Consider the following 87159-nt stretch of genomic DNA (forward strand, 5'->3'; position numbering starts at 1 on the left):
GGTTCTGGTACGGCTTCGACCAGTTCTGGTTTGCGGCGCTGATGGTGCTGCTAGTGCCTGGCCTACTTGCCTTCGTCTTCGGCTGGTTCGCCTTCCGCAGCAGAGTCAATGGCGTCTACCTCTCGATCATCACGCAGGCAATGACCTATGCGCTGCTGCTTGCCTTCTTCCGCAACGACATGGGCTTTGGTGGCAACAACGGCATGACGGATTTCAAGGAGATCCTCGGCTTCAACGTGCAGGCGGACGGCACGCGCGCCACACTCTTTGCCGCCACGGCGATCTTTCTGGCGCTCTCGCTGCTGCTTGCTTCCGCCATCGTGCGCTCAAAATTCGGCAAGGTGCTGGTCGGCGTGCGCGATGCGGAGAGCCGCACACGCTTCCTCGGCTACCGTGTCGAGCACTTCAAGCTTTTCACCTTCGTCGTATCGGCCATGATGGCGGGAATTGCGGGTGCGCTTTACGTGCCGCAGGTGGGTATCATCAACCCCGGCGAATTCGCACCGGCGAACTCCATCGAGGTCGTCATCTGGACGGCGGTCGGCGGTCGCTCGACGCTGATCGGGCCGATCATCGGCGCCATCCTGGTCAATGGCGGCAAGACCATCTTCACCGGCCTCTTCCCGGAATTCTGGCTCTTCGCCCTCGGCGGTCTCTTCGTCGCCGTGACGGTGTTCCTGCCGAAGGGGATCGTCGGCACGATCGCCCAATATCTCGGCAAGAAAAAGCCGAGGACGGAAGCGGTGCCACCCGCTCTGCAGGAAGAAGGCGTCGATGCAAAGATCCAGGCAGCGGAGTAGGCGGTTATGATCCCGGATATCAAACCCAACAGCGTGCTCTACCTCAACAATGTCTCGGTTTCCTTCGACGGCTTCAAAGCGCTGAACTCGCTTTCGATTGTGATCGAGCCCGGTGAGCTTCGCGCCATCATCGGCCCGAACGGCGCCGGCAAAACGACGATGATGGACATCATCACCGGCAAGACGCGGCCTGACGAGGGCGAGGTCTATTTCAACGGCGAGATCGATCTCACCAAAAAGGATGAAGCGGACATCGCCCAGCTCGGCATCGGCCGGAAATTCCAGAAGCCGACGGTGTTCGAAAGCCACACGGTCTGGGACAATCTGGAACTGGCGCTGAACCGTAAGCACGGCGTCTTTCCGACGCTCTTCTACCGCCTGTCTTCCGACGACAAGGTGCGCATCGAGGAAATCCTGGAAACCGTGCGATTGACGCATCGTCGCGACGAACTCGCGGCGAACCTCTCGCATGGCCAGAAGCAGTGGCTGGAGATCGGCATGCTGCTGGCGCAGGAGCCGAAGCTGCTGCTCGTCGACGAGCCGGTTGCCGGCATGACGGATGCCGAAACAGCCGAGACTGCGATACTGCTCCGGGAAATTGCCAGGACCCGCTCCGTCGTCGTCGTCGAACACGATATGGGCTTCATCCGCGATCTCGGCGTCAAGGTGACCTGCCTGGCGGAAGGCTCCGTGCTCGCGGAAGGGTCAATCGATTTCGTGAGTTCCGATCCGAAGGTGATCGAAAATTATTTGGGGCGGTGAGGGATGATCGATCTGTTTGTCGTTCGTGGGACTCTGACCCCTCCCCAAGCCATCCCCACAAGGGGGAGGGGCTGGAGAGGGGATCTTGTATCCGAAAAACGCCAGGAGACGGCATCATGTTGACAGTCGAAAACGCAAATCTTCACTATGGCGCCGCTCAGGCGCTGCGCGGCATCTCCATCAAGGCGGACATGGGCAAGATCACTTGTGTGCTGGGGCGGAACGGCGTGGGGAAGAGCTCTCTTCTCCGCGCCGTCACCGGCCAGCATCCGCTGTCGGCCGGAACAGTCAGCTTCAACGATGTGGCGCTCAACGGCCTGCCGCCTTACGCGCGTGCCAAGCAGGGCATCGGCTACGTGCCGCAGGGCCGTGAAATCTTCCCGCTGCTGACCGTCAAGGAAAACCTCGAAACCGGCTTTGCTCCGCTTGGCCGCCGCGACCGCAACATCCCCGACGACATCTTCAGTCTCTTCCCGGTGCTGAAGTCGATGTTGTCCCGTCGCGGCGGCGATCTTTCTGGCGGTCAGCAGCAGCAACTGGCGATCGGGCGGGCCATGGTGACGCGGCCTAAGATCCTTGTGCTGGACGAGCCGACCGAGGGCATTCAGCCGTCGATCATCAAAGATATCGGCCGGGCCATCCGCTATCTGCGCGACTCGACCGGTATGGCAATCCTGCTCGTCGAACAGTATCTCGATTTCTGCCGCGAGCTTGCCGACTACGTCTACATCATGGACCGCGGCGAGATCGTCCAGGAGGGGTCGGCGGAGACACTGGATACGGCCGAGGCGCGCCGCCACCTGACCGTTTGAGCGGCATATGCCGCATTCCAAGGCAGCTTCCATGTTCTGACCAAGCATGCCCGCCATCGCTCCTCTAAGATCGGCAGGCGGCATAAAAATTGCTTGCTTTCAACTATTTGCCGGATTGAATGAGAACAGCCGGGCAAGCGGCGAAGGTGCCAAGGGAATGGAATGACGATCGTGGCCGCAATCATCAGACCGCAAAGGGCCGAGGGGCGGGGGCATCTGGCGGCAAAGCTGCTGGACGGGCGGGCGCGTATCCGCGAACTTTATCAGGAGGGTGCCGCCAAAATCCGCCTGCCGGAGACCTTCGATGACTCCTTGGAAGCCGTCATCATCAACACCGCCGGCGGGCTGACCGGCGGCGACCGGATGAACTGGAGCGTTGTCGCAGGACCCGGAACACGCATCGATGTGACGACGCAGGCCTGCGAGAAGATCTACAAGGCATCCGCTGGAACGGCTGAAGTCACGACGACGATTGAGGCAGGCGCTGGATCTCGTGTCGACTGGCTGCCGCAGGAGACCATCCTGTTCGATCGCGCCTCGCTATTCCGCCGCCTCGACGTCGATCTCGACGAGACGGCGGAATTCCTGGCTGTCGAGGCGATCCTGCTCGGCCGCAAGGCGATGGGCGAGGCGATGGAGACCGGGCTCTTCCGCGATCGCTGGCGCATCCGCCGGGCTGGCAGGCTGATCCATGCCGAGGAGTTGCGGCTTGACGGTGCCGTAAGCGCGCTGACTGCGCGCCAACCCATCCTCGGCGGGCAGGTGGCTTTTGCTACGTTGCTTTATACTGGTCCCCTCGCCGATAGCTATCTCGCGAAGGTGCGCCCCTTGCTCGACGACCACATGGCGGGCGCCAGCGCCTGGAACGGCAAGCTCGTCGTGCGCGCTGCAGCCGCTGACGGATTTGCCCTCAGAAAAGTCCTGATCCCGGTCATTTCCGCCTTGCGCAACGGAGCGCCTGTGCCGAAAGTCTGGAATCTCTAGTTTCAAGCAAGTGGATGGACGATGAACCTCACTCCGAGAGAAAAAGACAAGCTGCTCATCTCGATGGCGGCGATGGTGGCGCGGCGCCGGCTGGAACGCGGCGTGAAGCTCAATCATCCTGAGGCGATTGCGCTGATCACCGATTTCGTCGTGGAAGGCGCGCGTGACGGCCGGCCGGTCGCCGAGTTGATGGAAGCGGGGGCGCATGTCATCGGCCGGCATCAGGTGATGGAGGGCGTCGCCGAGATGATCCATGACGTGCAGGTGGAGGCGACTTTCCCGGACGGCACCAAGCTCGTCACCGTCCACGAACCGATTCGCTGAGGAGGCTCTGATGCTCGAACTTCGACCGAACTGCGAATGCTGTGACAAGGACCTGCGGCCGGAAAGCCGGGAGGCAATGATCTGCACCTTCGAGTGCACCTTCTGTGCCGATTGTGCGAGCGATGTGTTGCAGGGCCAATGCCCGAATTGCGGCGGCGAGTTCACCCGCCGCCCGGTGCGTCCAGCAGCCATGCTTGGCAAATATCCGGCATCGACGAAACGTGTCGTGAAAGCCGAGGGCTGCGCGCCCGTGAAGGCGGCGTGAGGAGAGATAAGATGATCCCAGGCGAAATCATTGCCGCAAGCGGCGACATCGAACTGAACGCCGGCGCGCCGACCGTCACCATTGAAGTATCGAACACCGGCGACCGCCCCGTGCAGGTCGGCAGCCACTACCATTTTGCCGAAACGAATGCCGGCCTCTCCTTCGATCGCGACAAGGTGCAGGGCATGCGGCTCGACATCCCGGCGGGCACGGCCGTGCGTTTCGAGCCTGGCCAGACACGTTCCGTGACGCTGATCCCGCTTTCCGGCAAGCGCGAAGTTTACGGCTTCCGCCAGCTCGTGATGGGTAAGCTCTGAGAGGAAAAACGGGAGGAATCGATGCGGTTGACCATGTATCTCGCCGGCGCCGCGGCATGCTTGATGATGGCAGGCATCACGCAGGCCCAGGAGCCGGATTGCAAGAACCCGAAGACCCAGTTCGACATGACTTTCTGCGAGCAGTCGCGATACGAGACGGCTGATGCAGCGCTGAACGAGCAGTGGAAGAAGGCGCGTGCGGCGGTCGCGGCGGCCGACAAGGATCTGGACGAGAAGGATCGCGGAGCCGAGAAAGCGCTGCTAACTGCGCAACGCGCCTGGATTTCCTATCGCGATGCCCAGTGCGAGGCTTTCGGCTTCCAGGCGCGCGGCGGCACGATGGAGCCTATGCTGGTCGCGGGTTGCCTTGCCAACCTGACCGATGAACGCACCAAGCAGCTCAAAGAGCTTTCCGACGCGATGGGGCTAAGGTGAGCCGCAAGATCATGATCATCGGCAATGGGGAAATCGGTGAGACAGGTGCGGCGGCAATCGCAGCCGCGGACTTCGTCATCCGTTTCAACGAATGCCGCTCCTTTGTCGTAAGTCCCGGCCGCACCGACGTCGTGGCCGTCTGCAACACCGGGCGCCCGGCCAAGGCGATGCTGGGTTCGGACGCGTGGCGGAGCCACCCGGCCGTCACGGAAGCTTCGGAAATCTGGAGCGTCCGCGATCCCGAAAAATTTGCTGCGCTGCGTGTGCCGCTTGCCGTTTCGCATCCTGAACTCGGCGACTTCTGCGACGATTATACGAGTCAGTTCAACGCCTTCTGCGCGGAAGCCGGCAAGCAGCATGTAGTTGTTGAGAAAGTGATTCATGAAGCGGTCGATAATGCCCTGGCGACCTTTGATCCCGCACCCTACGTCGTTCCGAGCAGCGGCATGATCGCGATTGCCGAGACCTTCAGCAGGTTTCCGAAATCCGAGATCGGCCTTGCCGGCTTCAGTCATACCGGCTGGGAGTGGCACCCCTTCGCTGCCGAAAGGCAGCTCGTCGACAGCTATATCGCAGATGGCCGGCTGACACGCTATGCAGCCGAACCGTCTCTTTCTTCCTCCCAAGGAGCCTGACATATGCCCCACAAGATTTCCCGCGCTGCCTATGCCAGCATGTTTGGTCCGACCATCGGCGACAAGGTCCGGCTTGCCGATACCGAGCTTTTCATCGAGGTCGAAAAGGATTTCACCACCTACGGTGAAGAGGTGAAGTTCGGCGGCGGCAAGGTAATCCGCGACGGCATGGGGCAGAGCCAGGTGACGCGCGCCAACGGGGCGGTCGATACCGTCATCACCAATGCGGTGATCGTCGATCATACCGGCATCGTGAAGGCCGATATCGGCCTCAAGGACGGACGGATCGTCGCGATCGGTAAGGCCGGCAATCCGGACACCCAGCCGGGCGTCAACATCATCGTCGGTCCGGGCACCGAAGCGATCGCGGGCGAGGGCAAGATCGTGACAGCCGGCGGGATGGACTGCCACATCCATTTCATCTGCCCGCAGCAGATCGAGGAAGCGCTGATGAGCGGGCTTACTTGCATGCTCGGCGGCGGCACCGGCCCCGCTCATGGTACGCTGGCGACGACCTGCACGCCAGGCCCGTGGCACCTCGCCCGGATGATCGAGGCGGCCGACGCGTTTCCGATGAACCTCGCCTTCGCCGGCAAGGGCAATGCCTCGCTGCCCGGCGCGCTTGAGGAAATGGTGCTCGCCGGCGCCACCTCGCTGAAGCTGCACGAGGACTGGGGCACGACGCCGGGCGCGATCGACTGCTGCCTGACGGTTGCCGATCAGTACGACGTGCAGGTGATGATCCACACCGACACGTTGAACGAGAGCGGCTTCGTCGAGGATACGATCGGCGCCATCAGGGGCCGCACGATCCATGCCTTCCACACGGAAGGCGCAGGCGGCGGCCACGCGCCGGACATCATCAAGATCTGCGGTCAGGCGAACGTCATTCCGTCGTCGACGAACCCGACACGGCCCTACACGGTCAACACGATCGCCGAGCACCTCGACATGCTGATGGTCTGCCATCATCTTTCGCCGTCGATCCCGGAAGACATCGCTTTTGCCGAGAGCCGCATCCGCAAAGAGACGATCGCGGCGGAAGACATTCTCCACGATATCGGCGCCTTCTCGATCATCTCGTCGGACAGCCAGGCCATGGGCCGTGTCGGCGAGGTGGCGATCCGCACCTGGCAGACGGCCGACAAGATGAAGCGCCAGCGCGGACGCTTGAACGAAGAGAAGGGCGACAATGACAATTTCCGCGTCCGCCGTTACATCGCCAAATACACGATCAACCCGGCGATTGCGCACGGCCTTTCTCATGAGATCGGCTCCGTCGAAGTCGGCAAGCGCGCGGACCTCGTCATCTGGAATCCGGCCTTCTTCGGCGTGAAGCCGGACATGGTGCTGCTCGGCGGTTCGATCGCCGCAGCACCTATGGGCGATCCGAATGCCTCGATCCCGACACCGCAGCCGGTGCATTACCGACCGATGTTTGCCTCATACGGCAAGAGCTTGACCAACTCATCCGTCACTTTCGTTTCGCAGGCGTCGCTCGACGCTGGGCTGAAGGCCAAGCTCGGCGTCGCCAAGAAGCTCGTCGCGGTCAAGAATACCCGCGGCGGCATCTCCAAGGCGTCGATGATCCACAACAGCCTCACGCCGCATATCGAGGTCGATCCGGAGACCTACGAGGTGCGCGCCGACGGCGAACTGCTTACCTGCGAACCGGCAACCGTGCTGCCGATGGCGCAGCGTTATTTCCTGTTCTGAGAAATCGCCCAGGTGCACGGAGAATTCTGATGAAAGGGAGCGTCCGCTGGCTATTGCGTGCTGTGGCCCTGCTGATCCTGTCGGTGGCGAGCGGGACCGTCATCCCCCGACCGCTGGTCCATCCTGTCCAGGCGTCTTCCGATGGGAATGCATCGCTGCGAATCCTCATGCTGTCAGGCCCCATTCACACAGACATTGCCATTCCACTCGATGACAGGGCAAGGAAGGCGTTCCCTTTCCTTGAAAGCGCGCGCATTCCGGTCAGGGATCCGGCGGCACAATGGCTGATTTTCGGCTGGGGCGGCCGCGCCTTCTATCTTGAAACTCCGACCTGGGGAGACCTTAAGCCGTTGCCGGTACTGCGGGCGCTAACGATCGACAGTTCCGTCCTGCACGTAGATGTCGCGGGGTATATTTCCGAAACGCATCCATCCGTTTCAGCATTCAATCTCAGCGGCAATCAGTTCGAGCGGTTGCTCGATTTCATTTCGAACAGCTTTGCAGGTCAGGTGGGCGAGGCCGTGCCGATTCCGGGTGCAGCTTACGGAATGTTCGACCGTTTCTTCGAGGCGAAAGGCTATTTCAACGCCTTGCTGGGTTGCAACACCTGGACTGCTGCCGCTCTGCGTTCCGTGGGGCTGCGGACGGGCATGTGGAATCCTGTCCCGCAGACATTGAACTTATCTCTTGGTCTCCACAATTGAACTACCAGCCGTGTTGCCAATGGTACCGTCGCAGCTTGCTACTCTTAAAGTCAGCTATCAACCTCGCTCTTCTATCGGTTGTGAAAAACGGCAAAATATTCTGAAGAGGAAGATTGCTGCAACCCAAGTGCCTGGAACGTTTTAAAGTCCTAATGATCTTTTCTTTTCAGCCCTTTGACCTCGTTTTTGTGATTATTGATTCCTCTCCAAGCGGCCTGCCTCGAGCGCGCGAAAACATCACAACATTAAATAGCATAAACCCGTTTCAATTTTAACGATCTGCTTAAGACCCCGGCAGGAGTTGAGCACTAATCAGGTATTTCATGCGACGCCGAGCTGGAGGTCGATTCTCATGAGGAGCTGGATTTTTCTCCAGGCTGAACTTGGCAATTTTCACCATCGCGGCACGATCTTCAGTTTCGCGCTGAAGATGAGCTTTGCCGCCGTTATCCTGTCGATCCTGTTGATCCTCGTGGTGATGCCGCCGCTTGCCTTCCTTGGTGTGCTGCCGTTCACGCTCGCTCTCTCCATCAGCTACAGCATCGCGCTGTCCTGGCTCCTCAGTGGCATTGTCTGCGGTATCCTTTCGCTGATTGTCGGTCATGCCATGCATCAACTGACGGTATCGCGTGCGGCGTTCGAAAAGCTCAGCCGCACCGATACGCTGTCCGGGCTGTTGAACCGCCGTGCGTTTACGGAGGCGCTCGACAATATCGATGACCGCGCCTCGCTGGCGATCTTCGATGTCGACCGCTTCAAGGCGATCAACGACCGTTTCGGCCATGCCTGCGGCGACGCCGTCATCATCGCGGTTTCCGCAATTCTCGCCTCGGCATTCGACGGTTCTTCGGTCGTTGCGCGTCTCGGCGGCGAGGAGTTCGGCGTCATCGTTTCAGGCGGTGACGTTGAAGAGCGGCTGCAGAAGATCGAAGCCGTGAAGGCGCAGATTGCCCGACGGCCCATCGCTGCCGACGGCTGCGACATATCGATCACTATTTCGGCCGGCATTGCCGATCTTCTGCCCGGGCGCAGCAAGGAGGCCGTTTATGCGTCCGCCGACAAGGCGCTTTATCTGGCAAAGGCGCTCGGCCGCAACCGCATCGTTCACGAGAGGAACGCCCTGAACCACGCATGGCATCATCATCTGGTCGAGGGCGGTCTCGGGGTCCAGGGCGCGGTGCCAGACTACGATGACACGCAGCGTGCCTACGGCATATAACTGTTTCGCAAAGCGCATTGGTGCTTGCGCCGCCAAGCGCTATTTTGCATGGTCGTGATCTCACAGAAACGGACATCACATGCAGCATGTTACCTCCTATCTTCCGGCCGGAACCCCGTCTTCCAATCCCATTGGCAAGGTCGTCCTGCCACATGATCTGAGGCATCTGCGCCGTAAACTTTTGCATCTCGAAAACGGCGACATGGTCATGCTCGACCTGAAGGAACCGGTGCTGTTTTCAAGCGGCGACATGCTGGTCCTCGAGGACGGCGAACTCATCGAAATTCAGGCCGCGGACGAAAAGCTTTTCGAGATCAAGGGCCGGGACCGGCTGCATCTCATCGAGCTTGCCTGGCATCTCGGCAACCGCCATCTCGGTGCGCAGATCGAAGAGGAACGCATCCTGATCCTTCGCGACCATGTGATCCGGTCGATGCTCGAAGGGCTCGGCGCGACTGTCAGCGAAGTCACCGAGCCATTCCAGCCTGCCCGCGGCGCCTACCATTCCCATGGCAGTCACTCACATGGTCACGATCATGGCCACCACGCGCATGACTAAACCGCAATGAGCGGGAGCGGCGACCTACAGGGCTTGCTGCGTCTTATGGCATGGCTCTCGCCGGCCTTTCCGGTCGGCTCGTTCGCCTATTCCGGCGGCCTCGAGCGCGCCGTCCATGACAGGCTCGTCACCGATGCGGCCTCGCTGGACGGATGGATCGAAACACTGGTTTCCCACGGGAGCATCTGGAACGATGCCGTGCTCTTTGCAGCGAGCTGGCGGATGCAATCGGATGCAGCGGAGCTTGCGAACCTTGCCGCCTTGGCGGAGGCCTTTGCTGGGTCGCGGGAGCGCCATCAGGAGACCATGCTGCTCGGCGACGCCTTTCTGGCGGCGGCACGCGCCTGGCCCGATACCGTCTTCGATCGGCTGCCGCGGGCCGCTGCCTATCCCGTTGCCGTCGGCGCAGCCGCCAGCGCTCATGGCATAGCGCTGCAAAAGGCACTCGCGGCCTTCCTGCATGCTTATGTCTCGCAGTCAGTCTCGGCCGGCATCCGGCTCGGCGTCGCCGGACAAAAGGACGGCGTCGCCATCCTGGCGCGGTTGGAAGAGGCGATCGCCGCAACTGCGCATAGGGCCTCCTGTTCGACGCTCGACGATCTGGGTTCGGCGGCGGTTCAGGCGGATATCGCCTCGCTGCGGCACGAGACGCAGACGACGAGGCTCTTCCGCTCCTGACGGGAGTCTGCGCTATTTGCCGGTGGCAGCGCCGCTCTTCGGGCGGTATCATCTGCCGAAATGGAGTGTGACATATGAAATCGAGAAACGGACCTCTTCGCGTGGGCATCGGCGGACCTGTCGGCTCCGGAAAGACGGCGCTGACGGAAAAGCTCTGCAAGGCGTTGCGCGACGATTATTCCGTCGCCGTCGTCACCAACGACATCTACACGATCGAGGATGCCGAAGCGCTGATGCGCATGCAGGCGCTGCCGTCGGACCGTATCGTTGGCGTGGAAACCGGCGGTTGCCCGCATACGGCAATCCGCGAGGACGCGACAATCAATCTGCAGGCGATCGCCGGTCTCAATGAGCGTATTCCGGATCTCGATGTCGTTTTCATCGAGTCCGGCGGCGACAATCTGGCAGCGACGTTTTCGCCCGATCTGGCCGATATCACCATCTATGTGATCTCCGTTTGCCAAGGCGAAGAAATCCCTCGCAAGGGCGGGCCGGGCATCACAAAATCGGACCTGCTGGTGATCAACAAGAAGGACCTCGCACCCTATGTCGGCGCCGATCTTGAGGTCATGGACCGCGACGCGGCGCGCATGCGCGACAGGCGCCCGTTCGTCTTCTCCGACATGAAGCGCGGCGACGGCATCGGCCCAATCGTCAGCTTCTTGAAGGAGCAGGGCGGGCTCTGACGGTAGATTCGTCACTCAGAAAGGCCCGGGGGGCGCGAGGGTTAGTCGGCCTGGCCGTCATCCGCGGGCAGGAAACGCGTCTCCCACTCGCTTTCCGGAATTTCTTCACCAACTGAAAACTCGAATGCGACGATCTTCTCGATATCCGGAGAGGCCTCGCATTTGAATTTGATATTGTACCAATGGCGGTTGCTTCGAAACGCGCCGCCTTCGGCTTGAAGGGTCAGGCCGGAGAGCTTCGTATCCGCCATAGCGTAAGCGACCAGGAAATCCGGCTTGAATTCGGCCTTCCATCTACGGACCTGCTCCATCGCTTCGATATTGCAGAGTTGAACAATGCGTTCGCCGGTTGCCAGCTGCCGCATGCCCTCACGTGCCTGCTTGCTTCGCGGATCGGCCAAGATCGCTGCGGAAAAGAGCTGTGTTGGCCGAACCATGGTCCTTGAATCCGGTGTTGAATCCGGAAGCGCCGGGGGCAGCAGGGTCGCCTCCTTTGCCGGCTGCTCGGGTTGGGCGCCGTCCTGCGCGCTTCGACAGCAGGCGGCTTCGTTTCCCCATCGATCGATGGAGACGTCAGAAGCTCGACGGTTATGCTTTCTTCCAACGGCGAAAGCTGCTGGCGCCCGGCTGGAACGAAGGCAAGCCCGATGACGGCGGCGATATGGAATGCGAGCGCAACCGCAGTGCTTCGCCAGGCCGTTTTGTCGTCCTGCCGAAAAGTCCCCAGGTTCTCTGCGACAATCGAAACCTGGAAGACCCGCTGCTAAAAATATCTTCGAAAAGGAAACCCGTTCACAACGGCTGTTGCGCGCAGCTTTCAATTCCAATTCCACATAAATGAAAGGCCGGGTTCGCCCCGGCCTCTAAACACTCGCGTAACCTCACTCCGCCGCAAAGGGCGGCAGGCGGACTACGTTCTTGTCGTTGGCATTGGCGCTCTTGCGCTTGCCTTCCGGATTCTCGATCGCTTCCACCCGTTCCGAGAGAGAGCCGATGGCTTCCGTCAGTTCCTCGCGGGACATTGCCAGCTCTTCCTGATCCTTCTTGCCCACGAGGCGGCCGAAGAGCCAGCGGAGCAGGAGCGAGAGATCGTCCATGATCAGGAAGAAGGACGGCACGACGACCAGCGACAGCACTGTCGAGACGATGATGCCGCCGATCACGGCGATCGCCATCGGCGCGCGGAACGAGCCGCCTTCGCCGACGCCGAGTGCCGAGGGCAGCATGCCGGCCGACATGGCGATCGAGGTCATGATGATTGGCTGGGCGCGCTTGCGGCCGGCCTCCACCATGGCTTCGACGCGCTCCATGCCCCGGCGGCGCATCTCGATGGCGAAGTCGACGAGCAGGATGGCGTTCTTCGTCACGATGCCCATCAGCATCAGGTTGCCGATCAGAACCGGCATCGAGAGCGGATTGTTGGTGATGATCAGAGCAACCGCCACGCCGCCGATAGCCAGCGGCAGCGAGAACAGGATGGTGAACGGCTGGATCACATCCTTGAAGAGCAGGATCAGGACGGCCAGAACCATCATCAGCCCCATCAGCATCGCGTTGACGAAGCTCTGCTGCATTTCCTTCTGGACCTTTGTGTCGCCGCTTTCAGCAAGCTGCACGGTCGACGGGATAGCGGTGTCCTTGACGATCTGCAGGAAGCGCGCCGATGCCGTGTCGAGAGCCACGCCTTGCGGCAGGTCGGAGCCGATGGCGACGACGCGATTGCGGTTGTTGCGCTTGACGGAGCTCGCACCTTCCGAATAGTCGATGTCAGCCACGGTCGAGAGCGGAACGATCGCGCCGCTCGCCGTCTGGATCTTCAGCGCGCGGATGGCGGCAAGATCGCGCCGCATATCGAGCGCGGTCTGAACCCGGATCGGGATCTGGCGGTCGTCGAGATTGATCTTGGCGAGCGCCGCATCAATGTCGCCGATCGTGGCGACGCGGATCGTATCGGAGATCTGCTCCGGCGTGATGCCGAGGCGGGCAGCCTGGTCCTTGCGCGGACGAACCTGCAGTTCCGGACGTGGCAGGGCGCCTTCGGCGCTGACGTTTGCCAGCAGCGGATCGGCACGCAGCTTCGATTCCAGAAGGCCAACTGCTTCGTTCAGGTCCTTCTCGTTCTTGGAGAGGAAGTTGAACGACAGGTCGCGCTCGCCGCGGTCGTTGAGCTTCAGGATTCGAACGTCCGGAATATCCTTCACCTTGGCGAAGACTTCCTTTTCGATATCCCATTGTGGACGCTCGCGGCCATGAACTTCGACCTTTGGCAGGTAGGGGCCGATGACCGGGAAGGAGCCGAAGACATCGTTGACAACCCTCTTCACCAGCGAGTGGTCCAGCTTGAAGAGCGTGAGTGTGATCGTTGCGCGGCGCAGTTCGAGATCGCCTTTGGGCGAGGCGCCGCCGAGAACGAAGACGCTTTCGACCCCGTTGATGTCCTTGACCCTGTTATAGATCGCGTTGGACGTCTGTTCGGTGTCTTCGAGCTTCGCATTCGGCGGCAACTCGACGGAGAGCACGATACGCGAGGCGTCTTCCGGCGGCAGGAAGCTGCCGGGAACCTGGGCAAGCAGCGCGACCGAGCCGACCAGGAAGCCGATCGCCGCAAACAGCGTCGCATAGCGCGACCACCAGTGGCCGGTCGTGGCACGCACGAGACGCGTATAGCCGCGGAAGAAGAGGCCGTCATTGTCGTGATGGTCGTCCTGGCCGTCCTGGGCGCGCATCAAGTAAGCCGCCATCATCGGCGTGATGAGGCGTGCCACGACGAGCGAGAAGAACACCGAGAAGGCGACCGTCAGGCCGAACTGGATGAAGTACTGGCCGGGAATGCCCGGCATGAACGACACCGGCACGAAGACGGCGATGATCGTGAACGTCGTGGCGATAACGGCGAGGCCGATTTCGTCCGCCGCTTCGATCGCAGCCCGATAGGGTGTCTTGCCCATCTTGATGTGCCGGGCGATGTTCTCGATTTCCACGATCGCATCGTCGACGAGAATACCCGTCGCGAGCGTGAGGGCGAGGAAGCTGACGAGGTTCAGCGAGAAGCCCATCAGGTCCATGATCCAGAAGGTCGGGATCGCCGACAGGGGGAGAGCGATCGCCGAAATCAGCGTCGCGCGCCAGTTCTTCAGGAACAGGAACACGACGACAACCGCCAGCAGCGCACCTTCCATCAAAGTGTGGAGGGCCGCTTCATAGTTGCCGTAGGTAAAATAGACGGAATCATTGATCAGTTCGATGCCGACATTCGGGTTTTCCGCGCGCACCTTGTCGAGGCTTTGCGCCACCGTTTCGGCGACACTGACTTCGCTGGCGCCCTTAGCACGGAAGACGCCGAAGGTAACGACGGGCGTATCGTCGAAGCGCGAGAAGGACTTCGGCTCCTGATAGGTGTCCTTGATGGCGCCGAGCTCGGCGAGCTTGACGAAGCGGCCGTTCGGCAGCGCGATCGTCGTATTGGCGAGTTCCGCGACATTGCGGGCATCGCCGAGAACGCGGATCGCCTGCTCGCTGCCGGCCACCTGACCGCGCCCGGAACCGAGGTCGACGTTGGTGCCGTGCAGCTGCTGGTTCACGCTGGCGGCGGTGATGCCGTAGGCGTTCAGCTTGTCGGGGTTGAGCTCGATGCGCACTTCGCGGTCGGCGCCGCCGTAGCGATCCACACGGCCGATGCCGGCCTGACCCTGCAGGGCGCGCTTGATCGTGTCATCGACGAACCAGGAGAGTTCCTCGAGCGTCATGTCCGGCGAGGAGACTGCGAAGGTCTGGATTGCCTGGCCTTCGACGTCGACCTTGGCGACGATCGGTTCCTCGACATTGGCCGGAAGATCGCTGCGGATGCGGTCGATCGCGTCCTTGGTGTCCTGGACTGCCTGCTCCGTCGGCACTTCCATGCGGAACATCACGTTGGTTTGTGACTGGCCGTCGGTGACCGTAGACTGGATTTCGTCGATGCCGTTGATCGAGGCGACGGCGTCTTCGATTTCCTTTGTCACCTGCATTTCGAGTTCGGCAGGCGAAGCGCCGCTCTGCGTCACGGTGATCGAGACGAGCGGCACGTCAATGTTCGGGAAGCGTGTGATCGGCAGCTTATAGAAGGACTGAATGCCGACAAAAAGCAGCAGAGCGAAAAGCAGCAGCGGCGCTACGGGATTTCGGATGGACCAGGCTGAAAAGTTCATCGGGCCGTCTCTCAGTTGGAAGCAGCGGGCTGTTCGCGAACCGGCGTAATGCGGTCGCCGTCGCGCACATAGGCGCCGGCCTTGGCGACGACTTCGTCGCCGTCCTTCAGGCCCTTCACGATCTCAATATAGGCGCCGTCCTGGATGCCGGTCTCTACTTTGGCGAATCTCACAACTCCGTCTTCGACCCTGCGGGCGGACGAGCCTTCGCTGCTCGTCAGGACCGCCGAAAGCGGCAAAGCCACGTTCTCGGCCGTTCTCATGATAATTTCGGCGCTGCCGTACATGCCGGAGCGCGCCTTCCTGTCATCATCGATCAGAATATGGACGAGGCCAAGGCGCGTTGTCGGATCGACGGTCGGCGAAACGAGACGTACGGAACCAGAAAGCTTGTCGCGGCTGCCGGCAAGCGAGATCGTCGCCTTCTGGCCCGGTTCGATTTTGATGATATCGCTCTCGCCGACCTCGGCGACCAGTTCGATGTCGTTGTCGCGGATGACGGTGAAGAGCGGATCGCCCGAGCCAAGGGCGATCGCGCCGACCTTGGCGTTCTTCGCCGAAACCGTACCTGCAACCGGCGTCCTCACATCGGTGCGGGCAAGCCTCAAGTCCGTGTCGGCGATCTGGCTGTCGACAACCTTGAGATCCGCCTGGGCAACCATGATAGCCTGTTCGGCAGATTTCACGCGGGCATTGGCCGAAGCGGCGGTGGCGTCCGCCTGTTCCACAGTCGCAGTGGACACCGTGCCCTTCTTCACCATTTCCCGCGCGCGGGCCTGTTGCTGGCGGGCCTGCTCGGCATTCGCCTCTGCTTCGACCAATTGTGCCCGCAACTGCGCGAGCGTCGCCTCGCCCTTTGCTTTCGTTGCCTCCATCTGGCTCTTCTGCAGGAGCAGCGCGTCGTCATTCAGCGTCGCAAGCGTGCTGTCTGCCGCAACCTTGTCGCCGACATCGGCATTCAACGCGCGGATCGAAAGGCCCTCAACCTGCGGCTGGATATAGACTTCCTCGACCGGCTTCACTGTGCCGGTCGCCACCACGCGGTCAACGAGCGCGCGCGTCTTGGCGGTGGTCACGACGATTGCCGGCAGGTTCTGCTGTGGCGTCGTGGTTGCAGTTTCCTGCGCGAAGGCGGGAGATATCGCGAGCGCGGCGATCAGAAGGGTGGAGGCGCGTAGTATTGTGAGCGTGCGTGCCATGGGTCGTCATCCAAATATTTGACATAATAAGCCAAAATCGCGCGTTGTCCCTCAGCTCGCGAAGAGGCCATTTCGTCTCTGTGTTCTCAGAGGTATTCCCGCATTATTCGCCGTCTCTATTACAGAGAAGTGTCTCCTCCGGCAAATCCGGCCTGTAAATGGTAGCGATTTGCTCAATATGCAAGACCGGCAGAATATAATTCCCCTATCCGACATGTTAATTACCGTTTATGGCTAGATCAATCACCGTATGGTTATGGGCGCATTCCGATCATTGATCGCAGCCGTGTATTGCCGGTACATTACAATGACGTGCGAGCTTCCGCCGATGCGACATTCCCCTGCAAGTTTTTTGCGGTGGTTTTAAGGAATAAAAAACGCGCGGATTTCGCCGCGCGTTTCCGTTTTCGGAATTGGGTGGAATTACTTCGCAGCCGCGTCCGTGATGTCGTGCGTCCAGGCGCCGGTAGGCTCCTTGTTGATGATCTTCTGGTCGAGAAGAGCCTTGGCCGTGCGATCGTAGAGCGCCGTGTCGAGCTTGCCGGTGCCGTTGCCGATCAGCTTGGCGACTTCGCCCATCATGCGCTTCTGGTGGTTCTCGTCCTGGCCGCCGGCATCGACGACGATTTCGGCTGCTTCATCCGGATTTTCTGTTGAGTATTTCCAGCCCTTCATCGACGCCTTGACGAACTTGACCATCTTTTCCTTGAAAGCCGGGTCCTTGAGCTTGTCTTCCATCGCATAGAGGCCGTCTTCGAGAAGATCGTTGCCCATTTCCGTGTAGTTGAAGACGATCAGCTCTTCCGGCTTGAAGCCCGCATCGATCGCCTGCCAGTATTCATTGTAGGTCATGACGGAGATGCAGTCTGCCTGCTTCTGGAGCAGCGGCTGCACGTCGAAGCTCTGCTTCAGGACGGTCACGCCATCAGGGCCGCCGTCGGTCTTCAGGCCGATCTTGTTCATCCAGGCGAAGAACGGATACTCGTTGCCAAAGAACCAGACACCGAGGGTGCGGCCCTTGAAGTCGGCTTCGGTTTTCACCGGGCCGTCCTTGCGGCAGATCATTTCCATGCCCGACTTCTGGAAGGGCTGGGCGATGTTGACGAGCGGCACGCCCTTTTCGCGGGCAACCAGCGCGCCGCCCATCCAGTCGACGATCACATCGGCGCCGCCGCCGGCGATGACCTGTTCGGGCGCGATATCCGGGCCGCCCGGCTTGATATCAACGTCGAGGCCCTCTTCCTCGTAATAGCCCTTCTCCTTGGCGACGTAATAGCCGGCGAACTGGCTCTGGGTAACCCATTTCAGCTGCAGGGTCACCTTGTCGGCAGCCATTGCATGGGCTGCGGCGAGCGACATTGCGCTTGCCATCATTGCAACCATCAGTTTTTTCATTTTCTTTTCCCTCTGAAGTTATGCCCCAATCCCATTTGCGGGAATAAAGCGACGTCTAGCCACCACGGATAGACGGATGCCAGAAAGTCACCGCCCTTTCGGCGAGGGCGACGGCCCCATAGAAGATCGAGCCCGCCAGCGCCGCAACGGCGATTTCAGCCCAGACCATGTCGACATTCATGCGGCCGATCTCGGTGGAGATGCGGAAGCCCATGCCGACGATCGGCGTTCCGAAGAATTCCGCAACGATGGCACCAATCAGCGCCAGCGTCGAGTTGATCTTCAGTGCGTTGAAAATGAAAGGCATGGCGGCGGGAAGCCGAAGCTTCAGCAGCGTCTGCCAGTAGTTGGAGGCATAGGTGCGCATCAGGTCGCGCTCCATGTTGCCCGAGGCGGCTAGTCCCGCGACGGTATTCACCAGCATCGGGAAGAAGGTCATGATGATGACGACGGCAGCCTTCGACGGCCAGTCGAAGCCGAACCACATGACCATGATCGGCGCCACGCCGATGATTGGCAGCGCCGAGACCATATTGCCGATTGGCAGCAGGCCACGGCGCAGGAACGCCACGCGATCGGCCAGGATCGCGACGATGAAGCCACTGGCGCAGCCGACGGAGTAGCCAATCAGCACGGCCTTGAAGATCGTCTGGCGCACGTCGTCGCCGAGGATCGTCAGCGATCCCGCGATGCGGGCGCCGATGGCGCTTGGCGGCGGCAGGAGGACGAAAGGAATGCCCGCACCGCGGGTCGCCGTTTCCCAGAGGATGAGGATCCAGGCGCCGAAGATCGCCGGGATCAGCAGGCGCAGGAACGAGCTTGCGAAATTCGAGGCAGGGTTGAGCTTGGAAAGCACGGTGACGCAGCGCCAGGCGAGCAGCCAGCAGGCGGCGATCAGAAGGAAGAAGGACTTCGCCGCCATGCCCTCGTTGCCGGCTATGCCAGAGAGCAGCATCCAGGCGGCTTCATAGGTGCCGATCAGCAGAACGGTCGCGGAATAGAGCCCCGGCAGGGGTGCCATGGAAATGAGGGCGGATGCCGCGACGATAACCATGACAAGCATCACCGTTTCATCGCTGAAGGGGTGGGGCGCGCCTTTGTTGAGGAGCGGTAGCGAGAGCAGCGCCACTGCGCAGAGAAAAAGCGCGATCACCGCCTGCCAGGAGACACCCAGGTTCTTCATGCCGGTCTCCCGCCCATGGCGCGATCAACGATCTTTGCCACGAGGCCGACGATCGCAACAAGCGTGGCCGCCAGCACCGAGCCCGCCACGAGTGCCGCCCAGATATCGATCGTCTGGCTGTAGTAGGAACCGGCGAGAAGCTTCGAACCGATGCCGGCGACGGCCCCGGTCGGAAGTTCGCCGACGATTGCGCCGACGAGACTTGCGGCGATCGCCACCTTCATCGATGTAAAGAGGAACGGGATCGAGGCCGGGACACGCAGCTTCCAGAAGGTCTGCAATGCGGTCGCATTATAGGTGCGCATCAGGTCGAGATGCATGATCTCCGGCGAGCGCAGGCCCTTGACCATGCCAACGGCGACGGGGAAGAAGGAGAGATAAGTCGAGATCAGCGCCTTCGGAATCAGGCCGGTGATGTTGATTGCGCCGAGCACCACGATGACCATCGGCGCGATCGCCAGGATCGGCACCGTCTGCGATGCGATGATCCACGGCATCAGGCTGCGGTCGAGCGTCTTGATGTGCACGATGCCGACGGCGATTGCGATGCCGAGCAGGGTTCCGAGCGCAAAGCCGACGACGGTGGAGGACAGCGTTACGCCGGCATGATAGATTAGGCTGCGATTGCTGGAGAGTTTTCGCAGGAAGGTGTTCTCGAAGACGCTGTTCGCCACCTGATGCGGCGCCGGCAGGATCGGCTTCGGCTGCGAGAGCGTCTTGCCGATGAATTCCATCGTGGCGGGGGCGACGTTGCCGCGCTGGTCCATGTCGCGCTGGAAGGGCGCGTTCATCAAGACCGCTGCGACATACCAGAAGACGACGAGCGCCAGCAGGATCGTCAGGACGGGGATGACTTTGTCCTTGAGGGTGTCGGGGGTCATGGGCATGCCCTCCCGGTGCCGAGTATGCCGGCAGCCCCCTCTGTCCTGCCGGACATCTCCCCAACAAGGGTGGAGATTGGGTCGGCGCCGGCTCCTTGCTCCTCATTTGCGTCGCGCAAGGACGAACCTATGTCGTTTGGCGAGACCAGAACGGCACAGTGATCTCCCCCCTTGTTGGGGAGATGCCCGGCACGGCAGAGGGGGGTGGCGAAGGAACGCAAATCCCTACTCCTCATAGCTATGCCCCGCTCTCAGCCCCTCACGCACGCGGTGGGCGATTTCCAGGAATTCCGGGGTTTCGCGGATGTCGAGCGGGCGTTCGGCGGGAAGCGTGGAGTCGATCACGTCGGTGACGCGGCCGGGCCGTGGGGACATGACGATGATCTTCGTGGAGAGATAGACGGCTTCGGGGATCGAATGGGTGACGAAGCAGATCGTCTTGTTGGTGCGCGACCAGAGCTTCAAAAGCTCTTCGTTCAGGTGGTCGCGGACGATTTCGTCGAGTGCGCCGAAGGGTTCGTCCATCAGCAACAGGTCGGCATCGAAGGCGAGCGCGCGGGCGATCGACGCGCGCTGCTGCATGCCGCCGGAAAGCTGCCAGGGGAACTTTTTCTCGAAGCCGGCAAGGTTGACGAGATCCAGCGCCCCGGCGATGCGCTTCTTCCGGTCTGCGGCGGCATAGCCCATGATTTCGAGGGGGAGCGCGATGTTCTTCTCGATCGTCCGCCAGGGGTAGAGCGCCGGCGCCTGGAAGACGTAGCCATAGGCGCGTGCCTTGCGGGCTTCGTCCGGCGTCATGCCGTTGACGGTGATTTCGCCCGATGTCCTCTTCTCCAGATCGGCGATGACGCGCAGGAACGTCGTCTTGCCGCAGCCCGACGGACCGATGAAGGAGACGAAGTCGCCCTTGCGGACATCGAGATTGACATCGCTCAGCGCATGCACCGGACCGTCATTCGTCTGGTAGGTGAGACAGAGATCCTTTGCGGATACGACGGATGCTTGCATCGATGCTTTACCAGTCCTGTTTTCCCCGCGTCGCCGCGGTTTGCGTGCTATGATGGTCGCCGGTTTTCTTTGCCGCGGCAAAATTCATGGAGAATGACGATGGACGCGAAGTCAAAGCCCACCTGCCACATCATTCGCCCCAGCCACGCCTATAGCGGCAAGCAGGGGTTGAGCTACTTCGAAGGCATCGCCGCCGAGACGGTCGGCGCGAAGGGCATCTGCATGCATCTTTTGACAATCCCGCCGGGCGTTCGCGCCAAGGCGCATCTGCACGAGGCGCATGAAACGGCGATCTACATGCTCTCCGGCGAAGCGCATACCTGGTATGGCGAAGAGCTGGAGCATCATGTCGTTGTCCATGCCGGCGAGCTGTTCTACATTCCGGCGGGCGTCCCGCACCTGCCCGCCAATCTCAGCAGCACGCCTTGCACGGCGATCATCGCGCGCACCGATCCCAATGAGCAGGAGAGCGTCGTCCTGCTGCCCGAACTCGACAAGATCGTGCCCGCGTGAGGCTATTTGCATAGCGGCAGAGGCCCCCACTTGATCGTGTCGTCTGAGGTGAAGCCGATCGTGTAACCCTTTGGCCCGGAAGTGATCTTGGCGGTATCGTCGCCTTCGCCTTCTTCTCCATCGGCCTGTTCTCCCTCGGCCTGGCAGGAAACGGTTGCGGTGAAGTTCTTGCCTTCGGTGGTCAGGACCTTCTTGATCTCGCAATAGGAGGCAGCTGTGGTGATCGCCTCCAAAGTCAGCAGAAAGAAGTCGTCGGAGCCGGTGCTCTCGCCGCTCTTGGCATAGGCGCAGCCGTCCTTGTTGCCGTAACTGCCCTTGATCGGCAGCGTTTCGGCTTGAGCCGCGGTGGAAAGCGCGGCCAGCGAAACGAGTGTCAGAACCGGCCAGCCGCGTGCCATGTCAGACCCCGCTTGCCGGAATGCCGGTGCGTTCGACCTTGCGCGGGGCGGTGACTTCCTTCCAGGTCGATAGCGCCTTGCTGACGGCTGTGACCGGTTCGCGCTTGACGAATTCGCCGTGGCCCTCTTGCGTCTTGATTATGTCCTCTTCAATGGCGACCACGCCTCGCGTCAGCGTGTAGCGCGGCAGGCCGGTGACCTGCTTGCCCTCAAAGACGTTGTAGTCGATGGCCGACTGCTGGTTTTTCGAGGTGATGGTCTTTGCGCGCTTCGGGTCCCAGACGACGAGGTCCGCGTCGGCACCTACAAGGATCGCGCCTTTCTTTGGGTAGATATTGAGGATCTTGGCGATGTTCGTGGAGGTGACGGCGACGAACTCGTTCATCGTCAGGCGGCCGGTATTGACGCCGTAGGTCCAGAGCATCGGCATGCGGTCTTCCAGGCCGCCGGTGCCATTCGGGATCTTGGTGAAATCGCCGACGCCGAAACGCTTCTGGTCGGTGGTGAAAGCGCAATGGTCGGTCGCCACCACCTGCAGCGAACCGGAAGCAAGGCCCGCCCAGAGGCTGTCCTGATGCTGCTTGTTGCGGAAGGGCGGCGACATCACGCGGCGGGCGGCATGATCCCAATCCTTGTTGAAATATTCGCTCTCATCGAGCGTCAGGTGCTGGATCAGCGGCTCGCCGTAGGCGCGGATACCTTTTTGGCGGGCACGGCGGATCGCTTCGTGCGCCTGTTCGCAGGAGGTGTGGACGATATAGACCGGGCAGCCGGCCATGTCGGCGATCATGATTGCGCGGTTGGTTGCCTCGCCTTCGACTTCCGGCGGCCGGGAATAGGCATGCGCTTCCGGGCCGTTATTGCCCTCGGCGATCAGCTTTGCCTGCAATTGCGCAACGACGTCGCCGTTTTCGGCGTGGACCAGCGGCAGCGCTCCGAGTTCGGCACAGCGGCGGAAGGAGGAATACATCTCGTCGTCGTCCACCATCAGCGCGCCTTTGTAGGCCATGAAATGCTTGAAGGTGTTGATGCCCTTGTCCTCGACGACGGTCTTCATCTCGTTGAAGACCTGCTCGCTCCACCAGGTGATCGCCATGTGGAAGGAATAATCGCAATTGGCGCGCGTCGACTTGTTGTCCCACATGGTCAACGCTTCGAGCAGCGACTGGCCGGGCGAGGGAAGAGCAAAATCGACCACCATGGTCGTACCGCCGGAAAGGGCGGCGCGTGTACCGCTCTCGAAATCGTCGGAAGAGTAGGTGCCCATGAACGGCATTTCGAGATGCGTATGCGGGTCGATACCGCCCGGCATGATGAAACAGCCGGAGGCGTCCAGCACCTCGCCGCCGGAAAGGTTCGGCCCGATCTCGACGATCTTGCCGCCTCCGATTTCGATGTCGGCTTTGTAGGTGAGGTCCGCGGTAATAATGGTGCCGCCCTTGATGACTGTGGTCATTCTCCGAACTCCCTGCCGCTGCGCGGTGCCTGCGCAAGCTGTTTATCCAACGACTGGCGGTAGCGAATGCAGCCGCGCATGAACTGGGGCCAATCCGGCACGATCTGGCCGCCGGGCGGTGTGTCCGGCAGAAGCGCCCACATGTCGGGGTGATGCCAACAGAGCTCGTGCATGGACGTATCCCGGTGGGTGCGGATCGCATGGCGCATGGCGCGGGCTGCCGAGAGCAATTCGGCATGCGTCATTGCGTTCAGATCTGCATCCAAATTCGCCATCAAACCACAATCTCCGCCGTCTCGACCACGGCATGAAACAGCACGTCCGCACCGGCGGTCGCCCATTCCTTGGAAATCTCCTCCGCCTCGTTGTGCGACAGGCCGCCGACGCAGGGGCACATGATCATCGTCGTTGGCGCGACCTTCGCGGCCCAGCAGGCGTCGTGGCCGGCGCCGGAGATGAGGTTCATGTGGCTATAGCCGAGCCTTTCGGCGGCGTTGCGCACGGCGGTAACAAGCTTCGGATCGAAGGTCACCGGTTCGAAATGGCCGATCGCCTCGATCGAACAGCCGACGCCCAGCGCATCGGTAATCTTCGGCGCCTCGGCTTCGATTTTCGCCCGCATGCGGTCGAGTTTTTCCTTGTCCGGCGAGCGGATGTCGACGGTAAAGACGACCTTGCCCGGCAGCACGTTGCGGGAATTCGGCGAGAAGAAAACCTGGCCGACGCCGCCGACGGCACCCGGCTGCTCGCTCATGGCGACCTCCTGGACCATCTCGAAGATGCGCGCCATAGCCAGGCCGGCATTGACGCGCATGTTCATTGGTGTTGAGCCGGTATGGGCTTCCCTGCCGGTCAACGTGAGTTCGAGCCACCAGAGGCCCTGACAGTGCGTGACGACGCCGATCTGCTTCTCCTCGGCTTCGAGGATCGGCCCCTGCTCGATGTGATATTCGAAGTAGGCGTGCATCTTGCGGGCGCCGACCTCTTCGTCTCCGAGCCAGCCGATACGCTTCAGTTCGTCGCCGAACGTCTTGCCCTCGGGATCCTTGCGACCATAGGCAAAGTCCAGCGAATGGACGCCGGCGAAGACGCCGGAGGCAAGCATCGCCGGGGCAAAACGGGCGCCTTCCTCATTGGTCCAGTTGGTGACGACGATCGGGTGTTTCGTCCTGATGCCGAGGTCGTTCATCGTGCGGACGACTTCGAGCGCGCCAAGCACGCCGAGTACGCCATCATATTTGCCGCCGGTCGGCTGGGTGTCGAGATGCGAGCCGACATAAACGGGGAGCGCATCGGGATCGGTGCCGGGACGGGTTGCGAACATCGTGCCCATCTTGTCGACGCCTACGGTCAGGCCTGCGGCCTCGCACCATGTGCGGAAGAGCCTGCGGCCCTCGGCGTCGGCATCCGTCAGCGTCTGGCGATTGTTGCCGCCGGCAATTCCGGGGCCGATCTTCGCCATGTCCATGAGACTGTCCCAAAGTCGGTCCCCGTTGACGCGCATGTTCTCGCCTGGTGCTGCCACCATGTCTGAAAATCCTCACCTGTTTTTCACGGTCATGCAAAGAACATGCGCCGTCTGTTCCCATCGTCAATTCCCGTTGCGTTTGTTTGTTTTGTTACGCCGGAAAATCGCCAGTTGCCTTTGTTTTGCATCTGACAGATAATTTGACCGATTGGTAAACATTACAGCTTCCGGCGCCGGGCTCAAGACGAAAATCAGGAAAAATACAGACAAAATTGCGGGCAGTTGCTCAAAAGGATGGCAGGGAGAGCTGCCTGAGTAAAGCAATTGAATTTCAAGGGGAAACGAGAGCCAGATGGCAATTCCGAGAGCAGCGAAGACCCAGCGGCGCACACGGATCCAGGAGGAGAAGGAAGAGCAGATTCTGGAAGCGGCGCTCGATGTGTTTTCCGCCAGGGGTTTCCGCGGCTCTACCATCGACCAGATCGCCGAAGTGGCCGGCATGTCGAAGCCCAATCTGCTTTATTATTTCCGCACCAAGGAGGCGATGCACCGGGCGCTGATCGATCGCGTGCTTTATACTTGGCTCGAGCCGCTTCGCGCCTTCGATGCCGAAGGCAATCCGGAAACCGAAATCCGCAACTATATCCGCAGGAAGCTGGAATTGGCGCGCGACTTCCCCCGCGAAAGCCGGCTGTTTGCAAACGAGGTGCTGCAGGGCGCGCCGCATATCGAAGACGAGTTGAAGGGGCCGCTGAAGCAGCTCGTCGACGAGAAGGCCGAGGTGATCCGCGCCTGGGCCAAGGCCGGCAAGATCGCCAAATGCGATCCCTACCATCTGATCTTTTCGATCTGGTCGACGACACAGCATTATGCCGACTTCGACGTCCAGGTGCGCGCCGTGCTCGGACAGGAGCACGCCGGGGCGGGGCGCTTCGAGGACGCGGCGCGCTTCCTCGAACAGCTCTTCATCGGCGGGCTGATGGTTCGTCCGGCCTGAACCTAAGCCTTGCCTCAACGGCCCTGCCGTGCAGCAAGGCCTCAAGCGCCACGCGGATCGTTTCCGCGATGCTGCATTCCGCCTTTGAAAACGGACGCGCGCGTCCGCGCGCCAGTTCCGACCAGGTGTTGAAGCTTCCGCGAGGTGTAAGGCTTTCGGCGTTTGGACCGTATTCCCCCGGCCTGTGTGGATCGCCGGCCCAGTGCGCCGTGCGCAGGATTTCCTGGCGGAAGAACACAACATAGTCGCGAGGCAGCCGAGAGATGGGAATGACCAGAAGCCCGGCGACGTCGCCATTCGTTTCCGCTCCTGGCGAGAATTCCGCGATATGATCGGTCGTGAAGACATGGCCGGGTGCATTTCTGTCCAGCACGTCGATCAGCGTGGAGAACTGCTCCTGCGAGGGTGCCAGACCGGTCAGTGCCGTGCGGCCGTTGATCGAGACGCCGATGCCATCGGCGGGAACAGCGCCGGCGAGCGCATCGGCCAGCCAGGCCGGATCATCAAGCAGGCCGGCATTGCCCGCAACGTCGGTGAACAGCCGCTCGACGATCTGCCGCGCCTTGGTCTCGAATTTCAGAGCCAGGCGGCATTCCCGGGTTTGAAGCCGCGAGGCGAACATCTGGGCGAAGATCTCCACCGTCGAGCGCCGCTCGAAAGAGGGCAGCCGGGCAGAATAATGATGGCAGGTAAAGAGGCCCCAAAGCATGCCGTCCGTGACGATCGGAATCGAAAGCGAGGCGGCGACGCCCATGTTCTTCAGATATTCGATCTGGCTCGGTGAGACGGAGCGCAGAATCGACAGGGACAGATCGATCGCGCTGCCGTGCTCATCGCGTTCCGGCAGGATCGGAACCGGTGCAGCTTCGACGTCGGCGATGATTCGGTAAGGGTTGCGGAGGTGGAGCGTGCGCGCCAGGACAGGAATGTCCGGGGCCGGGTAGCGGAAGCCAAGAAAGGAGCCGATGGCGGGTCTTGTGGCTTCCGCCACAACCTCGCCGGAACCTCCTTCATCGAAACGATGAACCAGCACGCGGTCGAAGCCGGTGATGCCGCGCGCCAGGCGGGCACCTTCGCGGAAAAAGGCTTCCAGCGTCTGCGCTTGGTCGAGGCGCACCATCATGGCGCGGAGCGATATCGTCGAACCGCCCTGGCTGCCGGCCTGTGACGCTTCGGCCTCGATAACGACATGGTCGCCGCTGAAATGCAGAGCGACGTCGAAGATTGGACCACCCTCGGCAAAGGCGATGCCGGACAGCCGCTCGACCATATCTGCACCGCGTAGAACGGTCAGCCGATTGCGGATCGTGTGCAGCGTCTTGGACATGATGATGCCGGACAGCGGCTGCCCCAGTATGTCCTCGCAATCGACACCCAGAAATTCTCCGAGGTTAGCCGACGCCCGTACGATCCTCCAGTCGGGGGAGGCCGCAAGCAGGAAGCCGAAGGGCTGGATAGCGGCGCGCTGAAGGATGGCATCCCGGTCGCAATTCGTCAGGTCCGCACGATTGCAGGGTTCGCTCACGAGACAGGAACTCCGGTTCCGTTTCAGTTGGGCCATTCCGGCGTAACAAAGTAAGCGATATACGGCGGAAACACGCCATTTCCAGTGAATACACCAAAAAATTCAGAGGGTTCCGAGACTTTCTTCGCTAACTCATGAGAGCCGGGAGCCTCGCGGCCAAGGTGTCGATCGCCAGGCGCACCTTCGGCTGCATTGCAGGCGACTTTACCCAAACGACATTGGCATCGAAGGCGACAGCCGGAACATCCGTCAAGACCCGGCAAAGCTCGCCGGACGCAACGCGGTCCCGCACGAGCCAACACGGCAGCCAGGCAAGGCCGACGCCCTCTGCCGCCGCGTCCGCGATGGTGGCGAGATCATCAAGCCGCAGCCGCGATCGCGGCAGAACCTGCCGGAAGGGTTCGGCTTTCGTCGGGAAGATCCAGGTGCGGTTTCGATCCTGCCTGCCGTAGACGATGCCGTCATGCTTTTCGAGGTCTTCGAGCTTGGCTGGAACGCCGCGCCGTTCGAGGTAGCCGGGAGAGGCGCAAACCGTCATGCGCTGCTGGGCGATGACGCGCACCATCAGGCCCGGATAGTCCCCAAGCGGGCCGTTGCGCACGGCAAGATCGAAGCCATCTTCGACGAGATCGATAATCCGATCGTTGAACGAAAGATCAAGTTCGAGATGCGGATGCTCGTCAAGGAGCCTGATGAGTATCGGGGCCACGCATTGACGGCCGAAAAGAACCGGCATCGTCACGCGCAACCGCCCGCGCACTTCCCGCTTCCCGCTTTCGAGAACCGCCTCGCCATGCGCGATCTCCTCGATCGCGCGCAGGCAATGCTCGTAGAAGAACTGGCCCTCCTCCGTGAGGCTTTGCGCCCTCGTCGTCCGGTGAAACAGGCGGACGCCCAGTCTTTGTTCCAGCCGCGCGATCGTCTTTCCGACGGCGGATCGCGTCAGGTGAAGGCGCTCAGCTGCCACGGAGAAGCCGCCGGCCTCCGCGACTTCGACGAATACCGATATGCCTTTGAGCTGCTCCATGATTGTATCCTTTATGGAAACATTTTGTGGAATTAATACCGCAACTGACGACCAAATTTCAACGATATGCTTCGACTCCCTTCAATCAAACGGAGCAAGAGGAATGTTGAAAGCAAAGCAATGGTCCGTCGACAATATCGGTCCCACGAATCTGATGGTACGCGAAGCGGCGATCGTAGAGCCCACCGGCGACAATGTGCTGGTCCGAACGCAGGCAGTGTCGCTGAACTATCGCGACAAACTGGTGATGGAAACCGGCATGGGTCTGCCGCTGCAGTTTCCCTTCGTCCCGGCGTCGGACCTTGCCGGCGTCGTCGAAGCCGTCGGCCCCGACGTGACGCGCTTCAGGCCGGGCGATCGGGTCATCACGACCTTCCTTCCCGGGCGCATCAACGGGCCGGGCCTCGGCGATGCGCGCCACCCGCCCCACAAGACGCTCGGCGGATATTATCCGGGCGTGCTTTCTCACTATGTAACCTTCTCGGAGGACTGGTTTGTCCATGCACCCGAGACACTCGATGCCGGAGAGGCGAGCACGCTCCCATGCGCGGGCCTTACGGCATGGTTCGCGCTCATCGAACTCGGCAAGCTGAAGGCCGGCGACAAGGTGGTCATCCAGGGAACGGGCGGTGTGGCGCTTTTCGGTCTCCAGATCGCCAAGATGCACGGCGCCGAAGTCATCATCACCTCGGCAAATCCAGAGAAGCTTGCCCGCGTGCGGGAACTCGGCGCCGATCACGGGATCGGCCGCGCGAATTGGGCCGAACGCGTTCTCCAACTGACGGAAGATTACGGTGCTGACCACATCTTCGAAATGGCCGCAGGCGCCAATTTCGGCGAATCCCTGAAGGCTGTCGCAGTCAGCGGACGTATTTCGGTGATCGGCGTCATGGACGGCTTCGATCTCTCGGCCCCGGTGCAATCACTTCTGCTGAAGTCACCGACGGTGCAAGGTATCAGCGTCGGACACCGCCGCGCGCTGGAGGATCTGGTCCGCGCCGTCGATCGCACTGGCCTGAAGCCGGTGATCGACAGGCGCTACACCTTCGGCGAACTGCCGCAGGCGCTTCATCACCTCGATCGCGGCCCCTTCGGAAAGATTGTGATCGAGTTCTGAGCTAGGTGATCTCTGCTCCCGTCAGAGCATTCTGGCGGGAGCCCGGCTACAGCCACTTTGCCCGGCGGAAGAAGACGAAAAGTGTGACGCACAGGGTTGCGATCACGCCCAGCACCACGAAATAGCCATACTGAAAACTCAGCTCCGGCATATCGTTGAAATTCATCCCGTAGATACCGGCGATCGCCGTCGGAACAGCAAGGATCGCCGCCCAGGAGGCGAGCTTGCGGGCGATCGCCGTCTGTTCGGTCTGACCAATCATCACGCTGGCTTCGAAGGCGAAGGCGAGGACCTCGCGCAGTGCATCGATATCTTCCTGGACCCGGCGCACGTGGTCCGTGACGTCGCGGAACAGCGACTGAAGCGTCGAGTCCATGCCGGGAAGATCGATATGCTCATAGCGGCGGCAGACGTCCACGAGCGGCACCACGGCATTGCGCAGCCGCAGCAGCTTGCGCCGCAGCAGGTAAAGGCGCTCGATGTCGGCCTTTGAAAGCTGTTCGCGCAGCATCAAATCTTCAAGCGTCTCGACTTCTTCCTGCACGACCTCGATCACCGGCATGTAGTTGTCGACAATGAAATCGAGGATGGAATAGAGAATGTAGTTCTCGCCATGCGCCAATGCCGCCGGCGTCGCCTCGCAGCGCTGCCGCACCGCCAGGTAAGAGGATGATGCGCCATGGCGAACGGAAACGACATAACCTCTGCCGACGAAAAGGTGGGTTTCGCCGAAGACGATTTCGCCGTCTTTCATGTGGGCGGTACGGGCAACGATGAACATGGCGTCGCCATAAATCTCAAGCTTCGGGCGCTGATGCGGCTGGGCGGCATCCTCGATCGCCAGCGGGTGGAGATTGAATTCTGCCTGCACCTGGTGCAGCAGCATCTCGTCCGGCTCGTGCAAGCCGATCCAGACGACCGCATTCTCGTGCGTCCGCCATTCGCCTGCCTCTTCTATCCGGATATCGCGGATGCGCTGCCCCTGCTGGTAAACGGCAGCTGCCACGACCCCCGGACGAACAGAGGACGACGATGCTGGAGCCGCCGCGCCAGTTTTCCCGCGAGCGGCGGCACTCTTCAGATTCTTGGTCCGTTCCAAAACCGCCTATTCCTCCCGCTGCGGCATCCCGGCCGGTTGTGTCCCAACGCAGAGAACCATAGTCCCATTTTGCGAAACACGCATCCGGGATCAGCGTTAAAGGAGGTCCGTCATTCCGCAGTGATCGTGGCGTCACCTTCCGCAAAGGTAAAGCCCTCATCAGCCCAGCCGGTCATGCCGCCGACCATCACCTTGACGGAAAGGCCAAGCCGCGCTAGGCGCAGCGCCGCCTTGTCGGTGCCGTTGCAATGCGGGCCGGCGCAATAGACGACGAAGAGCGTGCCGGCCGGCCATTCCGACATGCGGTGCGCAGTCATCTTGCCATGCGGCAGGTTGATCGCGCCCGGAACATGCGAGCGAGAAAAGAGCGACGGCGAGCGGACGTCGAGGAGGACGAAATCGGCCTTGCCGGAGGAAATGGAGGCGTGAACATCCCAGCAGTCCGTCTCGAAGGCCAGCTTGCGGGCGTAATAAGCGGCGGTTGCTTCCCGTGAGGCGGCAGGCGTTTCACTGACGGGGCTCGGCATCGGCTTTCCTTTCGCGGTTCGAGTTGCCGTTGAGGATGGCGGATGTTATGGCTGGGCGAAATTGGCCTTAATGACGGTTAGCGTAAAGATCATGCCAAATTTTCTCAAAGGCCCGCATGTTGTCGTTCTCGCCTACGACGGGCTCTGCACCTTCGAATTCGGCATCGCTTTTGAAGTCTTCGGGCTTCCGCGTCCAGAGATGGGCGAGGGCTGGTATCGCTATTCGGTCTGCGGCATCGAACCGGGGCCGCTCCGCGCGGCAGGCGGATTGAGCGTTTCGGTTGATCGCGGCCTGGAGGTTCTGGCGGAAGCCGATCTCATCGTCGTGCCGGGCTGGCGGGCGATCGATGCGTCGGTGCCCGACCCGTTGATTCTTGCATTGCGGACTGCGCATCGGCGGGGTGCACGGGTTATGTCGCTCTGCTCCGGCGTGGCGGTGCTCGCCGCGGCCGGTCTGCTGACCGGCCGGCGTGTGACGACGCATTGGCGCTATGTCGCCTCGCTTGCGGCGCGTTATCCGGAGGTCACTTTCGATGCAAGCGTTCTCTACATAGATGAGGGCAGCATTCTGACCGCCGCGGGCAGTGCCGCCGGTATCGATCTCTGCTTGCACGTCGTGCGCGGCGATTTCGGCGCGGAGGCGTCAAACAGCGTTGCCCGCCGTCTGGTACTTCCGCCGCATCGCGAGGGCGGGCAGGCGCAGTTCATCAGCACTCCCGTACTCGAAGAGCGGGAAGGCATACGGCTCGGGCCATTGCTCGAATGGATGCGGGAACAACTGGACGTGGAACAGCCGATCAGCCTGCTGGCGCAGAAGGCGGGCATGAGCCTGCGGACCTTCCAGCGCCGCTTCGAAAAGACGACGGGCTTGAGCGTCGGCGAATGGCTGCTCAAGGAGCGGCTTCGCCACGCCCGCGACCTCCTGGAAAAGGAACTCGCCGCGTCGCTTGACGACATCGCCACCGCCAGCGGCTTCGGCACACTGGCGACGATGCGGCACCATTTCCGCAAGCGGCTCGGAACGAGCCCGAGTGCCTATAGACGGTCGTTCGGCGCTTGAGGCAGTTTAATGGCGAGCGTTTGCGGTGTGGGATTGCCCCTCACCCCTGACCCTCTCCCCGTTCTGACGGGGAACGGGGGACGTGCCCCTGCGCGCTGTCGAGAGGGACGAAGGCGATGCGGCATATGCCCTTCTCCCCGCTGGCGGGGAGAAGGTGGCGGCAGGCGGACGAGGGCATGCGCAGCCTTAATAACGCTCGCTACTCCGCCGCCTGCCTCGCCATCGGGTTGTTCGGGTGGGTCGTCCAGTTGGCGTAGTTCGGATCGACGGGGCGCCCCGTGCGCTTGTCAAGCGCGCCGGCGGGGAGCGGCTCCATGGTGATGCAGTTCTCGACCGGACAGACGTTGACGCAGAGATTGCAGCCGACGCACTCGTCTTCCATCACCTCGAAATGGCGCACGCCGTTGACGAACTGGGTGATCGCCTGGTGCGAAGTGTCCTCGCAGGCGATGTGACAGCGGCCGCATTTGATGCAGGCGTCTTGGTCGATCTTCGCCTTGGCGATGTAGTTGAGGTTCAGATACTGCCAGTCGGAGACGTTCGGAACGGCGCGGCCGGTGATGTCGTCGAGGTTCCCGTGGCCCTTTGCGTCCATCCAGTCGGAGAGCCCGCTGATCATCTCCTGCACGATCTTGAAGCCGTAGGTCATGGCCGCCGTGCAGACCTGAACGTTGCCGGCGCCAAGCGCCAGGAACTCGGCGGCATCGCGCCAGGTGGTCACGCCGCCGATGCCGGAGATCGGCAGACCATAGGTTTCTGGATCGCGGGCGATTTCGGCCACCATGTTGAGCGCGATCGGCTTGACCGCCGGGCCGCAATAGCCGCCATGGCTGCCGCGGCCGTCGATCGAGGGTTCAGGAGAGAAGGTGTCGAGGTTGACCGCGGTGATCGAGTTGATCGTATTGATCAGCGAGACGGCGTCCGTGCCGCCGGCCTTGGCCGCGCGAGCCGGCTTGCGGATGTCTGTGATGTTCGGCGTCAGCTTGGTGATGACCGGCATGCGCGTGTACTGCTTGCACCAGCGCACGACCATTTCGATGTACTCCGGTACTTGTCCAACCGCAGAACCCATGCCGCGCTCGGACATGCCGTGGGGACAGCCGAAGTTGAGTTCGATGCCGTCGGCGCCGGTTTCCTCGACCAGCGGCAGGATCGCCTTCCAGGCATTTTCCTCGCAGGGGACCATGATCGAGGCGATGAGCGCCCGGTCCGGCCAGTTCATCTTCACCTGCTTCATTTCGCGCAGGTTGGTGTAGAGGTCGCGGTCGGTGATGAGCTCGATATTGTTGAGACCCAGCAAACGGCGGTCAGCACCCCAGATCGCGCCGTAGCGCGGGCCGTTGACGTTGACGACGGGCGGGCCTTCCTCGCCCAGCGTCTTCCAGACGACGCCGCCCCAGCCCGCCTTGAAGGCACGCTCGACATTATAGGCCTTGTCGGTGGGCGGCGCGGAGGCAAGCCAGAACGGGTTGGGCGACTTGATGCCGACGAAATTGTTGCGGAGATCAGCCATTATTTATTCTCCTCACGCGACGGCGACGGTTGGCTGCGCACCGGCAGCGAGCGTACGGTTGATGGATTCGGCGGCATCGCGGCCCCGCGCGACAGCCGAGACGGTCAGGTCATCACCACCGAAGACGCAGTCGCCACCGGCCCAGACGCCGTCGAGCGACGTGCGGCCTTCGCTGTCGATGGCGATGCGGCCGGATTCCATGCGCAGCGAGCCGAGACCGGACGCTTCGAAGGTCTGGCCGATCGCCTTGAAAATCTGATCGGCGGCGATGGCACCGGTTTCTCCGGTCGTGACGAGACGGCCGTCGGCGAGCTTAGTATATTCCACCTCGATCGCGGCAACCTTGCCGTCCTTCGACAGGATGGACTTCGGCGCCAGCCAGTGGCGGATGATGACGCCTTTGGAGGTGGCGAGGTCCTGCTCGAACTCCGAGGCGTTCATGTGCTCCTTGCCACGGCGGTAGCAGATCGTCACTTCTTCGGCGCCAAGCAGTTTTGCCTGTACGGCCGCATCGATGGCGGTCATGCCGCCGCCGAGAACGACGACGCGGCGGCCGACCGGAACGTCCGCCTTGTTCATGGCCTGCCGAAGCGAGGCAATGAAATCGACGGCGTCGTCCACTCCGGGCAAATTCTCGCCCTCGACGCGCAGCGCATTGACGCCGGCAAGGCCGATGCCGAGGAAGACGGCGTCATATTGCGATTGAAGATCAGCCAGCGAGAAATCGCGGCCAAGTTGCTGATCGTGGCGGACTTCGATGCCGCCGATCGACAGGACATAATCGACCTCTTTCTGCGCGAAGTCGTCAACTGCCTTGTAGGTGGCTATACCGTATTCGTTGAGGCCGCCGGATTTCGGCTTGCTGTCATAGATGACGGTTTCGTGGCCTTTCACCGCAAGGCGGTGAGCGGCGGCAAGGCCGGCCGGGCCGGCCCCGACAACGGCGATCTTCTTTCCGGTGGAGGAGGCGCGCGTGTAGAACTGCCTGCCTGCCTGCATGGCCGTATCCGTCGCATAGCGCTGCAGGCGGCCGATCTCAACGGGTTTTTCCTCTGCCGTGTTGCGCACGCATGCCTGCTCGCAGAGATCTTCGGTGGGACAGACGCGGGCGCACATGCCGCCCAGGATGTTCTGGTCGAAGATCGTCTTCGCCGAACCGATCGGGTTGCCGGTCGCGATCTGACGGATGAAGAGCGGAATGTCGATGGAGGTGGGACAGGCCGTCATGCACGGCGCGTCGTAGCAGAAGTAACAGCGGTCGGCGGCGACCAGCGCCTCATGCTTGTCGAGGCGCGGATGCAGATCGGAAAAATTAGCTTCATACTCGGCGGATGAGAGCCGGCCGGCATGAATCCCAGTTTCCAGTCGTTCCATTGAAGTTCCCTCATTATTGGTAAACGGCTAGTGAGGAAAAGCGTAACTCAGGATAAAAATTTTATCAAACGGTAAAATTTTGAAACGTAAAGTCATATAAGTATCTGTTTTCGTTATTAATGCAGCAAGGTGGAGAACCCAGCAGACGCCATGCATGAGGACAAGCGCTTCCCAGCTCGTAAAAAAGATTCAAAAAATCCAATTTTTTTCGGAACCGGCGGAACCAAAGGTTAACGCGGTCGTTATTGGGGCATCTGGATGATGATCGCATCGACCCAACATGCGCGCCCCCAACCCATCATCCGGATTACTCACGGTCCCCTCCCGATGAGTGAAAACAGCCAGTGCGCCGCCCTCGCACTGGCTGTTTTTCGTTGCGGCCAGCAGAGCGCTGCTTACGAGCGTTTGAGAATCTCGAATTCCGTCTCGGGGATCTGCAGATAATATTCGATGCGGCCGGGGACGAGCCTGAGTTCCGCCTTGCCGTTCATCGAGGACGGAACGACGCGCTCCAGCACGGTCTTGCCGAAGCTGTTTTCGCTAAACTCGTGAATCTCTGTCCGGTTCGGGAGGATCTCCATCCAGGCGATCTCGATCGCCTTCTTGCCGTTCAGCTTAGCTTCCTTGCAGTTCAGGGTGATCGATGACGCGCCGCCGGCGATTGCGCCATAGGAGGCCGAATTGACGATAAGTTCATGAAGCGCCAATCCGAGATGTACGGCGGCATTCGGCGTCATATGGGCATTGATGCCGAAGATCGGCATGGAGCCTGCCGTTTCCGGCCAATAGGGGGCGAACTGCTTTTCCGCGAGATCGAAGAGATAGGCGCCCCGCCAGCTCGAATCCGTAATCAGGTCCTGCGAGTTCGAAAGCGACTGAAGACGGCCACGGAACTTCGCGAGGAAGCTGTCGAGCGACAGCGTATTGCGGGCCGTTTGCGTCGCGATGCCCTGAATGATCGCGAGCAGGTTCTTTGAACGGTGAGAAAGTTCGCGCAGCAGCGATTTCAGAACTTTTTCGCGGTGCCGCGTTTCGGTGACTTCGGAGATGACCGAAAGAATGCCAAGGGAGCTGCTATTGCTGACGCGCTGGACCTTGAGCTCGTAGGTCCGGGCCTCACCATCGACGTCCATATCGATCTCGGCGTTGGTTGCTGTTCCGGTTTCCAGCACCTTGAGCTTCAGGGCCTTCAGGTAGTCGCCATGCGCCTTGCCGAAGAGATCACTGTCGCTGCCGCCGACGAAAAACCGTTCGGCGAAGTGGCGCGGAAGATTTTCGGCAAAGGAGAATGCCAGCTTTGAATCCTGAAAGAGAATCGAAATTCCGGCGCTGTTCAGCGCCCGCTCCATCATCGCGGACTTGCCTTCTAGCGCGAAAGGCCTGCCGGTTAATGGTTCTGTCGTATTCACCAGGCCGCCTTTCCTTCGATCCTTCTTGTGCAGCTGGAAAGGGGTTGCCACCTCGGGAACCCCGCCGGTCATACTATGACCAAGCGTTGCAGAAACCGTTAAAGCTGCTGCCGGAGCGCCCCAGCTAGCTGGGAACGCTTCGTTATTGGCTTTGTTCCGTCGCTGCGACGGTTCAGCTTCATGCTGCAACCTTGGTGGATTCATTGAAGAATAGCGCCTGGCTGATCAAAGCCTTGACCATGTCGGGATTGAAGGGCTTGGTGACCAGGAAAGTCGGCTCCGGCCGCTCGCCTGTCAAAAGGCGCTCTGGAAAAGCCGTGATGAAAATCACGGGCACGTTCGATGTCTTTAGAATGTCGTTCACGGCGTCGATGCCCGAGCTGCCGTCGGCAAGCTGGATATCCGCAAGAACCATGCGCGGCTTGGTCTTGTTGTAAAGTGCTATGGCTTCAGAATGGGTGCGGGCGATGCCGGTGACCCTGTGGCCGAGGCTTTCGACCATCTGCTCTATATCCATCGCGATCAGGGGCTCGTCTTCGATGATCATGATATCGGTGGCGACCTGGCGCGAAATCTCCTGCGAGGCCTTGTCGAGCAGGCTCATTACTTCCTGGTCTTCGGTGTCGAGAATATCGGCGATCTCGCCGACGCGGAAATTCTCGACCGAAGCGAGGATGAAGGCCTGGCGCGCTAGCGGGGAGACCTTGGCAAGGTTTACGGTCGCCCGCTGCTCCCACGCATAGGGCGATGCTGGCTCCGGAATCTGGACGGCGGTGGAACCAAACAGCTTAGTGAACAGTTTGTAGAGTGCGACACGGTCATTCGCGGTATCCGGGAAAATGGATATGTCGGCGATAATGGCCTCCAGAACTGCGGCAACATAAGCATCACCTGAAGTCTGCGTGCCTGTAAGCGCACGGGAATAACGACGCAAATAAGGAAGATGCGGCGCAATTCGAGTAGAAAGTGTCATTAAAAACTCCCGTCTGTAGGCCGTAACTGCCTTTAATGCAGTGGAAACGTCGCGCCATTAAAAAAGTTCCAGTATATGCGGAACTTTTTTCACAGCCTTGCATTATGCTGGCGACGAATGAAGGGCGTACCGCAATTTTGAGCCACGATACCGGTAAGTATTTCAGCACCAACCGCCCCGAGCGGCGGGCGGTGCCGTTGGCGTTCCAATTGGCGTTCCAAGCCGCAGCATAGATATCGCCCCCACCAACATAGAGACAACCGACAAGAAGTGACGAATTGATGACAAAGCAGCAAAAAGAAGAACAGGATCAGCAGCGGCTGGAGATGCGCGCAAGCGATATCCTCGATCCAAACAACCAGATCGGCGTCAAGCTACGGTCGCTCTATGCGGCGGCACAGGATGAGGCGATCCCCGATCGTTTTCTCGATCTGCTCGAGAAGCTGGACCAGGCCGAGATGATGGCTTCGGCCAAAATGGCCAAGTAAGGGCGAGTTGATGGATAAGGCTCAACCAAGCTTCAAACGCGAACTGCTGGCGGCATTACCGAGCCTGCGTGCGTTCGCGATCTCGTTGATCGGCCGGCACGATCGCGCCGACGACTTGGTGCAGGACACCATCATGAAGGCCTGGGCAAAGCAAGACCACTTCGAGATGGGCACCAACATGAAGGCCTGGCTCTTCACGATCCTGCGCAACGAACTCTATAGCCAGATGCGCAAGAGCGGCCGCGAGATCCAGGACAGCGACGGGCTGTTCACCGAATCCATGGCGATGCATCCTGCGCAATACGGCGCGCTCGACCTGCAGGATTTCAAGAAGGCGCTCGATCAGCTACCACCGGATCAGCGCGAGGCGATCATTCTCGTCGGTGCCTCGGGCTTCTCCTATGAAGAGGCCGCGGAGATTTGCGGATGCGCCGTTGGCACCATCAAGAGCCGCGTCAACCGCGCACGCCAGCGGCTGCAGGAACTGCTGCAGATTTCCGGCGAAGCGGATTTCGGTCCGGACGCGACGTCCGCGCCGCTGACATCGAAGGCTTTTGCCTTCTGATCCTTGAAGTGCATGGTAAGGAAAACCGGCGGGCTCAGGCGCCGGTTTTTTGTGCGGTGGGAAGGGGTTAGTCGTCGCCGTGTTTGGAGCGCATCAGGTTCGTTGCGACGATGACGGCAAGCACCCCGGCGGTCAGGAGCGGTTGCGAACGGACAAGGCTTATGCTGGCTGCCGCCAGCGACTCGATCGCCAGACGCCGCTCCTGCGCGCGGCGGGCGTCCTGCACATTCATGAGCATCATGACGATCAGAACGACGATGCCGATGAGCAGGGCGCAAGCCGCGAGAAAGAGGGCTGCACCCACGGGACCGTAGACGCCTGCGAGCCAGATTGCTCCGGCCGTCACGGCAAGCACATAGGCCGTCAGCAGGAAGACCGCCGCGAGCACTATGAAAATGCCGTTGCGCTTGGTTCGTGCAACGGTCCTGTGAACGCTGTTTCCTATCAGCAGGCTAAGGATCGGGAAGAGCATCGAGCCTCCTCAGCGGCGTGCGAGGAGTGCGAGCACGAGGCCGAAGGCGGCAGCCGCACCAATCGTTGCGATCGGATGCCTGCGCACGGTATGGCGAACTTCACTTGCGCCGCGCAGATAACTCTCTTGCAGGTCGTGCAGCAGGTCCTCGCTGCGGCCTAGGAGTTCGTCATAGCCGGCGGCCGCCTGATAACGGAGCTTTTCGCCGCGTCGCCGCGAATTCTTCGCAACCAGCTTCGTCAGAGTCGCGATTTCGTCGCGCAAGCTTTCGATCTGATCCTCAATCGTGGATTCGATGTCGTGAAGCGTACCGTTGCCATGGCGCCGGCCGCGAATGGACGGGAGGATAGAAGCCATGATGCTCTCCTTGGCATGGGCGCGCGCAAAGCCGCGGGCCGGTTTCAAACGAGGTCAGCACCGATCATTGCAATAAACAGTATCGCCCGGCATTGATCCAAATCATCGACACGACAACGCGTTGCCCAATCAAAAGTTCCGGTCGGTTCAGCGGCCGGCAAGCGCACTGTGAGCCAGGACAAAGGGCGTTCCGTCCGCCGGGATCTGATTGATGCGCAGCCGGCATCCGAAAACCGATTGCATGCGCTCGTCTGTGAGTACTTCGCGAACGCTGCCGGCCGCGGCAAGGCGTCCGCCTTCCATCAGCACGATCTGGTCCGCGAAGAGGGCGGTCAGGTTGAGGTCGTGCATCACCGCGATCACGCCGCCGCCCGCGTCGCAAAATTTCCGCGCAAGGCTCATGATCGTCAGCTGATGGCTGATATCGAGGCTGGAAACAGGCTCGTCGAGCAGCAACCAGCAGGGCTTCCCATCCACGACTGGCTCGGAGATTTGGCACAGCACGCGGGCGAGCTGGACGCGCTGCTGCTCGCCGCCGGAAAGCTCCTGGTAGAAACGGCCTTCGAAGCCGCCGAGGTCTACGGCGGCGAGCGCGCGTGCCGCGATCTGTTCCGCCTCCTCGGGGTGCAGGTTCAGCCCTGTCGTCAGTCCCATGCGCACGATCTCGCGCACGGTGAAGGGAAAGGAGATGGCGCTCGCCTGTGGCAGCACGCCGCGAACGGCGGCCAGCTGCCAGGGCTGCATTGTCTTGACCTCTTCGCCGTTGATGCGCACGGAGCCGTCAAAGGAAAGCTCGCCGGAGGCCGCCTTCATCGTCGTCGTCTTGCCGGAGCCGTTCGGTCCGGCGATCGCGGTCAGCTGGCCGGCCTTCGCCGTAAAGCTGACGTCGTGGACGATTGTCTTGCCTGACAGGCGGACCGAGATGCCGGAGAGTTCGATCATCGAAATTCGCTTTTAAAGTGCCAGCCGTGAGCGCTGCCGCAACAATATCCAGAGGAAGAACGGCCCGCCGACGGCCGCGGTGATGATTCCGATCGGCAATTCGGCGGGCGCGACGATGGTGCGCGCCAGAACGTCGGCGAAGATCAAGAGAGAGCCGCCGAGGAGGGCGGAGGCGGGCAGCAGGTAGCGGTGGTCGGGGCCGATGATCATGCGCAGGAGATGCGGCACGACAATGCCGACGAAGCCGATACCGCCGCTGACCGCGACCGAAGCGCCGGTCGCGGCAGCTACGGCTACGACCGCAATATTCTTGAGCCGCTGAACCGGGACGCCCATATGAAACGCGGCGGCCTCGCCGAGGGTTATGGCATTCAGCCCGCGCGCCAAGAAGGGCAGGACGGCAAAAGATACCAGAATGATCGGCGCGGCTGCGGCGATCTTCATCCAGGTTGCGCCTGCAAGCGACCCCATGGACCAGAAGGTGAGATCGCGCAGTTGTTGATCGTTAGCGACGTAAGTCAGCAGGCCCGTCATCGCGCCGGTCAAGGCTGCGAGCGCGATGCCTGCAAGCAGCATTGTGGCGACCGAGGTCTGGCCGTTGCTCGTTGCGATTCGGTAAAGCAGCACCGTTGTAATAAGGCCGCCGCCGAAAGCTGCAATCGGTAGAGCATAGATGCCGAGCAACGCAAGGAACGGCATGGCGATCGTTCCGCCGAGCACGATCATCACGACGGCGCCAAAGCTCGCTCCGGACGACACGCCGACGAGGCCGGGATCGGCAAGCGGATTGCGGAACAGACCCTGCATCACAGCGCCCGAGACGGCGAGCGAACCGCCGACGAGAAAACCGAGGATCGCCCGCGGCATGCGGATATCGAAGATGATGATCCGATCGCGCATGTTGAGCGCCGCTTCCGAACCCAAGATCTTTGCGATCACATCGACAATCGAGGCATCCGAAGCGCCGGTCGTCACGGAAAACAGCAGCGAGAAGAACGAACCAACGACGAGCAGGCCGGTCACAAGAAGCGCCAGCCGCGCCCGATCGCCCGTTTCGTGGCGTTCACGAAACGCGGTTATCGAGAAAATTGATCGTTTCTGTCCCGTCATGGCGTCCAGCAGAGCCATCTCAGCCCCCGTAGATGGCTGCGTTCAATTCGCGGACGGCGCCTGCAGTGCGCGGGCCGAAGCCGAGCAGGTGCAGCCCGTCCATGCGGATGACGGCCTTCTTTTGAGCCGCGGGGGTCAACGCGAGCGCAGGTTGCTTGAAGAGGTCGTCGTTGGCGGCCGCGTGGCTGCCCTGACGGTTCATCATCAGGATCACATCGGGCTTTGCCTCGATGATTGCCTCATCGGTCACCGGCTTGTAGCCGGAGAAGCTGCCGACGGCATTGATGGCGCCTGCGAGCTTGACGATGCCATCGGCTGCCGTGTCCGTGCCGGAGGCCATGATCTTGCCGCCCTGCGTGCTGAGGATGAAAAGCACGCGCTTGCGCTCTGCTTCCGGCCGCTTGCCTGCATCGGCGACCGCGGCATCCAGATCGGCACCGACCTTGGCCTCCAGTGCCTTGGCCTTGTCCGGTACGGCGAGCAATGTGCCGATCCTGTTGATCTTCGCCAGGATGCCTGGGCGATCATAGGTACTCGGAATGGTCTCAAACGGCACGCTGGCGTTCTTCAGGACGGTCAGCGCTTCCGGCGGGCCGGAGCCTTCGACGGCGATGATTGCGGTCGGGTTGACGGCGAGGATGCCTTCCGGCGAGAGAGCCCGCATATAGCCCACATCCGGCAGCTTCATGGCCGCAACGGGGTAGATGCTGGTGGAATCGCGAGCGATGAGGCGGCTTTCTTCGCCGAGCGCGTAGACGATCTCCGTCACGTCTCCACCGATGGCGACGAGACGCGAAGTGTCGATCTTTTTCGGTTCCTCGGCATGCGCGGCCCGGATGAAGCTATTGTCCGCCGTCGCGGCGGGCAGCAAAGGCAGCACCATAACGGCCGCCGTCAGCGCCAGTTTCCAAAGCCGGAAGCTGCGCAGGTTCGAATGTATTTTCATCGTTCCGTTCCTTACGCTGCGACGCTCGTTTCGGCCTTCGGCAGGCTTTCGATGATCTCGCGCCAATCGGTGCGCTCGTCGAAACCTTCCTTCCGCTTGCCGAAGAACTGGATGATCATCTCGCCCTTGGCGTCATAGGCTTCCAGCGAGGTGACGTGGCCGTCCTTGGTGGGCTTTCTCACGGCCCAGGTCTCGGCGATATGGTCCTGGCGCAGATGCAGGTGGAAGGTTGGATCCATGATGTTGATCCACGGTCCCATCGCCTGAACGTTGAAGATCGGCCCGGAATGGATCTGCACGATGCCGTTGTTCGCGACAAAGCACATGATCGGCAGACCGGCCTTGACGGAGGCATGCATCATATCGGCCGTCGCGGTGTTGTCGAGCTTCCAGGCGTAATCGTCGCCGACCGTGTGCAGCGCAGCCTGACGGCCGATCTTGAGGCGCTTCAGCATGCCGAAGAATTCATGCGTGTCCGTGAGCTTGCTCCAGTTGTGGCGCAGCTCGTCACGACCGACGTTGCCGCTCTCATCCTCGGAAGCGGAGATTTCGGCCTCGATGAGTTCCTGCGACTGATCGTCGAGCTTCAGATCGGCGACGATCGAGCGGTAGGCCTCGACGTTCGAATTCGGGCGCAGATGCACTTTGTGGACCGCGTTGCCCGTCTTGTCGAAATACTGCAGGCTGAGGCGCTCCTCGTCGCCGTTCTTCTTCGTGACGGCAAAGCCATGGACCCAGCGGCTCGGGAAGATGCGAAGGTCGATGTTTTCGCCGAGCACGATTGCGCTCTGTGTGCCCATCTTGATGTTTTCGAAGACACCGATTTTTTCGTGGACGGCGCTTTCATTGCGCGAGAGCGCAAGGACTTCACCGAGTTCGGCCACGCGTTCCAGAAGCTTCAGCGCACTGGCGTCAATGCGCGTCGCGGAAATGCCGACTTCGGCGGCGACCAGGGCCGCTTCGGAAATGTTCAGCCGCGCCGCGATATCGCGCTCGCGCATCTGCGGATTTTCGGCGCGGAACGCGCGAATTTCGGCCGGTGCCGGTCTGGTCTTGTCAGTCATCTGCTACCCTCACTTATTGAGAATGAGTTTGCCCTGCCGGGTAATTTTCATGCGGTAGACCACGCCGTCATGCCGGATCATGATCTCGTTCGCACCGCGGAAAATGTCCGCGCTTTCGATGGTGCGGATTTCGGCTCCCTCCCGCGGGAGAGGCGCATGCATAAAAGTGTCTGGCTTCTCAACCATCATTTTGGTTGGCAATTTCCGCTGGCGCCGGAGCTTGTTTTCCTCCGGCGTTGATACAATTAACTTGACTTTCATAGTCACCATTTTTTAAAGACGCAATAGCGGACTTTTCAAGTCAAGTTTTAGAAATTACATGGAGAAGCGGTGATGGCGGCGGGCGGATTTGCGGCATTTGTGGCAGGCGGATTGCTGGCGACCGGAACTCTTTGCCCCGCTTATGCGCAGAATGCCGCCGCGGCGGCCTCCGCGAATGTCCTCGAAGTCGAATTGAATGCGCTAACGCCCTCGCAGAAGGGCTGCATGATGACCTTCGTGGCACTCAACAAGCTTGCCGCGCCCGTCAACAAGATCTCCTTCGAGCTTGCTTTGTTCAACGACAAGAATGCCGTCGACAAGATCACCGTGCTCGACTTCCGCGATCTGCCGCAAGGCAAGAAACGCGTGCGGCAGTTCGACATGCCGAATGTGAAGTGTGAGGCCGTAACCCGCATCCTCATCAACGACACGCCGGACTGCGATGGCCCGGCCGCCGGCGAATGCATGAAGGGCCTCGTCACCCGTTCGCAGATTTCCGTTCCCTTCGAGGGATGAGCAGTTCATGCCGGGGATGATCTCCGGCGGGTTTCAGTTTCAAACCGGCCGGGGCAGGGCACATGGCAGTTTCAGCGAGATCCAGGTCGCGACGCGATTTCATCGTGGAGCAGGATGCTGACGGCCTGAACGACAATGCGCCGGGCATCCATCCCGGCCATGAAATGCCCGAGTTGCGGAATGCGCAGCGCCAGCCCGCCGCAGAAGCCGTGGTGCACTATGCGCGTCTCTCGCTGATTGAATCTTTTCCGGAACATCCGCAGGCACAAACGACAGTGGCGGCAGATGCACCGCCGATGGACCAAAGCGCCCTTGAAAAGCAAGTGAATGAGCCGAAGCCGGGCAAGCGCCGCGTCTTCATTGCCTGCCTCACCTCCTTTGCTTTTCACGCCATTCTCTTCACCGTCCTGGCTGTCGGCCTCGTCGTGACACCGCACGAACCGGAGGAAGAAGCAGGCGAGGCCGTGAGCGTCATCATTCTCGGTGATTCAGAAGCCGACCAGGCCTCTGCCGGCGATCCGGACCTGCAAGTGGAGCCGCAGCCGGAAGAGATCGTCGCCGAGACGGTGCAGCCGCAGATCGTGCAGCCTACGGAACAGCCGACGGAGGTTCCGCCAGAAACGGTGCAGCCAATCCAGGCGGAGGCCGTGCCGCCGGTGCAGGAGGTTACACGCGTCTCCCCCGAGATGGTGACGGCGGCGGAACCTGAAGTGCTGACGTCGAATGTTCCGGCAGAGACATCGGTTGTGCAGCCGATGGCGACGGAGGTGCCAGAGGAGGTGAAGCCCGTCGAGCCGGCGGAGACCGCCGAAGCGCTACCGGAGCCGGTAAAGCCCGAAGAGGCACCCGCACCGACGCCGAAGCCGAAGGCGGTTCAGCCGGTTGAGAAGCCTGTGGAAAAGAAGCAGCCGCCGAGGAAGGTGGAGAAGAAGGTCGCTGGATCGCAAGGCGAGAACAAGCAGGATTCGAAGCGAGGGGCCAGCGACGGAAGCGAGATGGCAAGTTCGGATCGCAATTCGCAGGCAGCGAGTAACAACAGTGGCATCGGCACCGCGGCCAAGGCGAATTATGCCGGTAAGGTTAGGAGCCGCATTCGACGTGCGATCAGGACGCCGCGCGGGATCGAGGGAGATGTAGTAATCACGTTCTCGGTGAGCGGTAGCGGCGGCTTAAACTCCGTTCGTGTGTCCAGAGGATCCGGCGATCCTAAGGTTGATCAATTTGCCCTTGATGCTGTGCGGCGTGCCGCGCCATTTACTCCGCCGCCGGGCGGCCAGACCATGCTCATGTCCGTGCCAATTGCTATCAATCAAAGATAATATGACAAAAACTGTCAACTTTATACTTTACTCTAAAAATCAAGTTTAATAAGGTCCGTTCGCACACGTTAGAATCGTGTGACGATCAACGAGCGAACGGGTGGTAAATGGCTCGGAAGGCGAAGAAGGGACTAAACCGGGAAATCCGCGTCAGCGCGGATGTGGCAGCGCAGGCGACGCAGCAGGATCCTGGACGATCCAAACTGGATGGCCGCAGTTTCCTCTATGTCGGCGGCCGCGATTGCCAGGTGGCGCATCTTCGCCAGATCGCGAGCAACTTCGGTGCCGAACTGATCCATCACGATGGCGGTCTGCGCGAGGCGGTCTCCCGTATCGATACAGTGCTTCCCTCCGTCGACTGCGTGTTCTGCCCGATCGACTGTATCAGCCACGATGCCTGCCTGCGTGTGAAGACCGGCTGCAAGAAGTTCGGCAAGGCCTTCATTCCACTGCGCAACGGCAGCAAATCGAGCCTCGAGCGTGCGCTGCAGACCATGAACGAACGAGACAATTCCCGATGAAAGATCAGCACCCTGACGGGTTCATGATGATCGGCCTGCACAAGCTCGCCGCGCAGAATGGTGACGGCCTTGTGCCCGAACTTTACGACCTCCTGGTGAAAAATGCCGAGCGCGAGTACCTTTATCCGAACGTGACCGAGTTTCCCGTCTGGGAAGCGCGCATGCCGGGCGAAAAGGCCGATGCAGCACTTGGCCGCGAGGCGGCAAACGGCAATAATGTCGTTGCCTTCCCGCAGGCCCGCGCGGACGGCGGTAAGGTGTGAGGAGCTTTCGATGTATATTGCGATGAACCGCTTCAAGGTCGCGACCGGCGCCGAGGCGGATTTTGAAAATGTCTGGCGCAGCCGCGATTCCAGCCTCTCGCAGGTGCCGGGCTTCATCGAGTTCCGCCTGCTGCGTGGAAAGGCCAATGCGGAGGAAGGCTATACGCTATTTTCCTCGCATACGCTCTGGAGGAGCGAGGAGGATTTCCAGAACTGGACGAAATCGGAGAACTTCCGCGCAGCGCACCGCAATGCGGGCGAGCACAAGGTGATGTACAAGGGGCCGCCGGTGTTCGAAGGCTTCAACGTCGTGGACGGCATATGAGCGGGGATCCGGACCGTATCGAGGTCCTGCCGGTCCTGCCGTCGCTCGACATTGCCGAGACGCTTGCCTTTTATCGCGACGAGCTCGGCTTTGCGCAGATCGTTCACCAAACGCCTGACTATCTGATCGTCAGGCGCGATGAGATGGAGCTGCATTTCTGGCGCACCGACGATACCGGCCTGCCGGAGAAGACGTCGGTCTATCTGCGCGGCGGGCGTATTGCCGCCCTTCATGCGGAATATCGCGCGAAGGGCGTCAGTCGTCTAACCGATATGGAAGTGCGACCGTGGAACATGGAGGAATTCTACATCCATGATCCGCACGGCAACCTGCTGCGCTTCGGCCGCGTGCCGCAACGCTGACCTTATGGTTTGGTGCGCATCAGGCCGCCGGTGGCGATCGCCAGCCAACCCAGCATCATCGCCCAGCCGCCGGTCGGCGCGGCATAGGGAAATAGTCCGATCCCCGCAAACCGCAGCATCGCGAGATCGCCGGCAAAGAACAGCGTGCCAGCGATGATCAACAAACCGGCCAGGCGGGCGGTTCTGATCTTCTCGATGCCGATTGCGAGACCCAAGAGGGCAGGGGCGTGCGACAGACACATGGCGGAGGCTGAGGCTGCGAGCGCGGCTTCACCGCCGCCATGGGCGGCGACGGCGGCAAGTGCCACGCCCGCCGCGCCGAAGAGGCCAGCGAAAACAAAGAAAAGCGGTGCGGCCATGGCTGATCCTATTCATTGTTCTGCATATGGAAGGCGAGCCGTTCGACCGGCGTCCAGATGATCTCGCGCAGCTTCTCGCTGGCGATCGTTTCGTCGAGCGCGCGGCGGAAGCAGAACAGCCACTCGTCGCGCTCGATCGGGCCGATCGTGGCGACGAGATGGCGGCTGCGCAGCCGCGGATGGCCGCGTTTGTCGGTATAGAGAGGCGGGCCGCCGAAGTAGCCTGTCAGATATTCGTAGAATTTCTCTTCGCTGCCTTCGAGGCTCGGCGGATGAACCGCGCGGACATGCTTTGCATCCGGCAACGTGTCCATCAGCTCGTAGAAGCGATGCGTCAGCGTCCGCACCGTGTGGTCGCCGCCGATCGCTTGATAGAGCGTGATAACTTCTTCCGTCACAAATCCATCCCCTGACGTCCGTATTCTTAATGCACTGCCGTTGCCCTATCCGCAACCGGTTGCGGTGAGCCGCGGCATTTTGCGCAGGAACAGGCGGGGGCGCGGGATGCAGATTTCGATTGACAAAACCGTCCAGACGGTATTTTTATAAGTCATGTCAATCGCTCATCATCGCAAGAAGCAGCCTGTTCTCGTGCGCCGGCAACTACTGGATGTCGCCGCGCGCCTTGCGAGTGAGCAGGGCATGGCGTCGGTAACGCTCGATGCCGTGTCCGGTGCATCCGGCATCAGCAAGGGCGGCCTGCTGCACCATTTTCCGACCAAGAACGCTCTGCTGGATGCGCTGTTCGACAGTCTGCTCGAGCGTTTCGATCAAGAGCTCGATGAGCTGATGCGGGCCGATCCGGTGCCGCACGGACGCTTCACCCGCGCCTATCTTTTCGCGTGCGCCGACATCAGCGAAAGGACGGACGACTCCCGCCACTGGACACAGGTGACGATCGCGATGCTGGCCGAGCCGCGGCTGCGCAAGCGCTGGCGGGAATGGGTGCGGGAGCGGGCGGACGAATATGTCGGCACCGACTCGTCGATCGATGCGCAGATCGTGCGCTTTGCCGCGGATGGTCTCTGGCTTGCCGACGCGACGGAAAGTCACGAGATCGGTGCTGCCGAACGAAGTGCGCTGATTGCGCGCCTCACAGAACTCACGAAACACTGATTTTCGAAGGATTGAACCATGAGCCCGGCTGCCGTCTACGCGCTGCTCCTCGCCGCGATCGTATTGGAAGTAATCGGCACGACCGCCCTGCAGCTTTCGCAGCAGCTCACGCGTTTCTGGCCGAGCGTACTTCTCGTCGCCTGTTACACGACGTCCTTCTACGTCCTGTCGCTCACTCTCAAGGTGATCCCGGTCGGCATCGCCTATGCGATCTGGAGCGCGTTGGGGATCGTGCTGATCTCTGCCGTCGGGCTTGTGTGCTTCAAACAGCGGCTTGACGTTCCGGCCATGATCGGGCTTGCGCTGATCATTGCTGGCGTGGTGGTCGTCAACCTGTTTTCGAAATCCATTTCCCATTGATTTTGTGTACCTTTTTCAACGAATTTCCTCGCCGTGCAGGAACGGTGTCAAAAGGTCTATGTGCCGGCCGCGTTGACGAGCATCGTGGATGCACCAAATGTCACGGTAGAAAAGGCACTTGAGCCGATCGAAGAGCGCGGCCCAAAATTGCATCAAGCCGACGAAGCCGGCTGCCGCTGAGGAGCATTCATGCGACTACTCGTTCTTGGTACGGGCGTGATGGCGAAGAACCAGCTCGACCACTTCACCCGCATCAGCGGTCTCGAGGTGGTCGGTGCCGTCGATACCGATGCCACCCGCCTTGCTGCCTTCGCCGACAAATTCGCGATCGAAAAGCGCTTTCTGACGCTGGACGAGGCGATCGCCTGGGGTGGGTTCGATGCGGCGACGAACGTCACGCCGGACCGTGTCCACCATCCAACGACGATGGCGCTCATTGCCGCGGGCAAGCACGTGTTCTGCGAAAAACCGCTGGCGGAAAGCTATCCGAAGGCTCTGGAAATGACGGAAGCAGCGGAAACGGCCGGCGTCGTCAACATGGTGAACCTCACCTATCGCAATGTGGCGCCACTGCAGCGCGCCCGCGAGATGGTGCTCGCCGGCGAGCTCGGCACCATCAAGCACGTGGAAGCATCCTATCTACAGAGTTGGCTCGTGTCGCGCGCCTGGGGCGACTGGCGTACGGAATCGACATGGCTCTGGCGGCTCTCGACCGGTCACGGTTCGACCGGCGTGCTCGGCGATGTCGGCATCCATATCCTCGATTTTGCCTCCTATGGTGCGGCAACCGACATTGATCACGTCTTTGCCCGGCTGAAGACCTTCAACAAGGTGCCGGGCGGTCAGATCGGCGAATATATGCTCGACGCCAACGACAGCTTCACGATGTCGGTGGACTTCGCCAACGGCGCGCTCGGCGTGGTGCATGCCAGCCGCTGGGCGACGGGCCATCTCAACGAGCTGAAGCTGCGCATCTACGGCGAGCGAGGAAGCCTCGAGGTCAACCATCGTCCTTCCGGCTCGGATTTGCACGGCTGCCTTGGCGGGGATGTCGAGAGTGCGACCTGGAGGGAGATCGAGGTCGCCCCAGTGCTCACCAATTACCAGCGTTTTGCCGAGGCGGTGATGAGTGGCCTGCAACCCGACCCCAACTTCCGCCACGCCGCCAACCTACAGAAGGTGATCGATCTTGCCATGGTCGCCGAGCGCGAACGGCGCGAACTTAAAGTGTGATTTCGATCTGAAGCATGCAAAAGCGCTGCGAACCCTATCAGCGCTGATGCTCCGTCAGTGGACGATATCCGTTCCAGGCGGTGGGACGGGAAAGACGCTGTCGAGAGGAAACCGCCGGGTCTCCGCATGGGAGATCGCGGCAAGTGTGCTGCTTTTTCTCGCCCGAAGCTCCTCCTGGATGATCGAGTCCATTCCGAACTTGAAATTCCTGGTGCTGAACCGCGCTGCGTACGTACGAATGGTTTCGGGATCGAACTCCTCGGCGTGTTCTTCGAAAGACCGCACTGCGTCGATGATGGCTTCAATACTCTGCTCGTAGAATAGGAGGCCGGTCTGTTCCGGAACGACCGTTTCAAGCGCTCCTCCGCTGCCGAAAGCGATGACCGGCCGGCCGCTTGCCATGGCTTCCACCGGGACAAGGCCGAAATCCTCCTCTCCGGGGAAAATCAAGGCTCGGCATCGGGCCAATTTTTCCTTGAGGACCGAAAAGGGCACTCGCCCCAGGAATTTCACGCTCGGCCCCGCAATCGACTTCAGCATGGCAAGCTCTTTGCCTTCGCCGATGACGACGAGGTTGCGCTCCATCTTGGTAAAGGCCCTGACGGCGAGATCGACCCGTTTGTAGGAGACCAACTGCCCGGCGCAAAGATAAAAGTCCTCGACGGCATCCGACGGCGCATAGTCCTCGACTGCCACCGGCGGATAGACGACCGTGGCGGAGCGTCCGTAATACTTGCCGATGCGCGCTCTCACATGGTGCGAATTCGCGACGAAACGGTCCACGCGCATGCTGGTGCTGACATCCCAGGACCGCAGCAGCGGGGCGATCACCGGAAGCATTATTCTGGAGGCAAGTCCGGCATGCGAACGGTAGACGTGATAGTGGTCCCAGATATAACGCATCGGCGAATGGCAGTAGCAGACATGCGTCGAATGTGGCGGAGCGATAATGCCCTTGGCGGGGCCGGATTCGCTTGAGATGATGAGGTCGTATCCGCTGAGATCCAGACTTTCGAGCGCGAAGGGCATCAGCGGAAGCAGCGACTGGTAATGCCTGATGGCACCCGGCAGGCGCTGCAGAAACGACGTCTTGACGACATGTCCCCTTATTTTTTCCGAGACACGGCTTTCATCGTAAACAAGCGTGAAGATATCGGCGTCCGGAAACATATCGCAGAGGGCCTCGACGACCTTCTCGCCGCCGCGCATCGACACCAGCCAGTAATGAACAATCGCGACACGCATAATGTCTCCCTCGCCAACTAGTCGTAGCATCATCGTTGAAGCGCGGGGCGTTCCACAGAGCCCAGATTGGTCTGCCGCGGCCCTAAAACGGTGTAGAGCCACGACCGAAAGACCTATGCGGACAGGATACCAAACCTGAGATACCGCAAGTGGGGTAAGCGACCGGCCGTTTTCTACTCCGTCTTCCTCAGATTGGACTAAAGCAGCCTGCGTCGCGGTGGATTTACTCGAATTGCATTAGGCGCATCATCGGCATTCGGCGGTTTTCCCGCTGCAGAATGACGAGGAGAACAAGGTCGCGCCATGCCCATTGCTGCCGTACGCAATCCCAGAACTGCATTGCCCCGCGCCCGTCGTGTCCTCCGCTTCATCATGGCGGCAGGACTCATTGGCACCGCTTTCACGGCCCCCGTCGACGCCGCAGGCGACAGCTACCGCATCAGACCGCAGACAAGGATGAAGGTCTCGGTCGTGGAATGGGTGTCGTCGACGGGCGAGTATAAGGAATGGACCGCTCTCAACGGTGAGTATGCCGTGTCTCAGCGCGGCGACATCTCGATGCCGATGGTGGGCGAGATTGCCGTTCTCGGCAAGACGACGGAAGAGACGGCGCTCCTGATTGGCGAGAGGATCAAGAAACTGACCGGGCTTGCGACCGCTCCCATCGCCTCGGTTGAGGTCGCCAAATATCCGATGGTCTATGTCACAGGTGCCGTCCAGCGGCCGAACGAGTTCGAATTCCGGCCGGGACTGACCGTCAAGCAAGCCCTTGCCCTAGCTGGCGGGCGCGAACGCCGCAATGACCGCTCCGGCGAATATGCCGACGCCGAGCAGATTCGCTATGCCGGCGAATTCAGCCGCCTCGAACTTCAGGCAAAACAGTTCATGGCCCGGCGCGCCAGACTGATCGCCGAGCTGAACGAAAAGCCTTCCGTGGATTTTCCACCCGAGTTGACCGGTGTGCCTCCAGATTCAGTCGTGGGCCGGATCGTGAAAAGCGAAAGCGACCTTTTCACAGCAAGAGCCGAGGCATTGCGGCAGCAACTGGAGTCAGCAGCAGATCTCGCAAAGCTCTTGCAAAGTGAAATCACCGTTCTTGATGAGAAGATGGTCGCGCAGGACAGGCAAGTGACGATAGCCCGGGATGAACTTGAAGACATCGCAAGGCTCGTCGATACCAAGATCTTGACCACATCACGCAAGACAGCTCTCGAGCGCGTCGTCGCCGACATGCAGAGCAATAAGCTCGATCTCGTCGTTGCGTCCATGCAGGCCAAGCAAAAGCTGAACGAAACGGAACGCGACGCACTGAACCTGAAAGGCCAGCGAAAGACGGAGGTCGGCCAGGAGCTGCAAGCAACGGAAGCGGAGTTGGAAGATGTACGGTTGAAGCGCTCCACGACCGTCCAATTGCTGCAGGCCGCGGGCGCTTCTGTTGCGCGCAACGAGAGCCTTCAGGCAGTCGATCTGCAGCCCCTCGAATACTGGGTCACCCGAGGTGGCGCCGGCACTGGCGCGCGGGTCCTGGAAAGCGCGCAGCTCGAGCCGGGGGACGTGCTGGATGTTCGCTACAATGTTTCCAAGAACCTGGACGGCTCTATGCTTTCATCCGCCAATCCTCCTGCGCGGGTGCAGTAAATCACATGAATTCGAGGATCGGGCAAAACGATATGGTTGTTCACGAAATCGGCAAGCTTGTCCCCGGCGATCAGTTCGGCAAGAAGCAATCACCTGACGCGGAAAATATATCGTTCGGTGACATATGGCGCTTTCTCCGGCGCCACACCTTGATGCTCGCTTTCTTCACGGCGGTAGGCGCCGCCGCAGGTGGTGTTTATGTCGCCACGCAGCCACCCCTTTTCTTCGCGGCCGCCCGCCTCGTCATGGATCCCGAGCAGGGCCAGATCGCATCGCAGGACGCTTTCACGGGAACGATCATCATCGAGGCTGCGGAAATTGCCAGCCAGGTGGAGATAATCAAGTCGGAGCCAATCGCGAAAGCAGTTATCAACAAGCTCAACCTCTATGAGGACCCCGAAATCCAGGATAACGCGTCGTGGCAGTCGGTCGCCAAGGGCTGGCTTCGGTCGGTAATCAGCAAAGCAGTTCAATCTGACGAACCTGGTCAGAAGACATCCGATGATGAGAGACTCATCCGCCGTACGATGGCGTCGTTCTTGTCGCGGGTCTCGGTCGTTAGAGTAGGACAATCGTATATCCTTGAAGTCGGCTACAGATCCGCCGATCCTCAAAAGGCAGCCCGGGCTGCGAACGCTCTTGCACAGGCCTACATGGATTCCACCGTCGGCGCGCGCGCAGCAGCCGCCCAAAGCGGGGCAGACTGGCTGGAAACCCGATTGATCGACGTCGAGAAGCAAGCACGTGAGGCGGCTTTGGATGCGGAAGAATTCCGGGCCAGGAACGGCATCATGGAGGTTGGCAGCACGGCGTCTTTGGACCAGCAGCAATTGTCCGAAATTAGCAGTCAGGCAATGGCGGCAAGCGCCGAGACGGCGGCGGCATCTGCCAAGTTAGAAACCCTCAATCGACTGATGGCGGGAGAGGCGATTGGCGGCAGCGTTCAGGAGACTATCGACAATCCCCGCATACAAAAGCTGCAGGAGGACGTCAGTCTCGCAACTGCCAGGCTGAACACTCTCGTGAGCCGCTACGACTCCGGCAACCCTGCGATCGTGGCTGCCAGAGATGAAGTTGCTCGGTTGACCGGCGAGATCAGGAATGAATTCGTCCGCGTTCAGAAGGTGTACGAAACGACCCTCCAGGTTGCTCAAGCGCGGGAACGGCTTCTCAACGACCAGATGGCAGCACTGACTGCTACCGTCAGAGATAAAAACCTGGCGCGTGTCAAACTGACGGAAATGGAAAGCCGTGCAACGACCTATCGCCGCATCTACGAAGGAATTCTCCAGCAACTGACCGGTACGCTACAGAAGCAGTCGTTTCCGCTCGGAGATGCCCGTATCGTGACGGCCGCGTCCGCGCCGCTGACGAAGAGCTCGCCGAAATCCTCCATTATCCTGCCCTTCACCACGTTGATGGGCCTGGCGGGTGGTCTCTTGCTCGCGTTGCTTGTCGATGGAAAGGGCAAGGGGATTCACTTGAATCCCAGGCTGCGTCAGGAGCTTGGCATAGCTTCGCTCGGCAGCCTGCCGCTTCAGGGCGCAACGGCAGTTTTGCCCGCCGGGGCGAAGGCGGCAAACCTGCAGGCCGCGATGCCGCTACGCCGTGTGCTTGATGCGCCCTATTGCGATTTCACCGAGGCCTTGCGAGGCGTGAAGAGCTCCATTGGTTCGGCATTCCGACCCAATTCGCCAATGGTAATAGGCATCACGTCGGTCGGCAGCGGCGAAGGAAAGACGACGGTTGCCGCGAACCTCGCGCAGCTCTACCAGAATGAAGGCACGCCGGTCGTGCTCGTCGATGCCGATTTCCAAAACGGCTTCCTGAGCAAAGTGGCAAGTGCTGCCGGGGAGGACTTCGGGCTCCGCGCGCTGCGGATAGATCATATTGGCGCAGATGAGCCGCAAGCCGCGGAACATGTCGTGGCACGTCACGACGAGCACGGCCGCAGGAGCAGGAGAAGCAGGGTCGACGAGCATGCTGAAGCCTCCACGCTGGTTCCCGTGCTGACCGTCGAGGAGACAACACGGTCTGCCGCATCCCATCAGATCTTCGGTCATCTTGCCGCGTTCAAGACGGAAATCGAGTTGCTCCGGCAGCGCTACGGCGTCGTCATCGTCGATCTGGCGGCATTTGAGGGTTCGGCGGATACCCGCCATATCTTCAGCTATCTGGATGGCATCGCGATTGTCGTCGGCAAGCCGAAGAAAATGACCATCGAGCGGCTGTCCGCCGCGCTTGCGAGCTTTGGCACGTCGCGGGTCAACCTTCTCGGGATCATCGCCAATCGCAGCGGCGGCAGGAAGCGTTCACCGAGAAAGCCTGCTTCGTCGCGGCCGAGCGAACCTGCCGTAAAACCGGCCGCTCCCCATCTGGCCTTCAATGACAAGCCGCGCGGGCGCCCGCTCAAGGTGGCTGTCGGCATCGCGAGTTCAGGCAGGAGCGAAATCCTCTCTGCCGTGCTTCCCCATATATCGCGCCAGACGCGTCAGCCCGAGGAGGTCGTCATCTGCGTGCCCTTGCTCGAAGATGTCGACCGAATGAGCCTTTCCTCGCTTGCATGCCCGGTCAGGGTGCTGGTTTCAGAGCGCGGGCTTTGCCTTCAGCGCAACACAATTCTCGACAGCATCGTCGATGCGGATGTGGTGCTCTTCCTCGACGACGATTTCCTGATGACGCCCACTTATATCGAGGACACTGAGCTCCTGTTTCGCACCCGGCGCGATATCGTCATGTCGACGGGCACGGTCATCGCCGACGGGATCACCGGGGCGGGCATCTCGGTCTGCGACGGCCTTAAGCTGGTAGAGAAGGTTCGCCGCCCGCAGAAACACGAGAAATCCTTCAAGCCGATCTATAACGCCTATGGTTGCAACATGGCTGTCCGCGTTTCGGCGATCGTGGCTTCAGGAGTCCGGTTTGACGAGAACCTGCCGTTTTACGGCTGGCTCGAAGATGTCGACTTCAGCCGCATGATGGCGCGATATGGCGAGGTCATGTGTGCCGACCATCTCCAAGGCGTGCATCTCGGTACGAAGGCCGGACGAACGACCGGCATCAAGTTCGGATATTCGCAGATCGCCAATCCGATCTATCTCGTGCGCAAGAAAACGCTGAGTTCCGGACGGGCGGCTGCGCAAATGGGCCGGAATCTGGCCGCCAATCTCGTCAAAGTCTGGCGCCCCGAACCCTGGGTCGACCGGAAAGGGCGCCTCAAGGGCAATGCGATCGCACTTTTCGATCTTCTGACGGGCAGGCTTGCACCGCAGAAGATCAGAACGATGGGGTAGGGTCGTGATCACGCGCTATCCCGACCGTGTTGTCGTCATTAATGATCGTTCGACAAAGGTTGGAGGAGCCTCCAACCTTGCCATTCTGTCGGCGCACCTGCTCAAACGCGCCGGCATTCCCGTAACCTATCTGGCGGGCGACGCGGCCGGAAGCGAGCTGCCGGCGGACGACACCATCAATCTCGGCGGTGCGCCGCTGACCGATCAGGGCCGCATCGCAGCGTTAATCAGCGGGCTTTACAACACGCAGGCGCTCGAAGCCGTGCGCGAGGTTATCGACAGCGCCGACACGGCTTCGACGATCTATCATGTCCACGGCTGGTCGAAGATCCTTTCGCCCTCCATCTTCCAGGCCCTATGGCCGGTCCGCCAGCGGGTGGTCCTGCATGCGCATGATTATTTCCTGTGCTGCCCGAACGGCGGCTTTGCAAATTACCGGAAAGACACCGTCTGCCTGCTCACGCCGATGTCGGTGCCATGCATGACGACGCAATGCGACAAGCGCGGCTATCACGAGAAAATCTGGCGTTCCGCCCGGCATGTGCTGCGCGAAAGGCTCTATCCGACGAGTGAACTCCCGGCCAATATCGTCATCGTGCACCAACGGATGCGCGAATATTTCGAGCGTTCCGGCATCTGCACTGATCATATCGAGACCATTCGCAATCCGGTGGAGCCGTTTCTGCGCAGAGGGGCCGAACCTTGGACGATGCGGGATTTTTTCTTCGTGGGAAGGCTCGAGCCGGAAAAAGGCTTCGAGGATGCTGCGCGGGCGGCACGGCTTGCCAATGTGAGGCTTCAGATCATCGGCGATGGTGCCGGGCGGTCTCTATTGGAACGCGACTATCCCGAGGTCATCATTCATGGCTGGAAAGTGAAAGGGGAGATGCACGAACTCCTGCATAATGCGCGCGCCATCGTCGTATCGTCCCGCGTGCCGGAACCTTTCGCGCTTGCCGCCGTCGAGGCGATCGGAAGCGGAATTCCCGTCATTGTGCCTGACGCCGCTTTGTTGGGAAACGAGCTTGAGGAATTCGGTTGCGCGCTGACATTCAGGACGGGGAACATCGGATCGCTGGCGACGGCGATGCGACAACTTGCAGCCGATGATGCGATGGTGCGCTCCATGAGTTTGAACGGCCTCATCAAGGCGTCTAGTCTAGCTCATTCCCCAGAAACCTGGGGCGAAGCGTTGATTGCTCTTTATGGGCGGATTTTGGAGCGGACGAGCTTGGCCGGCGTTGCCGGCAGGCTACCTGAACGGTCCGGAAATCGATCCGCCGCGCATCGCCGTCCATTCATTTAATTGAACGGCATCGAGCAGATACGCTCATTGAAAGCGGTTCTGTCCTCTCGTGTATCGACAGTTTCAAAAAGTTCAATAAATCAGTAGTCCCGCCATCAGTACTCGGACCTACTTCTATCTGACTACGGCTTAGCCGTTCTGGTCAATTGTCTATTCCGGCCGACACTGCCAACCTTAACTGTAGGTTGAGATATAACGGGGTTGGAAAATGCTATCGTTCTTTGATGGCGTTGCTCAGAATGGGCAATCGGCTCGGCTAAGACGGCCGACGTCGAGAGATTATCGCCTGAAGCGTGCCGGGGACATCCTGATTTCCGGTTCGGCTCTAGTTTTCTTTCTGCCATTTTTCGCGCTTATCGCGGTGGCCCTGCTGCTGGTGGATGGACGACCGCTCATATTCCGCCACGAGCGTATCGGCCGCCACGGCCGCTCATTCCCATGCCTGAAATTCCGGTCGATGCGGAAGGACGCCGATGCGCGGCTGGCCAGCATTCTCGCCAATGATCCTGAGCGGCGCGCCGAATGGAATGAAACCCAGAAGCTGGTCAACGACCCGCGTGTCCATTGGCTTGGAAAATATCTCCGGATGACGAGCCTTGATGAGCTTCCGCAGCTCTTGAACGTTTTTCGCGGTGATATGAGCCTTGTCGGACCGCGGCCGATCGTGGCCGATGAAATGGAGCGTTACGGCCGCCAGATCCACTACTATCTCGCCATGACGCCGGGCATTACCGGCCTATGGCAGGTCCACCGGCGTAGCGACACCACGTATGATGAACGGGTGCAGTTCGACGTCGACTATTACAACACGTGCTCGCTGACAACAGACTTGGCGATCCTGTGGACAACGGTGGCTGTCGTGTTTTTGGCGCAGAACGAAAGGGAGCGTCTTACCAAATGACGGCGATAGCGATAGCGATCCAAAACGCCAGACAGAACAATGCCACGAACCAGCGCAGGCCGTATTTTGCTTTGGGCACCGGAATCCGTCCCAAGATGAGGCGGTGTGGTTTTGCGTATTTCATCAACGGCTTTGAGTTTTGGCCCATGGCCGCCAACAAGAAAGGCTTGAACACATTGTTATGGTCACCAATCCTCAGTTCTGTCAGCACAGCAGCTTGAGATTCTTCCGAATCGGCAGTCTATCGGTGCGAGATTTAGAGCAGATTAAGCTTAGCCGGCGAATGTGTCCTGAATTTGGACCGTCGATGCGAAGACCTTTTGGGCGGTTCCAGGCTATGGAGAATAGTATCAATCGCAGCTTAAATATCACGGGAATCCGGTTACTCGAGACCGTTTGCTTTGAACTTGGCGAACCGAAATCAAGCACCTGCTTTTTTATCGAGGCGATGCATTGATGGCGCCCCCGCTTGCGAATGCACCGAAATCAAACCGTTTCCAACTATCAGCCTGGATCCCCATGCGGCTGCCGTCCATCGTTGGCGACGGCGCTTGGACTGTGGCAGCGAAGATCATTTCACAAGCGGTACAGCTTGCCGCTTTCATCGCCGCCGCCCGGCTCCTGTCGTTGGAACAATTCGGCCTTTATGCATACAGTTCGGCAATTGCGATACTCCTTGTGGTATGCGCCGAGGGCGGTTGGGGAGAATTCGTCATGAAGACCGGCGGAGCCGGCGACGAGCTCGATCAAGTCGCCACCCTTTCAGTTCTGTCCGGCACTCTCGTGACCACTATTGGCTTCGGCGTTGCGGCGGTCATCGCCTTTCCGCTTCACCAGTTATGGGAAGGCACGCTGATTGCATGTTACTGCTGCTGGTTCCTGCCGTCGTCGCTATCCACTGTCTATGATGGAATTCTCGTAGCCAGAGGCATGTTGCGCAAGCAGGCTTTCATACGCATCGTCGCGGAATTATGCGGCCTATGCGTGACTCTCATCGGCCTGTGGAGCGGCTGGAGCGTCATTTCGCTTATCGCGGGGCGGCTTGCCATGCAGGTGACGAGCCTGATTATCACGGCCGCTGTTTTGCGCTGGCGCCCGAAGTTGTATCTGACGTGGCCGTTCATGATCGAGGTTCTGAACTTTTCGCGCCATATCCTGGCGAACCGGCTGATCTTCTTCTTACGCTCCTACTCAGGTACTCTGGCACTGGGGAGTTTCGTCGGCCTTGCCGACGCCGGGTACTATCGCGCCGCCGAACGCATCGTCGCAGCCTTTTCGGAACTGATCGGGGAACCGGCGCGCATGCTGGCCTGGACCGTCTTTCGCCAGGCTGTCGCGCAATCGGACGCCGAAAACGCTGCGAAAAATGTCGGCGCCATGGCAACGACCTTCATGATGCTTCTTATGGTCATTTCCGCTCCAGTCTATCTTGGCCTGGCGCTGGTTTCGACGGGCCTTGTCGATATTGCACTTGGTGGTGACTGGGCGCCGGCAGCCGTCCTGGTTGCCATACTGGCGATCAAGCAAGTCCTTCTCGTTCCCGGCCTTCTAACAGAACCCTTGCTCTCGCTCACTGGGCACATCGCAAAGATGCCTCGCGCCATCCTTCTGAACGGCGTTGTGTGCATCGGTCTGATCGTTGTCCTAGCGCCTTTTGGCATCGAGGCGACAGCATTGGGTCAGTGCGCCGCCGCACTCATGTCTTTCCTGATTTCAACACGGCTGCAAGGGCGCTATGGCGGACTGGCCTGGAATCGTGTGCTGTCCAATTGCGCTTATGTTGCGGTCGCTATCGCCGCCATGTCGGCAACGGTCTATTTGCTCGGCTACGTTGCCGAGGTCTCTGCGATGGAGCGTCTGTCTTCCATCGCGCTTCAAGTCTTAGCTGGTGGGGCCATTTATGTCGGCGCGCTGGTTGTATTGCGCAGAGTGAACAGCGGTTTGATCCCGATTTTCGTGGTCGGCCGTAACTGACGGGACAATCGCATGATGCTTGCTTCCTATGTAACCAGAAATGCGCATCCTTTTTTGCGTAATGTCGCAAACGGATTTAACCGGTCGTTCGGCCTAATTTTGGCCGTGCAAGGTCGGTTGCGCTATTTATCGCCGTTTCCACGCCGGTTTACCGGTGCATATTCATCCTTCGATGAAGCCATTGCTGCTGCAAGATCATCAACGCTCGCTGGCTATGATCACGACGAAGTTGCACATGTGGCATTCGAAAAAATGTGCCAAGTCACGCCCTGGGATTACCCTGTGCTCTTCTGGATGCGCCATCTCATGGATGACATCGATGGAGTTGTCGACGCCGGCGGCCATATGGGAACCAAATACCGTGCATTCCGCAAGCTTTTGCCGTTCGACGACTCCTTCCAATGGGTTGTTTACGATCTTCCGGCGATCGTTCGAGCCGGCCGGCGGATGGCCGAGCGAGAGGGGTTGACCAGACTATCTTTCGTGGATCGGGTCGAGGATGCTGGCGCCCTGTCGTTGTTTCTCGGTTCCGGCCTGATGCAGTATCTCGATGTTTCACCATCGGTTTTGCTGAAGCGCCTGCCTACATTGCCGCGCCACCTCTTGCTGAACAAGGTCGCCCTTCGAAAGGGCACTACCGTCGTCACGCTTGAACGGATTGGCCCGGCCTATGTACCCTACCAAATACGCAATGAAGCCGATTTCCTGACGGAAATTATAGGTCTGGGATATCATCTGGTCGATCGCTGGCCGATTCCTTCCCTTTCCAGTGTTATCGACACCCATCCAGAACTGGGTGCAAGCGAGAGCAGTGGCTTTTATTTTCGCCTAAATTGACGGCAACACCAGCAAAGTTTCAAAAGAAACTGCGGCACCAATCTACTGGTGTGTAGTTTTGGCTTCGGCGTCGGGCAACGAGGCTCGAAGTGGTCTTTCGCTTGCGAAGCGGACCTTAAGGTGATCCGCCAGACGGATGGCAAGAGCCAGTAACATAAGCGTCGGGTTTGCGTGGCCGCCCGTTGGGAACACGGAGCTGCCCGCAACGAACAGACCGTTGACGCCATGCACCATTGCATTTGCATCGACGACGCTGGTCGCGGGATCCACACCCATCCGCGTCGTGCAGGAAGGATGCGCCATATCCGTGAAGGCCATCTTGCTGTTGTCATCCTCAGCGATCCAATCCGCCAGATGTGGCCGCGGCAACCCGACGCGCGGGAACTCGTCCGATATCAAAAGGGCGAGCCGCTTCATGCTTTCAATCTCGACTGAACCTATCTTCCAATCGACACGCGGCAGAGGCTTGCCGAAGCGGTCACGCCGGTCGGAAAGGGTCACCCGGCTTTCAGCATCGAGTTGCTGTTCGACCATTGCATCAAAGCGTAACTCGACGGATCTGTGCGGCAGTCCGCGCTTCTGGACAAGCCGACGGTAGAGGCCCGAGGCAACGAGATTCATCGCGCCGAAGACAGCAATGAGGTCGCCCGGCGTCGTTTGACTGAAGCCATGCCGGAGGCGTTTCAACGCTGCCCAAGGGTCATCCGCCCGATGGACTTGAACGGGATAGGCTGCGCAATTTGTAAGGCCCTCCCTCATCTGCGTATCCGGACTGAGTGACAGCCCACGAAGATAGAAGTGTGTCCGGCCGTTGTGGTGAAGACCAAAGAAGTTGAAATGCCGAGCGATTTCATCGATCCCCACGCCATTAAACCGAGCAAGAGACGTGCGTGGATGATCGGCGAGATAGCGACCCACGATGCCTTTGCTGTTGCCAATGCCGTTTGTCATCATTGAATTCGACGCCAGCAGCAACCGAGCGTTTTCGATGCCGCCACAGCAAAGCACGATCGTTTTGGCGCGCACAATCGCCTTGTTTCCCTCAAGGCTATAGGCTTCGAGAGAGCTCACGCACCGACCGTCATTATTGAGATTGATTTCCGTGACGGTAGCCCGCGTCAGGAAATCAACATTGGGAGCTTTGAGTTGTCGGGAAATGTTGGCAAATCGCATCGGCTCGCCGCTGGTTGCCCGCTCATGACTGAACTGCCAGAAAAAGCTCCGCAACCGATCGCGATCAAGGCCGATCTCTTCGGGCGGCAAGCGCAGCAGGCTTAGAAGCCGTTCGTCATAAATATTCGGCCCTAGGTTGAGGAGTGTCGCGGCGCGTTCTAGTGCGGGCTGGATGTCGCTGCGCGTGATCGGCCAGCCCGAAACGGGGAGCCAGGGGCGAGCTGCAAAGTCGATTTCGTCGAATGCTGCGCATTTGCCAATCCATGTATGGGTGCTTCCGCCGATGAGGCGGTTGCGCAGCTCAAAAGCCGGTATGTCGTTGAGCCATCCCAAACTGTCCGTATACCCGCGGCCAACCGGCACGACGTCCCCGCGCGACAGAGGCTCTCCAACATTTTCCACGGCATTCAGGGTCTGGGTTTCGGCTTCGTATTCAAAACCGCCGCTCTCAATAATGAGGACGCGCATCGGCGTGTTTTCCAATTCGCGAGCGATGGTCAGCCCGGCGGGGCCGGCACCTATGATTGCAACGTCGGCGCTAAGTATCATGTTCATCGACGCTGATCGAAGGTCGTGGACAGTCATATTCTTCCCTCGCAATATCAATTTCTTAGTAGCAAAATTGCGGACATCTCGGAACTCGCCAGAAGTGTCTAAACGCCTAAGCCGTCTACCGACTTTGGAGAGGGTAGGCGGTCCATATACAAGCCATCGTTGACCGGAAGGCCATGCTGAAATCGCCAGGTCTTGCGAATAGATTCTTCGATAGGTCGGCGGGGACGCACATGAGGCCTTTGAGGACTGTTGGCGTTTCGAGTGCTTGTCGATTTGGTTGGGGAGACGGGATATGGCTCCAGTGGGTCTGCGGGAATGGCTAGCAATCGCGCCGGTACTTGCATCAGGTAAATTGGCTCGCTACGGCGACGACACGGGCGGGCCTCTATTGCGTTTTGAGGCGGACTTCTGCGCCAAATTCAACGTACAGCACGGACTGACGATGAGCAGCGGCACTGCGGCGCTGGTGGCGGCGCTGGTGGCTGCTGGAATCGGTCCGGGCGATGAGGTGCTTGTGCCCGCTTATACCTGGATTGCGACCGCAGCCGCTCCACTGGCTGCCGGCGCAGTTCCGATCCTTGTCGAGATCGATCAAACATTGACGATGGATCCGACTGACATCGTTCGCAAAATTACACCCAACACGCGCGCGATCATTCCCGTTCACATGGCAAACATGGTCTGCGACATGGACAGCATCATGCGGATTGCACGGGAACATAGGCTAATCGTCATCGAGGACGCGTGCCAGGCCGTCGGTCTCACCTATAAGGGCCGGCGTGCCGGCACGATCGGTGACGTCGGCGCATACAGCTTCAATCAGTTCAAGAACATCAACATTGGCGAAGGCGGCGCGCTCGTGACCGACGACCCGCGTCTCTTTGCGCGTGCACGCATGTATCATGATATCGGATCGTTGTTCCGCGGTCATCTCGACAACGCCAACGAGCCGCCCATCCTCGGCATCAATTTCAAGGCAAATCAGATCCAGGGCGCCATGCTGAATGTGCAGTTGAAAAAGCTCGACCCGATGATTTCCCGCATGCGCAAACGCTACGACGCGATGACGGAGATCCTTGCCAAAAGCAATATGATGCGCGTCGGACCACATAATGACCCGACGAACGCCGCAGGGCTGCACGTCATCTTCGAAACGGCAGAAGCGGCGGGTGCCTTTGCGGCCGAGAACAAGCGCGGTGTGTATCGGCTCTACGATTCCAGCCGTCACGTCTACACGAATTGGCAGCCAATTCTGCAACAGCGGAGCGGCCATCCAGCCATGAACCCATTCAACTGGAGTGATAGGAAGATCGAGTACACGCCTGATATGTGCGCGCAGTCGCTCGACATTCTCAAGAGAACGTGCCGCATCAGTCTCGGCGAGAATTATCCTCTGGCGCTCGTGACTTATCTTGCCCGGCGTATGGTTCGGCAGCGCTCCTCTGCCACCGATGAGCTGTCCTATGCCACATGATCGGGATCGGGACGCAACCGGCCCTGGGATCATAGACATCTGGACGTGGAGCCTCGACGCCGTCGATCCCGATTTAGCCGCGATGTTGTCAAGTGAAGAGATCGCCCGTGCCTCGCGCTTTGTGCAAGCCCGCGATTGTCACCGATTTATTGCGGGGAGAGCGGGGCTGCGACGGATCCTCGCACGCTACCTCGCCGTTGCTCCACGTCGTTTAGGTCTGACCTACAACGCCTTTGGCAAACCGCAGATCGCTGGATCAAACAGGCGGCAACTTCACTTCAATCTTAGCCACACCGAGACGACGGCGATGCTTGCCGTATCGGACCACTACCATGTCGGCATAGACATAGAGACGATAAAGCCTCTGAAAGAGGACATTGCCGGTCACTTTTTTTCGCCGAAGGAATACATGACCCTGAAGATGCTGGCCCCAGAGGCATATCTTCAAGGCTTTTACTGCCTTTGGACACGGAAGGAAGCGTTCCTGAAGGCCCTCGGCGTCGGATTGTCGCTGCCGCTTGACGCATTCGATATCGCGATCACTGCGCCGCAGTTGGAGCGCCTGGATGGTGATGCGGATGCGCCTATCAACTGGAGCCTATTCGACGTCGATACACCATCGGGCCTCGTCGGTACGGTAGCCGCTTTGACAGTCGGAAACTCTGTCCGTCTGCGCTATCGAACGGAGGAGAATGACTTACTCACAGGCTTAGTCGCGCGTCAACGACATAACGCTCCCCTGCTGCATCGAAGTGATGACAGCCCCGCAAGCCCTTCTTGAAATCCGGCGTAATTGTACGGATACAACGCTCACGGTAGGCGGTCAGGCTCAGTTCCTCAATCTCCATGATATTCAGGCCATATCCGTAGATGCCGTGAGCGTTGCACTGCGAGGGGCGGTAGAGCTGGCCATTTCTTTCGAGGATCCGGCCGCCGTTTCGCGCGACCGTGCTCCCGATGACGACCGGATTGTGTTTGTGCGAGATGATACGCTTGAGCTCCGGACCGTCGACCTCGAAGAGGTAGAGTTCACTGCAATGGTCTTCATAGGCGTGGAAATCGGAGAGGTTCGTAAATAGCCACCATTTGCCCTTATGACGCGTGAGCACGCTATCGGCGGCCGAGCGCCCCTCGAACGCCGTCGAATAGAGTTCCCATTTCAGGGGGAATTCAACACACCGCCAGATCTCTATTCGCCGCGACTGGTGAGTTTCGGGCATCATGAAGATACTGTTCCCGTCGCGGAACACAAAGGGATAGGAGAGATGATGATCGCAACTGAGCGCGATGCCTACCGGTTCGATCTTGTCTCCGCGGAATCGGCCAACGGCGATGTGAGCCTTACGATCCCCATCGGCATAGGCCTCGTAGAACAAATAGCACTCGTTGCCGTACTGAAACAGGAACGGATCCGCTTTGATGTCGCTCTTTGTCGGCGGTATTTCCACCGATTCCCGTGGGTCGAAATCGTCAATGCGCCCTCTGCCAGTATAAAGCGTCCAGATCGCAGAGCCGGAATGCATTCTCGCTCTCAGCGCCTTGATTGCCCGCGCCAGGAAATGGCTCGACAAGCCACCCGCATAGCGGACCATATCAACGGACGATGGAGGCTTTACAACGTCATTGCGCCTCGACGGCTCAGCCTTCAATTCGCGGCTATCGGCAAGCCGACCCAATTCGCGCATAAGAAGGGTTACGGCGCGTTCCTTGAGGAAAGCGGCGTTGCGGGCGGCACTGAATTTGATGTTGAAGGACGGCGAAGCAATCGACGTCACACGAGCGTCGTCCTGCTTTGCATAGAGCAACAGTTCTGTCGCCGCAGACTTGGAAATCACATCACGATAGCTGAACCAGTCTGCTTTCCGCGATCTCTGATCGCAGAAATTGAAAGCCCACTCCCCAAACGGCAAGTCCCGGATTGCATCGCTGGGAAGGCTCGCAGGCGTCAGTCGGATAACCAGGTCAAGCTCACGCTCGTTGACGAGCTGGCGGGGCACGTCGATGTCGGCGGCAGCGTACGTTCCTAATACCCGCAGATCGTCGAAGCGTTGCCGATTGGCATCAAAAGTTTGGGGAGTGTAGCGGCGCTGTCGAGCAAGAAGCCGTCGCTCCAGATGCGATTCCAGCTCGAAGAGCCGCGACGCTTTCAAATGTCCAAAGGGATTCGGGTGGACAATGAAGGTAATGAGGGAAAAGCGCGGATCTGCCATGATCCGATCGAAGATCATAAGCTCCCAGTTCTCGAACCCCTCCTTCCGAGCAACGAGAACGCCAATCCTGAGAGGTCTAACGGTGTTCATGCTCGTGTTTCCATATTTGAGTTCGCTGGGGTCGGCGGCACTTCGCGTCTAGCCGTCGAGCTTCCTGGATACGATCGCGGCAAGTTCGCGAATGCCGTCGTTGCTCAGCGAATCCTCGTGCCATCCCTTGAGATCGAGGACGGCGGTGTCTTTCGCCACCGCATCGCCCCAACCGAAAAGCAGCTTGCGCGCTCGGGGATGATTGGCCTGGCTGCGCAGCAAAATTACCGATGGATCCTTGCTCTTTGCAGGCCGATAGCTGCGGCTTGCGCGCACGAGGAGCTCGGTGACTTCGGCATTGGCCTGCTCTTCGGGAGAATATTGACCGCCGCTGACGCCGAGCTTTTGCAACAGCGCAAGCGTTAAGTTGAATTCCTTCAGATATTCGATGAATGGTATGCGGCCAGAAAGCAACTTTCGCGTGAAGTAAATCGTCCGCTTGATGCGCCGCTCCGCATTCCAGCGCTTCTGACGTATCTTTGGCTGGGAACGGAAGTAGCCGGGTGCCCAGGCATCGATGATGACAGTAAAGCCGACTTCAACGCCTGCTTCACGCAACTGCCGAGTGATTTCCATTGCAAGGATTCCATTGACGCATAGCCCGACGATCGCAACCGAACCAGGGTCCGGCGGAATTTGCATAGCGTCGATGGCCAGCTTGGCAATCTGTTCGAGCGACATCTGCGCAAGCTCGCTGTCAAGCTTCGCGTTGAACATATTGATGTTGTGGACGGAGACAGTATCCAGCAACTCGTTCGCCAGACGATAGAAGAGGAACGGATGGTTGAACGTGTAGACCGCCGAGCGACCAGAGCCGCGTTTACAGGTGATCAACTCCCACGGATTAGGCGTTGCTTCAGCTGTCGTCGGAGCTTCAGAGGTTTCGAAAATTGCGGCCGCGAATTTTTCGAGGGTCGGCTCCTTGAAAAGCAGTTCCAGAGTGGGCTTTACGTCAAATCTCTCGCGTATGGACGACAGAAGCCGTAGAGCGAGTAACGAATGACCGCCGAGGGCAAAGAAATCGTCCTCGGGTCTAACGGACTGGACACCAAGAATTTTACTCCAGAGGCTAGCCAGAGTCTCTATTTTGTCGGTATCGGGCTTTCGGACGCGGCGTTCTGCAGGCATCGGTTGGGGTGCCGGTGCGGTCGGTAGCGGGTCGCGCAGATGAAGGCTTGCACGGTCTATCGTGCCGCCGCTTGTCCTCGGCAAACTGAGGAGGATGCTGATACCGCTCGGCATCGCGTCAGGAGGCAATTGTGTCGCGAGATATTGCATCAGCACGGCAGGCAGACGGTCGATCGGCTCGCTCAAGGTTGGAACCGGGGCCACAAACGCTACACGACGTGCGGGGTGTGGTTCCGTTACGACAGCGACATCGCCCACGGACGGATGGGTGCGGAGTATTTTCTCCAATTGCGCCGCATGCGCATCGCGCGGCTTCGATGTCACAGGCCTACAATCCGGCACCACGAGAGAGGAAAGCAATGCGTCGGGATTGCTCAGCGCGATTTCGTACGTTTCCTGCCAAAGCTTAAGAAGGGCCTCTATCGTGCTCTTGTGGAATAGATCGGTATTGTACTCGATGTTCATGCGCCAACCGCTGGGCCGTCCGATCATCATGAAGCTCAGATCGTAAAGCACGCCCGGCGATTGCGACGGAGCGCTGATCAACTCGAAGTCGCCATAGCGGTGGTCCTCGAGAAAGGCTTTCTGCAGGTTGAAGTTGATCGATATCAGTGGATTGCGTGACGGATCGCGGATCGGATTGACGAGTTCAACCAGTTTGTTGAACGGCATGCGCTGGTGATTGAGGACGGCTTCCAGCGTTTCGTTGGCAGAGCGGAAGTGTTCGGCGAACGAGACATCGTTGGTAAAGTCATACCTGAACACAAGATTGTTGATAAAGACACCGATCAGATTTTCGAGATCGGTATCCTCGCGGCCAGCAACCTGTGAGCCGAACAAGACCGTCGGAGCATTCGTCAGACGATGCAGCATGGCGCTCATGATCGCTGCGCCGTAGCTATAAAGAGACACGCGATTTTTGCGCGCAGCGGCATCCATACGATCGCCGAACGAAAGCGGCAAAAGGATTGAGATTATGTCGCCATGGCTCGTTTTGACGGCGCCGCGGGGCCGATCGGGAGGAACTTCGAAATATGGCGCTCCCGTCAGCCGCTCCCGCCAGAAGGCTTTTTCCGTCTCGAAACCATAGCTGCTAAGATATTCCTCCTGCCACAAGGCGTAGTCGCCATACTGCAGCTCAATGTCCGGCAGGGCCGGTGTTCGAGCGTGATCAATCGCGGCTGCGATCTCCCCAACCTCTCTGCCGAGCACCCGGATCGACCACCCATCAAAGCAGCTTTGGTGCGCCGTTATGAGCAAAAACCCGCGATCATTCTCCGCCATCAACAGCGTAACATGAAAGAGGCCCGGCCTGCTGAGATCAAACGGGGCCCTGGCCGTCTCTTCGCCAATGGACGAGATCCTTTTCTCGCGCTGCTCAGGCGGCATATTTCTCAGATCGATCACCACCATCTTGAAATCAGTCTTTTCCACGGCCTGTTGAAAAGGCTGCCCATCTCTTTCAATGAAGCGCGTGCGCAAGACCTCGTGGCGTTGGATGACCTTACGGAAAGCCGCTTCGATGGTAGACGCCTTGAAGGTGCCGCGAATCTCCCATCGAACCGCAACGTTGAGCGCCGGATTTCCGGGATTCAGCTGATTAAGGATCCAGCAACGCAATTGTGTTTGCGTGCACGGGAATTCACCAACAATTTCCAGTTCTTCTTCCGACTTCGCGGGGGTGCTTTCAACCGTACTCATAACGCCCTCTCAAGTCCGCGGCGCGCGCCTTTGCGAAAGTCCTTTAGTGATGGCACACGATACTGCGCGGCGCTCTGATCCAACTCGCTTTGCGTTTCCGCAAATGCTGCCAGTTCCGCGATAGAGGGGTGGCGAAGCAGGTGTTTCGCTTCGAGTAGAAGACCGGCATCGAGCATGCGCGCAGCGATGCGAAAGATCATGAGGGAGTCTGCGCCGAGAGCGTAGAGGTTGTCATCGACACTCATCTCCGAGACGTTCATTACCTCCTGCCAGATCGCCAGCAGCTTCTCTTCCATATCCGTTCGCGGCTTTATTCTGATGACCTGAGCCTCGCGCTGAGGCACGCCGCGCTGCTGAAGGCTCTTGCGGTCGAGTTTACCATTTGGCGTTTGAGGTAGCTCGTTCTCGGTAACCCAAAAGCTTGGAATCATGTAGCCGGGAAGGCTCGCCTTTGCATGAGCGGCAAGTTCGGCAGAGACTAGCTCTGTGCCGCTCGCTTCCGGAGCGACATAGCATACGAGGGTCTGGTCACCTTTTTTGTTTTCCGCGGCGACGACCGCGCATTGGCGGACGCCGGGAGCTTTCGAGACCACAGCCTCTATGTCACCAAGTTCAATTCGGAAACCACGCAGTTTGATCTGCTGGTCACGACGTCCGTGCAATTGCAGTGAGCCGTCGGCTAGCCGTCGGCCGACGTCGCCGGTCTTGTAAAGGCGCTTAGGTTGACCGCCATTGAAAGAAACCGGGACGAACGCTTTTTCTGTTAGGTCCAGCCGATCGAAGTAACCAGAAGCCAGACCGTCTCCGCCGATGCACAATTCGCCGGTGACACCAATGGGAACAACGTCCTCGCTCTCGTCAAGGATATATAGCTGCGTGTTGGCAATCGGATGGCCGATCGTGATAGGCGCGTCAGCGTCGGCGATGCGTTGCACTGAGGACCATATTGTCGTTTCGGTTGGGCCATACATGTTCCACAACTCGCCACCGACGCCGAGCAGCGACCTGGCAAGTTCTTTTGGCAGGGGCTCGCCGCCGCAGAGCATCTTGAGCCCCGGCCGTTGCTTGATCCCCGCCTCCACGAGCATCTGCCACAGGGTCGGCGTTGCCTGCAGTGCAGTAGCGCCGCTTCTGTCGATGAGATCAACCAGAGCAAAACCATCTTGCACCTGTTGCCGATCTGCGATGACTACCTTGCCGCCGGTCACCAGCGGCAGGTACAATTCAAGACCGGCGATATCGAACGCGATTGTCGTTACGGCAACGATGGTGTCGTTGGCCGAGAAGCCTGGCTCCTTTGCCATGGAGACAAGGAAGTTGGTCAAGGCGCCGTGGGAAACCTCGACGCCTTTCGGCGCGCCGGTAGAGCCCGAGGTAAAGATGACGTAGGCGGGCGCCGCCGGGTCAGAAGGCGAGTTTTTTAGAACGGCCTCCGTCGCCGCGTTGATCGCTTTTGCGTCCTTATCGATGCGAATGACAGGCACACCCGCCATTGCGAGTCTCGCCGTAGCATCACTGTCGCAAATCATGCCGCCGATGCGTGCTACTTCGATCGTCTGGCGCAGACGCTGCTCGGGATGAGAAGGATCCATCGGGACGTAAGCATGGCCGGCTTTCATGATCGCCAAAAGCGCAACGATCATCCCCAACGATCGCTCGACGAGAAGCGCAACACGCTGGCCGGGTTCGGGGATCGTCATTTGGATGTAAAGGGCAAGCTGGCTCGATTTGGCTTCGAGTTCGCCATAGGTGATGGCGTTGCCAGCATACTCGACAGCAATAGCGTTCGGTTGCTCGGCCGCCTTGCGGGAGAACAGCGAGAACACCGTTTGGTCGCGCTCGTACTCGACGGCCGTGTTGTTCAGGCGGTCGATCAGCCAACCTCTTTCCTCGCCGGACAACATTGGCAGTTTGGAGATTTCGGTGGCCATGTCCCGGGCCAGCGCTGCTGCGATTGTCGAAAAATGACCAATCCAGCGCTCGATCGTGGAGCGATCGAAGACGTCGGCATTGTAGTCAACATCGATTCGAATGGTATCTTTTCCTTCGCTCATGTTGAAAAACATGTCGAAGTTAGAATATGCCTTGGGGTTCGGCGCCATTTTTGCGTTCAAGTCGCCGAAGGCACCGCCGCCGGCAAAGCGCTCCAGATTGAACTGTATCTCGGTCAGGGGCAGACGGCGCGAATCCCGTTTCACGCCAAGCTTGCGAACGAGCGTTCCGTAAGTGTAGGCCTGATGCTCAAAAGCCTGAAAGACAAGCTGCTGCGTTGCTTTCAGATGTGTAAGGAAGGATTCGCCCGGTGATACGCTTTGGCGCAGGGGAAGGAGATTGACGCAGTGGCCGACAAGGATCCTGTCGCCGATCAGGCTCTGTCCCGCCGACGGAATAGCAATGACGATGTCCTGCTGGCCTGAAAGCCGCGAGATCATCACCTGCAAGGTCGCAAGCAAGGTCGAGAACAACGTCGCACCGGACTTGGCACCGGCCTTTTTCAGGGCCTTATAGACCTCACCGTCGATGTAACCGGTGCAGGTGCCGCCAGCAAAGGTGCGGTGTTCTGGCCGCGTGCGGTCGAGTGGCATCTCCGGCAGATCCGGAATATCCCTGAACTGATCGAGCCAGAACTGTTCGGTTTCTCCCGAGGTCTCCGGCTTTGGAGCAAGATCCGTTGCGTAGGTCGCAAAGGAAAGGGCAGGCTCCAAGTGTGGTGTCTCCCCACGCAAGATCGCCCCGTAGGCCGCTGCCAGTTCGTCGACAAAGACATTCAGCGACCACCCGTCACAGATGATATGATGACCGGTGAACACGAATACGTGCTTGTCGGCCGACAACCGCACGATGCAGGCGCGTACCAAAGGCCCGTTGACGAGGTCAAACGGCGTGCGTGCCTCGTCATCTATAATTTCCTGTAACCTGGCTTCGCCGTCGGGCTCGTGCGAGAAGTCGACAAGCGGGGCCTCGAGAACAAAATCGGCAACGAACTCGAAGCGGTCGCCGACGCGGTCAAAACGGATGTGCAGCGCGTCATGGCGTCCGGTAATGGTTTGAAGCGCCTGGCGGAAGGCACTTTCCTCAAAGTCGCCTTCAAGCGTCAGCGAGAATGACTCGTTGAACGAACAGGATGCTTCGTCGCCGGCCTGCGCGGCCAGCCAGATTTCCGTTTGTGCTTCGGTAAGCGGCGTGGAGGCTGGTCGAACGATGACGTCAATGGCCGCAGAGGTAGCGGCGGCGTGCATGGCGCCGGGTGTCGTCGCGGCTGGAGCCAGAATTCCCACCGCCTGCAGGGCATCGAGGCTCTTGCGAAATGTTTCGGCGATAGCCTGGAAATCTTCCTCGCTATGTGCGGTCGTCAGGAAGCAGGGATATCCCTCCTGGATGTGGATCCCGTTCAAGCGCATAAGCGGATAGACAAGCGCTCCGAGAGGGTCGTCTCCCGCAAAATCTGTGATGAACCAACTTTTGTAGCCATGGATGACATTGGCAATGTCGCGCTTAGCCAGATCAGCATTCATTTCCGCGACGAGCGCCTGGGTACGTTCGGCGACGCGGTCATAGAGGTCGGCCCCGACACCCTGAATATGCTCCAAGACCGCACGCACGGCCGCAAGCACGACAGGGTGACGGACAAACGTTCCCGCAAAAAATGTCGGCGCAGTCATAGGAACCGTGTCGTCGCCATAGTTCCAAGAACCTCCGTCGAGCGCATCCATGAAACGACTGTTCCCGGCCAGGATTCCGACAGGCATGCCCCCCCCAATGACCTTGCCATAGGTTGCCATGTCACCCTTTATGCCCCAAACCGCTTGCATGCCGCCGGGGTCGACGCGGAAGCCAGTCACCACCTCGTCAAAAACGAGAGCAAATTCGGATTGCGTTGCAATGCTGCGGAGTTCCCTCACGAATTCCACTGGGCGCAGCTCAGGATGGCGGCTTTGGACCGGTTCGATGATAACCGCTGCGATATCTTGGGCGTTCGAACGGATGAATTCGAGGCTTTCGGGTGCGCCATAACGCAAGACGATCATGTTGGCGACGGACGCCGACGGGATTCCGGAGGCGATCGGAATCGCGACGGGGTTATCTGCCCGGTTTCGCCCTTTAACCAAGACCTCGTCAAATTGACCATGATAATCATTGGAGAAGACCACGATGCGGTCGCGTCCGGTTACAGCACGTGCAAGCCTCATTGCGGCCATCACCGCCTCGGACCCGGTATTGCAGAAAGTGACGCGCTCGTGACCCGTGACAGCGCAGAGCATTTGCGCGACCTCACCGGCCAGCGGCGTTTGTGGCCCGATGGCAAAGCCTAACTCAGCTTGGTCCTTGACCGCCTGCACGACGATATCTGGAGCGTGACCAAACGCGGTTTGTCCAAATCCATTGACGAGATCGATGTATTCATTGCCATCGATGTCCCAGATGCGGGAGCCTTTCGAACGATCACACACCAGCGGGAATACCATCTCCTTCCATTCAGGACGGAATCCGGACGCGGTGCGCGGATCGGCAAGGCGGCGACGATGGGTGTTGGTCGAAGCCTTTGATTGCGCGTTCTTGGCCGCGTATGCGTCGATTAATTCGGCAATAAAGGCTTTCTTTTCCGGCGACATTTCCGGAACCATGCTCTTTGAGCCGGGACGATAGAGCTTCATGCGCCGTGAATTGGCGGCATCGTCAACGCCCTCCTGCGACGGTTTGGAGGTCACAGTTGGGATGGTGACGGGCGCAACTTGCATCGGCATTGATGGCGGCGCGGCGGGGACAACCGGCTGCATTTGTGGCTGAGCGGCGACCGCATCGCTCTTAGCCGACTGGAGCAGCTGAAATTGCTGGGAGAACAGTGCCTGAACCAGTTGAAGCTGCGATTGCATCACGCCTTCTAAACCGGCGGCAGGTGCGGAGACGGCCAACGGCATTGTGTTGGCGGCGGTCGCGGCTGGTTGCGCCTGGACGGCCGACGCTGCGGGTGCTGCCGCCGGCGGCGAAACGGCGATCGCCATTTCGACCTGCAAACTTTCGACGGGCGGGGCGGCTTCAGGCGGCATCTGCCTATCGAGGTAAAGCGCCAGATCGGCAACCGACGGAATATTGCTCAGGAGTTCGCGAAATGACAGTTTGATCCTATATTCCCTCTCGATCCTCTGTGCGAATTGGCCGATCAAAAGGGAGTCAAAGCCGAGCTCCAGGAAGGTGGCAGACCTTTCGTCAGCGCCAAGCGGATCTCCGGACATATCGCTGAGAATGGCAAGCAGCGAGGTTTCGAGCGCAAGGGCGCGATTGGATAGTGAAGGAACAACGTTCATCGTTTTCAACTCGTCCTCAGGTTGTTCTTTGGTCTCTGATGATGCGGTGGCTTCAGGCGTTGCGTGCGGCGTTGAAACGGTCTGCTGGCTTGCAGCGCGGCGAGCGGATGGGGGGGCGTCAATCCAATGACGCTGGCGTTGGAACGGGTAGGTTGGCAATGCCACCCGCCTCTTTGCCGCAGCAGGCAGGGCCGGCCAATCGAGCCTGCATCCGGCCATCCAAAGCTTGCCGTGTGCCTCCGCAAGGCTTTCGGCGGCAGCATAGGCGCGGTCATGTTCCGGCAGCGATTGCACGATCGCGGCGACCCCCTCCCTGGCGATGGTCTGAGAGGCAAAGACCGAAAGCGTTCGGCCCGGGCCGACTTCCATCAGGACCGGTCTCTGGCTGCGGCACAGCGTCGCCAATCCCTCAGAGAAATGAACCGGTTCCCGACAATGCCGGGCCCAGTAGTCCGGCGAGGTGCCGCGGTCGTTCGTCTGCCAGTCGCCCGTCACACATGAAATGTAGGGTATGGTCGCAGTCCCGTAGGTCACTCTTGCCATTTCGTCACGCAAGGCCTCGGCGGCATCATCCATCATGGCGGAGTGAAAGGCGTGGGATGTGTGCAGCCGGCTGAATGCGATTTCTGACTTTGCCAGGGCGGCGCATACCGCTTCGACACCCTCGAACGGACCGGATATCACGCACAATTTCGGGGCATTGATTGCAGCGATCTCGACGCCATCACGAAGATGAAGTGCAACCGTTTCAGCGTCGGCGCGAACCGAAACCATTGCACCCTGCGGTTGCTTTTGCATGAGATGTCCACGCGCGGCGACCAACCGCAAGCCATCTTCAAACGAGATCACGTTGGCAAGCGCCGCTGCAACGAACTCCCCGACGCTATGGCCGATCATAGCGTCGGGTTTGACGCCCCGCCCCATCCAAAGCCGCGCCAGCGCATATTCGACGAGAAAGAGGCAGGGCTGAGCGATGCGCGTCTCGCGCTGCTCCTCGGCCCTGGTCTGCGTCACGGCACCGGTGTGGCAAATATAGTCGCGAAGATCGGCGTTGAGCGTCATCTTCATCATCGCCGCTCCGCGATCGATCCAACGCGCAAAGTCCGGCTCGTCGCTATAAAGGGCTGTACCCATGCCGACATATTGCGCGCCTTGCCCCGGAAACATGAATGCGACCGGTGGTGGCGTCTCGCTCGCCACTGAGGATTGATAGCGGTCGGCGACGAGCCGCTCCTGCGCTTCCTCGGCATTCGTCGCTGCAATGGCAATACGGTGGCTGAACTGGCGCCGTCCGGCCTGGAGCGTATGGGCAAGCTCGGCGAGCGACGCGTCGGGATGCTTTACCAGGTGATTTTTGAGATTGCTGCGCATTGCCGACAAGGCAGCCGGATTGCGTGCGGAAAGTGGCAGGATATGCGGCCCTCGCACGTCGCCTTCCATATCCCGTTCCCGCGAGGGAGCCTCTTCGAGGATGACATGAACATTCGTGCCGCCGACACCGAATCCACTAACACCGGCATACCGCGGCCCTTCCTGCTTCGGCCAATCCATCATTTCGGCGGGAATATAAAAGGGGCTGTTGTCGAGATCGATGCGCGGGTTCGGGCGGGTGTAATTTGCCATGCCCGGAATTTTCGCGTTCTTCAGAGCCAAGGCCGTCTTGATGAGGCTGCACACGCCGGCGGCCGCGTCCAAGTGACCGACATTGCCCTTTACCGAACCGAGCGCGCATTTGCCCTTCTGCCCCCAGATCTCAGCAAACGCCTCTTTCAAGCCACCGAACTCGATGGGATCGCCAAGAGGCGTCGCGGTACCATGACATTCGATATAGCCGATCGCCGATGGCGCGATGCCGGCATTTGCCAAAGCGGCCGAGATCACGTCGGCCTGCCCGTCGACGCTCGGCGCTGTGAACCCGACTTTGTCTGAGCCATCGTTGTTGACGCCATAGCCGCGCACGACCGCATAAATGGGGTCGCCATCGCGTAGGGCGTCTTCTAGCCTTTTAAGCAACACCACCCCGGCACCGCTGGCGAAGACCGTTCCGGCCGCGTTCTCGTCGAAGGGTCGGCAGACCCCATCTGGCGACACCATTCCGCCTTCCTGATAAAGGTATCCGCGCTTCTGCGGAATCGTGATGGAGACACCGCCGGCGAGCGCCATGTCGCAGCTGTAGGTCTGCAGGTTCTGGCAGGCCTGGGAAACAGCGAGCAGTGAGGTCGAGCAGGCCGACTGCAATGTGAAGGCAGGGCCACGCAAATTGAACTTGTAGGCGACACGCGTCGCCAGGGCATCGTTGAGCGCGCCGACGATCTGCTGGAAGCAGCCAATCTGATAATTGGAGGCAAATTCCTCCGCCTTGGCGCGATCGCTCAGCACATTATTGATGAGGTAGGTCGGCATGGAAGCGCCGGCGAAGACACCGATCGGTCCTCCAAAACGCTCGGGATCGTATCCAGCACTTTCCAACGCTTCCCAGCAAATTTCGAGAAAGACCCGGTGCTGCGGATCGGTGAGGGCCGCTTCCCGCGGAAACATACCGAAGAATTCGGCATCGAACATTTCGACATCGCCGAGATTTGGTCGTGCCGGCACATAGTTCGGCATGGAGCGCTCTTCATCCGTAAAAGCATCTTCGATCTCATCTGGCGTGAATTTCGAAAATGCATTGCGCTTCGCGCAGATGAGCTGCCAAAGGGCGTCGATCGTGGGTGCGCCCGGGAAGCGACCTGACATGCCAACGATTGCTATACCGCCCGAGTCGTGGTTCTCGTCGGTGCCGCCAAAATCCCGGTCCTGCGTCATGAACTGCTCCTGCGGAATTGGCTCATCGTCTTGCGCTGCAGTGCGGCACGCCGGGCGGCTGATGCGGAGCGGAGAGAATCTGACGCCTTGCCGTTCAGAAAGAGTGCCAACTCGCGAATGGTCGGATGCTTGAAGAGCATGACGACGTCTACCCCCCGCCGCAGATGCGCCTCCAGACCGCCATGGACGCGCATGAGCTGAAGTGACGTCCCTCCCAGATCAAAAAAATTCCTGTTGAGTGCGATTTCTTCCCTGCCCAGTGCTTCCCGCCAGAGATTGACCAGCACTGCCTCCACCTGGCTCTCGGGGGCCTCCCGGATTGAGCCCTCGGGTTCAGCCGGCGGCAGGCTCAGTTTTGAGCGGTCAACCTTGCCGCCCGGTGTCATCGGAAAACTGTCGAGCACAAGTGCTGAGTTCGGGATCATGTGCGCCGGCAGCGTTCTGCGCAGCGTTGCCATGACTGCGCCGGCGAGATCCGGGTCTTTGCCAGCGCTGGTTTCGCAAGGGCGCAAATAGGCCACCACGTGCTTTAGCGATTGGCTCTGTGTGTGGCAGACAACGATTGCATCAGCCAGACGGGAATCGCGTCTCAGCGCGGCTTCGATCTCATCAAGTTCGATACGTTTGCCATTGATCTTTACCTGCCGGTCCCGGCGTCCCTTAAAGGCGACCATGCCATCTACGCCCATGATCGCGAGGTCGCCAGTTAAGTAGCAACGCTGCGGTCCATCTCGTGTCTCGACCATCACGAATTTTTCTTCGGTGAGCTCCGGTCGGTTGAAATAACCAACCGCGAGGCCGTCGCCGGAAATTGCAAGCTGCCCTTCAATGCCGGCGGGAAGCTCACGCAGCGTTTCGTCGAGGATGCGGATGCTGGTATGGGCTACCGCCATGCCGATTGGCAATTCGGGCGCCGAAAATCCCTGCGGAATGGTAAAGGCCGTCGCAAGTACCGTCGTTTCCGTCGGACCATATGCGTTGGTGAGGATGCAGCCCGGATGCCTGTCAAGGAAACGGCGCGCATGCGCTGCCGATGCCACGTCGCCGCCGAAAAACACATGACGCAGGCTTGGCAAGTCGCGATCGGAATAGTCTGCGAACAGATGAAACAGGCCAGTTGTGAGGAGCATAGAGGTGACGTCGTAGTTTCGAATGACTTGGCAAAGGCCCGCAACAGAGAAGTTTACATCCGGCATGATCACAAGCGCGCAACCATTCAGAAGCGCACACCAGATCTCCCAAGTCGACGCGTCGAATGAAATGGTTGAGGCGTGAAGGACGACATCCCTACGTGTGAGGGAGTGGTAGTTCTGATCAAGAGCAATCCGGGAAATTCCTCTGTGGGGGATAGCTACACCTTTTGGACGCCCGGTCGAGCCGGAAGTAAACATGACGTAGGCTAGGTCTCCTCCCCCGATCTCGACCATCGGCCTTGCCGCTGTGGGCGCAACTGCCACCTCTAACAGGAGGGTGTTGGCATCGACGATATTTGTCCGTTCGCTTGAAGCAGAGCTGATCTTTTCGATAGATGCGGCATCGACGAAGACGACTTTCGGCTCGCATTCAGCGAGGACATAGTCGAGATGCTCGTGTGGGTAGGCCGGATCGAGAGGGAGATAGGCGCCGCCGGCTTTAAGGATTGCCAGCATGCAGATGATAGTATCGAGGCTGCGCGGCAATAGGAGGCCGATAACGTCGCCCCTGCCGACGCCAAAGCCCTCCAGTCGCGCCGCCAGACCATCTGAAAGCCTATCGAGTTCACCGTAGGTGACTGACCTGTCGCCGAAAACGAGCGCGGTCGCACGAGGAGCTATCTGGGCTTGCTGATGCACAATTTCATGTAGACTGCGATCGCGGTCATAGTGCATCGCCGTGGAAAGCTCGTTCGGTTCGCAAAAGGCGAGATCGGTCATAGGGGCCCTTCCGTGCTGCCTGAGTGAGACAATTCGTCACTCAGAATTTCACGCCGGCGGAAAATCGCCAGTTGATCATTGGGATGACAATGAGTGCACGAAAGCCTTAGAAGGCCAGCTTCCGCATACTCTGTTACGCGCGGCGGACGGCGCGCGCTTGTTCGCTAACGCGTTGTGCGACCTGAATTTTTCTTCATTGGCAGTGGAGGTAGAACGGATGATTGACGGGTTAGTTGCGCCTGTCGTTTGGGCCGGCCGTCACTTGGCGCTGTACGCCCGAACGTAATCCACAAACATGTGTGAAGGCTCCGGGATGTTCGCGTCGCCTGCGTCCTCCGCCAGCGCGAGATTGACAAGGATATACATCGGCTGACGGTGCTCCGGCTGGGTTTTGGTTTTCCAGACCAATTTCTTGTCGAAATACATGCGGATGAATTCGGAATCTATCTTTACGCCGTATGTGTGAAAATCGGTGGGTTTTGCGTCGCGGAACGCCTCGATGCGCGAGAAATCCGAGTAATGCCCGCCACCGCGGCGCCAGACATGGACGGTCGAAGAGTATCCTTCCGGTTTGTCCCCGTAGAATTCAAGAACATCGATCTCGGCGGTCGATTTCGACCTGTCCTTGCCAATCAGCCAGAAAGCCGGCCAAAGACGAGGCCCAATGGGTAACCGTGCGCGCGTCTCGAAATATCCATAACATTGCGAAAAACCTGCCCCTTTCGGGTCGACGGAAGCAAGAAGCCCCGACCGCCAATCGCCCTGGGCGTCACGGGCCGCCTCGATGCGGAGCACACCGTCAGTGACGACAAATGGAAAACCGAGTTTGGGATTGGCAAAACGAGCGCCACCGAAATCGCCCGACCATGGGGTATGAGCGATCCAGCGGGTCCCAGGGCCCCAAGCGGATACATTGAGATCATCGAAGTTGTCTTCGAAGCTAAGCTTCATCTGCTCAGTATCGAGACTGTCCCCGGTATCGCCAGGCGGCGTGCAGCCTTCGGCATGCGCAATGCCGGCCCATATGAGGGCTGCAGCAATCATGGTGCTCAGGCGGCGACCAGTTGACCGGGTCCAGCCCGCCTCGAGACCAAAACAGGTTTTGGGCGTCAACGTTCTCATGCCGAGGAAGGTATCCCACGCGCACTTTCCCGGGAAAGGGCCTAATTCGACCTAACCGGTACTGCAAAGGGCTTAGAACGGTCGTAAATACAAACCGCTTTAGCGCATGATAGATTTCTTATTTAGGAAGCTAGGTGCGGTGGATGCGAGTCGAATTCCTTGGGCTGGTAACTATTCTGCTGGGGGTAATTTTGATGCTCGCCCCCGTCAAATATTCTTTCACATGGATGATGCTGTCGACGGCATTCGGCGCGGCCGCGGCCTTCACGCTCAGCATGGGAGCGTCGATCCTAGTGCCAAATCTCTTTTTGCTCTTTTTCACCATGCGAATATTCATGGCGTTTGGCGAAGGGCAGATTTTTGCTGCGTTTTCTCTGCAGCGTGCCGGATTTATCCTGCTGGTACTGACGGTCTTCGGACTGCTTACGGCAGTATTTTTTCCGCGGCTTTTTCAGGGAATGACTGAAACCATGGTCGTGGAGCGATCGGTCGGTCTGCGCAACATAATCTCGCTCGTGCCGCTTCGCGCTTCTGCGAGCAATATAACGCAGCCTGTTTATGCTTTAGGCGGCCTGGTTGCCTTCGCCAGCACTTTTGCGTTCTTCAGGTGTACAGGTACCCATGATGACCTGATCAGAGCCGCGTTGATCACCGCGAGGGTGATATTGATCTTCGCGCTGATTGATATCGTCACCTATTTCTCGCGTACAGAGTACCTGCTTAGTTTCGTCAGGACAGCAAACTACGCTCTGTTGACCGCCGCCGAGAAAGGAGGGCTGAAGCGGATTTCCGGGACTTTTCCGGAAGCATCAGCGTTTGCGGGCTACACGCTGATCCTGTTTGCCATGTTGGCCAGTCTCTGGCTCGACAACATTCGTGCCCGGACAACCGGTCGACTCACGATACTTCTGCTCATCGCATTGATCTTCTCGACATCGGCGACGGGGTTGGTCGGCATTGCGGCTATCATTCCGGTCCTGTTTTTGAGGTCGCTTTTCGTTTCGCCTGCAGGCAGGCCCCACCCCCCCGCGCTCTTCATTGCCGTCTCAATCGCGGCGACCCCGCTCGTCGTTCTTCTTGTCTTTGCGACGTTGCCCGAGGTCTCTGCGAGTGTCAGCAGCTTCTTTGATGAAATGCTGTTCTCAAAAGCTGACAGCCAGTCAGGGCGCGAGCGCGCTGAGTGGAATGCCGTTGCTTACAAGACCTTCCTCGATACATTCGGTTTGGGTGCCGGGCTGGGGAGTGCGCGTGCCTCCAGTTTCGTGTTGGTCCTGCTCTCCAACGTTGGTGTGCTCGGCATTTTGTTATTCGGCCTATTCATATGGGCTGTGCTGTCAGCAAGCCCACCTGCGAGGCAACTGCACTCGAACGGACGTGATGCGGCAATGCGCGCCGCGAAAATGGGAATCCTGGCGGTGCTGGTCGAAGCTTCCACATCCGGGACGGTCTATGACCTCGGGCTGATGATCTACGTTCTCGCGGGTGCCACCACAGCCCTCGCTTCGCCGCACGCATTCAGTGCAAGCGAGCCCGTCTCCAATGCGATGAGCTCGCAGGAGCGGCAATCATGAGCAGGACGCCCTTCAAGATCGTCGTCTTCAACGTCAAATACAGCGAGAACCTTGGCGATGGCATATTGGCTTTGTGCATCGAGCATGGCCTTTTGCAAACTGGCGGCGGCATCGAGGTGGAGACTGTCGATCTCGCCGGCCGCCAAGGGTTCGGCGGCACAAGCAGCAGCCGTCGCCGGCATCTGCTCAAGCTGCTTCAAAGGCTGCCAAAGCCTGCGCGGCGGTTGGCTGTCGGGTTCGTCGTCCGGCGAAGGCTCCGGCGGCAACGTGTGGAATGGGAACGGAAGATTGCCGCGGCGGATGCCGTCGTCATCGGAGGCGGCAATATTTTCCAGGACGACGACCTGAATTTCCCCTTAAAGATCGGAACAGTTCTGGATTGCGTTCGTCGCTTCGACCGCCCGCTTGCGATTTATGCTGTTGGCGTAAGCGCCGATTGGTCGGAGCCAGCCAGGCGGCTGTTCGCCCGCATCGGCGGCGTGCGGCTGCTGCATGTCTCGGTACGGGATAGGTTTGCTTACGATAGCTGGTGCCATCACTTTCCAGCCGGGCCGGCTCCGGACATCATCCCTGATCCTGGACTCCTGATCCACCAACTGGCCGATACTGCGCGCGTACCGAGCGCGAGAAAGACGGTCGCCATCTGCGTCACGGAACCGGTGGTCCTCAAGCGGCATGCCAGCCAGGCAGGTCCGATTCCGCTTGGAGATGCGGCCGGGTACCGCAAGCTGATAAATGCGTTGATCGACGACGGATTCAGCGTGATGCTATTCTGCAACGGCGCCACGGAAGATCACATTTTCGCGAGGGCGATCGTGAACGAAGGCACGATGGTGCATCATCTTACCTCAGGCGTACTCCACCTTGCCGATCGGCCTACGGACGTAGGGCAGTTGCTGCGGCTGCTGAATGCCGCAGATGTCATCCTTTCCCATCGTCTCCACGCCTGCATCGCCGCCTATTCCCTGCGCATTCCGCATGTCGGACTCAGCTGGGATAAAAAGGTCGAAGGCTTTTTCCGCTCCGTCGGGCGCGAAGCCTATTTCGTGGATGCGGAGCATATGCCTGCGAGCGAAACTTCCGCTCTTCTTAAGGCCGCGCTCGCCCAAGGCATTGATCAGGAAAGATATAATCTGACGATGGACTGTGCGGAAACGGGAATGCGACGTTTGCGATTTGCGCTGGGGCCAGACCTGACCTCCGGATGTCCGATGCCGGACGACGTGCGAGGCGTTGCAGTCGGCCCTCGTTGAATCCCACCTTGAAGGACCCGATATTCGTCTGCTTGTCGATTGCCGGCGAAGTGTTGTTTTATGATGCCCTGAGAGATTCAATGTATGACCGTAGTCCTGAAGCGCGCGATATCATCGCCATTCACAAACAACTTAAGCAAAATGGAGTAAGCGACACGGCAAAAGACGCATGATATTGTGTCAATTCTAACCTTAAGATTATACTTTTGATCAGTTGAAGCGGATGTTCGCTTACGGGGTTTGGGGAATGGCAACACTGACCACCGCGGAATATGAGCGTTCTGCAAATCGTCATCTCAAGCGTCGCGAATTTGCGGGAGGAGCGTACCGCGGCTACCAAGCCGGCGAAACGATCTTCGACATTGGACATCGCCGGACCCGCACCTTCTATCTAGTCAGCGGCTGGATAATATCCTGGAAGCTGCTTCCAAATGGCACACGGATGGTGTCCGATTTTTCGCTTCCCGGCGATATCGTCTGGACTGCTTCGGCGGAACTGTCTCGCGAGACGATGCAGGCGCTCTCCAACATCCGCATCTACGAACTGCCGGCGCTTGGCGATCGAAAGCCCGAGAGCGCGTCGAACGACCTTCACCGCGCGCTGCTCATGGAGATGGTGCGCCGTCAGGCCCGGCTGACCGAAAGGATGGCGAATATCGGCCGACGGGACGCTTTTGCCCGTACGGCGCATCTTCTTCTCGAACTGGCTGTCCGGCTAGATGTCTTCCAGCATGAGTCGGTGGATGGGTTTGAATGTCCGCTGACACAGGCCGAAATCGGTGATGCCGTCGGTCTTTCGACCGTCCATATTAACCGCGTCCTGAAGGAAATGCGGCTCAGTGGCCTGCTTGTATTCAAAAGCGGCGTCGTCGAATTCCTGGACCGGAAGAAGCTTGAGGAACTGGTCGATTTCGACCCAAGCTACCTGGCGCCGCCGGGGGAGCGTCGGCTGTAAACTCCCAAAATACTTCCAGGCGGTCGGGCTCTTCGAAAGAAAGCCGACAACGCATCCCTGTGGATAATTCTATATATATGAGGATTATTCACAATACGCGTAATTCATTATGACTAGAAGGATTAGCGGTCATGTTGCCGTGCAGTACGAAATAAGTTTTAGATCTGATCTTTTATAAGTAATGATTAACATATGTTAATGACGACAGTTATAATAGATGCAAGTTTAAATTTGGGGCGTTTGAATTTCATATGAATGAAATTGTACTTTGGATCAGCAGACATAGTTTGATCTAACTGTATGATTCGCAAGTAAAGCGTATGTATTTCAAACGAGTCTCTAGTTTTGGCTGCCAATTTTGTTGAGAGTAGGAGTCGGCTATGAACGGGCAACAAATAACCAATGAAAATACTAGTGCCGCAAGGACAACCCGCCTCATTTCCTTGAAGGCGAGGGATCCCGTGCGGAGTTTGTCGTCGGCGAGTTTCGTTACGACGGAAGAGCATACGGAATATCTGCTGCTGATCGATTCGCGTGCGCTTGACCGGGAGTGTCTGTCACGCAGCCTTCGCGATTACCAACCGACCTTAAACATCATTTCCGCCAATTCGCTGGAGGACTGGCAGAACCAGCATATCCAGCATGATCCCGCCGTCATCCTCTTGATGATCGGCGGAAAGAAGATCACGGACGTCGATGTGGGCCAGACGATCGCGAAATTGACCGAGAAGTTCAAATCCAGCCCGGTCGTCGTGGGCGCGGAAAGCGACGAACTTTCGCAAATCCTCAAAGCGCTGGAATACGGCGCCCGAGGCTACATACCCACAACTGTTAGTATTGGCGTCGCTGCAGAAGCAATCGGCCTGGCTCAGGCCGGGGGAATCTTCATTCCTGCAAGCAGCATTCTTGCCGCGAGACATGTCATCAGCGCGGTCAGTAGCGGAATGAACTGCGCTGAGGAACTCTTCACGCCACGTGAAGCGGTCGTAGCGGAAGCCTTGCTGCGCGGCAAGGCCAACAAGATCATCGCCTATGAAATGAAGCTTTGCGAAAGTACGGTAAAGGTTCACATCCGCAACATCATGAAAAAGCTGAATGCCACCAACCGTACGGAGGTTGCCTACAAGATCAGGGATTTCATGCATTAGTCGTGAATGGCTGTTGCTGAATTGCCTGAAGCTGAGGTGAAGGCGCTGCGTATGCTTTCGCGGGCAGGGCCGTCGCGTGTACCGCCTAGTAAGAGGCGGATTGCGCGGTTGCCTGCGAAGGAGCCGAGGTCCGATGCCGCTTGATGGTCGAGAAGGAAGATATCTGAGCGTCCCCTGCGCCGTCCAGGTCGGGGGGCGCTGTTTTTCTGGATAAGACGGAAGACAGCTCGATATTCGTGAGACAAAAAGCCGGGCTCGCTTCAGCAATGAAGCGAGCCCTTCCGCAAGGAGCTTGTCGCGGTCATTAGTCCGCGAGTATTAGCTGCCGCATTTGGAATTGGCTCTACTCGGTACTGCCCCCGATCCCAAGGCAAGGATGCCATACTACTGCACGAAATCAATTAATCCCTTTGGGTTATGGGCCGGCCGCCAGTACCTGTCTTATTCTGGCACAGGAAGCGCGTTTCAGCGGGCCATCGGGTGTAGGAGCGGCTCATCCATTTGGAGAAGTGTTCAAGACCGGGAATCCGTGGTCTGATGCTCGGGAGCGGTATCACGCTTGCGTGACCGTCTCTTTACTCCTCCGATGAAGGGAGAAGGGCTCGCCGATAGGCAGGGCGGGTCCTTTTTCCTTGGCCATGCGGGATTTTATCTGCCGCTCAGCTCTTTGTGGGTCCCTTTGCCACAGCGGCGGAGACGGCGTTGACCTTGCCGCCCGGGGCATAGCCGCCGCCGATGGCGACGTTGAGCGAGACATAGTCCTTGGCCATCTGCTGCACCGAAGCGGCAAGACTTGCCTGGGCGAGCGACACCTGGCGCTGGGCGTCGAGCACGTCGAGCAGCGAGGAGGCGCCGTCCTTGTAGCTCGCCGTCGACAGTTCCAGCGATTCCTGCGTCGTCTTGACCTGGGCGCGCAGCGCTTCCACCGTCTGGGCGTCGCGGCGTACCGCCGACAGTGCGTTCTCCACCTCTTCGACGGCGTTGAGCACTGCCGCCTTCCAGGCGAGATAGGCGGTTTTGGCGTCCGACTTGGCGATGTCGACATTGGCGCGCAGGCGGCCGCCGTCGAAGATCGGCAGGCTGAGCGTCGGGCCGAACGACCAGGTGGTCAGGCCGCCGCCGCTGCCGCCGGCCGGGTTGACCCAGGTCGGCGAGATCGCGCCGGAGAGCGAGATCGACGGATAAAGCTGCGATTGGGCGACGCCGATATTGGCGGTCGCCGCCGCCAGATTGCGCTCGGCCACGCGGATGTCGGGACGGTTGCGGATCAGGTCGGCCGGAATGCCGGAGATGATGCCGGCACGGTAGATCGGCTGGGAAGCACCCTTCTGCAGCTCGGCCATCAGCGCCGACGCCGGCAGACCGAGCAGCGTGGCGATGTGATGCGCCGAGACGCGGAAGTTGGTTTCGAGATTAGGGATTTCGGCCTGCGTCGACTGCACCAGGCCCTCGGCCTGGACGACGTCGAGCCTGGAGGCTGCCCCGGCTTCCAGCTGGAACTTGGTGAGGTCATAGGTCTCCCGGCGCGATTGCAGGTTGGCCTTCGACAGCGCGATGCGCTCCTGGAAGAAGCGGGCGTCGATATAGGTCGAGACGAGGTCCTGCAGGAAGGCCAGCCGCGCGACGTCGGCGCTGGCATAGGCCGAATCGAGCGAGGCAAGCGCGCTTTCCTTGGAGCGGCGGTACTGGCCGAAGAGGTCGAGCAGCCAGGAGACGTTGGCGTCGCCGCCGGTGGTGTTGGTGGCGCCCACCCGGGTGCGCTCCGAGCCCATCTGGC

Annotated in this window: 79 protein-coding genes and 1 pseudogene (1 of these 80 only partly in view); 43 read left to right on the plus strand and 37 right to left on the minus strand. The window is 59.7% G+C overall.

From position 1 onward, the window contains the following. The 15 genes from urtC to ureG form a co-directional block, all read left to right on the plus strand. Positions 1-800: the 3' portion of an urea ABC transporter permease subunit UrtC gene (urtC, locus tag BN1800_RS13755; protein WP_027510155.1), read on the plus strand. 364 nt of this gene lie to the left of the window's left edge; 800 of the gene's 1164 nt are visible here — the last part of the coding sequence; its start codon lies off the left edge, out of view; its stop codon occupies positions 798-800. A gap of 6 nt (positions 801-806) precedes the next feature. After that, positions 807-1562, plus strand: a complete 756-nt coding sequence (gene urtD / locus BN1800_RS13760) for an urea ABC transporter ATP-binding protein UrtD (RefSeq protein ID WP_086998275.1) — start codon at positions 807-809, stop codon at positions 1560-1562. 116 nt (positions 1563-1678) lie between these two features. Next, entirely contained in the window at positions 1679-2374 is a 696-nt protein-coding gene (urtE, locus tag BN1800_RS13765) for an urea ABC transporter ATP-binding subunit UrtE (RefSeq protein WP_086998278.1), read from the plus strand. Positions 2375-2536: 162 nt separating this feature from the next. Continuing rightward, a complete protein-coding gene (locus tag BN1800_RS13770; protein WP_027510158.1) occupies positions 2537-3358 on the plus strand; it encodes an urease accessory protein UreD in 822 nt (273 codons plus the stop codon). 21 nt (positions 3359-3379) lie between these two features. Continuing rightward, positions 3380-3682 (plus strand): urease subunit gamma, encoded by a 303-nt coding sequence (locus BN1800_RS13775; protein ID WP_024315673.1) that lies wholly within the window; start codon positions 3380-3382, stop codon positions 3680-3682. 10 nt (positions 3683-3692) lie between these two features. Beyond that, the gene (locus BN1800_RS13780) at positions 3693-3947 is read left to right on the plus strand and encodes a DUF1272 domain-containing protein (protein ID WP_086998280.1); all 255 of its coding nucleotides are present in this window, start codon (positions 3693-3695) and stop codon (positions 3945-3947) included. Positions 3948-3958: 11 nt separating this feature from the next. Further along, the gene (locus tag BN1800_RS13785; protein ID WP_022716977.1) at positions 3959-4264 is read left to right on the plus strand and encodes an urease subunit beta; all 306 of its coding nucleotides are present in this window, start codon (positions 3959-3961) and stop codon (positions 4262-4264) included. 21 nt (positions 4265-4285) lie between these two features. Next, positions 4286-4699 (plus strand): lysozyme inhibitor LprI family protein, encoded by a 414-nt coding sequence (locus tag BN1800_RS13790; RefSeq protein ID WP_086998284.1) that lies wholly within the window; start codon positions 4286-4288, stop codon positions 4697-4699. A gap of 11 nt (positions 4700-4710) precedes the next feature. Beyond that, the gene (locus tag BN1800_RS13795; protein WP_086998442.1) at positions 4711-5334 is read left to right on the plus strand and encodes a Urease operon accessory protein; all 624 of its coding nucleotides are present in this window, start codon (positions 4711-4713) and stop codon (positions 5332-5334) included. A 3-nt stretch (positions 5335-5337) separates the two neighbouring features. Next, positions 5338-7050 (plus strand): urease subunit alpha, encoded by a 1713-nt coding sequence (gene ureC, locus BN1800_RS13800; RefSeq protein WP_086998287.1) that lies wholly within the window; start codon positions 5338-5340, stop codon positions 7048-7050. Between the two features lie 29 nt (positions 7051-7079). Beyond that, positions 7080-7754 carry a TIGR02117 family protein gene (locus BN1800_RS13805; RefSeq protein WP_086998290.1) on the plus strand — a complete coding sequence of 225 codons (675 nt, stop codon included), beginning with the start codon at positions 7080-7082 and terminating at the stop codon, positions 7752-7754. Positions 7755-8106: 352 nt separating this feature from the next. Continuing rightward, positions 8107-8973 carry a GGDEF domain-containing protein gene (locus tag BN1800_RS13810; RefSeq protein WP_086998293.1) on the plus strand — a complete coding sequence of 289 codons (867 nt, stop codon included), beginning with the start codon at positions 8107-8109 and terminating at the stop codon, positions 8971-8973. Between the two features lie 79 nt (positions 8974-9052). Next, a complete protein-coding gene (ureE, locus tag BN1800_RS13815; protein ID WP_086998296.1) occupies positions 9053-9532 on the plus strand; it encodes an urease accessory protein UreE in 480 nt (159 codons plus the stop codon). 6 nt (positions 9533-9538) lie between these two features. Next, complete coding sequence (locus BN1800_RS13820) at positions 9539-10210, plus strand: urease accessory protein UreF (RefSeq protein WP_086998299.1); 672 nt, start codon at positions 9539-9541, stop codon at positions 10208-10210. A 74-nt stretch (positions 10211-10284) separates the two neighbouring features. Further along, positions 10285-10896, plus strand: coding sequence for an urease accessory protein UreG (gene ureG, locus BN1800_RS13825; protein WP_027510168.1), 612 nt, complete (start codon positions 10285-10287; stop codon positions 10894-10896). A 41-nt stretch (positions 10897-10937) separates the two neighbouring features. Here ureG and BN1800_RS13830 read toward each other — a convergent pair whose 3' ends face one another. The 7 genes from BN1800_RS13830 to BN1800_RS13865 all read right to left on the minus strand — a co-directional run bounded on the left by BN1800_RS13830 (position 10938) and on the right by BN1800_RS13865 (position 20749). Next, entirely contained in the window at positions 10938-11333 is a 396-nt protein-coding gene (locus tag BN1800_RS13830; protein WP_086998302.1) for a DUF930 domain-containing protein, read from the minus strand. A 444-nt stretch (positions 11334-11777) separates the two neighbouring features. Then, positions 11778-15083: an efflux RND transporter permease subunit gene (locus BN1800_RS13840; protein WP_086998309.1), complete on the minus strand. Its 3306-nt coding sequence runs from the start codon at positions 15081-15083 to the stop codon at positions 11778-11780. A gap of 11 nt (positions 15084-15094) precedes the next feature. Further along, on the minus strand, positions 15095-16282 hold the full coding sequence (locus BN1800_RS13845; protein WP_027510172.1) for an efflux RND transporter periplasmic adaptor subunit: 1188 nt from the start codon (positions 16280-16282) through the stop codon (positions 15095-15097). Positions 16283-16705: 423 nt separating this feature from the next. After that, on the minus strand, positions 16706-17677 hold the full coding sequence (locus tag BN1800_RS13850) for an ABC transporter substrate-binding protein (protein WP_027510173.1): 972 nt from the start codon (positions 17675-17677) through the stop codon (positions 16706-16708). A 55-nt stretch (positions 17678-17732) separates the two neighbouring features. Next, a complete protein-coding gene (locus BN1800_RS13855) occupies positions 17733-18860 on the minus strand; it encodes an ABC transporter permease (RefSeq protein WP_086998312.1) in 1128 nt (375 codons plus the stop codon). Then, positions 18857-19741, minus strand: a complete 885-nt coding sequence (locus tag BN1800_RS13860) for an ABC transporter permease (protein WP_086998315.1) — start codon at positions 19739-19741, stop codon at positions 18857-18859. The genes BN1800_RS13855 and BN1800_RS13860 overlap by 4 nt, the downstream gene beginning before the upstream one ends. A 225-nt stretch (positions 19742-19966) precedes the next feature. Then, positions 19967-20749, minus strand: a complete 783-nt coding sequence (locus tag BN1800_RS13865) for an ABC transporter ATP-binding protein (protein ID WP_027510176.1) — start codon at positions 20747-20749, stop codon at positions 19967-19969. Positions 20750-20848: 99 nt separating this feature from the next. Here BN1800_RS13865 and BN1800_RS13870 point away from each other — a divergent pair, with 99 nt between their 5' ends. Beyond that, positions 20849-21262, plus strand: a complete 414-nt coding sequence (locus BN1800_RS13870) for a cupin domain-containing protein (protein ID WP_027510177.1) — start codon at positions 20849-20851, stop codon at positions 21260-21262. Between the two features lie 2 nt (positions 21263-21264). Here BN1800_RS13870 and BN1800_RS13875 read toward each other — a convergent pair whose 3' ends face one another. Genes BN1800_RS13875 through BN1800_RS13890 form a run of 4 tightly spaced genes read right to left on the minus strand, consistent with a single transcriptional unit; the run spans position 21265 to position 24644 of the window. After that, a complete protein-coding gene (locus tag BN1800_RS13875; RefSeq protein WP_086998318.1) occupies positions 21265-21660 on the minus strand; it encodes a hypothetical protein in 396 nt (131 codons plus the stop codon). 1 nt (position 21661) lies between these two features. Further along, a complete protein-coding gene (gene hydA, locus BN1800_RS13880) occupies positions 21662-23116 on the minus strand; it encodes a dihydropyrimidinase (RefSeq protein WP_027510179.1) in 1455 nt (484 codons plus the stop codon). Then, positions 23113-23391, minus strand: a complete 279-nt coding sequence (locus tag BN1800_RS13885; protein WP_425299002.1) for a hypothetical protein — start codon at positions 23389-23391, stop codon at positions 23113-23115. The genes hydA and BN1800_RS13885 overlap by 4 nt, the downstream gene beginning before the upstream one ends. After that, on the minus strand, positions 23391-24644 hold the full coding sequence (locus tag BN1800_RS13890) for a Zn-dependent hydrolase (RefSeq protein WP_086998323.1): 1254 nt from the start codon (positions 24642-24644) through the stop codon (positions 23391-23393). Before BN1800_RS13890 ends, BN1800_RS13885 begins: the two co-directional genes overlap by 1 nt. Before the next feature lie 292 nt (positions 24645-24936). On the opposite strand from BN1800_RS13890, the gene BN1800_RS13895 reads away from it, so the two are divergent. Continuing rightward, positions 24937-25581 (plus strand): TetR family transcriptional regulator C-terminal domain-containing protein, encoded by a 645-nt coding sequence (locus BN1800_RS13895; protein ID WP_086998326.1) that lies wholly within the window; start codon positions 24937-24939, stop codon positions 25579-25581. On the opposite strand, the gene BN1800_RS13900 is transcribed toward BN1800_RS13895, so the two are convergent. Then, positions 25550-27106, minus strand: coding sequence for a GAF domain-containing protein (locus tag BN1800_RS13900; RefSeq protein WP_425299003.1), 1557 nt, complete (start codon positions 27104-27106; stop codon positions 25550-25552). The two genes, BN1800_RS13895 and BN1800_RS13900, sit on opposite strands and share 32 nt — an antisense overlap. Positions 27107-27233: 127 nt before the next feature. Next, positions 27234-28133 (minus strand): LysR family transcriptional regulator, encoded by a 900-nt coding sequence (locus BN1800_RS13905; RefSeq protein ID WP_086998331.1) that lies wholly within the window; start codon positions 28131-28133, stop codon positions 27234-27236. A gap of 103 nt (positions 28134-28236) precedes the next feature. On the opposite strand from BN1800_RS13905, the gene BN1800_RS13910 reads away from it, so the two are divergent. Continuing rightward, entirely contained in the window at positions 28237-29250 is a 1014-nt protein-coding gene (locus BN1800_RS13910; RefSeq protein ID WP_086998334.1) for a zinc-dependent alcohol dehydrogenase family protein, read from the plus strand. A 46-nt stretch (positions 29251-29296) separates the two neighbouring features. On the opposite strand, the gene BN1800_RS13915 is transcribed toward BN1800_RS13910, so the two are convergent. Both BN1800_RS13915 and BN1800_RS13920 read right to left on the minus strand, forming a co-directional pair. Next, positions 29297-30349 (minus strand): magnesium and cobalt transport protein CorA, encoded by a 1053-nt coding sequence (locus BN1800_RS13915; protein ID WP_027510185.1) that lies wholly within the window; start codon positions 30347-30349, stop codon positions 29297-29299. A 110-nt stretch (positions 30350-30459) separates the two neighbouring features. After that, entirely contained in the window at positions 30460-30876 is a 417-nt protein-coding gene (locus tag BN1800_RS13920; protein ID WP_027510186.1) for a rhodanese-like domain-containing protein, read from the minus strand. 70 nt (positions 30877-30946) lie between these two features. On the opposite strand from BN1800_RS13920, the gene ftrA reads away from it, so the two are divergent. Next, positions 30947-31936, plus strand: a complete 990-nt coding sequence (gene ftrA / locus BN1800_RS13925; protein ID WP_027510187.1) for a transcriptional regulator FtrA — start codon at positions 30947-30949, stop codon at positions 31934-31936. Between the two features lie 199 nt (positions 31937-32135). On the opposite strand, the gene preA is transcribed toward ftrA, so the two are convergent. From preA to BN1800_RS13945, 4 genes are all read right to left on the minus strand, one after another. Further along, complete coding sequence (preA, locus tag BN1800_RS13930) at positions 32136-33449, minus strand: NAD-dependent dihydropyrimidine dehydrogenase subunit PreA (RefSeq protein ID WP_086998337.1); 1314 nt, start codon at positions 33447-33449, stop codon at positions 32136-32138. Positions 33450-33461: 12 nt separating this feature from the next. Continuing rightward, positions 33462-34823, minus strand: a complete 1362-nt coding sequence (locus BN1800_RS13935; protein WP_086998340.1) for an NAD(P)-dependent oxidoreductase — start codon at positions 34821-34823, stop codon at positions 33462-33464. Positions 34824-35218: 395 nt separating this feature from the next. After that, positions 35219-36172 (minus strand): sensor histidine kinase, encoded by a 954-nt coding sequence (locus BN1800_RS13940; protein ID WP_086998445.1) that lies wholly within the window; start codon positions 36170-36172, stop codon positions 35219-35221. A 238-nt stretch (positions 36173-36410) separates the two neighbouring features. Further along, positions 36411-37205, minus strand: coding sequence for a response regulator (locus BN1800_RS13945; RefSeq protein WP_027510191.1), 795 nt, complete (start codon positions 37203-37205; stop codon positions 36411-36413). A 281-nt stretch (positions 37206-37486) separates the two neighbouring features. Between BN1800_RS13945 and BN1800_RS13950 the strand changes: the two genes are divergently transcribed. Beyond that, positions 37487-37693 carry a NepR family anti-sigma factor gene (locus tag BN1800_RS13950; RefSeq protein ID WP_027510192.1) on the plus strand — a complete coding sequence of 69 codons (207 nt, stop codon included), beginning with the start codon at positions 37487-37489 and terminating at the stop codon, positions 37691-37693. Between the two features lie 10 nt (positions 37694-37703). Further along, on the plus strand, positions 37704-38258 hold the full coding sequence (locus BN1800_RS13955) for an RNA polymerase sigma factor (RefSeq protein ID WP_037141941.1): 555 nt from the start codon (positions 37704-37706) through the stop codon (positions 38256-38258). A 67-nt stretch (positions 38259-38325) separates the two neighbouring features. Here the strand turns inward: BN1800_RS13955 and BN1800_RS13960 are convergent, their stop codons facing one another. The 7 genes from BN1800_RS13960 to hemP form a co-directional block, all read right to left on the minus strand. Next, positions 38326-38730: a hypothetical protein gene (locus BN1800_RS13960; RefSeq protein ID WP_086998342.1), complete on the minus strand. Its 405-nt coding sequence runs from the start codon at positions 38728-38730 to the stop codon at positions 38326-38328. Between the two features lie 9 nt (positions 38731-38739). Next, entirely contained in the window at positions 38740-39087 is a 348-nt protein-coding gene (locus tag BN1800_RS13965; RefSeq protein WP_037141980.1) for an ElaB/YgaM/YqjD family protein, read from the minus strand. A 147-nt stretch (positions 39088-39234) separates the two neighbouring features. Further along, the gene (locus tag BN1800_RS13970) at positions 39235-40029 is read right to left on the minus strand and encodes a heme ABC transporter ATP-binding protein (protein WP_086998345.1); all 795 of its coding nucleotides are present in this window, start codon (positions 40027-40029) and stop codon (positions 39235-39237) included. Positions 40030-40041: 12 nt separating this feature from the next. After that, positions 40042-41157, minus strand: a complete 1116-nt coding sequence (locus tag BN1800_RS13975; RefSeq protein ID WP_027510197.1) for a FecCD family ABC transporter permease — start codon at positions 41155-41157, stop codon at positions 40042-40044. A gap of 1 nt (position 41158) precedes the next feature. After that, positions 41159-42085, minus strand: a complete 927-nt coding sequence (locus BN1800_RS13980) for a heme/hemin ABC transporter substrate-binding protein (RefSeq protein ID WP_086998348.1) — start codon at positions 42083-42085, stop codon at positions 41159-41161. An 11-nt stretch (positions 42086-42096) separates the two neighbouring features. Then, positions 42097-43149: a hemin-degrading factor gene (locus BN1800_RS13985; RefSeq protein ID WP_086998351.1), complete on the minus strand. Its 1053-nt coding sequence runs from the start codon at positions 43147-43149 to the stop codon at positions 42097-42099. A 9-nt stretch (positions 43150-43158) separates the two neighbouring features. Then, complete coding sequence (hemP, locus tag BN1800_RS13990) at positions 43159-43338, minus strand: hemin uptake protein HemP (protein WP_027510200.1); 180 nt, start codon at positions 43336-43338, stop codon at positions 43159-43161. 144 nt (positions 43339-43482) lie between these two features. Here hemP and BN1800_RS13995 point away from each other — a divergent pair, with 144 nt between their 5' ends. The 6 genes from BN1800_RS13995 to BN1800_RS14020 all read left to right on the plus strand — a co-directional run bounded on the left by BN1800_RS13995 (position 43483) and on the right by BN1800_RS14020 (position 46716). Further along, a complete protein-coding gene (locus tag BN1800_RS13995) occupies positions 43483-43926 on the plus strand; it encodes a hypothetical protein (RefSeq protein ID WP_086998354.1) in 444 nt (147 codons plus the stop codon). Between the two features lie 62 nt (positions 43927-43988). Further along, positions 43989-45245 (plus strand): energy transducer TonB, encoded by a 1257-nt coding sequence (locus tag BN1800_RS14000; protein WP_086998358.1) that lies wholly within the window; start codon positions 43989-43991, stop codon positions 45243-45245. A 107-nt stretch (positions 45246-45352) separates the two neighbouring features. Next, positions 45353-45766, plus strand: coding sequence for a DUF2325 domain-containing protein (locus tag BN1800_RS14005; RefSeq protein WP_027510203.1), 414 nt, complete (start codon positions 45353-45355; stop codon positions 45764-45766). Next, positions 45763-46029, plus strand: coding sequence for a hypothetical protein (locus BN1800_RS14010; protein WP_086998361.1), 267 nt, complete (start codon positions 45763-45765; stop codon positions 46027-46029). The genes BN1800_RS14005 and BN1800_RS14010 overlap by 4 nt, the downstream gene beginning before the upstream one ends. A gap of 10 nt (positions 46030-46039) precedes the next feature. Next, positions 46040-46354, plus strand: a complete 315-nt coding sequence (gene hmuQ, locus BN1800_RS14015) for a heme-degrading protein HmuQ (RefSeq protein ID WP_086998364.1) — start codon at positions 46040-46042, stop codon at positions 46352-46354. Further along, complete coding sequence (locus tag BN1800_RS14020; RefSeq protein WP_027510206.1) at positions 46351-46716, plus strand: bleomycin resistance protein; 366 nt, start codon at positions 46351-46353, stop codon at positions 46714-46716. Before hmuQ ends, BN1800_RS14020 begins: the two co-directional genes overlap by 4 nt. Before the next feature lie 2 nt (positions 46717-46718). On the opposite strand, the gene BN1800_RS14025 is transcribed toward BN1800_RS14020, so the two are convergent. Next, the gene (locus tag BN1800_RS14025) at positions 46719-47075 is read right to left on the minus strand and encodes a DUF423 domain-containing protein (RefSeq protein ID WP_086998367.1); all 357 of its coding nucleotides are present in this window, start codon (positions 47073-47075) and stop codon (positions 46719-46721) included. Positions 47076-47083: 8 nt separating this feature from the next. Then, a complete protein-coding gene (locus tag BN1800_RS14030; protein WP_086998370.1) occupies positions 47084-47473 on the minus strand; it encodes a group II truncated hemoglobin in 390 nt (129 codons plus the stop codon). 154 nt (positions 47474-47627) lie between these two features. Between BN1800_RS14030 and BN1800_RS14035 the strand changes: the two genes are divergently transcribed. From BN1800_RS14035 to BN1800_RS14045, 4 genes and pseudogenes are all read left to right on the plus strand, one after another. Next, entirely contained in the window at positions 47628-48191 is a 564-nt protein-coding gene (locus BN1800_RS14035) for a TetR/AcrR family transcriptional regulator (protein ID WP_086998373.1), read from the plus strand. A gap of 18 nt (positions 48192-48209) precedes the next feature. Beyond that, positions 48210-48551 carry a DMT family transporter gene (locus BN1800_RS14040; RefSeq protein ID WP_027510210.1) on the plus strand — a complete coding sequence of 114 codons (342 nt, stop codon included), beginning with the start codon at positions 48210-48212 and terminating at the stop codon, positions 48549-48551. 69 nt (positions 48552-48620) lie between these two features. Continuing rightward, positions 48621-48731 (plus strand): annotated as a pseudogene (locus BN1800_RS40310) (ThuA domain-containing protein); the annotation flags it as partial. A gap of 9 nt (positions 48732-48740) precedes the next feature. Further along, positions 48741-49784 carry a Gfo/Idh/MocA family protein gene (locus BN1800_RS14045; RefSeq protein WP_086998376.1) on the plus strand — a complete coding sequence of 348 codons (1044 nt, stop codon included), beginning with the start codon at positions 48741-48743 and terminating at the stop codon, positions 49782-49784. Between the two features lie 54 nt (positions 49785-49838). Here the strand turns inward: BN1800_RS14045 and BN1800_RS14050 are convergent, their stop codons facing one another. Beyond that, the gene (locus tag BN1800_RS14050) at positions 49839-51029 is read right to left on the minus strand and encodes a glycosyltransferase (RefSeq protein WP_084606460.1); all 1191 of its coding nucleotides are present in this window, start codon (positions 51027-51029) and stop codon (positions 49839-49841) included. Between the two features lie 303 nt (positions 51030-51332). Between BN1800_RS14050 and BN1800_RS14055 the strand changes: the two genes are divergently transcribed. The 4 genes from BN1800_RS14055 to BN1800_RS14070 all read left to right on the plus strand — a co-directional run bounded on the left by BN1800_RS14055 (position 51333) and on the right by BN1800_RS14070 (position 58167). After that, positions 51333-52667 (plus strand): polysaccharide biosynthesis/export family protein, encoded by a 1335-nt coding sequence (locus BN1800_RS14055; protein WP_027510212.1) that lies wholly within the window; start codon positions 51333-51335, stop codon positions 52665-52667. Between the two features lie 32 nt (positions 52668-52699). Next, positions 52700-55960 (plus strand): nucleotide-binding protein, encoded by a 3261-nt coding sequence (locus BN1800_RS14060; RefSeq protein ID WP_167333900.1) that lies wholly within the window; start codon positions 52700-52702, stop codon positions 55958-55960. Between the two features lie 4 nt (positions 55961-55964). After that, positions 55965-57266, plus strand: coding sequence for a glycosyltransferase family 4 protein (locus tag BN1800_RS14065; RefSeq protein WP_086998383.1), 1302 nt, complete (start codon positions 55965-55967; stop codon positions 57264-57266). Between the two features lie 208 nt (positions 57267-57474). Further along, positions 57475-58167: a sugar transferase gene (locus BN1800_RS14070; protein ID WP_027510213.1), complete on the plus strand. Its 693-nt coding sequence runs from the start codon at positions 57475-57477 to the stop codon at positions 58165-58167. Here BN1800_RS14070 and BN1800_RS14075 read toward each other — a convergent pair. Further along, complete coding sequence (locus tag BN1800_RS14075) at positions 58157-58378, minus strand: hypothetical protein (protein WP_086998386.1); 222 nt, start codon at positions 58376-58378, stop codon at positions 58157-58159. The two genes, BN1800_RS14070 and BN1800_RS14075, sit on opposite strands and share 11 nt — an antisense overlap. A gap of 308 nt (positions 58379-58686) precedes the next feature. Here BN1800_RS14075 and BN1800_RS14080 point away from each other — a divergent pair, with 308 nt between their 5' ends. Together BN1800_RS14080 and BN1800_RS14085 are read left to right on the plus strand one after the other, a co-directional pair. Further along, entirely contained in the window at positions 58687-60141 is a 1455-nt protein-coding gene (locus BN1800_RS14080; RefSeq protein WP_179213787.1) for an oligosaccharide flippase family protein, read from the plus strand. A 12-nt stretch (positions 60142-60153) separates the two neighbouring features. Then, entirely contained in the window at positions 60154-60978 is an 825-nt protein-coding gene (locus tag BN1800_RS14085) for a methyltransferase, TIGR04325 family (protein WP_244564491.1), read from the plus strand. 42 nt (positions 60979-61020) lie between these two features. Here the strand turns inward: BN1800_RS14085 and BN1800_RS14090 are convergent, their stop codons facing one another. Beyond that, complete coding sequence (locus BN1800_RS14090) at positions 61021-62706, minus strand: FAD-dependent oxidoreductase (RefSeq protein ID WP_244564492.1); 1686 nt, start codon at positions 62704-62706, stop codon at positions 61021-61023. 292 nt (positions 62707-62998) lie between these two features. Here BN1800_RS14090 and BN1800_RS14095 point away from each other — a divergent pair, with 292 nt between their 5' ends. Both BN1800_RS14095 and BN1800_RS14100 read left to right on the plus strand, forming a co-directional pair. Then, positions 62999-64180 carry a DegT/DnrJ/EryC1/StrS family aminotransferase gene (locus BN1800_RS14095; RefSeq protein WP_037141945.1) on the plus strand — a complete coding sequence of 394 codons (1182 nt, stop codon included), beginning with the start codon at positions 62999-63001 and terminating at the stop codon, positions 64178-64180. Further along, complete coding sequence (locus BN1800_RS14100; protein ID WP_086998394.1) at positions 64170-64961, plus strand: 4'-phosphopantetheinyl transferase family protein; 792 nt, start codon at positions 64170-64172, stop codon at positions 64959-64961. The genes BN1800_RS14095 and BN1800_RS14100 overlap by 11 nt, the downstream gene beginning before the upstream one ends. Here BN1800_RS14100 and BN1800_RS14105 read toward each other — a convergent pair. From BN1800_RS14105 to BN1800_RS14125, 5 genes are all read right to left on the minus strand, one after another. Next, entirely contained in the window at positions 64882-66480 is a 1599-nt protein-coding gene (locus BN1800_RS14105; RefSeq protein ID WP_086998397.1) for a glucosamine inositolphosphorylceramide transferase family protein, read from the minus strand. The genes BN1800_RS14100 and BN1800_RS14105 overlap by 80 nt on opposite strands. Before the next feature lie 48 nt (positions 66481-66528). Beyond that, positions 66529-69309 (minus strand): condensation domain-containing protein, encoded by a 2781-nt coding sequence (locus BN1800_RS14110; protein ID WP_086998399.1) that lies wholly within the window; start codon positions 69307-69309, stop codon positions 66529-66531. Continuing rightward, positions 69306-77420, minus strand: coding sequence for a hybrid non-ribosomal peptide synthetase/type I polyketide synthase (locus tag BN1800_RS14115; protein ID WP_086998402.1), 8115 nt, complete (start codon positions 77418-77420; stop codon positions 69306-69308). The genes BN1800_RS14110 and BN1800_RS14115 overlap by 4 nt, the downstream gene beginning before the upstream one ends. Beyond that, positions 77417-79333 (minus strand): non-ribosomal peptide synthetase, encoded by a 1917-nt coding sequence (locus BN1800_RS14120; protein ID WP_086998405.1) that lies wholly within the window; start codon positions 79331-79333, stop codon positions 77417-77419. Before BN1800_RS14120 ends, BN1800_RS14115 begins: the two co-directional genes overlap by 4 nt. A 258-nt stretch (positions 79334-79591) precedes the next feature. Then, positions 79592-80455 (minus strand): glycoside hydrolase family 16 protein, encoded by an 864-nt coding sequence (locus BN1800_RS14125; RefSeq protein WP_244564493.1) that lies wholly within the window; start codon positions 80453-80455, stop codon positions 79592-79594. Between the two features lie 143 nt (positions 80456-80598). Between BN1800_RS14125 and BN1800_RS14130 the strand changes: the two genes are divergently transcribed. The 4 genes from BN1800_RS14130 to BN1800_RS14145 all read left to right on the plus strand — a co-directional run bounded on the left by BN1800_RS14130 (position 80599) and on the right by BN1800_RS14145 (position 85382). Further along, positions 80599-82026 carry a hypothetical protein gene (locus BN1800_RS14130; RefSeq protein ID WP_063829599.1) on the plus strand — a complete coding sequence of 476 codons (1428 nt, stop codon included), beginning with the start codon at positions 80599-80601 and terminating at the stop codon, positions 82024-82026. After that, a complete protein-coding gene (locus BN1800_RS14135; RefSeq protein ID WP_086998412.1) occupies positions 82023-83279 on the plus strand; it encodes a polysaccharide pyruvyl transferase family protein in 1257 nt (418 codons plus the stop codon). Before BN1800_RS14130 ends, BN1800_RS14135 begins: the two co-directional genes overlap by 4 nt. Positions 83280-83526: 247 nt before the next feature. Next, complete coding sequence (locus BN1800_RS14140) at positions 83527-84234, plus strand: Crp/Fnr family transcriptional regulator (protein WP_086998415.1); 708 nt, start codon at positions 83527-83529, stop codon at positions 84232-84234. 461 nt (positions 84235-84695) lie between these two features. Beyond that, positions 84696-85382 (plus strand): LuxR C-terminal-related transcriptional regulator, encoded by a 687-nt coding sequence (locus BN1800_RS14145; RefSeq protein ID WP_244564494.1) that lies wholly within the window; start codon positions 84696-84698, stop codon positions 85380-85382. A gap of 659 nt (positions 85383-86041) precedes the next feature. Here BN1800_RS14145 and BN1800_RS14150 read toward each other — a convergent pair. Further along, positions 86042-87159, minus strand: a 1118-nt coding sequence (locus BN1800_RS14150) for an efflux transporter outer membrane subunit (RefSeq protein WP_086998453.1), incomplete at its 5' end; no start/stop codon positions are given.

Origin of the sequence: Rhizobium sullae, from assembly GCF_900169785.1 — a bacterium.
In the GTDB taxonomy this organism is placed as follows: Bacteria; Pseudomonadota; Alphaproteobacteria; order Rhizobiales; family Rhizobiaceae; genus Rhizobium; species Rhizobium sullae.

Excerpts from the sequence above, each read along its gene's own strand:
- BN1800_RS13830 (WP_086998302.1), bottom strand. The coding sequence starts at position 11,333 with ATGGTTCGGCCAACACAGCTCTTTTCCGCAGCGATCTTGGCCGATCCG.
- BN1800_RS14115 (WP_086998402.1), bottom strand. The coding sequence starts at position 77,420 with ATGACGCAGGACCGGGATTTTGGCGGCACCGACGAGAACCACGACTCG.
- BN1800_RS14005 (WP_027510203.1), top strand. The coding sequence starts at position 45,353 with ATGGCTCGGAAGGCGAAGAAGGGACTAAACCGGGAAATCCGCGTCAGC.
- BN1800_RS13940 (WP_086998445.1), bottom strand. The coding sequence starts at position 36,172 with ATGGAGCGGGCGCTGAACAGCGCCGGAATTTCGATTCTCTTTCAGGAT.
- BN1800_RS13885 (WP_425299002.1), bottom strand. The coding sequence starts at position 23,391 with ATGGCGAATTTGGATGCAGATCTGAACGCAATGACGCATGCCGAATTG.
- BN1800_RS14055 (WP_027510212.1), top strand. The coding sequence starts at position 51,333 with ATGCCCATTGCTGCCGTACGCAATCCCAGAACTGCATTGCCCCGCGCC.
- ureE (WP_086998296.1), top strand. The coding sequence starts at position 9,053 with ATGCAGCATGTTACCTCCTATCTTCCGGCCGGAACCCCGTCTTCCAAT.
- BN1800_RS13985 (WP_086998351.1), bottom strand. The coding sequence starts at position 43,149 with ATGACTGACAAGACCAGACCGGCACCGGCCGAAATTCGCGCGTTCCGC.
- BN1800_RS13965 (WP_037141980.1), bottom strand. The coding sequence starts at position 39,087 with ATGGCTTCTATCCTCCCGTCCATTCGCGGCCGGCGCCATGGCAACGGT.
- BN1800_RS13975 (WP_027510197.1), bottom strand. The coding sequence starts at position 41,157 with ATGGCTCTGCTGGACGCCATGACGGGACAGAAACGATCAATTTTCTCG.
- BN1800_RS14135 (WP_086998412.1), top strand. The coding sequence starts at position 82,023 with ATGAGCAGGACGCCCTTCAAGATCGTCGTCTTCAACGTCAAATACAGC.
- BN1800_RS13995 (WP_086998354.1), top strand. The coding sequence starts at position 43,483 with ATGGCGGCGGGCGGATTTGCGGCATTTGTGGCAGGCGGATTGCTGGCG.
- BN1800_RS13875 (WP_086998318.1), bottom strand. The coding sequence starts at position 21,660 with ATGGCACGCGGCTGGCCGGTTCTGACACTCGTTTCGCTGGCCGCGCTT.
- BN1800_RS13780 (WP_086998280.1), top strand. The coding sequence starts at position 3,693 with ATGCTCGAACTTCGACCGAACTGCGAATGCTGTGACAAGGACCTGCGG.
- BN1800_RS13860 (WP_086998315.1), bottom strand. The coding sequence starts at position 19,741 with ATGACCCCCGACACCCTCAAGGACAAAGTCATCCCCGTCCTGACGATC.
- BN1800_RS13855 (WP_086998312.1), bottom strand. The coding sequence starts at position 18,860 with ATGAAGAACCTGGGTGTCTCCTGGCAGGCGGTGATCGCGCTTTTTCTC.
- BN1800_RS14010 (WP_086998361.1), top strand. The coding sequence starts at position 45,763 with ATGAAAGATCAGCACCCTGACGGGTTCATGATGATCGGCCTGCACAAG.
- BN1800_RS14080 (WP_179213787.1), top strand. The coding sequence starts at position 58,687 with ATGCGGCTGCCGTCCATCGTTGGCGACGGCGCTTGGACTGTGGCAGCG.
- BN1800_RS13890 (WP_086998323.1), bottom strand. The coding sequence starts at position 24,644 with ATGGTGGCAGCACCAGGCGAGAACATGCGCGTCAACGGGGACCGACTT.
- BN1800_RS13820 (WP_086998299.1), top strand. The coding sequence starts at position 9,539 with ATGAGCGGGAGCGGCGACCTACAGGGCTTGCTGCGTCTTATGGCATGG.
- BN1800_RS14110 (WP_086998399.1), bottom strand. The coding sequence starts at position 69,309 with ATGAGTACGGTTGAAAGCACCCCCGCGAAGTCGGAAGAAGAACTGGAA.
- BN1800_RS14085 (WP_244564491.1), top strand. The coding sequence starts at position 60,154 with ATGATGCTTGCTTCCTATGTAACCAGAAATGCGCATCCTTTTTTGCGT.
- BN1800_RS14100 (WP_086998394.1), top strand. The coding sequence starts at position 64,170 with ATGCCACATGATCGGGATCGGGACGCAACCGGCCCTGGGATCATAGAC.
- BN1800_RS13955 (WP_037141941.1), top strand. The coding sequence starts at position 37,704 with ATGGATAAGGCTCAACCAAGCTTCAAACGCGAACTGCTGGCGGCATTA.
- hydA (WP_027510179.1), bottom strand. The coding sequence starts at position 23,116 with ATGACCACAGTCATCAAGGGCGGCACCATTATTACCGCGGACCTCACC.
- BN1800_RS14000 (WP_086998358.1), top strand. The coding sequence starts at position 43,989 with ATGGCAGTTTCAGCGAGATCCAGGTCGCGACGCGATTTCATCGTGGAG.
- ureC (WP_086998287.1), top strand. The coding sequence starts at position 5,338 with ATGCCCCACAAGATTTCCCGCGCTGCCTATGCCAGCATGTTTGGTCCG.
- BN1800_RS13950 (WP_027510192.1), top strand. The coding sequence starts at position 37,487 with ATGACAAAGCAGCAAAAAGAAGAACAGGATCAGCAGCGGCTGGAGATG.
- BN1800_RS13810 (WP_086998293.1), top strand. The coding sequence starts at position 8,107 with ATGAGGAGCTGGATTTTTCTCCAGGCTGAACTTGGCAATTTTCACCAT.
- BN1800_RS13905 (WP_086998331.1), bottom strand. The coding sequence starts at position 28,133 with ATGGAGCAGCTCAAAGGCATATCGGTATTCGTCGAAGTCGCGGAGGCC.
- BN1800_RS13960 (WP_086998342.1), bottom strand. The coding sequence starts at position 38,730 with ATGCTCTTCCCGATCCTTAGCCTGCTGATAGGAAACAGCGTTCACAGG.
- BN1800_RS13920 (WP_027510186.1), bottom strand. The coding sequence starts at position 30,876 with ATGCCGAGCCCCGTCAGTGAAACGCCTGCCGCCTCACGGGAAGCAACC.
- BN1800_RS13865 (WP_027510176.1), bottom strand. The coding sequence starts at position 20,749 with ATGCAAGCATCCGTCGTATCCGCAAAGGATCTCTGTCTCACCTACCAG.
- BN1800_RS13850 (WP_027510173.1), bottom strand. The coding sequence starts at position 17,677 with ATGAAAAAACTGATGGTTGCAATGATGGCAAGCGCAATGTCGCTCGCC.
- BN1800_RS14025 (WP_086998367.1), bottom strand. The coding sequence starts at position 47,075 with ATGGCCGCACCGCTTTTCTTTGTTTTCGCTGGCCTCTTCGGCGCGGCG.
- BN1800_RS14125 (WP_244564493.1), bottom strand. The coding sequence starts at position 80,455 with ATGAGAACGTTGACGCCCAAAACCTGTTTTGGTCTCGAGGCGGGCTGG.
- BN1800_RS14090 (WP_244564492.1), bottom strand. The coding sequence starts at position 62,706 with ATGAACATGATACTTAGCGCCGACGTTGCAATCATAGGTGCCGGCCCC.
- urtD (WP_086998275.1), top strand. The coding sequence starts at position 807 with ATGATCCCGGATATCAAACCCAACAGCGTGCTCTACCTCAACAATGTC.
- BN1800_RS13895 (WP_086998326.1), top strand. The coding sequence starts at position 24,937 with ATGGCAATTCCGAGAGCAGCGAAGACCCAGCGGCGCACACGGATCCAG.
- preA (WP_086998337.1), bottom strand. The coding sequence starts at position 33,449 with ATGGCTGATCTCCGCAACAATTTCGTCGGCATCAAGTCGCCCAACCCG.
- BN1800_RS14060 (WP_167333900.1), top strand. The coding sequence starts at position 52,700 with ATGGTTGTTCACGAAATCGGCAAGCTTGTCCCCGGCGATCAGTTCGGC.
- BN1800_RS14035 (WP_086998373.1), top strand. The coding sequence starts at position 47,628 with ATGTCAATCGCTCATCATCGCAAGAAGCAGCCTGTTCTCGTGCGCCGG.
- BN1800_RS14050 (WP_084606460.1), bottom strand. The coding sequence starts at position 51,029 with ATGCGTGTCGCGATTGTTCATTACTGGCTGGTGTCGATGCGCGGCGGC.
- ureG (WP_027510168.1), top strand. The coding sequence starts at position 10,285 with ATGAAATCGAGAAACGGACCTCTTCGCGTGGGCATCGGCGGACCTGTC.
- BN1800_RS13910 (WP_086998334.1), top strand. The coding sequence starts at position 28,237 with ATGTTGAAAGCAAAGCAATGGTCCGTCGACAATATCGGTCCCACGAAT.
- BN1800_RS13970 (WP_086998345.1), bottom strand. The coding sequence starts at position 40,029 with ATGATCGAACTCTCCGGCATCTCGGTCCGCCTGTCAGGCAAGACAATC.
- BN1800_RS13945 (WP_027510191.1), bottom strand. The coding sequence starts at position 37,205 with ATGACACTTTCTACTCGAATTGCGCCGCATCTTCCTTATTTGCGTCGT.
- BN1800_RS13790 (WP_086998284.1), top strand. The coding sequence starts at position 4,286 with ATGCGGTTGACCATGTATCTCGCCGGCGCCGCGGCATGCTTGATGATG.
- BN1800_RS14070 (WP_027510213.1), top strand. The coding sequence starts at position 57,475 with ATGCTATCGTTCTTTGATGGCGTTGCTCAGAATGGGCAATCGGCTCGG.
- BN1800_RS13870 (WP_027510177.1), top strand. The coding sequence starts at position 20,849 with ATGGACGCGAAGTCAAAGCCCACCTGCCACATCATTCGCCCCAGCCAC.
- BN1800_RS13845 (WP_027510172.1), bottom strand. The coding sequence starts at position 16,282 with ATGGCACGCACGCTCACAATACTACGCGCCTCCACCCTTCTGATCGCC.
- BN1800_RS14140 (WP_086998415.1), top strand. The coding sequence starts at position 83,527 with ATGGCAACACTGACCACCGCGGAATATGAGCGTTCTGCAAATCGTCAT.
- BN1800_RS13775 (WP_024315673.1), top strand. The coding sequence starts at position 3,380 with ATGAACCTCACTCCGAGAGAAAAAGACAAGCTGCTCATCTCGATGGCG.
- BN1800_RS14105 (WP_086998397.1), bottom strand. The coding sequence starts at position 66,480 with ATGAACACCGTTAGACCTCTCAGGATTGGCGTTCTCGTTGCTCGGAAG.
- BN1800_RS14095 (WP_037141945.1), top strand. The coding sequence starts at position 62,999 with ATGGCTCCAGTGGGTCTGCGGGAATGGCTAGCAATCGCGCCGGTACTT.
- BN1800_RS13770 (WP_027510158.1), top strand. The coding sequence starts at position 2,537 with ATGACGATCGTGGCCGCAATCATCAGACCGCAAAGGGCCGAGGGGCGG.
- ftrA (WP_027510187.1), top strand. The coding sequence starts at position 30,947 with ATGACGGTTAGCGTAAAGATCATGCCAAATTTTCTCAAAGGCCCGCAT.
- urtE (WP_086998278.1), top strand. The coding sequence starts at position 1,679 with ATGTTGACAGTCGAAAACGCAAATCTTCACTATGGCGCCGCTCAGGCG.
- hemP (WP_027510200.1), bottom strand. The coding sequence starts at position 43,338 with ATGATGGTTGAGAAGCCAGACACTTTTATGCATGCGCCTCTCCCGCGG.
- BN1800_RS14020 (WP_027510206.1), top strand. The coding sequence starts at position 46,351 with ATGAGCGGGGATCCGGACCGTATCGAGGTCCTGCCGGTCCTGCCGTCG.
- BN1800_RS13795 (WP_086998442.1), top strand. The coding sequence starts at position 4,711 with ATGATCATCGGCAATGGGGAAATCGGTGAGACAGGTGCGGCGGCAATC.
- BN1800_RS13785 (WP_022716977.1), top strand. The coding sequence starts at position 3,959 with ATGATCCCAGGCGAAATCATTGCCGCAAGCGGCGACATCGAACTGAAC.
- BN1800_RS13980 (WP_086998348.1), bottom strand. The coding sequence starts at position 42,085 with ATGAAAATACATTCGAACCTGCGCAGCTTCCGGCTTTGGAAACTGGCG.
- BN1800_RS14120 (WP_086998405.1), bottom strand. The coding sequence starts at position 79,333 with ATGACCGATCTCGCCTTTTGCGAACCGAACGAGCTTTCCACGGCGATG.
- BN1800_RS13805 (WP_086998290.1), top strand. The coding sequence starts at position 7,080 with ATGAAAGGGAGCGTCCGCTGGCTATTGCGTGCTGTGGCCCTGCTGATC.
- BN1800_RS14130 (WP_063829599.1), top strand. The coding sequence starts at position 80,599 with ATGCGAGTCGAATTCCTTGGGCTGGTAACTATTCTGCTGGGGGTAATT.
- hmuQ (WP_086998364.1), top strand. The coding sequence starts at position 46,040 with ATGTATATTGCGATGAACCGCTTCAAGGTCGCGACCGGCGCCGAGGCG.
- BN1800_RS13840 (WP_086998309.1), bottom strand. The coding sequence starts at position 15,083 with ATGAACTTTTCAGCCTGGTCCATCCGAAATCCCGTAGCGCCGCTGCTG.
- BN1800_RS14040 (WP_027510210.1), top strand. The coding sequence starts at position 48,210 with ATGAGCCCGGCTGCCGTCTACGCGCTGCTCCTCGCCGCGATCGTATTG.
- BN1800_RS14045 (WP_086998376.1), top strand. The coding sequence starts at position 48,741 with ATGCGACTACTCGTTCTTGGTACGGGCGTGATGGCGAAGAACCAGCTC.
- BN1800_RS13935 (WP_086998340.1), bottom strand. The coding sequence starts at position 34,823 with ATGGAACGACTGGAAACTGGGATTCATGCCGGCCGGCTCTCATCCGCC.